At 39.0% G+C, this 109833-nt stretch carries 137 protein-coding genes and 1 pseudogene (1 of these 138 only partly in view); 80 read left to right on the forward strand and 58 right to left on the reverse strand.

All coding sequences use genetic code 11. The features are described 5' to 3' along the window. Positions 1-73: 73 nt before the first annotated feature. On the reverse strand, positions 74-715 hold the full coding sequence (locus ACOZIR_RS08235) for a response regulator (protein WP_045294257.1): 642 nt from the start codon (positions 713-715) through the stop codon (positions 74-76). Continuing rightward, the gene (locus tag ACOZIR_RS08240) at positions 716-1537 is read right to left on the reverse strand and encodes a sensor histidine kinase (RefSeq protein ID WP_045294255.1); all 822 of its coding nucleotides are present in this window, start codon (positions 1535-1537) and stop codon (positions 716-718) included. Between the two features lie 223 nt (positions 1538-1760). Between ACOZIR_RS08240 and ACOZIR_RS08245 the strand changes: the two genes are divergently transcribed. Together ACOZIR_RS08245 and ACOZIR_RS08250 are read left to right on the forward strand one after the other, a co-directional pair. Further along, positions 1761-2594: an AraC family transcriptional regulator gene (locus ACOZIR_RS08245; RefSeq protein WP_310877893.1), complete on the forward strand. Its 834-nt coding sequence runs from the start codon at positions 1761-1763 to the stop codon at positions 2592-2594. A 27-nt stretch (positions 2595-2621) separates the two neighbouring features. Next, complete coding sequence (locus ACOZIR_RS08250) at positions 2622-3251, forward strand: LysE family translocator (protein ID WP_310877892.1); 630 nt, start codon at positions 2622-2624, stop codon at positions 3249-3251. A gap of 46 nt (positions 3252-3297) precedes the next feature. On the opposite strand, the gene ACOZIR_RS08255 is transcribed toward ACOZIR_RS08250, so the two are convergent. Continuing rightward, the gene (locus tag ACOZIR_RS08255) at positions 3298-3651 is read right to left on the reverse strand and encodes a transporter (protein ID WP_310877985.1); all 354 of its coding nucleotides are present in this window, start codon (positions 3649-3651) and stop codon (positions 3298-3300) included. Between the two features lie 217 nt (positions 3652-3868). On the opposite strand from ACOZIR_RS08255, the gene ACOZIR_RS08260 reads away from it, so the two are divergent. From ACOZIR_RS08260 to cotJC, 3 genes are read left to right on the forward strand one after another with little or no spacing between them, the layout of a single operon-like run. Further along, entirely contained in the window at positions 3869-4117 is a 249-nt protein-coding gene (locus tag ACOZIR_RS08260; RefSeq protein ID WP_310877891.1) for a spore coat associated protein CotJA, read from the forward strand. Beyond that, entirely contained in the window at positions 4114-4374 is a 261-nt protein-coding gene (locus tag ACOZIR_RS08265; RefSeq protein ID WP_025751042.1) for a spore coat protein CotJB, read from the forward strand. The genes ACOZIR_RS08260 and ACOZIR_RS08265 overlap by 4 nt, the downstream gene beginning before the upstream one ends. Before the next feature lie 21 nt (positions 4375-4395). Beyond that, on the forward strand, positions 4396-4965 hold the full coding sequence (gene cotJC, locus ACOZIR_RS08270) for a spore coat protein CotJC (protein ID WP_045294248.1): 570 nt from the start codon (positions 4396-4398) through the stop codon (positions 4963-4965). A 70-nt stretch (positions 4966-5035) separates the two neighbouring features. On the opposite strand, the gene ACOZIR_RS08275 is transcribed toward cotJC, so the two are convergent. Further along, positions 5036-5404 (reverse strand): nuclear transport factor 2 family protein, encoded by a 369-nt coding sequence (locus tag ACOZIR_RS08275; protein WP_071272898.1) that lies wholly within the window; start codon positions 5402-5404, stop codon positions 5036-5038. A gap of 302 nt (positions 5405-5706) precedes the next feature. Here ACOZIR_RS08275 and ACOZIR_RS08280 point away from each other — a divergent pair, with 302 nt between their 5' ends. Both ACOZIR_RS08280 and ACOZIR_RS08285 read left to right on the forward strand, forming a co-directional pair. Further along, on the forward strand, positions 5707-6285 hold the full coding sequence (locus ACOZIR_RS08280; protein WP_045294244.1) for a TetR/AcrR family transcriptional regulator: 579 nt from the start codon (positions 5707-5709) through the stop codon (positions 6283-6285). A gap of 26 nt (positions 6286-6311) precedes the next feature. Continuing rightward, on the forward strand, positions 6312-9461 hold the full coding sequence (locus tag ACOZIR_RS08285) for a bifunctional cytochrome P450/NADPH--P450 reductase (protein ID WP_310877890.1): 3150 nt from the start codon (positions 6312-6314) through the stop codon (positions 9459-9461). A gap of 75 nt (positions 9462-9536) precedes the next feature. Here the strand turns inward: ACOZIR_RS08285 and ACOZIR_RS08290 are convergent, their stop codons facing one another. Continuing rightward, complete coding sequence (locus ACOZIR_RS08290) at positions 9537-9716, reverse strand: hypothetical protein (RefSeq protein WP_310877889.1); 180 nt, start codon at positions 9714-9716, stop codon at positions 9537-9539. Between the two features lie 119 nt (positions 9717-9835). Beyond that, on the reverse strand, positions 9836-10771 hold the full coding sequence (locus tag ACOZIR_RS08295) for a helix-turn-helix transcriptional regulator (protein ID WP_045294240.1): 936 nt from the start codon (positions 10769-10771) through the stop codon (positions 9836-9838). Positions 10772-10861: 90 nt separating this feature from the next. Here ACOZIR_RS08295 and ACOZIR_RS08300 point away from each other — a divergent pair, with 90 nt between their 5' ends. Continuing rightward, complete coding sequence (locus tag ACOZIR_RS08300; RefSeq protein WP_310877888.1) at positions 10862-11377, forward strand: dihydrofolate reductase family protein; 516 nt, start codon at positions 10862-10864, stop codon at positions 11375-11377. Between the two features lie 134 nt (positions 11378-11511). Next, positions 11512-11952, forward strand: a complete 441-nt coding sequence (locus ACOZIR_RS08305) for a cell wall hydrolase (protein WP_013083968.1) — start codon at positions 11512-11514, stop codon at positions 11950-11952. Positions 11953-12093: 141 nt separating this feature from the next. Here ACOZIR_RS08305 and ACOZIR_RS08310 read toward each other — a convergent pair whose 3' ends face one another. From ACOZIR_RS08310 to gvpA, 10 genes are all read right to left on the reverse strand, one after another. After that, positions 12094-12618 (reverse strand): hypothetical protein, encoded by a 525-nt coding sequence (locus ACOZIR_RS08310; protein ID WP_045294237.1) that lies wholly within the window; start codon positions 12616-12618, stop codon positions 12094-12096. Positions 12619-12763: 145 nt separating this feature from the next. Next, positions 12764-12892: a hypothetical protein gene (locus ACOZIR_RS08315; protein WP_256972393.1), complete on the reverse strand. Its 129-nt coding sequence runs from the start codon at positions 12890-12892 to the stop codon at positions 12764-12766. 32 nt (positions 12893-12924) lie between these two features. Further along, positions 12925-13242, reverse strand: coding sequence for a gas vesicle protein (locus ACOZIR_RS08320; protein WP_013057928.1), 318 nt, complete (start codon positions 13240-13242; stop codon positions 12925-12927). 14 nt (positions 13243-13256) lie between these two features. Next, entirely contained in the window at positions 13257-13541 is a 285-nt protein-coding gene (locus ACOZIR_RS08325) for a gas vesicle protein K (RefSeq protein ID WP_045294235.1), read from the reverse strand. Then, on the reverse strand, positions 13531-13782 hold the full coding sequence (locus tag ACOZIR_RS08330) for a gas vesicle protein (RefSeq protein ID WP_045294233.1): 252 nt from the start codon (positions 13780-13782) through the stop codon (positions 13531-13533). The genes ACOZIR_RS08325 and ACOZIR_RS08330 overlap by 11 nt, the downstream gene beginning before the upstream one ends. Then, positions 13779-14603 (reverse strand): GvpL/GvpF family gas vesicle protein, encoded by an 825-nt coding sequence (locus tag ACOZIR_RS08335; protein ID WP_045294314.1) that lies wholly within the window; start codon positions 14601-14603, stop codon positions 13779-13781. Before ACOZIR_RS08335 ends, ACOZIR_RS08330 begins: the two co-directional genes overlap by 4 nt. A 9-nt stretch (positions 14604-14612) precedes the next feature. Beyond that, entirely contained in the window at positions 14613-14870 is a 258-nt protein-coding gene (locus tag ACOZIR_RS08340; RefSeq protein WP_014459264.1) for a gas vesicle protein GvpG, read from the reverse strand. Then, positions 14867-15637, reverse strand: coding sequence for a GvpL/GvpF family gas vesicle protein (locus tag ACOZIR_RS08345; RefSeq protein ID WP_045294231.1), 771 nt, complete (start codon positions 15635-15637; stop codon positions 14867-14869). The genes ACOZIR_RS08340 and ACOZIR_RS08345 overlap by 4 nt, the downstream gene beginning before the upstream one ends. Before the next feature lie 23 nt (positions 15638-15660). After that, positions 15661-15924, reverse strand: a complete 264-nt coding sequence (locus ACOZIR_RS08350; protein WP_029714943.1) for a gas vesicle protein GvpO — start codon at positions 15922-15924, stop codon at positions 15661-15663. Positions 15925-15947: 23 nt separating this feature from the next. Then, positions 15948-16226 (reverse strand): gas vesicle structural protein GvpA, encoded by a 279-nt coding sequence (gene gvpA, locus ACOZIR_RS08355; protein ID WP_029714942.1) that lies wholly within the window; start codon positions 16224-16226, stop codon positions 15948-15950. Between the two features lie 436 nt (positions 16227-16662). On the opposite strand from gvpA, the gene ACOZIR_RS08360 reads away from it, so the two are divergent. Further along, complete coding sequence (locus tag ACOZIR_RS08360) at positions 16663-17487, forward strand: radical SAM protein (RefSeq protein ID WP_310877886.1); 825 nt, start codon at positions 16663-16665, stop codon at positions 17485-17487. 37 nt (positions 17488-17524) lie between these two features. On the opposite strand, the gene ACOZIR_RS08365 is transcribed toward ACOZIR_RS08360, so the two are convergent. Beyond that, a complete protein-coding gene (locus ACOZIR_RS08365) occupies positions 17525-17908 on the reverse strand; it encodes a nuclear transport factor 2 family protein (RefSeq protein ID WP_310877885.1) in 384 nt (127 codons plus the stop codon). An 18-nt stretch (positions 17909-17926) separates the two neighbouring features. Next, on the reverse strand, positions 17927-18406 hold the full coding sequence (locus ACOZIR_RS08370; protein WP_045294225.1) for an RrF2 family transcriptional regulator: 480 nt from the start codon (positions 18404-18406) through the stop codon (positions 17927-17929). 162 nt (positions 18407-18568) lie between these two features. Between ACOZIR_RS08370 and ACOZIR_RS08375 the strand changes: the two genes are divergently transcribed. Next, positions 18569-19552: a LacI family DNA-binding transcriptional regulator gene (locus tag ACOZIR_RS08375; protein ID WP_310877884.1), complete on the forward strand. Its 984-nt coding sequence runs from the start codon at positions 18569-18571 to the stop codon at positions 19550-19552. A 272-nt stretch (positions 19553-19824) separates the two neighbouring features. Continuing rightward, entirely contained in the window at positions 19825-20508 is a 684-nt protein-coding gene (locus ACOZIR_RS08380) for a TerC family protein (protein WP_016764850.1), read from the forward strand. Positions 20509-20547: 39 nt separating this feature from the next. Here the strand turns inward: ACOZIR_RS08380 and ACOZIR_RS08385 are convergent, their stop codons facing one another. Next, the gene (locus tag ACOZIR_RS08385; RefSeq protein WP_045294221.1) at positions 20548-21099 is read right to left on the reverse strand and encodes a helix-turn-helix domain-containing protein; all 552 of its coding nucleotides are present in this window, start codon (positions 21097-21099) and stop codon (positions 20548-20550) included. A gap of 95 nt (positions 21100-21194) precedes the next feature. On the opposite strand from ACOZIR_RS08385, the gene ACOZIR_RS08390 reads away from it, so the two are divergent. The 3 genes from ACOZIR_RS08390 to ACOZIR_RS08400 all read left to right on the forward strand — a co-directional run bounded on the left by ACOZIR_RS08390 (position 21195) and on the right by ACOZIR_RS08400 (position 24594). Continuing rightward, on the forward strand, positions 21195-21920 hold the full coding sequence (locus ACOZIR_RS08390; protein ID WP_045294219.1) for an AzlC family ABC transporter permease: 726 nt from the start codon (positions 21195-21197) through the stop codon (positions 21918-21920). Beyond that, entirely contained in the window at positions 21917-22246 is a 330-nt protein-coding gene (locus tag ACOZIR_RS08395) for an AzlD domain-containing protein (protein WP_045294217.1), read from the forward strand. Before ACOZIR_RS08390 ends, ACOZIR_RS08395 begins: the two co-directional genes overlap by 4 nt. A 449-nt stretch (positions 22247-22695) precedes the next feature. Continuing rightward, positions 22696-24594: an endonuclease MutS2 gene (locus ACOZIR_RS08400; protein WP_310877883.1), complete on the forward strand. Its 1899-nt coding sequence runs from the start codon at positions 22696-22698 to the stop codon at positions 24592-24594. A 185-nt stretch (positions 24595-24779) separates the two neighbouring features. On the opposite strand, the gene ACOZIR_RS08405 is transcribed toward ACOZIR_RS08400, so the two are convergent. Both ACOZIR_RS08405 and ACOZIR_RS08410 read right to left on the reverse strand, forming a co-directional pair. Then, positions 24780-25193, reverse strand: a complete 414-nt coding sequence (locus ACOZIR_RS08405) for a DUF1259 domain-containing protein (protein WP_263045241.1) — start codon at positions 25191-25193, stop codon at positions 24780-24782. Between the two features lie 114 nt (positions 25194-25307). Then, the gene (locus ACOZIR_RS08410) at positions 25308-25964 is read right to left on the reverse strand and encodes a DUF975 family protein (RefSeq protein WP_310877882.1); all 657 of its coding nucleotides are present in this window, start codon (positions 25962-25964) and stop codon (positions 25308-25310) included. A gap of 391 nt (positions 25965-26355) precedes the next feature. Here ACOZIR_RS08410 and ACOZIR_RS08415 point away from each other — a divergent pair, with 391 nt between their 5' ends. From ACOZIR_RS08415 to ACOZIR_RS08430, 4 genes are all read left to right on the forward strand, one after another. Next, positions 26356-26718 (forward strand): DUF4440 domain-containing protein, encoded by a 363-nt coding sequence (locus ACOZIR_RS08415; protein WP_310877881.1) that lies wholly within the window; start codon positions 26356-26358, stop codon positions 26716-26718. A gap of 83 nt (positions 26719-26801) precedes the next feature. Beyond that, positions 26802-27362 carry a signal peptidase I gene (gene lepB, locus ACOZIR_RS08420; RefSeq protein ID WP_310877880.1) on the forward strand — a complete coding sequence of 187 codons (561 nt, stop codon included), beginning with the start codon at positions 26802-26804 and terminating at the stop codon, positions 27360-27362. Positions 27363-27654: 292 nt separating this feature from the next. Next, complete coding sequence (locus ACOZIR_RS08425; protein ID WP_310877879.1) at positions 27655-28218, forward strand: NAD(P)H-dependent oxidoreductase; 564 nt, start codon at positions 27655-27657, stop codon at positions 28216-28218. 325 nt (positions 28219-28543) lie between these two features. Beyond that, positions 28544-28708 carry a hypothetical protein gene (locus ACOZIR_RS08430; protein WP_162871488.1) on the forward strand — a complete coding sequence of 55 codons (165 nt, stop codon included), beginning with the start codon at positions 28544-28546 and terminating at the stop codon, positions 28706-28708. 81 nt (positions 28709-28789) lie between these two features. Here ACOZIR_RS08430 and ACOZIR_RS08435 read toward each other — a convergent pair whose 3' ends face one another. Next, entirely contained in the window at positions 28790-29044 is a 255-nt protein-coding gene (locus tag ACOZIR_RS08435; RefSeq protein ID WP_013057893.1) for a hypothetical protein, read from the reverse strand. Positions 29045-29406: 362 nt separating this feature from the next. Between ACOZIR_RS08435 and ACOZIR_RS08440 the strand changes: the two genes are divergently transcribed. The 7 genes from ACOZIR_RS08440 to ACOZIR_RS08470 all read left to right on the forward strand — a co-directional run bounded on the left by ACOZIR_RS08440 (position 29407) and on the right by ACOZIR_RS08470 (position 35992). Further along, on the forward strand, positions 29407-30213 hold the full coding sequence (locus ACOZIR_RS08440) for a cell wall hydrolase (RefSeq protein ID WP_013057892.1): 807 nt from the start codon (positions 29407-29409) through the stop codon (positions 30211-30213). Positions 30214-30795: 582 nt separating this feature from the next. Next, positions 30796-31746, forward strand: a complete 951-nt coding sequence (locus tag ACOZIR_RS08445; RefSeq protein WP_045295421.1) for an ABC transporter permease — start codon at positions 30796-30798, stop codon at positions 31744-31746. Beyond that, entirely contained in the window at positions 31739-32686 is a 948-nt protein-coding gene (locus ACOZIR_RS08450) for an iron chelate uptake ABC transporter family permease subunit (RefSeq protein ID WP_045295420.1), read from the forward strand. Before ACOZIR_RS08445 ends, ACOZIR_RS08450 begins: the two co-directional genes overlap by 8 nt. Continuing rightward, positions 32680-33438: an ABC transporter ATP-binding protein gene (locus tag ACOZIR_RS08455; RefSeq protein WP_045295419.1), complete on the forward strand. Its 759-nt coding sequence runs from the start codon at positions 32680-32682 to the stop codon at positions 33436-33438. Before ACOZIR_RS08450 ends, ACOZIR_RS08455 begins: the two co-directional genes overlap by 7 nt. A 24-nt stretch (positions 33439-33462) precedes the next feature. Continuing rightward, on the forward strand, positions 33463-34416 hold the full coding sequence (locus ACOZIR_RS08460) for a siderophore ABC transporter substrate-binding protein (protein ID WP_045295418.1): 954 nt from the start codon (positions 33463-33465) through the stop codon (positions 34414-34416). A gap of 326 nt (positions 34417-34742) precedes the next feature. Beyond that, positions 34743-35597, forward strand: coding sequence for a manganese catalase family protein (locus ACOZIR_RS08465; RefSeq protein WP_045295417.1), 855 nt, complete (start codon positions 34743-34745; stop codon positions 35595-35597). 254 nt (positions 35598-35851) lie between these two features. Then, positions 35852-35992, forward strand: coding sequence for a hypothetical protein (locus ACOZIR_RS08470; protein WP_169746700.1), 141 nt, complete (start codon positions 35852-35854; stop codon positions 35990-35992). Between the two features lie 468 nt (positions 35993-36460). Here the strand turns inward: ACOZIR_RS08470 and ACOZIR_RS08475 are convergent, their stop codons facing one another. The 3 genes from ACOZIR_RS08475 to ACOZIR_RS08485 all read right to left on the reverse strand — a co-directional run bounded on the left by ACOZIR_RS08475 (position 36461) and on the right by ACOZIR_RS08485 (position 38678). Then, on the reverse strand, positions 36461-37540 hold the full coding sequence (locus ACOZIR_RS08475) for a PrsW family intramembrane metalloprotease (RefSeq protein ID WP_045295415.1): 1080 nt from the start codon (positions 37538-37540) through the stop codon (positions 36461-36463). 252 nt (positions 37541-37792) lie between these two features. Continuing rightward, positions 37793-38041, reverse strand: coding sequence for a hypothetical protein (locus ACOZIR_RS08480; protein WP_045295414.1), 249 nt, complete (start codon positions 38039-38041; stop codon positions 37793-37795). A 22-nt stretch (positions 38042-38063) separates the two neighbouring features. After that, positions 38064-38678 (reverse strand): NAD(P)-dependent oxidoreductase, encoded by a 615-nt coding sequence (locus ACOZIR_RS08485; protein ID WP_088567515.1) that lies wholly within the window; start codon positions 38676-38678, stop codon positions 38064-38066. 535 nt (positions 38679-39213) lie between these two features. Here ACOZIR_RS08485 and ACOZIR_RS08490 point away from each other — a divergent pair. Continuing rightward, entirely contained in the window at positions 39214-40701 is a 1488-nt protein-coding gene (locus ACOZIR_RS08490; protein WP_045295411.1) for a hypothetical protein, read from the forward strand. 109 nt (positions 40702-40810) lie between these two features. Further along, positions 40811-40981: a hypothetical protein gene (locus ACOZIR_RS08495; RefSeq protein WP_169746699.1), complete on the forward strand. Its 171-nt coding sequence runs from the start codon at positions 40811-40813 to the stop codon at positions 40979-40981. On the opposite strand, the gene ACOZIR_RS08500 is transcribed toward ACOZIR_RS08495, so the two are convergent. Then, entirely contained in the window at positions 40951-41673 is a 723-nt protein-coding gene (locus ACOZIR_RS08500; protein ID WP_237758600.1) for a DUF421 domain-containing protein, read from the reverse strand. The genes ACOZIR_RS08495 and ACOZIR_RS08500 overlap by 31 nt on opposite strands. Positions 41674-41999: 326 nt before the next feature. On the opposite strand from ACOZIR_RS08500, the gene cspD reads away from it, so the two are divergent. Continuing rightward, positions 42000-42197: a cold-shock protein CspD gene (gene cspD / locus ACOZIR_RS08505; protein ID WP_013057877.1), complete on the forward strand. Its 198-nt coding sequence runs from the start codon at positions 42000-42002 to the stop codon at positions 42195-42197. A 242-nt stretch (positions 42198-42439) separates the two neighbouring features. Continuing rightward, entirely contained in the window at positions 42440-44017 is a 1578-nt protein-coding gene (locus ACOZIR_RS08510; protein WP_013057876.1) for a peptide chain release factor 3, read from the forward strand. A 98-nt stretch (positions 44018-44115) separates the two neighbouring features. Here the strand turns inward: ACOZIR_RS08510 and ACOZIR_RS08515 are convergent, their stop codons facing one another. Together ACOZIR_RS08515 and ACOZIR_RS08520 are read right to left on the reverse strand one after the other, a co-directional pair. Next, positions 44116-44442, reverse strand: a complete 327-nt coding sequence (locus tag ACOZIR_RS08515; RefSeq protein ID WP_013057875.1) for a DMT family transporter — start codon at positions 44440-44442, stop codon at positions 44116-44118. Then, positions 44439-44972 carry a TetR/AcrR family transcriptional regulator gene (locus ACOZIR_RS08520; RefSeq protein ID WP_045295408.1) on the reverse strand — a complete coding sequence of 178 codons (534 nt, stop codon included), beginning with the start codon at positions 44970-44972 and terminating at the stop codon, positions 44439-44441. The genes ACOZIR_RS08515 and ACOZIR_RS08520 overlap by 4 nt, the downstream gene beginning before the upstream one ends. A 228-nt stretch (positions 44973-45200) precedes the next feature. On the opposite strand from ACOZIR_RS08520, the gene ACOZIR_RS08525 reads away from it, so the two are divergent. Continuing rightward, on the forward strand, positions 45201-45776 hold the full coding sequence (locus ACOZIR_RS08525) for a poly-gamma-glutamate hydrolase family protein (protein ID WP_421535550.1): 576 nt from the start codon (positions 45201-45203) through the stop codon (positions 45774-45776). On the opposite strand, the gene ACOZIR_RS08530 is transcribed toward ACOZIR_RS08525, so the two are convergent. Further along, positions 45727-46281 carry an HAD-IIIA family hydrolase gene (locus ACOZIR_RS08530; RefSeq protein ID WP_310877875.1) on the reverse strand — a complete coding sequence of 185 codons (555 nt, stop codon included), beginning with the start codon at positions 46279-46281 and terminating at the stop codon, positions 45727-45729. The genes ACOZIR_RS08525 and ACOZIR_RS08530 overlap by 50 nt on opposite strands. Before the next feature lie 148 nt (positions 46282-46429). On the opposite strand from ACOZIR_RS08530, the gene ACOZIR_RS08535 reads away from it, so the two are divergent. Both ACOZIR_RS08535 and ACOZIR_RS08540 read left to right on the forward strand, forming a co-directional pair. Beyond that, complete coding sequence (locus tag ACOZIR_RS08535; RefSeq protein ID WP_045295406.1) at positions 46430-47752, forward strand: helix-turn-helix domain-containing protein; 1323 nt, start codon at positions 46430-46432, stop codon at positions 47750-47752. A gap of 157 nt (positions 47753-47909) precedes the next feature. Then, positions 47910-48056: a hypothetical protein gene (locus ACOZIR_RS08540; RefSeq protein WP_169746698.1), complete on the forward strand. Its 147-nt coding sequence runs from the start codon at positions 47910-47912 to the stop codon at positions 48054-48056. A 37-nt stretch (positions 48057-48093) separates the two neighbouring features. Here ACOZIR_RS08540 and ACOZIR_RS08545 read toward each other — a convergent pair whose 3' ends face one another. Further along, positions 48094-48537, reverse strand: a complete 444-nt coding sequence (locus ACOZIR_RS08545; protein WP_045295404.1) for a hypothetical protein — start codon at positions 48535-48537, stop codon at positions 48094-48096. Between the two features lie 118 nt (positions 48538-48655). Here ACOZIR_RS08545 and ACOZIR_RS08550 point away from each other — a divergent pair, with 118 nt between their 5' ends. The 9 genes from ACOZIR_RS08550 to ACOZIR_RS08590 all read left to right on the forward strand — a co-directional run bounded on the left by ACOZIR_RS08550 (position 48656) and on the right by ACOZIR_RS08590 (position 53975). After that, positions 48656-48874 carry a DUF1659 domain-containing protein gene (locus ACOZIR_RS08550; protein WP_310877874.1) on the forward strand — a complete coding sequence of 73 codons (219 nt, stop codon included), beginning with the start codon at positions 48656-48658 and terminating at the stop codon, positions 48872-48874. Positions 48875-48889: 15 nt separating this feature from the next. Continuing rightward, a complete protein-coding gene (locus tag ACOZIR_RS08555) occupies positions 48890-49102 on the forward strand; it encodes a DUF2922 domain-containing protein (protein ID WP_013057867.1) in 213 nt (70 codons plus the stop codon). A 55-nt stretch (positions 49103-49157) separates the two neighbouring features. After that, positions 49158-49295, forward strand: a complete 138-nt coding sequence (locus ACOZIR_RS08560; protein WP_013057866.1) for a YvrJ family protein — start codon at positions 49158-49160, stop codon at positions 49293-49295. 84 nt (positions 49296-49379) lie between these two features. Continuing rightward, positions 49380-49793: a BlaI/MecI/CopY family transcriptional regulator gene (locus ACOZIR_RS08565; protein ID WP_013057865.1), complete on the forward strand. Its 414-nt coding sequence runs from the start codon at positions 49380-49382 to the stop codon at positions 49791-49793. A 3-nt stretch (positions 49794-49796) separates the two neighbouring features. Next, positions 49797-50648, forward strand: a complete 852-nt coding sequence (locus ACOZIR_RS08570) for a M56 family metallopeptidase (protein ID WP_045295402.1) — start codon at positions 49797-49799, stop codon at positions 50646-50648. Between the two features lie 36 nt (positions 50649-50684). Continuing rightward, positions 50685-51392, forward strand: coding sequence for a DsbA family protein (locus tag ACOZIR_RS08575; RefSeq protein WP_310877873.1), 708 nt, complete (start codon positions 50685-50687; stop codon positions 51390-51392). Next, positions 51392-51802: a disulfide oxidoreductase gene (locus ACOZIR_RS08580; protein WP_045295399.1), complete on the forward strand. Its 411-nt coding sequence runs from the start codon at positions 51392-51394 to the stop codon at positions 51800-51802. Before ACOZIR_RS08575 ends, ACOZIR_RS08580 begins: the two co-directional genes overlap by 1 nt. A gap of 939 nt (positions 51803-52741) precedes the next feature. After that, positions 52742-53224 (forward strand): DUF2243 domain-containing protein, encoded by a 483-nt coding sequence (locus tag ACOZIR_RS08585; protein ID WP_045295397.1) that lies wholly within the window; start codon positions 52742-52744, stop codon positions 53222-53224. Continuing rightward, positions 53217-53975, forward strand: coding sequence for a cytochrome c oxidase assembly protein (locus ACOZIR_RS08590; RefSeq protein ID WP_045295395.1), 759 nt, complete (start codon positions 53217-53219; stop codon positions 53973-53975). Before ACOZIR_RS08585 ends, ACOZIR_RS08590 begins: the two co-directional genes overlap by 8 nt. Positions 53976-54015: 40 nt before the next feature. On the opposite strand, the gene ACOZIR_RS08595 is transcribed toward ACOZIR_RS08590, so the two are convergent. After that, a complete protein-coding gene (locus ACOZIR_RS08595; RefSeq protein ID WP_071273007.1) occupies positions 54016-54900 on the reverse strand; it encodes a YitT family protein in 885 nt (294 codons plus the stop codon). A 300-nt stretch (positions 54901-55200) separates the two neighbouring features. Here ACOZIR_RS08595 and ACOZIR_RS08600 point away from each other — a divergent pair, with 300 nt between their 5' ends. Both ACOZIR_RS08600 and ACOZIR_RS08605 read left to right on the forward strand, forming a co-directional pair. Next, positions 55201-55326, forward strand: a complete 126-nt coding sequence (locus ACOZIR_RS08600) for a hypothetical protein (RefSeq protein ID WP_256972392.1) — start codon at positions 55201-55203, stop codon at positions 55324-55326. A 98-nt stretch (positions 55327-55424) separates the two neighbouring features. Further along, complete coding sequence (locus ACOZIR_RS08605; protein WP_045293414.1) at positions 55425-55898, forward strand: hypothetical protein; 474 nt, start codon at positions 55425-55427, stop codon at positions 55896-55898. Between the two features lie 28 nt (positions 55899-55926). Here ACOZIR_RS08605 and ACOZIR_RS08610 read toward each other — a convergent pair whose 3' ends face one another. After that, a complete protein-coding gene (locus ACOZIR_RS08610) occupies positions 55927-56385 on the reverse strand; it encodes a GyrI-like domain-containing protein (protein ID WP_045293412.1) in 459 nt (152 codons plus the stop codon). 242 nt (positions 56386-56627) lie between these two features. Beyond that, entirely contained in the window at positions 56628-56855 is a 228-nt protein-coding gene (locus tag ACOZIR_RS08615) for a hypothetical protein (protein WP_045293410.1), read from the reverse strand. A 128-nt stretch (positions 56856-56983) separates the two neighbouring features. Between ACOZIR_RS08615 and ACOZIR_RS08620 the strand changes: the two genes are divergently transcribed. Further along, complete coding sequence (locus tag ACOZIR_RS08620; RefSeq protein ID WP_014459317.1) at positions 56984-57982, forward strand: NADP-dependent oxidoreductase; 999 nt, start codon at positions 56984-56986, stop codon at positions 57980-57982. A 39-nt stretch (positions 57983-58021) separates the two neighbouring features. On the opposite strand, the gene ACOZIR_RS08625 is transcribed toward ACOZIR_RS08620, so the two are convergent. Beyond that, positions 58022-58654 carry a YitT family protein gene (locus ACOZIR_RS08625; protein WP_071273016.1) on the reverse strand — a complete coding sequence of 211 codons (633 nt, stop codon included), beginning with the start codon at positions 58652-58654 and terminating at the stop codon, positions 58022-58024. A 417-nt stretch (positions 58655-59071) separates the two neighbouring features. Here ACOZIR_RS08625 and ACOZIR_RS08630 point away from each other — a divergent pair, with 417 nt between their 5' ends. Both ACOZIR_RS08630 and ACOZIR_RS08635 read left to right on the forward strand, forming a co-directional pair. Next, on the forward strand, positions 59072-59896 hold the full coding sequence (locus ACOZIR_RS08630; protein WP_045293405.1) for a 5'-nucleotidase, lipoprotein e(P4) family: 825 nt from the start codon (positions 59072-59074) through the stop codon (positions 59894-59896). Between the two features lie 126 nt (positions 59897-60022). Then, complete coding sequence (locus tag ACOZIR_RS08635) at positions 60023-60160, forward strand: hypothetical protein (protein WP_193377160.1); 138 nt, start codon at positions 60023-60025, stop codon at positions 60158-60160. A gap of 127 nt (positions 60161-60287) precedes the next feature. Here ACOZIR_RS08635 and ACOZIR_RS08640 read toward each other — a convergent pair whose 3' ends face one another. Further along, positions 60288-60857: a GNAT family N-acetyltransferase gene (locus ACOZIR_RS08640; protein WP_310877872.1), complete on the reverse strand. Its 570-nt coding sequence runs from the start codon at positions 60855-60857 to the stop codon at positions 60288-60290. Between the two features lie 312 nt (positions 60858-61169). On the opposite strand from ACOZIR_RS08640, the gene ACOZIR_RS08645 reads away from it, so the two are divergent. After that, positions 61170-61961 (forward strand): sulfite exporter TauE/SafE family protein, encoded by a 792-nt coding sequence (locus ACOZIR_RS08645; protein WP_045293404.1) that lies wholly within the window; start codon positions 61170-61172, stop codon positions 61959-61961. A gap of 29 nt (positions 61962-61990) precedes the next feature. On the opposite strand, the gene ACOZIR_RS08650 is transcribed toward ACOZIR_RS08645, so the two are convergent. The 3 genes from ACOZIR_RS08650 to ACOZIR_RS08660 form a co-directional block, all read right to left on the reverse strand. After that, the gene (locus ACOZIR_RS08650) at positions 61991-62716 is read right to left on the reverse strand and encodes a class D sortase (protein ID WP_071273022.1); all 726 of its coding nucleotides are present in this window, start codon (positions 62714-62716) and stop codon (positions 61991-61993) included. A gap of 1 nt (position 62717) precedes the next feature. Continuing rightward, positions 62718-63851: a processed acidic surface protein gene (locus ACOZIR_RS08655; RefSeq protein ID WP_310877871.1), complete on the reverse strand. Its 1134-nt coding sequence runs from the start codon at positions 63849-63851 to the stop codon at positions 62718-62720. A 343-nt stretch (positions 63852-64194) separates the two neighbouring features. Continuing rightward, complete coding sequence (locus tag ACOZIR_RS08660) at positions 64195-64326, reverse strand: hypothetical protein (protein ID WP_013057845.1); 132 nt, start codon at positions 64324-64326, stop codon at positions 64195-64197. 351 nt (positions 64327-64677) lie between these two features. Here ACOZIR_RS08660 and ACOZIR_RS08665 point away from each other — a divergent pair, with 351 nt between their 5' ends. From ACOZIR_RS08665 to ACOZIR_RS08685, 5 genes are all read left to right on the forward strand, one after another. After that, the gene (locus tag ACOZIR_RS08665; protein WP_028414434.1) at positions 64678-65235 is read left to right on the forward strand and encodes a thioredoxin family protein; all 558 of its coding nucleotides are present in this window, start codon (positions 64678-64680) and stop codon (positions 65233-65235) included. Between the two features lie 383 nt (positions 65236-65618). After that, on the forward strand, positions 65619-67262 hold the full coding sequence (locus tag ACOZIR_RS08670) for an APC family permease (protein WP_057235153.1): 1644 nt from the start codon (positions 65619-65621) through the stop codon (positions 67260-67262). Between the two features lie 135 nt (positions 67263-67397). After that, positions 67398-67532 (forward strand): hypothetical protein, encoded by a 135-nt coding sequence (locus ACOZIR_RS08675; RefSeq protein ID WP_310877870.1) that lies wholly within the window; start codon positions 67398-67400, stop codon positions 67530-67532. Between the two features lie 159 nt (positions 67533-67691). Next, positions 67692-68315 carry a LysE family translocator gene (locus tag ACOZIR_RS08680; protein WP_310877869.1) on the forward strand — a complete coding sequence of 208 codons (624 nt, stop codon included), beginning with the start codon at positions 67692-67694 and terminating at the stop codon, positions 68313-68315. Between the two features lie 353 nt (positions 68316-68668). Next, positions 68669-69514 (forward strand): N-acetylmuramoyl-L-alanine amidase, encoded by an 846-nt coding sequence (locus tag ACOZIR_RS08685; RefSeq protein ID WP_310877868.1) that lies wholly within the window; start codon positions 68669-68671, stop codon positions 69512-69514. 46 nt (positions 69515-69560) lie between these two features. On the opposite strand, the gene ACOZIR_RS08690 is transcribed toward ACOZIR_RS08685, so the two are convergent. The 6 genes from ACOZIR_RS08690 to ACOZIR_RS08715 form a co-directional block, all read right to left on the reverse strand. Beyond that, a complete protein-coding gene (locus ACOZIR_RS08690; protein ID WP_013083905.1) occupies positions 69561-69878 on the reverse strand; it encodes a DUF3243 domain-containing protein in 318 nt (105 codons plus the stop codon). A 216-nt stretch (positions 69879-70094) separates the two neighbouring features. Further along, a complete protein-coding gene (locus ACOZIR_RS08695) occupies positions 70095-70601 on the reverse strand; it encodes a PCYCGC motif-containing (lipo)protein (RefSeq protein ID WP_340141922.1) in 507 nt (168 codons plus the stop codon). 84 nt (positions 70602-70685) lie between these two features. Next, a complete protein-coding gene (locus ACOZIR_RS08700) occupies positions 70686-71306 on the reverse strand; it encodes a class I SAM-dependent methyltransferase (protein ID WP_340141923.1) in 621 nt (206 codons plus the stop codon). A gap of 58 nt (positions 71307-71364) precedes the next feature. Continuing rightward, the gene (locus ACOZIR_RS08705; RefSeq protein ID WP_340141924.1) at positions 71365-73923 is read right to left on the reverse strand and encodes a heavy metal translocating P-type ATPase; all 2559 of its coding nucleotides are present in this window, start codon (positions 73921-73923) and stop codon (positions 71365-71367) included. A gap of 31 nt (positions 73924-73954) precedes the next feature. Then, entirely contained in the window at positions 73955-74314 is a 360-nt protein-coding gene (locus ACOZIR_RS08710) for an ArsR/SmtB family transcription factor (protein ID WP_028414427.1), read from the reverse strand. Positions 74315-74615: 301 nt separating this feature from the next. Continuing rightward, positions 74616-75047: a PAS domain-containing protein gene (locus ACOZIR_RS08715; RefSeq protein WP_045293392.1), complete on the reverse strand. Its 432-nt coding sequence runs from the start codon at positions 75045-75047 to the stop codon at positions 74616-74618. 505 nt (positions 75048-75552) lie between these two features. Between ACOZIR_RS08715 and ACOZIR_RS08720 the strand changes: the two genes are divergently transcribed. Continuing rightward, positions 75553-75705, forward strand: a complete 153-nt coding sequence (locus ACOZIR_RS08720) for a hypothetical protein (protein WP_169746675.1) — start codon at positions 75553-75555, stop codon at positions 75703-75705. A 57-nt stretch (positions 75706-75762) separates the two neighbouring features. Here ACOZIR_RS08720 and ACOZIR_RS08725 read toward each other — a convergent pair whose 3' ends face one another. Beyond that, positions 75763-76227, reverse strand: a complete 465-nt coding sequence (locus tag ACOZIR_RS08725; RefSeq protein ID WP_340141925.1) for a hypothetical protein — start codon at positions 76225-76227, stop codon at positions 75763-75765. Positions 76228-76598: 371 nt separating this feature from the next. On the opposite strand from ACOZIR_RS08725, the gene ACOZIR_RS08730 reads away from it, so the two are divergent. From ACOZIR_RS08730 to qoxD, 6 genes are all read left to right on the forward strand, one after another. Continuing rightward, positions 76599-76946 (forward strand): rhodanese sulfurtransferase, encoded by a 348-nt coding sequence (locus ACOZIR_RS08730; RefSeq protein ID WP_033580561.1) that lies wholly within the window; start codon positions 76599-76601, stop codon positions 76944-76946. 307 nt (positions 76947-77253) lie between these two features. Continuing rightward, positions 77254-77832 carry a hypothetical protein gene (locus ACOZIR_RS08735; RefSeq protein WP_013057828.1) on the forward strand — a complete coding sequence of 193 codons (579 nt, stop codon included), beginning with the start codon at positions 77254-77256 and terminating at the stop codon, positions 77830-77832. Between the two features lie 567 nt (positions 77833-78399). Then, positions 78400-79353: a cytochrome aa3 quinol oxidase subunit II gene (gene qoxA / locus ACOZIR_RS08740; protein ID WP_013057827.1), complete on the forward strand. Its 954-nt coding sequence runs from the start codon at positions 78400-78402 to the stop codon at positions 79351-79353. A gap of 46 nt (positions 79354-79399) precedes the next feature. Next, on the forward strand, positions 79400-81343 hold the full coding sequence (qoxB, locus tag ACOZIR_RS08745) for a cytochrome aa3 quinol oxidase subunit I (RefSeq protein WP_013083896.1): 1944 nt from the start codon (positions 79400-79402) through the stop codon (positions 81341-81343). Beyond that, on the forward strand, positions 81343-81951 hold the full coding sequence (gene qoxC / locus ACOZIR_RS08750) for a cytochrome aa3 quinol oxidase subunit III (protein WP_013057825.1): 609 nt from the start codon (positions 81343-81345) through the stop codon (positions 81949-81951). The genes qoxB and qoxC overlap by 1 nt, the downstream gene beginning before the upstream one ends. Before the next feature lie 3 nt (positions 81952-81954). Next, entirely contained in the window at positions 81955-82263 is a 309-nt protein-coding gene (gene qoxD / locus ACOZIR_RS08755) for a cytochrome aa3 quinol oxidase subunit IV (protein ID WP_013057824.1), read from the forward strand. A 29-nt stretch (positions 82264-82292) separates the two neighbouring features. On the opposite strand, the gene ACOZIR_RS08760 is transcribed toward qoxD, so the two are convergent. Beyond that, positions 82293-82631, reverse strand: a complete 339-nt coding sequence (locus ACOZIR_RS08760; protein ID WP_028414424.1) for a hypothetical protein — start codon at positions 82629-82631, stop codon at positions 82293-82295. A gap of 1 nt (position 82632) precedes the next feature. Beyond that, positions 82633-83412, reverse strand: coding sequence for an undecaprenyl-diphosphate phosphatase (locus tag ACOZIR_RS08765; protein ID WP_025751115.1), 780 nt, complete (start codon positions 83410-83412; stop codon positions 82633-82635). A 181-nt stretch (positions 83413-83593) separates the two neighbouring features. Between ACOZIR_RS08765 and ACOZIR_RS08770 the strand changes: the two genes are divergently transcribed. The 3 genes from ACOZIR_RS08770 (at position 83594) to ACOZIR_RS08780 (ending at position 85612) form a co-directional block, all read left to right on the forward strand. Beyond that, positions 83594-84007 (forward strand): hypothetical protein, encoded by a 414-nt coding sequence (locus tag ACOZIR_RS08770; RefSeq protein WP_340141926.1) that lies wholly within the window; start codon positions 83594-83596, stop codon positions 84005-84007. A gap of 101 nt (positions 84008-84108) precedes the next feature. Further along, on the forward strand, positions 84109-84651 hold the full coding sequence (locus tag ACOZIR_RS08775; RefSeq protein WP_340141927.1) for a GNAT family protein: 543 nt from the start codon (positions 84109-84111) through the stop codon (positions 84649-84651). 133 nt (positions 84652-84784) lie between these two features. Further along, the gene (locus tag ACOZIR_RS08780) at positions 84785-85612 is read left to right on the forward strand and encodes an LCP family protein (protein ID WP_340141928.1); all 828 of its coding nucleotides are present in this window, start codon (positions 84785-84787) and stop codon (positions 85610-85612) included. 34 nt (positions 85613-85646) lie between these two features. Here ACOZIR_RS08780 and ACOZIR_RS08785 read toward each other — a convergent pair whose 3' ends face one another. Then, positions 85647-85910, reverse strand: a complete 264-nt coding sequence (locus ACOZIR_RS08785) for a hypothetical protein (protein ID WP_013057818.1) — start codon at positions 85908-85910, stop codon at positions 85647-85649. A 413-nt stretch (positions 85911-86323) separates the two neighbouring features. On the opposite strand from ACOZIR_RS08785, the gene hutI reads away from it, so the two are divergent. Both hutI and ACOZIR_RS08795 read left to right on the forward strand, forming a co-directional pair. Continuing rightward, a complete protein-coding gene (gene hutI / locus ACOZIR_RS08790) occupies positions 86324-87601 on the forward strand; it encodes an imidazolonepropionase (protein WP_340141929.1) in 1278 nt (425 codons plus the stop codon). A 75-nt stretch (positions 87602-87676) separates the two neighbouring features. Beyond that, positions 87677-88051 (forward strand): DUF7674 family protein, encoded by a 375-nt coding sequence (locus tag ACOZIR_RS08795; protein ID WP_045293375.1) that lies wholly within the window; start codon positions 87677-87679, stop codon positions 88049-88051. Positions 88052-88098: 47 nt separating this feature from the next. On the opposite strand, the gene ACOZIR_RS08800 is transcribed toward ACOZIR_RS08795, so the two are convergent. After that, positions 88099-88392: a DUF3817 domain-containing protein gene (locus tag ACOZIR_RS08800; protein WP_013083888.1), complete on the reverse strand. Its 294-nt coding sequence runs from the start codon at positions 88390-88392 to the stop codon at positions 88099-88101. A 260-nt stretch (positions 88393-88652) separates the two neighbouring features. Between ACOZIR_RS08800 and ACOZIR_RS08805 the strand changes: the two genes are divergently transcribed. The 4 genes from ACOZIR_RS08805 to ACOZIR_RS08820 all read left to right on the forward strand — a co-directional run bounded on the left by ACOZIR_RS08805 (position 88653) and on the right by ACOZIR_RS08820 (position 93839). Continuing rightward, on the forward strand, positions 88653-89228 hold the full coding sequence (locus ACOZIR_RS08805) for a TetR/AcrR family transcriptional regulator (RefSeq protein WP_045293373.1): 576 nt from the start codon (positions 88653-88655) through the stop codon (positions 89226-89228). Between the two features lie 33 nt (positions 89229-89261). After that, the gene (locus ACOZIR_RS08810) at positions 89262-89711 is read left to right on the forward strand and encodes a DUF6188 family protein (RefSeq protein WP_028414417.1); all 450 of its coding nucleotides are present in this window, start codon (positions 89262-89264) and stop codon (positions 89709-89711) included. Between the two features lie 122 nt (positions 89712-89833). Beyond that, positions 89834-92872: an efflux RND transporter permease subunit gene (locus ACOZIR_RS08815; protein ID WP_045293369.1), complete on the forward strand. Its 3039-nt coding sequence runs from the start codon at positions 89834-89836 to the stop codon at positions 92870-92872. A gap of 244 nt (positions 92873-93116) precedes the next feature. Next, positions 93117-93839 carry a GDSL-type esterase/lipase family protein gene (locus tag ACOZIR_RS08820; RefSeq protein ID WP_310877863.1) on the forward strand — a complete coding sequence of 241 codons (723 nt, stop codon included), beginning with the start codon at positions 93117-93119 and terminating at the stop codon, positions 93837-93839. A gap of 232 nt (positions 93840-94071) precedes the next feature. On the opposite strand, the pseudogene ACOZIR_RS08825 reads toward ACOZIR_RS08820, so the two are convergent. Then, positions 94072-95112, reverse strand: a pseudogene (locus tag ACOZIR_RS08825) (alkene reductase); the annotation flags it as partial. 173 nt (positions 95113-95285) lie between these two features. Next, a complete protein-coding gene (locus tag ACOZIR_RS08830) occupies positions 95286-95405 on the reverse strand; it encodes a DUF4023 domain-containing protein (RefSeq protein WP_080890201.1) in 120 nt (39 codons plus the stop codon). Positions 95406-95613: 208 nt separating this feature from the next. Between ACOZIR_RS08830 and ACOZIR_RS08835 the strand changes: the two genes are divergently transcribed. Both ACOZIR_RS08835 and ACOZIR_RS08840 read left to right on the forward strand, forming a co-directional pair. After that, a complete protein-coding gene (locus ACOZIR_RS08835) occupies positions 95614-95931 on the forward strand; it encodes a hypothetical protein (RefSeq protein ID WP_028414413.1) in 318 nt (105 codons plus the stop codon). Positions 95932-96111: 180 nt separating this feature from the next. After that, a complete protein-coding gene (locus ACOZIR_RS08840) occupies positions 96112-96609 on the forward strand; it encodes a DUF6584 family protein (protein WP_045293365.1) in 498 nt (165 codons plus the stop codon). A 33-nt stretch (positions 96610-96642) separates the two neighbouring features. On the opposite strand, the gene ACOZIR_RS08845 is transcribed toward ACOZIR_RS08840, so the two are convergent. Continuing rightward, positions 96643-97830, reverse strand: coding sequence for a macrolide family glycosyltransferase (locus tag ACOZIR_RS08845; RefSeq protein WP_045293363.1), 1188 nt, complete (start codon positions 97828-97830; stop codon positions 96643-96645). Positions 97831-98049: 219 nt separating this feature from the next. Here ACOZIR_RS08845 and ACOZIR_RS08850 point away from each other — a divergent pair, with 219 nt between their 5' ends. After that, positions 98050-98766 carry a CPBP family intramembrane glutamic endopeptidase gene (locus ACOZIR_RS08850; RefSeq protein ID WP_045293361.1) on the forward strand — a complete coding sequence of 239 codons (717 nt, stop codon included), beginning with the start codon at positions 98050-98052 and terminating at the stop codon, positions 98764-98766. Between the two features lie 20 nt (positions 98767-98786). Here the strand turns inward: ACOZIR_RS08850 and ACOZIR_RS08855 are convergent, their stop codons facing one another. After that, entirely contained in the window at positions 98787-99896 is a 1110-nt protein-coding gene (locus tag ACOZIR_RS08855) for a GerAB/ArcD/ProY family transporter (protein ID WP_045293359.1), read from the reverse strand. A gap of 15 nt (positions 99897-99911) precedes the next feature. Continuing rightward, positions 99912-100145 carry a hypothetical protein gene (locus ACOZIR_RS08860; RefSeq protein ID WP_045293357.1) on the reverse strand — a complete coding sequence of 78 codons (234 nt, stop codon included), beginning with the start codon at positions 100143-100145 and terminating at the stop codon, positions 99912-99914. 222 nt (positions 100146-100367) lie between these two features. Here ACOZIR_RS08860 and ACOZIR_RS08865 point away from each other — a divergent pair, with 222 nt between their 5' ends. The 4 genes from ACOZIR_RS08865 to ACOZIR_RS08880 all read left to right on the forward strand — a co-directional run bounded on the left by ACOZIR_RS08865 (position 100368) and on the right by ACOZIR_RS08880 (position 101908). Then, a complete protein-coding gene (locus ACOZIR_RS08865; RefSeq protein ID WP_016764777.1) occupies positions 100368-100640 on the forward strand; it encodes a hypothetical protein in 273 nt (90 codons plus the stop codon). An 84-nt stretch (positions 100641-100724) separates the two neighbouring features. Further along, positions 100725-100916 (forward strand): hypothetical protein, encoded by a 192-nt coding sequence (locus ACOZIR_RS08870; protein ID WP_014459359.1) that lies wholly within the window; start codon positions 100725-100727, stop codon positions 100914-100916. 42 nt (positions 100917-100958) lie between these two features. Beyond that, positions 100959-101330, forward strand: coding sequence for a hypothetical protein (locus ACOZIR_RS08875; protein WP_045293355.1), 372 nt, complete (start codon positions 100959-100961; stop codon positions 101328-101330). A gap of 44 nt (positions 101331-101374) precedes the next feature. Beyond that, positions 101375-101908 carry a GNAT family N-acetyltransferase gene (locus ACOZIR_RS08880; RefSeq protein ID WP_045293353.1) on the forward strand — a complete coding sequence of 178 codons (534 nt, stop codon included), beginning with the start codon at positions 101375-101377 and terminating at the stop codon, positions 101906-101908. A 65-nt stretch (positions 101909-101973) separates the two neighbouring features. Here the strand turns inward: ACOZIR_RS08880 and ACOZIR_RS08885 are convergent, their stop codons facing one another. Continuing rightward, a complete protein-coding gene (locus ACOZIR_RS08885; RefSeq protein WP_328120674.1) occupies positions 101974-102723 on the reverse strand; it encodes a MerR family transcriptional regulator in 750 nt (249 codons plus the stop codon). Positions 102724-102881: 158 nt separating this feature from the next. On the opposite strand from ACOZIR_RS08885, the gene ACOZIR_RS08890 reads away from it, so the two are divergent. Continuing rightward, on the forward strand, positions 102882-103334 hold the full coding sequence (locus tag ACOZIR_RS08890) for a MarR family winged helix-turn-helix transcriptional regulator (RefSeq protein ID WP_045293349.1): 453 nt from the start codon (positions 102882-102884) through the stop codon (positions 103332-103334). 22 nt (positions 103335-103356) lie between these two features. Continuing rightward, the gene (locus ACOZIR_RS08895) at positions 103357-104964 is read left to right on the forward strand and encodes an MDR family MFS transporter (RefSeq protein WP_045293347.1); all 1608 of its coding nucleotides are present in this window, start codon (positions 103357-103359) and stop codon (positions 104962-104964) included. A gap of 37 nt (positions 104965-105001) precedes the next feature. Here ACOZIR_RS08895 and ACOZIR_RS08900 read toward each other — a convergent pair whose 3' ends face one another. Both ACOZIR_RS08900 and ACOZIR_RS08905 read right to left on the reverse strand, forming a co-directional pair. Then, the gene (locus ACOZIR_RS08900; RefSeq protein ID WP_013057796.1) at positions 105002-105154 is read right to left on the reverse strand and encodes a hypothetical protein; all 153 of its coding nucleotides are present in this window, start codon (positions 105152-105154) and stop codon (positions 105002-105004) included. A 25-nt stretch (positions 105155-105179) separates the two neighbouring features. Further along, entirely contained in the window at positions 105180-105362 is a 183-nt protein-coding gene (locus ACOZIR_RS08905) for a YolD-like family protein (protein ID WP_045293346.1), read from the reverse strand. A 617-nt stretch (positions 105363-105979) separates the two neighbouring features. Between ACOZIR_RS08905 and ACOZIR_RS08910 the strand changes: the two genes are divergently transcribed. Together ACOZIR_RS08910 and cysI are read left to right on the forward strand one after the other, a co-directional pair. Next, positions 105980-107788, forward strand: coding sequence for an assimilatory sulfite reductase (NADPH) flavoprotein subunit (locus tag ACOZIR_RS08910; protein WP_328120671.1), 1809 nt, complete (start codon positions 105980-105982; stop codon positions 107786-107788). A gap of 22 nt (positions 107789-107810) precedes the next feature. Beyond that, entirely contained in the window at positions 107811-109532 is a 1722-nt protein-coding gene (gene cysI, locus ACOZIR_RS08915) for an assimilatory sulfite reductase (NADPH) hemoprotein subunit (protein WP_045293342.1), read from the forward strand. Between the two features lie 50 nt (positions 109533-109582). On the opposite strand, the gene ACOZIR_RS08920 is transcribed toward cysI, so the two are convergent. After that, positions 109583-109833, reverse strand: partial view of a hypothetical protein gene (locus tag ACOZIR_RS08920; protein ID WP_045293340.1) — the 3' portion only. Its footprint extends 16 nt past the window's final position; only the last 251 of its 267 coding nucleotides appear in the window; the start codon falls outside the window, past its right edge; its stop codon occupies positions 109583-109585.

Genomic DNA, 109833 nt, shown 5'->3' on the forward strand with positions numbered 1-109833 from the left:
CCATCACCCCTGAGAGTGATTGTTGGGGCTTATAAGAGGAAGGGGCTAATAAAAAAACAGCTCGTGAAAGCTGTTAGTTCATTAAGCCATTTTGAAACGCATAGCTTGTCAGCTGCACGCGATTTTCTAAATGAAGCTTGCTTAAAATGTTTTTTAAATGGCTTTTTACCGTGTGTTCAGAAATAAATAACTGCGCGGAGATATCGCGGTTCGACAGTCCTTTAGCCACTAATTGAAGTACTTCAAGCTCTCGTGCAGAAAGGGGAGTATCGGGTTTTGTAATAGACGTTTCCTGAGGAAACTCTTTTAAAATTTGAAACGCAATTTCTTTTGACATAGGAACTTCGTCTAAAGCGAATGCACGCAAATAGTCGTACCACACTTCAGACTGCAGGTTTTTTAACAAATAGCCCTGTGCGCCTTTTTTCAGCGCATCAAATAAATCCGTAATATCGTCTGAAACCGTGATGACAACAATTTTAACGTATGGAAACTGAAGCTTAATTTGTTTTGTTGCCTCTAAACCGTCCATCACAGGCATTCCTATATCCATTAAAACGATATCGGGCATTAATTTTCCGGTCAGTTCAATGGCTTCTTGCCCGTTGGTTCCTTCGCCAACAATAATAAAATCTTCATATTCTTCTAAAATATCGCGAATGCCTTCTCTTGCGTGAGCGTGATCATCTACAATCAAAATACGAAACGGCTGCATTTACGTAACCTCCTTTTTAATACTAACAATGGTCTGGTTCTGTTTTCGCTGAATGGAAAAGTCCCAGTTCATATCTTTAGCACGATCTTTCATAATTTGCAGGCCAAGACCAGCCTTGAGAGATTCAGAGGTGAAACCTATACCGAAATCTGTAATTTCACAAATCCATCCGCCTGCTGTTTCACTGGCTCTAATCCAGATTTTATTTGTTTTTGCATGTTTAATGACGTTCATAGCAGCTTCTTTCACACAGGCAAACAGCTCATTTTTTTCTTTTCTCGACAGCGTTGTTTCTGACAGTCTCCAATCTAAATTTACATCTAGTAAATGAGTATGTGTTAAATCATCGACGTATTGATGGATGCTTTCAGTCCAGCTTTCTGAAGAGTCTGAAGGAGAATGCTTTAAATTTGTAATCGCTTGGCGCGTATCGTCGTGAACATGCTGCAGGGTTTGCTTCATTCGGATAAAATCGGGATCCTGCTCTAAGCTGTTTTTTCTTCCGAACTTGTTCATTTTAACAGACAGGAGAAACAGCGACTGCGCAATGCCGTCATGCAGTTCACGAGCTAATTTTTCACGTTCAATAAGCGCTGCTTTGTTTTCTTTTTCTTGCCTTAGTTCTTCTTGTATTTTTTCTAAAATAGAAAATAAATAGCGGACAAACACAAGCGTGACAAAAAAGACAAGCAGTGGAGAAAGAACATTTCCCATATCCATTGAGATGTAAGGGAGCAAAAAGGCATGGCGAACATACTCCCAAAGCGCGATGGTCAGAGTTGGAAGAAGCAAAATCAGCCATTTAATTTGTCTATATTTCACGGTACCCCTTCTTTCGTCCATAAAATGTGTCTATATTTTATCATTTGAGCGGAAAATTACTAGAGGAAAGAAGAGAAATCACTCTTAAGAGTGATTAGTACCACCCGTAGCTAAACGGATAAAAATAATGGAAAAAAGTCTCATCTGCAATATCATACAAGAAAAATGTTCGAGTGAATGGTATGGTTAAAAAGCTTAGTATGTGACAAGGAGGGGTCGATTGATGACAAAAGAAATTCGCACGGCGCACGTTGACGCCGATTTACATATTGAAGCTTATCGTTTTAAAGGAATTATGCAAAAGTTTCCTGCTCATTTTCACGAGTATTATGTGATTGGATTTATTGAAGAAGGCCAGCGTCATTTAATTTGCCAAGGCAAAGAATACATTATTAATCCAGGAGATTTGCTGCTGTTTAATCCGTATGATGTCCATAGCTGTGAACAAATAGACGGCAAAACGCTTGATTATCGCTGTATTAATGTGATGTCAGAAGTGATGAAAAAAGCTGTTTTTGACATTAACGGCAGTGAAAGTCTTCCGCATTTTAACAGCAGCGTGGTGCAAAGAAGTGATGCTGTCTCTAGTTTAAAAGAGCTTCATTTGCAAATTTTAAATGGTGAACGTGAGTTTAAGAAAGAAGAGTTATTTTTATATTTGCTAGAAGAACTCATGCAGGATCATTCAAATCTTTCTTTTCTTTCATCAGCCGTTGACACGTCTCATGAAATCACAACGATCTGCAGCTATTTGGAAGACAACTATACAAACAAGATCACGCTGGATGAGTTAAGTCAGCTAATTGGATGGAGCAAATACCGGCTGCTGCGCTCTTTTATAAAGCAAAAAGGAATCTCGCCATACAGCTACTTGGAAACAATACGAATCAATCAGGCTAAAAAGCTGCTAGAGCAAGGAAAAAAACCGATTGACGTATCTTTTTTAACGGGATTCAGTGATCAAAGCCATTTGACTCGGTTTTTTAAAAGTCAGGTTGGGTTAACGCCAAAACAATACATGAAAATATTTGAAAGTGAAAAGAAAACAGGATGCTAGTAATAGCTTAAAAGGGAGAGAAATACTGTGGATCATTTAGCAGCTTACATGCTGATGGCGCTGGTTATGTCGATGATACCTGGTGCTGATACAGTTCTTATCATGAAAAATACGCTTCATCACGGAGCAAAAGCGGGACGTTTTACCATACTTGGCATGGCTACAGGCCTCACGTTTTGGACGTTCATTGCTGTGCTTGGCTTGTCTGTTGCTATTGCGCAGTCGGTGTACCTGTTTAACATCATTAAATACATAGGGGCAGCGTACTTATTTTACTTAGGCATCAGAATATTTCTGACAAAAAACACCCTCTCATTGGAGGCCATTTCAGAAGAAACGAAAACTGTAAAGTCTTCATCTAATCGCTGCTATAAAGAATCATACATGCAAGGGGCTCTTAGTAATTTTCTTAATCCTAAAACGGTATTGGTTTATATTACGTTTATGCCACAGTTTATTAACTTGGATGCAGACACAAATCAACAGCTGCTTATACTTGGTTTTATTTTGACGCTCATAGCGGTAGGGTGGTTTTTAATTTTGGTGTATGTAATAGATTACGTGAAAAGGTGGCTTAAAAAACCGTTATTCCAAAAAGCTTTTCAACGATGCAGCGGAGTGCTGCTGATTGGTTTTGGAATAAAAACAATAGTGTAGTAATAGTTAGCAAGCAAAAAAGCCTTATTGAAAAATAAGGCTTTTTTTACGTTTGAAAACACGTAAACGAAACAATTTGTCGTGTATCGACACCAAAAATGGTCCAAAAACGTCCGTTCCATCTAAATCCTGTAACCGATCGCGGTCCTACAAAAATAGGAAAATACCAGAAGCTAGAGCCGTTTCTAAGCCATATGAACGTATTGCGGAAGAGACATAGAGAAATGGCTCCTGGGTCAACAGCAAATGGAGTTGCTGTTTGTTGAGCTGGAATAAATGCCGGCGGAGGAGAAGTTGGAGCTTGCTGCGGGTTAGGTGTAGGTAAACCGCCTGGTGGCCTAGGTGGACCGGGCGGGAGCTGAAGTCCAGGAAATCTTGCGGGGTAAGAATAAAAATCCATGTAATTAATGTCCAATTTTTAATCACCTCTATTTTTTTATCACTATTTTATAAAGTATGAGAAAGCTGCCTAAAGGGATTGGGCAACTATCACGTTTTTTACATAGGTCTTTTTTATGAAGAAAAGTTTGGTTCCTAAGTCGGAAATAAATTCCTTCATGAACTCGATAACAGCTGAATAGGATAAAACAGAGTGTGTTTTTAGAGGAGGACTTCTCATGGATAACAATCCAAAAAAGATGTTTACACCGGTTAAGACCTATCAACCTTTCCACGGTATCTATGATCCGTGCCGGCCGATAGGAGTTAAATATTATTCTACGCCGCCTCAATTATACATGGGATTTCAGCCCCCGAATCTGCAGCAGTTTACACCGAAAGAAGCGCTAAAAAAAGGAACGCTGTGGCCGGCTTTTTGGGACTACTATGAAAATCCATACAAAGATAAGAAGAGGGATGAAGAATGAAAAAACTACCTCCGGAGTACTATCAGGATTTAGAAGAAATACAGGCGATCGATTTTGCATTAGTAGAATTAACGCTGTATTTAGATACCCATCCGAATGACCAGCAGGCTATGCAGCAGTTTAACGAATACGCGCAGCAGGCTATGCAGTTAAAAAGAAACTTTGAAACAAAGTACGGGCCGCTCCAGCAATATGGAAACAGCTATACCGACGGAAAGTGGAGCTGGGGAACAAGCCCTTGGCCATGGCAAATATAAGCAGATAAAGGCGGGAACTATATGTGGGTGTATGAAAAGAAATTGCAGTATCCAGTGAAAGTAAGCACGTGTAATCCAACGCTTGCCAAATATTTAATGGAACAGTACGGGGGAGCGGACGGAGAGCTGGCAGCAGCACTTCGGTATTTGAATCAGCGCTATACAATTCCCGATAAAGTTGTTGGACTGTTAAACGATATTGGTACAGAAGAGTTTGCACATCTTGAAATGATTGCGACGATGATTTATAAGCTAACAAAAGATGCTACGCCGGAGCAGCTGAAGGCAGCGGGATTGACAGAACACTATGTGAACCATGATAGTGCACTTTATTATAATAATGCTGCTGGCGTTCCGTTTACAGCTACGTATATCCAGGCAAAAGGAGACCCGATTGCAGATCTTTATGAAGACATAGCGGCAGAAGAAAAAGCAAGAGCTACATATCAATGGTTAATTGATATATCAGATGATCCCGATTTAAACGACAGCTTACGATTTTTACGAGAAAGAGAGATTGTTCATTCACAGCGGTTCCGTGAGGCGGTGGAGATTTTAAAAGATGACAGAGACAGTAAAAAAATCTTTTAACTAGCCAAAAAACATCCCCCTTGGCAAATGAGAATAAAAGGAGGGATGTTTTTTGTTGTGGCAGCGTTGATTATACGCTAGAGCTGCAGTGACAAGAAACAACCTTTAATTTTCCTCCAACATCTTTCCAAATTCGCGTATAGCTGTATTCGCCTCCAAGGGCTTCACCGGTTGCCAGCGATCCATTTACCGCTACCTTTGTAACCGTAACGGCAAGTTCTTGAAACAGTTTAATTTCTTGTTCCAACACTTCGATGCCTGTTATATCAAGACTTTTAGAACGATACGTATCTATATCTTCCTCTTTTGAAAGCCGTTGCCCCAGATGATTCACAAAAATAAGCTCGTTTGAAAGCAATTCTTCTAACAGCTCTACGTTACTAGAAAGTATGGCTGAACGAAGCATTTCCTCGTATTCTATCACTTTGGCTTGATTCATTTTTTTTCCTCCTTTACGCCTTATGTAACACTTTTCTATTTCCACCTTACTTTTCCCTTAAACGTCTGTCTTTGAGGTTTGTGTTAATTTATGTTAATAGAGGGGATAAGTGGACTAATTTTCTGTAAGCACAAAAGATTCTGAAAGACTCTGTTAATTACCTTTAAATGGTATAAAATTAGAATAAAAGAACCTTTTATTTCCACTTTTCTAGTTATCTTTTTACTATTAAGATGCAGTTTTTTATACTTGTAATTGTAACGGAATGAACGTTCATTCCGTTTTTGGAAAGAGGTGATAAAGTGGAATCTACTCCAACAAAACAAAAAGCGATTTTTTCTGCTTCGCTTCTGCTGTTTGCAGAAAGAGGGTTTGATGCAACAACGATGCCAATGATTGCAGAAAATGCCAAAGTAGGAGCAGGAACAATTTATCGCTATTTTAAAAATAAAGAAAGCCTTGTAAACGAACTGTTTCAACAGCATGTAAACGAGTTTTTACAGTGCATTGAAAGCGGTCTGGCAAACGAGAGAGATGGATACCGAGATGGATTTCATCATATCTTTGAAGGTATGGTGACATTCACTAAAAATCATCCTCGTGCTCTTGGTTTTATTAAAACTCATAGCCAAGGAGCTTTTTTAACAGAAGAGAGCCGCTTAGCATATCAAAAGCTGGTGGAATTTGTTTGCACATTCTTTAGAGAAGGACAAAAGCAAGGCATTATTAGAAACCTTCCTGAAAATGCGCTAATTGCTATTTTATTTGGAAGCTTTATGGAAGTATATGAAATGATTGAAAATGACTATTTATCTTTAACTGATGAACTTCTTGCCGGCGTAGAAGAGAGTCTGTGGGCAGCACTTAGCAGACAATCATGAAACTTAACAAGTGAAAGAGGGATATGATGACAATTAAAGAAATGCCTCAGCCAAAAACGTTTGGAGAGCTTAAAAATTTACCGCTATTAAACACAGATAAACCAGTTCAAGCTTTGATGAAAATTGCGGATGAACTAGGAGAAATCTTTAAATTTGAAGCGCCTGGCCGTGTAACGCGCTACTTATCAAGTCAGCGTCTAATTAAAGAAGCATGCGATGAATCACGCTTTGATAAAAACTTAAGTCAAGCGCTTAAATTTGTACGTGATTTTGCAGGAGACGGATTATTTACAAGCTGGACGCATGAAAAAAATTGGAAAAAAGCGCATAATATCTTACTTCCAAGCTTCAGTCAGCAAGCAATGAAAGGCTACCACGCGATGATGGTCGATATCGCCGTGCAGCTTATTCAAAAATGGGAGCGTCTAAATGCAGATGAGCATATTGAAGTACCGGAAGATATGACGCGCTTAACGCTTGATACAATCGGTCTTTGCGGCTTTAATTACCGCTTTAACAGCTTTTACCGCGATCAGCCGCACCCGTTTATTACAAGCATGGTCCGTGCACTGGATGAAGCGATGAACAAGCTGCAGCGAGCAAATCCGGATGACCCGGCTTACGATGAAAATAAGCGTCAGTTTCAAGACGACATTAAGGTGATGAACGATCTTGTGGATAAAATTATTGCAGATCGCAAAGCAAGCGGTGAACAAAGCGATGATTTGTTAACGCATATGCTAAACGGGAAAGATCCAGAAACAGGTGAGCTGCTTGATGACGAGAACATTCGCTATCAAATTATTACCTTCTTAATTGCGGGACACGAAACAACAAGTGGTCTTTTATCATTTGCGCTGTATTTCTTAGTGAAAAATCCACATGTATTACAAAAAGCAGCAGCAGAAGCAGCGCGAGTTCTAGTAGATCCTGTTCCAAGCTACAAACAAGTCAAACAGCTTAAATATGTGGGCATGGTCTTAAATGAAGCGCTGCGCTTGTGGCCAACGGCTCCTGCGTTTTCTCTATATGCAAAAGAGGATACGGTGCTTGGAGGAGAATATCCGTTAGAAAAAGGGGATGAACTGATGGTACTGATTCCTCAGCTTCACCGTGATAAAACAATTTGGGGAGACGATGTAGAAGAGTTCCGCCCAGAGCGTTTTGAAAACCCAAGCGCGATTCCGCAGCATGCGTTTAAACCATTTGGAAACGGTCAGCGCGCGTGTATCGGTCAGCAGTTCGCTCTTCATGAAGCAACGCTTGTACTTGGTATGATGCTAAAACACTTTGATTTTGAAGATCACACAAACTACGAGCTAGATATTAAAGAAACGTTAACGTTAAAACCTGAGGGCTTTGTGGTAAAAGCAAAATCGAAACAAATTCCGCTTGGCGGCATTCCTTCACCAAGCCGAGAGCAGTCAGCTAAAAAAGAGCGCAAAACCGTAGAAAACGCTCATAATACGCCGCTGCTTGTGCTATACGGTTCAAATATGGGAACAGCCGAAGGAACGGCGCGGGATTTAGCGGATATTGCGATGAGCAAAGGATTCGCACCGCAAGTCGCAACGCTTGATTCCCACGCAGGAAATCTTCCGCGTGAAGGAGCTGTGTTAATTGTAACGGCTTCGTATAACGGACATCCGCCTGATAACGCAAAGCAGTTTGTCGAGTGGTTAGACCAAGCGTCTGCTGATGAAGTCAAAGGCGTTCGCTACTCCGTATTTGGATGCGGCGATAAAAACTGGGCTACTACGTATCAAAAAGTGCCTGCTTTTATTGATGAAACGCTTGCGGCTAAAGGGGCAGAAAACATCGCTGAACGCGGCGAAGCAGATGCAAGCGACGACTTTGAAGGCACATACGAAGAATGGCGTGAACACATGTGGAGTGACGTAGCAGCCTACTTTAACCTCGACATTGAAAATAGTGAAGATAATCAATCTACGCTTTCACTTCAATTTGTCGACAGCGCTGCGGACATGCCGCTTGCGAAAATGCACGGTGCGTTTTCAGCAAACGTCGTAGCAAGCAAAGAACTTCAACAGCCAGGTAGTGCACGAAGCACGCGACACCTTGAAATTGAACTTCCAAAAGAAGCTTCTTATCAAGAAGGAGATCATTTAGGTATTATTCCTCGCAACTATGAAGGAATAGTAAACCGTGTAACAGCAAGGTTCGGTCTAGATGCATCACAGCAAATCCGCCTGGAAGCTGAAGAAGAAAAATTAGCGCATTTGCCACTCGGCAAAACAGTATCAGTAGAAGAGCTTCTGCAATATGTAGAGCTTCAAGATCCTGTTACGCGCACGCAGCTTCGCGCAATGGCTGCTAAAACGGTCTGCCCGCCGCATAAAGTGGAGCTTGAAGCCTTGCTTGAAAAGCAAGCGTACAAAGAACAAGTACTGGCAAAACGCTTAACAATGCTTGAACTGCTTGAAAAATACCCGGCGTGTGAAATGGAATTCAGCGAATTTATCGCTCTTCTTCCAAGCATGCGTCCGCGCTATTACTCAATTTCTTCATCACCTCGTGTCGATGAAAAACAAGCAAGCATCACGGTCAGCGTTGTTTCAGGAGAAGCGTGGAGCGGATATGGAGAATATAAAGGAATTGCGTCGAACTATCTTGCCGAGCTGCAAGAAGGAGATACGATTACGTGCTTTGTTTCCACACCGCAATCAGGCTTTACGCTGCCAAAAGACTCTGAAACACCGATTATCATGGTCGGACCGGGAACAGGCGTCGCGCCGTTTAGAGGCTTTGTGCAGGCTCGCAAGCAGTTAAAAGAACAAGGACAGTCGCTTGGAGAAGCGCATTTATACTTTGGCTGCCGTTCACCTCATGAAGACTATCTGTATCAAGAAGAGCTTGAAAACGCACAAAATGAAGGTGTCGTTACGCTTCATACCGCTTTTTCACGCGTACCAAATCAGCCGAAAACATACGTTCAGCACCTGATGGAACAAGACGGTACGAAATTGATTGAACTTCTTGGTCAAGGAGCGCACTTCTATATTTGCGGAGACGGAAGCCAAATGGCGCCTGACGTTGAAGCAACGCTTATTAAAAGCTATGCTGATGTTCATAAAGTAAGTGAAGCAGACGCTCGCTTATGGCTGCAGCAGCTAGAAGAAAAGGGCCGATACGCAAAAGACGTGTGGGCTGGGTAAATAAAAAATAACCTCCGCTATTTAGCGGAGGTTATTTTTTATAGCGAGAGTGAGACATAACTAAAGCCATATCATCTAAAGACGAACAAAAACGAGAAATGAACTCGTATGGATCTCTTGTGACACCGCCGTTGATTTCCGTGCAAGACTTCGCTTTCCGCGGGCGGCCGGTGAGCCTCCTCGTCGCTTGCGCTCCTGTGGGGTCTCACCTGTTCCGCTTTTCCCGCAGGAGTCTTCGTCTTGCCCTCCAATCACCTGCTAGAAGTAGCCATATACATGAAACCTACATAATGAAAAAATCGGGACGAATTTCATTCTCTATCAAGAGTCTCAGTTCACCGTTCCTTCCCTAAAAAACTACTTTTGTCTCCACCTCATTTATATCGCCTCAGCGTTTCTTCTGCGTGAGAGCAAATCTTTTCAATTAGCTCCTGAGGTTCTTCAATAAGGGCATGAGCCCCTAAGGTATAGAAAAAAGAAGCCATGTAGTTTAATTCATTACCATCAGTTATCGTATCAATATAGCCACCGCCATCCCGCGCCGCCTTCACATGATTTTCAAGCCATGGAACACCCTTACACTGACGAACGCCTTCGTGCGTCAAGGTTACTTTTAACGAAATCGGCTGTGAGTTTACAGGTTCTGTTTCAAGCCATTCCTTTAACGTAAGAGACATCTTTTCGTCTTTTTCTAAAACCTTTAACGAGTGAATACGATCTGCTCGAAACAATAATACTTTTTGCTTATCGTAGGAATAGGCAGGGCAGTACCATAAACCGTTATGAGCATAAATTCCAAGGGGTTTGACTTCTTTTCTTGTTTGACCCGCCTTTGAATCATAAAGAAATTCAATATATTTTCCTGCAAGGCTTGCTTCTAACAGCTCTTTTAAATAAGGAGTGTCTAGTTTTCTTTTAGGATTCCAAAACGCAATATGAGCACTCATTTTATCTACTTTTTTCTTTGTTTCCTCAGACAGGTACACATAAAATTTTTGAAGAGCCGCATGAATTTCTGCATCAAACGGAAGGTCATGATAATACTGCAGAGCTTGATAAGCAAAAAAGATAGAAATAGCTTCTTCTTCCGTAAATAAAATAGGAGGAAGAATACGATTTTTTAATACTTTGTAGCCGCCGCCCCGTCCTTTTTCACTGTAAAGAGGCAGTCCTAATTCACTTAAGTCCAGTAAATAGCGCTGAACGGTCCGCACGGAAAGACCAAATTCCTCTGCTAGTTCTTTTGCCGTAAACGTTCTTTTTGTATTAATAAACATGAGCATATCAACAAGTCGTGTAGACTTAGCCACTTATTTTCACCTTTTTCTTTTAATATGACAAAAAGTGTCGTATTAAAATGATATCATACAGAAACAGTAAAGTTGAAAGGAGAAAAGGGAATGAAGAAAAAAATCGTCGTATATATTGCGGCAAGCTTAGATGGATATATTGCAAGAGAAAACGGAGAGATTGACTGGCTAGAAAGCGTAGAAGGAGAGGGAGACAATGGCTACGAAGCGTTTTATCAAACGTGTGATGCGGTCGTTATGGGAAAGGCTACGTACGACCACGTGCTGAAGCTCACACCAGATTTTCCTTATCACGATAAAAAGTGCTACGTGTTTAGCCGCTCAGCTCAAGGAAAAGGTCCGTATGCAGAGTTTATAAACGAAAGCGTGGCGTCATTTCTCAACAACCTCAGTCAAGATACGAAAAAAATATGGCTGGTGGGAGGCGCTGATATTCTCGCTGATTTCTTAACAGCAGAGAGGGTGGATGAATTTATTATATCTGTCATTCCCGTTTTGCTTGGGGCTGGTATTCCGCTGTTTAAGCAAGGGATTCCAGAAATGCACTTGAAGCTTACCGATATGAAGCAGTACGGGCAAATCGCTCAGCTGTATTATGAAAAATAATAAGCTCTTCGTAATTGAAACTCTTTCTGTAGTGTCGGTGTGCTTAGCGTGTATTTAACATCCAGCTACTGTTATTTTAGGGACAGTGACATCAAGACCAGCTTTTTCTCATAGTATATTTTTGGGGTGAAAAAATGCCAAGAGTAAATTATCGAGATTCAGACGTTGCTTTAATGGCAAGGATGATGAGAGCAGAGGCTGAAGGCGAAGGAAAACAAGGCATGCTGTATGTTGGAAATGTCATTGTAAATCGCCTTAAAGCAAACTGTTTAGATTTCAAGAATTTAAGATCCGTTCCGCAAGTTATTTATCAGGTGCAGGGAGGCAACTATTCGTTCGAGGCTGTTCAAAAAGGAAACGTATTTTATCAAAGAGCAAGAGGTGTTGAAAAAAGGTTAGCCAAAAAGAATTTGGATTATTGGAGAGAACATCCCGGGAAATATGCACTGTGGTACTTTAATCCATCCGCTCCATGCCCTCCAACCTGGTACGGTCAACCCGCTTCTGGTCAATACAAAAATCATTGCTACTATGAGCCAAAGCCTGGAACATGCGCTAGCGTTTATAACGGGTAGATAGCTTAGAAGATATGCTGCACTTTGAAAGTCTGGCCTCAAATCCAAACATTGAGCTGCAGGTGACAAGGTAATCGTTTTTCATATAATAAGAGAAAGCCCTCTTTTAATAAAGGGGGCTTTTGCTAATTGGGGCATTTCTCATTTTGCTTCAAATTTTATGTTTTTACCAGCAGGAAATTCCGATTGATCTTTCGCTTTTGTATCCTTTACCACCCAGGACGTCTTTACCTTAGCTGCTGCTAAAATATCTTTGATTTGCTTGTCGTTTAAGCCTTTCGTATACAGGACAAATTCCCTTGTATAGATGTTTTTGTTTTCTTGCTCTTCATCTGAACCGCTGCCAAACCAATATCTTGTTTGCTGATCGTCTTTCATGTTATTAAAAGCTTCTTTATAGTTAGGTAGCTTAACTTGAATATCCGACAGGTAGTCCGTACCGTGTAAAGTAAGAGTCATATGTACTTTGTGAAAATCTTTTTTAGAAGGGCTTGTTAACCCTGATGTTCCAACTTCACTAAATTCTTTTTTCGTCAGTGGTTTAACTGTAGTAAAAACAGAAACTTTTGGATTTGAATGATTTGTCACAACGTCTTCGGTACTGCAGGCACCTAAAATGAACACCGTTAAAAGAGCATAAACTGCTCCCATCACTTTTTTCTTCATGCTCGTTCTCCTTTGTCATTAATAGATAATGGTACTCATTCGCCATGTTCATTATATTTACCTTTATTTGTCTCAACGTCATGATTAATGAAGAAAAGTATAGAAACATTAAAAAGAGAAATACCGAGGCATTTCTCTTTTTGTTCTATGAGTCTGGATTAAGTGACGTATGCGTATACTCCGGCATACGCTCTTCTTTTTCCGTTAGCTGAGTATCGGGGATTTGCTGCTCTTGTGAAACAGGAGACAGCGTAGATTTTTGTTCAGGATTCATGTTTGTTATTCCTCCTTCTATTAAGTGAGCTGTTAATCAAGCGAAAGCAAATCATCTTGAATTCGTTGCGTTAAAGATGCCACTTGCTGTGTTAAACTGTCATTTTCCGCCTGGAGTTTTTGATAAGACTGATTTGCTTTTGAACATAGGTAAGGGTCTGTTTCCCACCAGTCCATGCCAATTTCTCTTGCTTTATCAATAGAAGCGACAAGCAGCCGGATTTTTATTGTTAAGAGTTCAACATCAGCAATTTGGACTTTAATATCTCCAGCAATGACAAGACCTTTATCTAATACTTTTTCCAATACTTCTACAATGGTGCCCAGCTGCCCGTTATGTTCCGCCGCCATTTTTCCACTCCTTGTTATAACACTTTTCCTAGGGGACCTAGATCAATATTTAAATCTTCATTTGTAAAGTTAAACACTGTTTTTAGCTCCTCCATTTTGTTCTCTAACTTCATCAACGCCACGCCCAGATCTTCGATTTGAGCGTCCGTCAGGTTTCCGCTGTCCACTCGGCGAATCGCATGTTTTTCAATGAGCTGCCGCAGTAATTCAATGACGGTTAATACAAGCTGCGCTAGGCCTTGTTCAGCATTTTCCGCACTCAGCTCAATGCGACCGTTTCGTTTGAGGTTATTTTCCATTTCGCAACGCCTCCGTTTCCTGTTCAAACTGCTGAGAAGAAATGATTTGACGATCATGCGAGCCTATCAGCGTTTCTACAGAAGAAATCAATACGCGCAGATCAAGATAGACTAAATCAATTCCGGCAATTGAAATCAATAAATCACCTTTAATGGCAATTCCTTTATCGAGGATCACATCTAATATATCAATGAGGGCAATGTCTTTTTGCTCGAGCATTTGTTTTCGCAGCGATGTCATCCCGCATCTTTCTCCGAGCGCAGGGTGTCGATATGATAAGCAGGCCATGGTCCTGTTACTTCAATGTTTAGTCCCATGTTTTTGTAAAGCGTTTGCTTGTTGCTAATGGCTTTTAGAAACGATTCCACATTGCTCTGGGACAAAAGGTAGATGCTGTTCCAGCACATGCTATAGCTGTCGCCGGTTATTTTTTGACTCCAGTTATTTTTGATTTTATGATAAGCGGCGTAGGGACTTATCTCACTGTGCAGGTGATCACAAAGTGAAAGCTGTTCTTTTTCTGTTTCTTCTTCAATCAGCCTTTCTATCTTTTTACGTTCAAAAAACTGTCTGCCTGGAGGCATCGTATTTATTTCTTCTTTTTTCTTTTGGATCGTTTCATTGTATGTTAAGAGGTAGCTCTTTAAATGATTCGTATGGGCATACACTTTTATATTCCATTCTTCAGATTTTTTTAAAAGCTGAAGAGAAGAGAGGGTTTTTTCTTTGTTATCGACAATACTTTTTTGGCAGCTGTCCTTGCTTTTATAGACAGTACAGAATTTCATTGGAAGAAGCGTGTAGTGCTTCTGTAAGAAAAGAAGGGTCTCATGGTGATGCACAGCTTTGGCCTGCAGCCATTTCATATCGTGCTCGATCTTTTCTTTCAGCATTTCTTCTGAATACTCATCGCTTGGCAAGTCGCATACAAATGCGGTAATATCATCAAAGCAAAGAGTATAGATAGGGTTGTTCTTGTCCATGCCTTCAAGGGCGGGGAAGGAAATTTGCTTAGCTTCTTCGGTTGGAACTAGACCATATAAATAAATGAGCTTTTCCATCATTTAACCTCACTTTTGTTTCTTCGTCATTGATTCCCATCTTTTTAATTCATATTCTTTTGCTGCTTCATACCTCAGCAGCAGTTCTTTTTCTTTTTCCATATATGCATCTTCTGGTATCTCTCCAAGCTCATACATCATTTGAAGATGAACGATTTTTTGCTGAATAAAAGAGACATCGTAAAGTTCTTTATCCGCTTCTTCCTTGATTTTCTGGCCGACTTTTACAATGAGTGTGACAGGAGACAGCAGCAGTTTATGAATCATACATTCTCTTCTACTTTTAATTGAATATTGATAAAGTTATAAGCAGCCCACGGTCCGGAATATTTAAAATCCGCTTTGTGCTTCCATTTTTCATACAGGTCATTTACACGTTCATCAAACGCTGCTTCTTTTTCTCGGTCAATTAAAAAAGAAGCATTCAAAAGCATCGTTTCGACAATAGGGGGATTGAGTCTCGACGCTTCAGCCATCGGTTCTAAATGTTGATACAGCTCTTTTTTACAGTCGTGCTGAAGCTTTAAAAAGAATTTCTGAGCTGTTTCTCCGTGCGCAATTTGTTTATAAAAATCAGCACTGGCAGAACGCGGGTTTCGTACTTGCTGCAAAGAAGAGTCTTGATTCACTTTTTGTTTCAGCCAGTCCGCTTTCCCAATTACTTTTAGTCCGACTTCTATTTTTCCTTTTAACTGTGGGAAAAGGGAAGCGAACTGTGGATATAAGTTTTCTAACAGCATTTCAACATCTTGTTGACTATGAAACACATTGCCAAAGCTGATTGGAATAACCGAATCATGCTCATTCATTACTTTGGAAATCACCTGCTGGTGCGCTGTGACATTCTCTTTTGTAGGGTGATAAATTTTAAGAGGAAAGGCAGCAGCCACTATAGCTGCATCTCGGTAATGAATGGTAAAAGTAGCTCTTTCTTGATGATCAATCGTGACGCTGCCAAACGTATGCGCCTCGGTGGCGGGAATGCTGCAAAAAATATAAATGCCCGTTGCTTCACTCATCGATTTCTGTTTCATTCCTTTCCATTAAAATAATAGGATTACTTCTCTGCTGGAGAGCTTCGATAGCGCAGGCTGGTGCGTGAAAAAGACGTGATGTTATGCTGCTTATTGACCAGCACTTCATAGATACCAAGCAGTTCATCTTTTGCATAGCGCCTCATATACTCCTGTTCTTCAAATGCTTCAAGTGTTATTTTCCATCCTCCATTTTGAATCGATTCATACGAAATAATTCGATGAGGAGGAGCGACGTGTTCTTTAAAAAAATCAGTCACGGCTTCCATGATTTCGGCTACTTTCACTTCTCTAATCCACCTTTATAAGTTTATAAATCTAAATCTTGCAAAAGGTTTAACTGTTCAAGTTTGTTTCCGCTGTTATTGGAAGAAAGGAAATCTTCTCTTTCGTTATGAAGCAATCGAATGGCCTCAGCGTACCTCAGCCATGTGTCCACGCTCGCAATCACGATTCTAGCTTCAATGGTGATTAATTCAATACCAATCACAGAAATACGAGCGAATACGTCAATTACTACACCTTTATCTAAAATTCGGTCAACTACTTCAGCTAGACTAGAACAATCGTTTGATTTGTTAATCGTCATGATGAAAATCCTCTCATGTTGCGTAGTGAAATATATACGTTTGCTAATCTTGCTATTAATGTGCGTGATGTTGTAAAAAATATACAAATAAAACGTACATAAATTAAAAAATAGTATAAAATACCATGATTATTTTTGTTTAGATACGGGTAGAGTTAAGTACATTACTTTTATCCATTGATGAATGAAAACACATACATAAAAAACAAAAGGAGTGGAGAAAGATGAGAAAAGAAGAGCAGCCGGTATTATCTGATTTTATTGAAAAGGACCAATTTGAGTTAAATTCATATTTAACCTCTTTACTTGAAACGACAAGCGAAAAGAAAGAAAACCAAAGTTGATGAGTTGAAAACATATAGGACTACTTTCCATCAGGAAAGTAGTTTTTTCATTTATAAGCTTGATATAATTTTTGAACAAAGAGGTGATAAAGATGAACGAAAAAGACGTCATTTCGAAAAGTATTTTAACAAAAGCGACCGGCTTTTTGGCATCGGGTTATACTCATAGTTTAAATCCGTATGCCGGATGTGCATTTTCCTGCAAATTTTGCTACGTGCGAGAGCTGCCAATTCAGCGTTTTAAAGAGATGGAGTGGGGGACATGGCTAGAGTTGAAAGCCAACGCAGCCGAAGTCTATCAAAAAGAAATACAAAAGCTGCGAAAAAAAGAGCAGCCGGTGCGCATTTTTATGTCTTCAGCGACAGATCCCTATCAGCCGGCTGAGCGTAAAGCAGGCATCACTCGGGCTCTTTTAGAAACGATGATCAATCATCCGCCTGATTTTTTACTGATTCAAACAAGATCGCCGCTTGTGACGAGAGATATTGATTTGCTTTTACAGCTTCAAAACGTATGTGATCTTCGCGTATCGATGACTGTTGAAACAGACCGAGAAGATGTAAAACAAATTTTTTCTCCTTATGCTCCGGGGATGAAACTTCGTATGAACGCTTTAAAAAAAGTAAAAGAAAGCGGAATTTCAACGCAAGTAACCATTGCTCCAATGCTTCCTTTCACGCCTGAATTTCCTCGGGAAATAGAAGGAATGATGGACCGAATTTGTATTGATACCTTGTACTTAGGAGACGGTTCCTTAGGGAAAACCTCAAAAAGGCTAGGGATGCCGGAACTATTTGAGCAGCACGGTTTCCTAGACTGGTATGACAAAGACATTCATATCAAAGCCATTCGTTATTTTGAAAAATTTTATCCTTCTTCGATGATTTACCTTTCTCAAGAGGGGTTTGCTCCGTAAAAAAAGAAGGGCCCATACAGCCCTTCTTTTCTCCATCTTAATTTTTATACGTATCAAACATGTTTGTGTCATCAGGTACGTTTTCTAAATAACTGATCTTCCCGTTTTTATCTAACTTAGCAATATCTTTTCCCGTTTGAGTAAATACGCCGCCAGATGCACGTTTTCCACACACTGCCCAAGGCGTTTCAAACATGTCCGTACCTTCAACTGCTTTCCAGCCTTCGAACATATGCTTAATATCAGCATTTTCTTTAAAAACCATTTTCACAAACAGCTTCCAGTTTTCAATGCCTTGCTTTTCGTGGCCGTTTAAGACAAATACGATATCGTCTGAAAAAAGGCTCACCAATTCTTCAAACGCTTGTTCGCTTGTACGTGATTGATCGAATAAATCAAAATATCTATTTAAGTTTTCCATCATAATCTCCTTTGGGTGCTACAGCACCATTTTTTCTTCTACTGTTGCTTTTAGCTTATCCAGGTTTTCTTTTGGACATTTTTTGTGAATTTCATTTGTGAGCGTGGCAATGGTTTGCCGTTTTAAAATGGACTGCCATGAAGATTCGGCTTCTTCCATTAAATCGGATAATAAGCAAATATCTTTGTCTTTTAAATTAAGCATATCGTGAAAAATACCGCTTGATGAATAAAGAGACTGCTTGCCTTCAATGGCTACGTATACGTCATAGATTCGAATTTCTTCCGGCGTTTTCTTTAAGCGAAATCCACCTTTGCTTCCAGGAACGGAGGCGAGTAAATCAGCGCTAACCAGCTTGCGAAGAAGCTTTTGAAAATACGTAGGCGAACCGCCAAGCTGAGTGCTGATAACATCTCCTGGCAGCACAGCTTTTTCAGGTAAAAACGTAAGCAGCAAAATGGCATATACCGATTGCTCAACGCCTGTTTTCATATGCAAAAACATCATCTCCTGCTATATGTGTACAACATGGATAAAGATTATCCACATTTAGGTTATCATACCGCTTATGAAGCAAAAAGTAAAGCAGTTACTTAATATACACGCGATATTCGTGTATACTGGGAAAGAAGAGCAGCAACAAAATACGGAGATGAGAGAATGACAACTATTGCAGATATCGCTCGACTTGCAGGAGTAGCAAAAAGCACTGTATCCCGCTACCTTAACGGAGGGTCTGTGAGCGATGCGACGAAACGAAAAATTGAAGGAATTATTAAAGAAACAAACTATAGCCCAAATGCTTTTGCTCAAAGCTTAAAAGCAAAAAAAACAAATATCATCGGTGTCATTGTTCCGCGCATGGGTTCTTTTGCGACTTCCCGCACATTAGATGGTATTGACCAAGAACTTAGAGACCACCACTATCAAATGATTGTTTCCAATTCTAATCAAGATTTAGAAAGAGAAATTGAAAATATTTATACGCTGGCTAAGCAGAAGGTAGCCGGTATTATTTTGCTTGCCGTTCAGATCACAAAAGCTCATTTGGAAGCGTTCCGTACGATTTCAATTCCCGTTTTGCTGATTGGACAGGAGCATAAAGAAGTCCACAGTTTAATTCATCAAGATTACGAGGCTGCATGCGACATTGGAAGGTACATAGGGGAAAAAGGGCATAAAAAAATCGCTTTTTTAGGCGTAACCGAAAAAGACATAGCTGTAGGTGTAAAAAGAAAAGAAGGTGTAAAGCAAGGTCTTAAAGACAGCGATTGCGAGATTCGCTATTATCAAACAAGCTTTAACATGAGCGATGCAATTGGAGCAGCTACGGCAGTGATGAACGAATTTAACCCGTCCATGATTGTATGTGCGACCGATAACATTGCGCTTGGTACATTAAAGGCAGCTTATTTAAACGGACTGCGCGTTCCTGAAGATGTATCCATTACCGGCTTTGGCGGCTATGAAATTACAGGTGTGATTCATCCGAGCTTAACGACCGTAAAATATTACTATAAAGAAGCGGGACAAATGGGGGCACAGCGAATTATTAAGCTGGTTAACGGTGAAGAAGTCGAAAAGCTTACACTTTCGAACTATGAATTGATTGAAAGAGAAAGCGTTGACAATCGTTTTACATAAAAAACGATTGACAGAATGTAGGAGATGCTATAGTATAAGTGGTGTAAATACAAACAAATAATTGAACGTATCTCCTAAAGGGGAGTAGCTTTAACAGCAAAGTCGTCATTACAGAGATTATCTCTCGGCTTTGTTGGCGACATTATGTTGTTAGCAAGACCTTTACCGCTTATTTGGTAAGGGTCTTTTTTGTATTCAATTATAAAAAAGGAGGAAAAGGTTCGGACATTTAGAGGAGAAACGTTACATAAAAAGAGAAGGTGGAGGTAACTATGGAGGAACTAATTGGTGTATCAGTGCAAGGTTTGCTGCAAATTATTTTTCTTGATTTAATTTTAAGCGGGGATAACGCGATTGTGATTGCAATGGCAGCTCGCAACGTACCAAAGGACTTACAAAAAAGAGCGATTTTAATTGGAACAGGCGGCGCGATTGGTCTTCGATTATTATTTGCGGCTATTATTGTCCCATTATTAAAAATCCCATTAATCGGAGCGGTCGGCGGCTTGATGCTAGTCTGGATTGCATATAAATTACTAGCGGATAATCACGATCACGGTGACAATCCTCAAGGTGGAGCAACGGTATGGAGTGCGGTTAAAACGATTATTATCGCAGATGCGGTCATGTCATTAGATAACGTATTAGCTCTAGCTGGTGTAGCTCATGAATTTGTTCCAATTATGATTGGTGTATTAATTTCAATTCCGATTATTATTTGGGGAAGCAGCTTTATTATGAAAGCAATGGAAAAATTTCCGATTATCATTTATGCCGGAGCGGCGATGCTCGCATGGTCTGCTGGAAAAATGATTGTTGAAGATAAAATCATCGGCGGATTTGTTCCAAGTACAGCTTTACATCTTGCTGTGCAAGTTATCTTAACCATTGCAGTTGTAGGCATTGGATACATGAAAAACAAAAAAATGAAAAAAGAACAAGCCCACGCAGCTTAATAAAAAAAGAGCGTACGGATCATCCGTACGCTCTTTTTTTTATGATTCGGGGTAGTGCATAAGCAAAAAAAAGCTTGCTTCTTTTTCAGAAGAATTGATATAGCTGTGAGAGGTATTGCCTGAAAAATGCAGAGCGTCTCCTGAGACTAATTCATGTTCTTCATTTTCAAAACGAACCGTTAATTCTCCTTCTTTAATAAGTAAGTATTCATCTCCTAAGTGAGTTTTCGCTTCATGCACGCATCCGGGCTTTAATGTAACAATGTAAATTTCAAACTTTTTTTCCGGATGATAAGGGAAAAAAGAATACACTAAGTAATCACCTTTGTTGTCCGTGATGGGCTCTAGCTGTTTTATGCTTACTTTCTGTACACCCGGAGTGTCTTCTTTCATAAATACGGAAAAAGAGACTTGAAGGCCGTTTGCGATTTTCCAAAGAGTGGTAACCGTCGGACTGGATTTGCCTTTTTCAATTTGTGCAAGCATTGCTTTGCTCACACCCGTTAATTCGGAAACTTGATCAAGCGTCAAATTTCGATTTTTTCGTAATTTAACAAGATTTTTAGCAATAATATCTTGAATTGCGTCCATTGTTGTACTCCTTTAATTATTATAAAGATAGTATAACATACCGTTGTTTAATATAACGTATAGATGTATAATATAGCAGAAAAGGAGGGAGTACGGTGATCGCAGAAAAAGCAGTACAGCAGAGAGAAAAAGTGGATTTAACGTTCAGACAAGGGGCTAAGGACTGTGTCCCCACGCTACTCGGTTACATAAGCATAGGGCTTGCCGCCGGGATTGTCGGAGTGTCCTCGCATCTTTCCGTTATGGAAGTTACTTTATTATCAGCACTCGTGTATGCCGGGGCTGCTCAGTTTATTATTTGTGCACTGATGGTTGCTAACAGTTCGATTTCAGCTATTATTCTCACAACATTCATCGTTAACTTACGACATTTTCTTTTGAGTGCTACGGTCGCGCCTAAATTTACAAAATATTCGTTATTAAAAAACGTTGGAATTGGAGCACTTCTGACGGATGAATCATTTGGAGTGTCTTCAAGTAAAATTGCAAAAGGGGAGCCAATTAATGACCGCTGGATGAATGGATTAAATATAACGGCTTACGTCAGCTGGATTATCGCCTGTACGATAGGAGCTATTTTTGGTCATTTGCTATCTGACCCGGAAGCCTTTGGGTTTGATTTTGCCTTAACGGCTATGTTTTTAGCTCTGCTTGTTTTACAAATCGAAAGCGTGTTACCTTCAAAGTTTAATCATTATTTACGTTTGATTCTTTATATGGCGATTATTATGATTGTGCTGTCTTTTTTGGTACCTTCACATGTGGCTGTATTAATTTCAACGATTATTGTAGCGACAATTGGGGTGGTGACGGATAAATGAGTATCCACTATTCAACACTTATCGTTATTTTAGGGTGTGCCCTTGTTACCTTAGTTCCTCGTATTGTTCCGTTTTTAGTTGTGCGTAACATCGCACTGCCACAACCCGTATTAAAATGGCTATCCTATATTCCTATTTGTATTTTAACAGCACTTGTTGTACAGAACTTTATCATTCAAGCAAATGACAGCGTAAAGATTAACTGGCCCGTCATTATCGTAGTTATTCCAACCTTACTGATTGCGCTGAAAACCAAAAGCTTATCCATCACCGTTATTAGCGGAGTTGGAATGATGGCGCTCCTTCGTTTTTTTCTTTTGTCATGAAAGCTCAAGTTATGTCTTGAGCTTTTTACTGTCTCCTTTACGCACGCTTTTTCATATAGTATGATAAGAGTGTAAATTAGAAGCCAATGAAAACTAAAATATAGATGAGGTGCTTTTATGAGCGGAGTAGTATCTAAATAGGAACAATTGAATGAAATAAATTAAATAAGCAAGACGGGTATTTTTTGGAGAGTGAAGGTACCCTTTATTTGCTTATGGATTTATTTCACTGCCTATGAAGATACCTACAATGCTTTATAAAGGGTTCGGCATTTGTCGCGAAAGAGGCGTCTGTTTTTACAGAGCTTTCTTTCGTGATATGTGTTTAGACACCTTATGAACGCAAAAGCTGTGGGATCACCACAGCTTTTTTTGTTTACCTTTTTCATTGCCTTCTAATAAATAGGTATCTTCATATGTGATGACAAATCATAGTGAGGAGAAAAACCATGAATACGATGACATTTGAAAAATTGCAGTATCAGGAATTAAAAGAAATCGTAAAATCTCACTGCGTAAGTGAGCTGGGAAAACAATTAATGGATAAACTTCAGCCGAGCACATCTCTTAAAACAGTAAAAAACCGACTTAAAGAAACAACGGAAGCACGAAGACTTCTAGATGCTGAGAAATCACTTCCGCTATCAGGTGTCTCAGGTATAGGAAGAGTCATCGGAAAGCTTGAAAAAGGCATGATTTTAGAGCCCGAAGAGCTAATGCGAGTATCCGATTTTTTAAAAGGCTGCAGAAAAGTAAAACAATATATGGTGGATAAAGAATTTTTTGCTTCGCTCTTAAGTTCCTATGCTCATTCGATGAAAGAACTGACAAGTATAGAAGAGGAAATTAATTTTGCGATCAAAGCCGGAAAAGTAGACGCTGCGGCAAGCAAAGAGCTCAAGCGTATCAGAAGACATATAGAAGGAACGGAAGCTAAAATTTCAGAGCAGCTTGCGAAATTTTTACGAAACGGTAAAAACAAAGAGTATATTCAAGACTTCTTCATCAGTAAAAAAGGAGACCGCTATACGATTCCGATCAAGGCATCCTATAAAAATCATGTTGGAGGAACGATTGTTGAAACATCTTCTAAAGGGTCAACAGTGTTTATAGAGCCGGCATCTATTACAAAGCTGAATGCGGAACTAGCGATTTTGAAAGCAGAAGAAGAGGTAGAAGAATATCAAATTTTAGCATCTTTAACAGGTTTAGTGTTAGAGAAGCTAGCTGATATTCATATTAATTTAGAGCTAATTAGCCAATACGACATGGTGTTTGCCAAAGCAAAATACAGTAAACAGGCAGATGGAATCGAACCTAAAATTAATGATTATGGATATATTCATTTAAAAGGCGCATATCACCCGCTGTTAACTGGTAAAATTGTTCCGCTTCACTTCGAAATTGGCGAGAATTATCGAAGCTTAATTATTACGGGACCTAACTCAGGAGGAAAAACCGTTGTCTTAAAAACGATTGGGCTACTGACACTGGCTACAATGTTAGGATTTCATATTACAGCTGATGAAGGAACAGAAATTTCATTGTTTGAACATATTTTTGTCGATATCGGCGACAACCAAAGTATTGAAAATGCGCTGAGTACCTTTTCCTCACACATGAAAAATATATCGGCTATTTTGCAAAAAGCAACGAACAATACGCTGCTCCTATTCGATGAAATTGGCAGCGGCACCGAACCGAATGAAGGAGCTGCACTTGCGATTGCGATCTTAGAAAAGTTTTATCATATGGGCTGCATAACGGTCGCGACTACGCATTACGGAGAAATTAAGCGTTTCTCAGAAATTCATCCTGACTTTATGAATGCCGCGATGCAGTTCAACAGTAAAACATTAGAACCGCTGTATCAGCTGTTAATTGGCACATCTGGAGAAAGCAATGCGCTTTGGATTTCAAAGAAGATGAAGGTAGAAGAAGAGATTTTACAAAAAGCAAAGTTCTATATGGAAAGCAAATCGTATGATACGGAAGTCGTCAGAGAAAATAAAATAAAAAAACCAACTATTTTGAAGGAAAAGAAAAAAGACCGTGTTGAATACCAAATAGGAGATCGAGTAAAACTGTTAGATTATGAGAATCATGCGATTGTGTATAAGTCTAAAGACAACACAAATAATATAGTCGTACTCTATCAGAATGAGTTAATTGAAATAAACGTTAAGCGAGTAGCTCTTGAAATCAAAGCTGCTGAATTATATCCCGAAGGCTATGACCTCGATTCGTTATTTATTAGCTATAAAGACCGAAAAGAGCAGCATGATCTGCAGCGAGGATCAAAAAAAGCATTGCGGAAAATTGAAAAAGATATACGTGAAAATAGATAAAGCAGAAACCCAGTACTTATAAGAAAGTGCTGGGTTTTGTTTTTATGTAGCTTCTCAAAAATACATAGCGCCCTTTTGTTAATGACTTAAAAGGTAAGGAGGTTTCCTTTAGCTATATTAGTAATCTATAGGTATAAAAAACATCTCTCACCTCTCTAATGTACCTGAGAGATACGTTTAATAAATTATTCGTTTGTCGGAACAGGAAGACTCTTGAGCATTGTAAAACAAAAAGCCATTTTTTTTGCAAAATGTAAAGGAGGCTCTACAGATTGAATATGAAGATACATAAGGACCGGTTCTGTGAAAAGCCAATGGTTATGCAAAGCGCTTACGATAAGACCTTGCCGCGCAGCAGCTTCTGTAAAACGAGGGATTTCTTCTTGTAAAATAGCAATCTCAGCCAAGTTTAACGCGTTTCCCTGTGCATCTATCGCCTCAAATGATACACCAACAGGAACGACAGAGCTGCTTTTTCGCCCTTGAACATGAGCTTGAAAGCTTCTTTTAAGCGACACTGAGCATCCTGTTGAACTAACTTTGCTTTTAGCGTTTAAAATCTGGCCAAACTGCTGACAAATTTCACTTGTAGTATACATATAAGCTCCTGCCTTTCTTCTATACTCTTAGTAAGCTTTATGACATAAGAGCTTCACTTATGCAAACCGTGTTCTTATAAAAAAATCCTCTTCACGATGAAGAGGATTTTTTTATTATTCAGCATGCGATGAGCGTTCGTTTAACAAATTTTCATAAAAACGAGCAAGTGAAGCAGAAAGGTATGGAATAGACCATAAAAAGCCGATTCCTAGTGTAATAATACTTAATAAAAACCAGCCAAGAAAGCTTAGCAGCAGCAGGAAGTACTGTCCTTTATAACCATTCATCAACCTGCGGCTTTCTGTAATCGCTTGATTCATCGAGTAAGCAGGATTGTCTTTACAAATATAGTACGTTTGTGAATATGCCAGTGCTTTAATAATTCCAGGAATCAGTAAAAGCAGTGACCACAGCATCACATAAAGAGTCATAAGTACATAAATTCCTAATGACTTTACATAAAGACCGAAGTCTTGGAATGTTTTAAACAAGTGCCTCAATTGAACAGATTCACCTCGTGCTAAACCTAAAAATGCCCAGTAGTTCGCCATAAGAAGAGGTGAAAAGACGATAGCAAAGGCAGTTGAAATCCATGAGGACGAGTCAGATTCATCTTTCATCCAATTTTCATAGCCGCCGCTTGCCACAATTTCAAATGGAATAGGCAGAAGCGTATATACTCCGTACGTCACCACCGTCAGTAGAATCGCAAGTCCCCAGCGATTCTTTAAAGAAGCTTTAGCTTCTCTTTTAATCGTACCGATGTTCATGTTGTTCCTCCTTTAATGTTGCAAAACAGTATCTTTTTGCTCGTATTAACATGTAAACCATGCACAATTGTTAATTTTGTATGAAATGAAAATAATAGTCAATAGGTTCTGAGATGAAAAGCAAAGCTCCTGCGAAAAAATTTTACTAGACAGATAGAAATCGCTAAATAGGTACAATCTGCTTTTGAGCTGCTTTTGAAGAAGGAGGAGGTGCAAAAGCACTGTGTGCGATACTTTATTTTAATATGAAGTGAAACTTTTATGGAAAAACTTTCTAAAATAGGAGGGGTTTCTATGTTTGAAATGATCAAAATGATGCAACAAGTCTTAAGTGAAAACGGCAGTATTCCTTTATAATGAATGTAAGAAAGAATGAGAGGAGGCTGTGAAAGTGGAAATAGCGAATATCACCCAAATATTTTATGAGTTAGAATCCATGCACTTAAAATCAGAAGTACGAACCTCTGCTAAAGAGCTTTCAAACATTCTTGCAGATGATTACGTGGAGTTTGGCAGTTCGGGCACGGTATGGAAACGAAAAGATTACAATAACAATCATGTGCTTTCGCCAGATGTATTTGAAATCTCTCATTTTCATGTAGACGTATTGTCTCCTGACTGCGTATTAACTACCTATCATCTTATGAACCATACGGCAGAAAAAAAGACGCTTCGCAGTTCTATTTGGCGAAAAAGAGAAGAAAAGTGGCGCTTGTTTTTCCATCAAGGCACAGTGACAAATGGTGATCAATAAATAAGATTATTCGGTTATTATTATACTTTCCCTTTATTTGATGCTATGATGAAAGTATATTTTGACGTAAGGGATGTTTTGAAATGAGCAAAAATAACGTAAAAAAAGAAGTGTTTTCATGGATTAAGTCCATTGTTATTGCATTGGTTATTGTAGTGGGAGTTCGTCATTTTTTATTTGCGCCAACTACGGTTCACGGTGAATCGATGTATCCAACGTTTGAAGATTCAAACCGCGTTATTTTAAATAAAATCAGTGATGTTGATCGCTTTGATATGATTGTATTTCATGCACCGGATGCAGATGAAAATTATATTAAACGTGTAATTGGACTGCCAGGAGATACGATAGAAATGAAAAACGACGTTCTGTATATTAACGGCAAAGCTTATAAAGAGCCGTATTTAAAAGAATCTAAAAAATCTCTTGCACCTAATGAAAAATTCACGGAAGATTTTACGCTTCAAACGCTGCCTGCAACTGATGGCAAAGTGAAGGTACCGAAAAATTCACTGTTTGTAATGGGGGACAACCGTCCTGTAAGTCATGATGGACGAGCATTTGGCTTCATTCCACAAAAATCAGTTATCGGAAAAGTGCAGTTTCGCTACTATCCGTTAAATGAAGTAGGCGAACCGAAATAAAAAAAGGGAAAAAGGCTGGCGGAATTTAATTCGCCAGTCTTTTTTATTGGGTTAAAAGAACTGATTTTAAAAAAACGATTTGCTTTATACAAGTTAAACATCTTCTAAGGAATTAGTAAATTAGACCTTGTGTTTTTCTTTGTTTAGGAAATCATAAGGGTGTTTAAAAAGGGACTTCTAGGTACCTATGTTACTTCAAAGTAAGAGTAGATACTGATAGATAAGCAGTTTTTATGGGTATACAGATATATGAAGATAAAGAAGTAAGGATTTTGGAAAGGAGCAGGTCAGCATGAAAAACGTATTAATCATTAATGGACACGAGTATTATAAAAAGTCAAAAGGAGAGTTAAATCAGACGATTTTTAACGAAATGCAGCATTTACTCACTGATCAATTTAACATTAAAACAACGGTGGTTGATAAAGGCTACGAAGTAGAAGAAGAAATTGAAAAGTGGCTATGGGCTGATGTTGTGATTATGCAGACGCCTATTTACTGGTTCAGCATTCCCGGAAAGTTTAAGCAATATATTGATCGCGTGTATATGGATGATATTTTCTTTAAAGGCTCAAATCAATACGGGCGAGGCGGCTTATTAAAGAGGAAAAAATACATGTTTTCTCTTACATGGAATGCGCCAGAAGCTATTTTTAACAATGACGAAGCTTTCTATGAAGGAAAAAGTTTAGACGAAGCCATTATGCATTTGCATAAAATGAATCAGTACGTCGGTATGAGTCCACTTCCAACTTACTCTATTCATGATGTAGTCAAACATCCAAACATTGATCACTACAAGCATAAATTAGAAAATCACGTAGCAGAAGTATTTGGAATAGGAGAGCGTCAATAAAAGTATAGCCATTCGTTTTCTGAGAGTATCCTTGGATTTTACAGCTAGTAAAAGAAAAAAATATAAAAAAGCTGCTTTCTATCCATGTAATGGATAGAAAGCAGCTTTTTTACGTGACAGTTTCAAACTTCAGGGTGTGAGGTGGGATAGTTTTTGTTTACCCCTCTATATCTAAATAAAACAATCTAAATGATAATGAAGTAGAACTTATTTATTCCATTTGTTTATAAATTGTTTAAATATAAGATGAAGCCGTTTAGCTTTGGAAAATAAGGGAAGAGACATACTAACTTGCCTGTGTATATTTAGAAAAGGAGGGATAAAGATGTCGTTAGCTCATTTTGATGATATTTCAGAAATTTGCTATGCATGTGAAAAACAGCCTCTTGGGAAAAGACAAAAACGCATTGGCGTATGGACGGAAAAAGAAATGAGAAAGCCTACCGAAGAAAGAGTCGAAAATCAGAAGGTGGTCGCACTTTCTCGTTAACGTAAAAAAGCCTTTAGCTCATCTAAAGGCTTTTTTACGTATTGGCGTTTGGACATGTGTGAAGGGGCATAGGGGCAATCGTTATAAATCTTCTAGTCTTTGAACTTTTTTGCCTTCTATTTTATGCTGTTCCATCGTTTCTTTTAACTCCTTGTTCGCCGTTGTCATCGTTGTTTCATTTGTTACGCCCATAAATGACCAGCCGTGAGATTCAAGCCAGTACTTGAATTCCCGCAAAAACTCCTCCTGCGTTCCTCCCGTATGATAAAAAGCTCCTTGAATCGTAATAGCCGGTTTTTCCGTATTATACGTTACATACATTTTATTTGCACACATCCAAATGGACCTCCTTTATTAATAAACAAACGTAAATTGACAAAGAAGCGCTGAATCATTCCTCAATAGTTACACTATTTCTCTATTTGACTGCTGTTTTCCTTTTTATCTCTGTGATTAATCATAATTAAATCAAGTTTTTTACAGAAAGAGAAATGTAAGTAAACAGATAAAAAGCTCGTTTCGCAATGAAATCGTCATATTTCTACATATTCTTTAAGGGTCATGTAAAAGTTGTAACATAATGAATGGCACTGTAAGAAACTTAATCCAATTAGAACAAATGTTACTGTTTTTTTTAATGAAAAGGCGAATCTATGTGCTAAGGTAATAACAGGTTCAAATTTTAGGAGGTAGTTTTTGTGAGTAAAAAACGTGTAAAAAAATGGGCAGTTGCTTCTGCAGCGTCTGTAGCATTTCTAGCAAGTCAAGGAACAGCATCAGCAGCAGCTTCGCACAAAGTCGTAAAAGGAGATACCTTGTGGGGGCTTGGCCAACAAAATGGGGTTACGGTAGATGAGCTGAAAGGTGCTAATAACCGCCAAAACGACATGATTTACGTTGGAGAAACATTAACGATTCCTGACCAGGGACAAGCACAACCTGCCGCTAGTCCGGCAACATCTGTACATACAGTAGCACAAGGCGAAACGTTATATCATATTGCAACACAAAACGGCATGACTGTGGATCAGTTAAAAGCTGTTAACGGTTTACAAAGTGATATCATTACCATCGGACAAACTTTAAAACTTCAAGGAGAAGCACCGGCGCCGGCACAAACTGCTCCGTCTACATCGGTTTCTGCACAAGATCAAGATTTACTAGCAAGATTAGTAGAAGCAGAAGCAAAAGGTGAGCCGTACCAAGGAAAAGTAGCGGTAGCAATTGTGGTATTAAACCGCGTAGCTTCACCGGAATTCCCAAATAACATTCACGACGTTATTTATCAGCAGCTAGGAAACGGCGTATATCAATTTTCACCAGTAGCAAACGGAGCAATTAATCAGCCTGCATCAGAAGAATCAAAACGAGCGGTAAGCGAAGCATTATCAAACCCGCATGAAAACGATGCGCTGTTTTTCTATAATCCGAAAATCGCTGAAAGCCAATGGGTTGCAACGCAGCAAGTAACGGCAGTTATCGGAAATCATGTATTTGCAAAATAAGTAGATTCCTTTCAAATATAAACATATATTTCATATATATGTAATTTTGATACAAAAAGGTTGCGACAAAAGTATTTTGCTTAAAGTTAAATCCGAACTATTAATAGTTCGGATTTTTTTGTTGTTATGGTGAACGTAGATTTCATGTCTGCAGTGGCTTCTAGCTGTTGATTAGAGGGCAAGGCCAAGACTCCTGCGAAAAAAAGAGGAAGAGGTGAGATCGCAGGAGCGTAAGCGGCGAGGAGGCTCATCGGCCGCCTGCTGAAATCAACAGCGGTGTACTAAGCGATTCATGCTAGCTCATGTATCCTACTTATTCGTCTTTAGATTAGAGTAATGAAGCTATGTCTCAATCCTTTTTTATATGAAGAGAGAAATAGCTATTTTTAAGTCTAATTGAATCTTAAAATGCCTCAACAGATCCATTTGTTAAGGCATTTTTTTGCTTAAATTTTGAGAAAACCATTGATTATTTAGAGAATAATGATATGATAAAGAAAGTCAATTGATAATGATAATCATTTACACGTGATAAAGGAGGAGATAATTAGACTTATAGCGGAAAGAAAGGAGTAAGGAAAGTTGAAGTTTTATCAGTTAATTCTTGTGTTTGCTGTACTAGCGGTTTCGTCTCTTTTTATAGGAGTACAAGATCTGTCAGCGATGGATCTGTTTCATTTAAGCAAAGAAGAAAGCCAAACGCTGTTTTTTAGTCGTTTTCCTAGGCTCTTGAGTATTATTATGGCGGGAATGAGCCTTAGTATTTGCGGATTAATTATGCAGCAAATTACGCGAAATAAGTTTGTATCTCCAACAACCGCAGGAACGATGGACTGGGCAAGACTTGGTGTGTTGATTTCTCTACTAGTATTTGCTTCAGCAAGTCCTCTATTAAAAATGAGCATTGCTTTCATTTTCTCACTCGCGGGCAATCTATTGTTTATGAGAATACTAGACAGAATTAAATTTAACGATACGATTTATATTCCACTAGTCGGTTTAATGCTCGGCAGTATCGTAAGTTCCTTGGCTACCTTCATCGCCTACAAATACGATTTGATTCAAAACCTTTCTTCATGGCTGCAAGGAGACTTTTCGCTAGTAGTCAAAGGGAGATATGAACTTTTATACCTGAGTATACCGCTCTTAATAATTGCTTATCTTTACGCAGATAAGTTTACGGTTGCTGGTATGGGAGAAAGCTTTTCAATCAACTTAGGCGTGAAATACAAACAAATCGTAAACATTGGATTAGTCATTGTTTCGCTTATTACGTCGATTACGATTTTGACCGTTGGCATGCTGCCTTTTTTAGGGTTGATTATCCCAAATATCGTATCGATTTACCGTGGAGATCATTTGCGAAAAAGCCTGCCTCATACAGCGCTGCTTGGAGCTGTGTTTGTACTTGCGTGCGATATTTTAGGCAGAGTCATTATTTTCCCTTATGAAATTTCCATTGGGTTAATGGTGGGTGTAATAGGAAGTGCGATCTTTCTTTTTATGCTGATAAGGAGAGGTCGTTATGCATAACAAACATAAAATCATCATTCTGGCCGCGCTGGCCGTTTTATCAGCGGCGCTGTTTATCAGCTACGATTTAGGCTACTGGCAGTACACGCTGCCGCGAAGAATTGAAAAAGTTGCGGCGATTATCTTAACCGGAGGAGCCATTGCGTTTTCATCCGTTATCTTTCAAACGATTACCAATAATCGAATCTTAACTCCTAGTATTCTAGGACTGGATTCACTGTATTTATTTCTGCAAACGTTTATTGTGTATATCTTTGGCTCGACGAATATTTTCATCATGAACAAAAATCTTAATTTTCTTCTTTGCGTTTCGCTGATGATTATCTTTTCGGTCTTGCTTTACATACTGATGTTCAAAAAAGCCGGTAAGAATATTTTCTTTATTTTACTGGTTGGAATTGTGTTCGGCACGTTATTTAAAAGCATGTCTTCATTTATGGAAATGCTGATTGACCCGAATGAATTTCAAGTTGTACAAGATAAATCATTTGCAAGCTTCAACAATGTTAATACCGATTTGCTATACATATCAGCGGTCATATTTATCCTGCTTGGCATTTACGTGTGGCGCTTTACATCCATTTTTGATGTCCTGTCGCTGGGAAGAGAACACGCGGTAAATTTAGGTATTGATTATGACAGGCTCGTCAAAAAAATGCTGATTGTGATTGCCATTTTTGTCTCAGTGGCTACGGCGTTAGTTGGGCCGATCACCTTTCTTGGACTGCTTGTTGTGAACCTTGCAAGAGAGCTGTTCAAAACGTACAAGCACACCTATTTAATGATGGGATCACTGCTGCTTAGTGTTATAGCCCTCGTCGGAGGAGAATTTATCGTTGAAAAAGTGTTCACCTTCAGCACCACGCTGAGCGTCATCATTGACTTTGCCGGCGGAATTTACTTTATTTATTTGCTGCTAAAGGAGAATAAATCATGGTAGAAGTAACAAATGTCAGTAAAACATACGGAGAAAAAACCGTTTTAGAAAAAACATCCGTCGTGATTCCAAAAGGGAAAATCACGTCATTTATCGGCCCAAACGGAGCGGGGAAAAGTACGCTGCTTTCCATTATGAGCCGTCTCATTAAAGCCGACTCAGGGTCAATATCAATAGAAGGAAAAAATATAGAGAATATTGACAGCTCAGATTTAGCCCAAAAAATGAGCATTTTAAAACAGTCCAATCAGCTGAATATCAGGCTTAGCGTACGTGAACTCGTCAATTTTGGCCGCTTTCCTTATTCAAAAGGCCGGTTAACAAAAAGCGATGAACAAGCGGTTGATCAGGCGTTGAGTTATATGAAGCTTGAAAGTATTCAAGACAAATACTTGGATGAACTGAGCGGTGGACAGTGTCAGCGAGCTTTTATCGCTATGGTCATCGCACAGGACACGGAATATATCTTCTTAGATGAACCGCTCAATAACTTAGATATGAAGCATTCTGTTGAAATTATGAAGCTGCTGAAACGTCTTGTAGAAGACTTAGGCAAAACCATTGTGATTGTCATTCACGATATTAATTTTGCGTCTGTCTATTCGGATTACATCGTGGCGCTTAAAAACGGTGAAGTGATCTGTGAAGGCCCAACAGAAACCATCATTCAAACATCTGTATTAAAGGATATATACGATATGGATATTCCAATCGAAACGGTTGGCGGACAGCGTATTTGCGTGTATTTTTCATAAAATTTATTTCATGAGGTGACGAAAGTGAAAAAAGTGTTAGTAATGTTTGTAGCAGTCTTAACTGCGATTGTTATAGCTGCTTGCGGTAATCAAGGAGCAAAAGAAACAAGTGGAGAAAGTAAACAAAAAGAAACGGTAACAGTAACCGATCAGTTCAATAAAGACGGAATTAAAATTGAGAAAAATCCTAAAAAAGTTGTAGTATTCAGCATGGGTGCACTTGATACGCTAGATAAACTAGGGGTTGAAGTAGCGGGCTTACCAAAACAAGCAATTCCTGAGTATTTATCAAAGTATCAAGATGATAAGTATGCTAATGTAGGAGGCTTAAAAGAGCCAGATTTTGAAAAAATCGCAGAACTAAAGCCAGACTTAATTATTATTCAAGGCCGCCAAGCAGATTCATTTGACGAATTCTCAAAAATTGCGCCGACGATCTATATCGATACAGACAACCAGCACTATATGAAGTCATTTAAAGAAAATACAAAAGTACTAGGACAAATTTTTGATAAAGAAGATCAAGCGAAAAAAGAGCTAGCAGCGATTGATAAGCAAATTGCTGATCTGAAAAAACAAACGGATAAACTAGATAAAAAAGCGCTTGTAATGATGGCGAATGATAGTAAAATGACAGCATTTGGTTCAGGTTCTAAATACGGATTAATCCACGACGTATTCGGTATCAAAGCAGCAGACGACAGCCTGGATCCATCGGCTAAGCATGGTCAAAGCATTGCATATGAATATTTAGTTAAGCAAAACCCGGACTACTTATTCGTCGTTGACCGCGGCGCAGCAATTGGTGAAAAATCATCTGCTAAACAAATTGTTGAAAATGAGTATGTAAAAGAAGTCAATGCAGTGAAAAACAATCACGTTGTGTATCTTGATCCAGGCCTTTGGTATTTATCTGGAGGAGGCCTTGAGTCAATGGCTGGCATGATTAAAGAAATCAAAGCAGGGATAGAGAAGTAATAAAGAAAAAAGAGCTGGTTTAAACCAGCTCTTTTTTGCATCCAAAGTATTCACAGTTACATGACTGTAAAAAGACTGCTACGAGCAGTTTTTTGCTTATAACAAAGGGTGTTATCCACGTGTTTCAATGAAGTTTTCTTTTAACTACCCAGAATAAAAAGGTCGCATATGGAAACAGTAGTCATGTGCACATGTTCGAAAGATGGCACGCTAAAATATGTTAAGAGGAAAAGCAACAGATGCTGTAAGTGAAAATCCTATAGCGGACAAAAATCTACATAAGTTAGTTCAAAAAACAAGCAATGTCAATAAAAGGAGTGTTTGATATGTACTATTACAAAGAAGGATTAATTAATGGCATTAAACCGGATAAGCCCGACCCAGCAGCCGCGAAGGTACTGCAAGAAGCGTTAGGCGGTCAGTTTGGTGAAATGCGAACGATGATGCAATATTTTTTCCAAAGCTCTAACTTCAGAGGAAAAGAAACGCAGTACCGAGATTTAATGAAAGGCGTTTTTTTAGAAGAAATAGCTCACGTAGAACTCGTCCAAAATACCATTAATGCACTGTTAGATGAATCTGGCGGAGCTGGGGTAGGAAGTCAAGGTTCAGATCAGGCTCCTCTTGATGAAGCTGTAAAACATGCTAATCCTCATCACTATATTATGGGCGCTCAAAGTTCACTTCCAGTGGATGCGGGCGGGAATCCATGGAACGGCTCATGGGTTTATAATCACGGAAATCTAGTAGCTGATTTGCTAAATAACGTTGTATTAGAATCAACCGGTGTTTTACAAAAAACAAGAATATATGAAATGAGTTCTAACCAGACGCTAAGAGAAACGCTAGGCTTCTTAATTGTTCGAGATAATGCTCATCAAAATGCGTTTGCAAAAGCTCTTGAAACATTGGGCGTGGACTGGGGCAAGCTTTTTCCTGTTCCAAATTACGATATTAACAAATACCCTGAATGCAGAAAATTTGTGGAAATGGGGTATCATAACACGCAATTTGATTTTAGGTTAGATCCGCATCGAATGGGAGAAATATTCCAAGGAGAGACGCCAAGCAGAAACGGCGGACACCTAAGCGTCACACCTCCGCCGGAAGCTTTTCCTGTTCCTCACTTATCTGAAATGCCAAATGAGCACGCTCCAGGTCTTGGAGACATGAACGCATAAAAGTATGCAATTTAACTTTAATGAATTAGAGCTAAAGCAAATAAAAAACATTGACTGAGGACTAGTAGTCAATGTTTTTTTTATGTTTCTTCAGCTATCATTCCTCTAAATGCAAGAACATCCCGCCGTTTACATAAACTTGGGATAAGAGGTTGTTTTACATTTATTTGTGAATTTATTTGTTTTTTATAAGAAGAAAAGGGAATACTTTCTTTAATCACTTGTGATAGAAAGCTAATAAGGGGCATGCTGCTATGAGTAGTCAACAAGATGAATTTTTATTTAAACGAGAGCTCTATCGCTTAGTACAAGAATACAAACGCTGTAAAGCTGAAGAAATTAGACAGGCAATTAAAAAGGATATTCTTCTTTTGAAGAAGGTTATAAATAACTAAAATAGGTAGACACCGGCAAAAAAGCTCATGTTAGTCAATAAATGAGCTTTTTTTCCTGCTTTAAACTTGTTCAAACGAATTAGTATGTCTGTAAATGGTCTTGGGAAGAGTATGGATCATGTTAAACAGAGCTAACGCGGTTGTTTCGGATTCTTCATAACGATAAATGATATCGTTTTCAATGTCGCAGATTTGAAAACTGTTTAATTGTTTTGAATAACTTAATGTAAACCTATTGGCAAGAGTATGAGTAATGTCGCTATCTCTATAATTTACTAAATTTGCTATCATGTGCTTAATTTCAGTTAGGTTCATCCACCAAGTCACCCTTTCATGTTATTGAGGTTATCATACCATGTACAGGTAGTTTGAATGCTGTTTTTTACAATTTGTAACAACAATTTTCAAAATGAAACATAAAGGTAATAAAAAGTTAAAACGAGCAGCTAAACACAAGCTGAACATTTCCTATGAGGATGTAGGGTTTTCTTTGTAATAGGTCAACTCCAGCTTTTTATCTGCGATTTCTTTTAGCCCAATACGAATCATACTAAATACCAAAATCCATAATATAATCGTTAAAATCGTATGGCCTGCTGGGAAAATACCTAGTATAGGTGAGTCCCAAAGAGCGTGCATAAAAACGACAAGCAAAAATACACCGAGAAATTTTGGTTTTATCAACATGCTCCACTGAAATTTCTTATCTCCTTGCACGATGCAGATGGCAGCTCCAGTTAAGGCAGCCCAAGCCACATGTCCTCCAGGAGCAAAAATACTGCGCCAGAGTATCGTAGAATAAAGCATGTGAAAGCTGCCGGAAAGAAGTGCTCGCAAAGCATAGCCAGCGGTTTCAAAAGCAGCAAAACCAGCTCCTATTGCAGCTCCTAAGAGAAGTCCGTTAAGGATATATCTATATTTAAGATTGCGTACAAAATAAATAACCGCGATAACTTTAGCCAGCTCCTCACATATTCCAATCACGATCACGTTTGTGTTATTTCCAAGAATATCATAAAACACAAGTGCTAAGAGAAGGGAGAGGATTCCGCCAATAAAAACGACATAAACAATTTTGTAAATAGCAATATTCTGCGGAGCATTCATTTCCCAAAAGAAAATGAGCGTAGTAAATGGAACTGCAAAAGCACCGACTACAATAAGACCGGGTATGAAGTTGATGTTTTCGAACAAGCTTACGCCTAGATATAGCCCTAAGTATGCGACAAGTGCAATAAGAAAGACCCTTGCAAAAAGCCAAGGCTTTGGCCATGTATTTACAACCTCTTCTATTTTAGGAGTCGTAAGCCCTGTTCCTACAATAAAAAGCCGTTCAGCTTCCATTTCACTGTGCTGTCGGAAGACTCGAGAGAATATATTTCGAAATTTAGGTTCAACCGAACGTTCATTTCTTGGAATTTTATCAACACGATGGGCAAACAAGTAGAATATACTGTAGTTTTCATCACGGTCGACGATTTCATGACCGCAATTTAAGCAGAATTTTACCCCTTTCGGATTAGAATAAGCGCAATGGGGGCATTTCATTTATCTTCCTCCTCTTTCTTTTGACGCTTGTCTTACGACATCTTCTACATCTATTATGTGAGTTGATGAAAAAAGCATAAGAGGGTTTGTAAGGTAATTTGCTTAAATAATGGAACGGTACAGAAGCTATTGCTGAAAGAGACCTCATTAAAGCTAAAAAAGGGCTGTGTCATAAGTCGAACATTCGACTTACAGCACAGCCCTTTATATGATTAAAAATGTGGATGTAAGCCTGTTTTCTTTACAATGCTATTACGCAATAAAAAAGCTTCCTGAAATAAAAACGATGACACCAATGACCATCATTAACGTTTCGCGGTCTTTTTTTTCTGTTTTTTTATTAACAGGCAGCAGCGATTTTGAAAGAGGCTTAGCAAAAACAATGACAAGCATGCAAACAGCAGCAAAGATGCCAAGCGCCACCTGAAAATTACCTTCAATAAAGACGCATGCCATTAAAAGTACAAGACTTATTTTTAGAAAAATTTTTGATAGGTTCACTATCAACACTCCTTTAGAACACTTAATACGAAAGACTTAGTGATTTTTTTATATGCCTGTTGTTTTCTACGGCTTGAAGGAGAAAATGAGCGACGTCAGAACGGCTGATGTTGCGTCCGTTTTCTGGTATGCTAGCTTCTCCTATACGATAATACGTGGTTAATGGACCGCTCGTTAGACCCATTGGCCGAGCAACGGTCCAGTCGAGTCCGCTTACCTTCAAGAGCTTCACGGCTTCGTGATGATCGCGAAGCACATTTTTTAAAATACGCTGAGCAAGCCAGCCCGTCATGCCTGGAATTTCTCCATCGATTCCGGCGGAAGCGGTGTAGGCGATACGCTGAATTCCGTTTTCGTTCATACATTGAATCAGCAGATTTGTCGTTTCTACTAAAAGGGTAGAATGCCCTAGATTTTCTGTTCCAAGACAAGAAATTACTGCATCGCACCCCCGCATGGCCTGACACACTTCATAATAATCAAGCACGTCGCCTTGTATGATGTGTACGTTCGCATGCGTTATCTTAAGCTTAGATGGATTTCGCACAAAAGCTTTTACATAATGTCCGTTTTTCACGGCTTGCTTGATCACTTCTTGTCCCGTCCTGCCGCTTGCGCCAATCAAAAAAATGTTCATACGATCAACCCTTTCGTTTCAATGTAGGTAGTAAAAACGAAATTTTCTTTTACCATAACACATTTTTCACGATTTAGCTTGTCAAAACATAAAAGCTGCTTACGAGATTCACCAAAGTAAGAGGTATCCTCTGTTCTTTTTTAAAACTTATGTCATAGACTGTCTAGAAAACAAAGAAATGTACGAACGGTTTATAAAGGTGTTTAATGCTATAGAAGCGAAAGGGTATTATAAGAATATGGGACGAACAGAAGGGGCGATGCACGATGAAAAAATCGGTAAGCCGAGCACGTGTTATCATAGTACTAATAGGTTTTCCGCTCATCTTTCTTATTATGGCGCTTGTGACCGGTGAGTGGCGATATATGACTTGGACCATTCCGCCTGCGCTGATGTCATGTTGGACGGTAATTTTTGTATTAAGGAAACAAGAAGAAAGATAACAGGAAATTTGAACTATTGCATCGAATTTATAGAAAAAGTATAAAATGATAGAAAGCTATAGTAAGAAAATTTAATGAAGGACGGTGTGAAGATGAACGGACAACAGTTATTGTATGGGTTGCTTACGTCTAAAGGCGAGATCCTAAGAGCTGCTTATGTGTTATGTGACCACCGCATTTATACGGAAATGTCAGCACAGTATCAGCAAACGGAGCATACGGATTTTCAAGCATCATTGGTAGAAGAAATGAAATTGCTTGAGAAACAGCCTGAAGTAGACATGCATCTGCATATTTTGCTTGAAATGGCGAAGTTTTTTGAACTTCCCGTTTCTCATGCTACAACAAATGGCGAGCTGTACGAGTTAAGCGATAACATTGGAAATTTGCTTGTATCTAAATACAATGAGCTGTTTTCAATTGCACGCTGTCATACGCTAGAAGACGTAATGCGCCATCAAATCCGACTGTTCTTTCATCTAATTGATTCGCAATACATGATTGCTACAAATCGTCAGCAAGCGGTGTTTCAGCAGCAGCTGATGAATTGGATTGAGCAGCTTCCTCCTATGTATCAGGAAAGAATGATTGATGTATTAGGAGAATATCAGCAGGAAGCGCTTGTGAAACTGCTGCAAAAAAAAGGGACAATCGAGCTATACAAACAGCTTCCTCCGCACGCATACCCTGCTATTTCAGGCCTTATGGCAACCGTAATGAGTATCTTTATTCCCGTTAATTACCCGCCAGCACTGCTATTTAGTATGAATGCCCCGCTGTTTTTAATGGCGAGCTTTGAAAGTCATGAAATTATTGCAAAACGCAAAGAAGCTGGAACTTTTTTACCGCTGTTATTAGTAGTTGTTCAGCTGATGTGGACGTACAAGCTTGAGCATCAGGATGAGCTATTGAATTATCAGTCTCTGCTGATCAAGTGGTCATCTGTACACACATCGTATCAAGATTATGTAAAAAAGAAAGAGCAGTCACTGTTTGACCGCGAACGGTTAGACAGCTTTATTTATAAAACAGAGCAGTATGTTAAGCAGCTCCGCGCTACGGAGAAAAAGACGATGAAACAAATTGAAACGCTCAAAACAGCCATTCGCCAGCAGCTTGATGAAATGGAGCTCACATCATTAAACGGAGGACTTGTGCTTCAAAAAATGATTGAAGAGCATGAATCATTAAAACAAGATGTAGAAGAACTGCAGCGCAAGCTTTCGATTAAAGGTGACTTCTTCTCTAAAGTAAGGCTGACGTTCCGTTCTGCAGAACGAGCTGTCAAAAGCAAAGTGAAAGAAGTAGAGCGTAAAAAAGTGCTTATGCAAATGACGGACTTTATTTTAGCAAATCGTTTGCCCGTATGCGTGGATATTCAAAATGAAATTTATGATTATCAAGACGAGCTGACGACGACTATTTTTCAAATTAATCAGCAGGTCGAGCTGCTTGAAGAAACAAAACAAAGCCGCCAGCTAGCCGATGCAAAAGTACGCCGCTATGATCAAGAAATAAAGCGATTTGAACGGAACTACTATGGCCTAAAAGAAGGAACCGTTGAAGAGATGGCACAGTGAGACTGAAACAAACGCATTTTATCCGAACGAGTTTGATTCTCTATCAAGAATCAAACTCGTTCGGATTTTTTCATGGTGATCGTGAACATAGGCTAGTTGTTTCTAGCTGTTGATTGGAGGCCAAGGGGAAGACTCCAGCAGGAAAAGCGAAGTAGGTGAGATCCCGCAGGAGCGGACGCAAAGAGGGGACTCACTGGCCGCCCCCGGAAAGCAAAGCCCTGCACCGAAATCAACAGCGATGTCTCAATCTTATTCTCTGTCTGTAGGAGCGGACAGCTGATCTTTATACTCATCTACATAGAGCATGCCGTTTGTTGACACAACTGCATACAGCACTTGGTTCAACTGAAGCTGACGGTTTGAAAGCTCAAGGTTGATCCATTGTTCGGTATATTGAGATGTTAAATTTTTTTGAATAATTTCCCCGTCCATGATGAGTTCTACCGGTAAATTCATTTCTTTAAACGGCTTAGACAAAACGTCCTGTTTGGCAATGTTTTGATAAGCCGTTTTCTTTAACACCGACAGTTTCCCGCTTACTTCTAAAACAGCAAATTCTACTTCAGCAATGTTGAACGTTCCTAGTTCTCGTAAATGCTGATTCAAGTCGTCAATAGAATATTTGACTTTTTTCATATTTGCTTCAAGAAGCTTTCCTTTTTCCATAATAACCGTCGGGCGTCCTGTAATCCATTTTCGCAAGCGCCTGCTTTTTAGAGCTGTTGATGCTAAAAGAAAATGAATGGCTACAAGAAAAGCAAAAGAAGCGAACATCGGCAGAAATTTTAATTTTAAATCAAATCCCATATTTGCGATGAACGACCCAATAATGATGGACATCGCAAATGTAAAATGATTATTATGCGTGTTAATTTGTTTTCCAATCAGGAAAGTTGTAATGCTTAAAATAATAAAAGAAACAAAGGTTCTAAGAAGGGAGATGAGAATGTCTTCCATAGGTTGTGATGTCACCTGCTTTCTCATAAATAGAAAGAGTATCTATCTCTATAGCGTTATCCATTTAAAGGATCGTTATACAAGAAAAAACATCAAGAAGAAGGCGGATAATGCGTTCACATTCGGCAGCTTAAAAAGGGGTAGAAAGGCTGTAGGTAAGGGATAGAAGCAAACAAAAAGAATGTGCAAATTTCTTTGAAATTTTTTGGAGGATTTGTTACAATAAAGGTGCTTATTTTTGTTCGGTAAGGATAGTTCGAAGTGTTCGTCTTGACTTATTGTAAGAGCAGGAATAGAGTAATACACAATGTGTGGATTGTCACACAAGGAGGAAAAGAGATATGTTACAAGGTAAAGTAAAATGGTTCAACGCTGAAAAAGGTTTCGGTTTCATCGAAGTAGAAGGACAAGACGATGTATTCGTTCATTTCTCTGCTATCCAAGGCGAAGGTTTCAAAACTTTAGAAGAAGGTCAAGAAGTTACATTTGAAATCGTTGAAGGCAACCGTGGACCACAAGCTGCTAACGTTCAAAAGTAATTTTTTTTATAAAGTTTAATCCGATCAGCAGAACGTTTCTCTGGTCGTTCGTTAAACTAAACTGGGAGAAGGCCCCTTTTATAAAAGGGGTCTTTTCTTGTTCGCTTTTTACACCTTGTTGACGATTTCTTTGATTTTGCAGAAGTATTCAAATATGAAAAAAACTAGTCACGCAGTATAAAAAAAGCGTATAATGAAATGATGAAAATAGGAATTGTAGAGCAGAAAGGATTTTAAAACGTATGAGCAACCAACTTCAAGAAACGATGGTCGATTCACGTCGTACATTCGCCATTATTTCTCACCCGGATGCCGGGAAAACAACGTTAACAGAAAAAATGCTGTTACTGGGCGGAATGATTCGTTCAGCCGGAACGGTTAAAGGAAAAAAATCAGGCAAGTTTGCTACATCTGACTGGATGGAAATCGAAAAACAACGTGGAATTTCGGTTACATCAAGTGTTATGCAGTTTGAGTATAAAGATCACTTTATTAACATCTTGGATACACCAGGACACGAAGACTTCAGTGAGGATACGTATCGTACCTTAACGGCTGTAGACAGTGCGGTCATGGTTATTGACGGAACAAAAGGGATTGAAGCACAAACGCTTAAGCTTTTTAAAGTTTGTCGTATGCGCGGTATTCCCATCCTAACGTTTATCAATAAATTAGACCGTGAAGGAAAAGAGCCGCTTGAGCTGCTTGAAGAAATTGAAGATGTACTTGGTATCGAATCATACCCTGTAACGTGGCCAATTGGCATGGGGAAACGATTCCAAGGAACGTATGACCGTTTTTCAAAGCAAATTGAAGTGTATCAAGGAAACAAAGAGTCTTATTTTGCAGACTTTGACGGTGAAAATATCGACGATGAAATTAAAAAACACGTCGATGAAATGTATTTACCAGGCTTAGTGGATGATTTATCCCTATTAGATGAAGCAGGTAATGATTTTTCAATCGAAAAAGTAAAGCAAGGCTTATTAACGCCTGTTTTCTTCGGAAGTGCGATTGCAAACTTCGGCGTACAGTCTTTCTTTAATTCATTTTTACAATTAACATCACCGCCGCAGCCTCGTGAATCAACGAATGGCACCGTTCAGCCTACGGATGAAAACTTCTCAGGTTTCATCTTTAAAATTCAAGCGAACATGAACCCAGCTCACCGCGACCGCATTGCGTTCGTACGCGTATGTTCAGGGAAATTCGAGCGTGGAATGAACGTAACATTAGCAAGAACGAACCGCAAAATGAAGCTAGCGCAGTCTCATCAGTTCTTGGCATCAAGCCGTGAAACAGTAGACACAGCGTATCCAGGGGATATCATTGGCTTGTATGACTCAGGTACGTATCAAATTGGCGATACAATTGTAGGAGAGGGAAAAGTATTTGAATTTGACGCTCTTCCAAAGTTCCCGCCTGAACTGTTTGTAAAAGTTCGTGCGAAAAATGCAATGAAATCAAAGCACTTTGAAAAAGGGATTAATCAGCTTGTACAAGAAGGAGCGGTACAGCTTTACCGTACGCCGTTCTTTGGAGATTATATTTTAGGAGCAGTCGGTGAACTTCAGTTCCAAGTGTTTGAACATCGTATGAAAGGTGAGTACAATGTCGATCTTGAATTCACGCGCATGTCTCATAACATTGCAAAATGGGTAGACAAATCAACAATTGAAGATCGCATGCTAGATTCTCGCGTGATGCTAGTAGAAGATCGTGATAAGCATTCCGTTCTTATGTTTGAAAACGATTTTGTATGGCGTTTGTTCCAGGACAAATATCCATCTGTTAAATTCCTAGATCCGTTTAATCTATAAAAGAGTATAAAAAAAAGGAAAACGATACATACTACTTTCATAAGTAGACAGTCGATTTTCCTCCTTTGCTTAAGAGTCAGTATTTACTGGCTCTTTTTTTAATGAGCCACTGATTTTAAATTTAAAAGAATGACTCCCGCAATGATTAATACGATGCCAAATACCATCGTAAGACTGCCGCTTTCTTTCCAAATGACTACACCAATCACAGCTGTCACCGCAGTTCCTACACCAGACCAAATGGCGTATGCAACGCTGAGCGGAATGTGCTGAAGCGATGTGGAAAGCGCATAGAAAGCAAGACCAAATCCTAATAAAACACCAAGACTAGGCCAAAATTTTGTAAATCCGTTTGATGCTTTTAACATAGATGTACCAAATAACTCTGAACTAATTGCAATTGCTAAAAATAAATAGGCTTTCATCGAAAACCCTCCTCTGTTAATTTCCGAAGCTGTTGTTGAATCTGTTTTTGCATGTCTGGATCCACGGGTGCGAGCCCAAACATTTGGCTGAACCATAATCCGTCAGCTGCTAAGCGCACGATGGTAGCAAGGACAGGGTTGATACCGTCTTGTTCAATATGCTGCTGCCACTTTTCGTAGTGTTTTTGAAGGTGCTGCAGAAGTTCAGGATTCGTTGCAATACCTGCAAGCAACCCTGCGCTCATCGCTTGTTCACGCTGCAGATCATGAAGCGTCTCAGCGAGATAAGCCCGGCTCCATTTGCCAGGAGCATCATCATGTTCAATTTGCACGTGTAGCCCGTCATCATATTGCTTTGTGACTGAGTACAGCATTTGCTGAATCAATTCATCTTTTGATGAGAAGTGGTACAACAAGCCGCCTTTACTAACACCGGCTTCTTTTGCTACTTTTTCAAGCGTTAAATTTCCCACGCCGTCACGCTGTACAACCTGAGTGGCCGCAAGCAATATATCATCATATGTAGACACATGAATTTCCTCCTTTTTGATTTTCCCTAGAATACTTTACCGTCTGGACGGTTTGTTTGGCAATACTTTTATTTCGAATTTCAAAATTTTTTTTTGCGCACACTAACAGATAAAGTATAAAAACAAAAATAAACGAGTAAACAAAGGGTGAATCCCTTTACTATATGAAGAAAAAGAAAAAATAAAGCCTGGGTATATGAAAGATAAAAGAAAGGTGTGAAGAAACAGATGAGGGACGTGTATCAAAGTTTTCAAGAACTGTCTCAGTGCGAACGAGCGGGAATCGATTACGAAATAAAATGTGTTATTCGCCGGAGAGAAATTGTCGTGCTTGCTATTCACGGAGGAACAATGGAAATTGGAACAGAAGAAGTAGCGGAAAAAATAGCAGAAAAGCTAAACGCAACGGTGTACGTATTTAAAACGCTGAAAACAGAAAATCCGTTTGAATTGCATGTTACGTCTGCAAACTACGATGAAGAAATGGCGCGTCACCTCGTTAAAAAATCAGCGGTCACGATTTCTCTTCACGGTGCCTACAGCGACGTCTGCACGACTTATATCGGAGGAAGAGACGAAAAGTTAGAAAAAGCGGTGCGTCATGCGCTCTCAGGTTTTCCAATCAGTGAAACGCCCGTGCATTTAAAAGGCGTTTCACCTCGAAATATCGCCAACAGCAATCAGCGGCATAAAGGACTGCAGCTTGAAATCACCACTCCTCAGTATGAACAATTATTACAGGATAATCAGCTGTTTAACGAGTATGTGAATGCGGTAGTATCGGCTGTGAACTCAGTGATGTAAAGATAAATTCAACAGCTTCCTGTATATTGGATGCAATAAAAGCTGCTTGTACATCAGCCCATTTTTCTTGTTCATGCAGCGTGTCGTGCCCGGCGCCTGTTAACACTAAAATACATTGAGCCCCTGCTGCACTGGCCGCTACGAGGTCTTTCCACCGGTCGCCAATCACAATGCAGTTAGCCAAATTTAAGCTGTGCTTCTCCGCTGCTTTTAAGAGCATGCCGGGGTTTGGTTTGCGGCACGGACAGGCGTCTGAATCTTCATGCGGACAAAGGTAAACATCATCAAATCCAAAAGCTAAAAGCTCAGAGATAAACTGTGATTTCTTTACCTTTCCTTTGGCAATATCGGGCTGATTCGTAAAGGAAAACAGCGGAATGCTTTGTTTCTTTATTTCTTTAATTGCTTGCTTCGCTTGGGGAAACAGCTGGAATTCACCTGGATATTGAATGTCATTACTGCCGCCAATCGTTCCGTCTCGATCTAAAAATATCGCTTCAATCATATTATTCACCTCTTTTTCTATCATAATATAAAGAAGGATGAATTTTGAAAAAACTTGTTTTTTCGAAAAAAATAAAAGAAGTATGACTGTCTTTTTACTTCTCATCATATGGATAAGTTAAATAGAAGTGGTGAGGAGGGGAAGACAAGTGAACGAAGAAACGTTTTATTCACCATTTATAAGCGAAGACGGAAAGAAAAAAACAATTGGAGAAATTGAGTTTTCAGATGTGCAGCGCATGATGGAAAAACATTTAGAAGAAGGCTATCAGCTTGAGTTCAAGCGCGAAGTAAGCTCAACGGTCAAACGGAAAATCCCAAATATCATCGCTTCGTTTGCCAATGAAAAAGGAGGGTGGCTTATTTTTGGCGTAGATGAAGACGACCATTCCATTAACCTGCTCGAGCGCAAGGAATATGAGCTGTTTATTAATAATATGCTGAAAGATGTCACCAATCCCATTCCTCGTATCGTTACACGTTTTTTATCACCTGAAGATCACCCCGGGCAAGGTGTTTTTGTTATTTGGATTCCCGAAGGTCCGAACCCTCCGTACATGTCTTACGGGAAAATTTACAGAAGAATTGGAAGCGGCACATCTCCCGTTACGGAAATCGATGATCGCTATCATTTAGATCGTCTTTATCAAAAATCGGAGGACCAAACGCAGCGAATAGAGGAATTTTGCACAAAAGAACTGTCTATCTATAACAGAAAGTGGCCGATGCACGGGAAAAGCTATATTCATTACGGGATGTGTAATATGTACGTGCTGCCACTATATGATTTGCATTTAATCGAACAAATGGAAGAAGAACGGCTAAAGCAATATATTTTAAGCAAGTCTAGCGAACCAAAACACTATCGTTTGGACGACGAAAGTACGGTGATGCTGCATACACCGTTTGTCAAAGCTTCTTATTCAGCGGAATCCATCATTTTTCGAAGCACAGATGTGATTGATGCATATGATAAAACAATTGCGTGGGAGCAGTTTTATAACGGATCAGCTAAGTTTCACATTCCTATTCCGTATATGGAAGAACCAAAACAAATTCATGACGTGCTGAAATCCAGCATTTCAAGCTACATTGATGAGACAATTTTTGAGCAGTTTCAATATATAAACGGACCCATTTTTCTCACATCTTTAATCAGCTGCATCGGCGGATACATCGATTGTATGATGGAATTAAAAGCTGAGCTCGAAGACATGATTATTGTAATTGACTTAGAGAACGTTCGAAACGATGTGCTTTACTTTCCGCATCAGCAGTTTCAAACATTTCTAGAAGAAGAGGGGCTCGTCTTTTCAGATAAAAAACAGTATCGGTTTAATCAATCATTTAAAACGACAAAATTAGGAGGAAACGTCGAGCTTCTTGCCTACGTTGATTATATCGTGACAGCTTTTGGCCTTTCAAAAAACCAGTCCATGGACTTTCTTAAACATTCGTTAAATCTTGGATAAAATATACAATTTTTTGACAATAGCTAAAAAAATGACAAAAGTGAAAAAAAGTATGATAATATCTTTCGTAAGTAATGAGCAAGTAAAAAAGAGAAAGGGGACTCTTTTTTACACATGCCGTTGCTAGGTAGGGTTAAACATAAGGGGAGAAAAGGCAATGAAAAAAGCGACATCCATACTTCTAATTGTCCTAGCACTGGCTGGATTAGGAGGAGTATGCGCTGCTTATTACCATTTGGAGCAGCAAAAGCAAACGAAAGAAATGACGTATGAACAGAACTACATAACCGTAAGAAATGCATGAAAAAACCAGCCGATCGGCTGGTTTTTTGGGTTTCAAGTCATAGTAAGTAAAATAATGATTTTGCTTGTTCAGTTTTTTTAAATAATTCCAATGATGTATAGACGCAAAATAGAAAGCCAACGCTTGAAAAAACAAAAAACAAGCGGAGAAAAGGGCGTTTTTTCTGAATGCGAAAGTACGTAAAAACAACGAGTGAACATACAAGCAGCACGCTCATAGCAGCAAATCGAATTGCGAGGTCTGCTAAATCATCAACCGTGCTTTGAAACAGTTTTAGCGTTTCATCGTTCAAATCAGTCTCAGGAATGTTTGTTTTGTCTTGCTGATTTAACACCCCTACATCCCATTTTTCTCGACTATAATCATGAGAAACCGTGTAGTAAAACGGACCAAACTTTTTTTCATCTGCACCGTCATCAGCAAGTGCTGAAGCTGGATGCATGAATGCTAGAACAAAAAATAAAAAGCTCCACTTTCTCATTACCAAAGCCTCTTTCTAACTCAGACTATCTCCCATTATAAACCAAAAATTTTTATGTTTCCATCATCCCTCTTTCCTATTTCAATTTCTATATATAAAGTGAAAGGGGGAATAAAAGATGGCAGAAAAAATTCAGTATTTAAGCCAGCTTCGCTTAGTATTAGAACAGGGAATAAAAGAGGATGGAAAACCCGATTTAAAGACAAAATCCTATATGAACATTCAGCCTGGAAGTTCTGCAGATGCACTCATTACAGCAAGCGAAACCATCGCTAGCCTGCAGTCGCTGCCGCTTGTTGAAATCAACGAAGTTGTCACGTTTTCACTTTTAAAATAAGAAAAGAGGTAGAGTATGAAAACTTTAACGATGCAGTTTTTGAATGAGTCACAAAAAGCAGTAAGCCTATCGATTGAATCACCAAAAGATACGTTAGACGCAGCAGCCATCACAGCAGCAATGAATGCGCTGATCGCAAGCGATGTCTTTACTTCAAGCGGCGGAGCGCTCGTTGCCAGAAAAGGCGCCCAAATTGTCGAGCGAAATGTAACTGAATTTACGATTTAAAAATGAAAGTCCTTCCACTTCGGTGCGGAGGGCTTTTTTAAAAGGAGAGAGGAAGATGACAGAGTGGTTTACGCTTGTTTCAGACGTTGGTTTTCCTGTTGTGGTGACGCTTTATTTACTTCACCGAATCGAAGCCAAGCTTGATACAGTTGTGCTGTCCATTCAGCATTTAACCGATGAAGTGAAAAAGTGATTATGACAATTGTAAGGCGGTTGTCATGGAAAAGTTGACGGATTTGACACCTCACACTACAATTAGTAGTGTGAGGTGTCGAATATGAAAATTGAAAAATTCAAATTTAACGAAACCGGCCTTAATCGCTTTTTTGGCCCGCTTGAAGCAAAAATTATGACGGCTTTATGGAACGGAAGTGAAATGTCCATTAAAGACGTGCAGCACGTGCTTGAGAAAGAAAAAGCAGTTAACTTCAACACCGTTATGACCGTTATGAATCGATTGGTGGAAAAAGGCGTGTTGCAAAAGCGCTTAAAAGGACGTACGTCGATGTATCAGCCGATTCTTTCTAAAGAGGAATTTATCGACGCTCAGTCGAAAGAGTTAACGCACGAATTGATCGATGAATTTGGCTCGCTTGCTGTTACTCATATGCTTGATGCATTAGAAGAAGTCGATGATTCACTGTTAAGTATGCTCGAATCAAAAGTCAAACAGTTAAAAAAGGATGAATAATCAATGAATCAAGGAATACTAAAGCGTTCTAAGCTTATTTTTAACCTGTGCTTTTTTATTGCCGTGACGTTGCTTATGCAAATGGGCATGTATGTGCTGCATTTGCTGTTTGGATGGAATTTATCGTTTAACTTAATTTTACTTTGTAACAAAGTAGCCCACTTTTTCGGCCTGTTTTTTATTGAATACATGCTGAATGCCGTTATTTTTCACACGATGTTTGTGCTGTTCATTAAAGCTGTAAAGCAAGTGATTCAAATGAGGAAAGTCCGCCAAATGATTACGAAGCTGCGAGATGAAACAACAACGGCTGACCTGCAAAAAGCGTATGGAAAGGGTTTAACGGTCTTAACAACAGATCAGCCTATTGCCTTAACGATGGGGCTGTTTACACCGCACATCGTCCTGTCTACAGGATTGCTGTCGGTGCTTGATGAAAATGAACTAGAAGCCGTTATTTACCATGAGCAGTCACACGTTGCAAACAAAGACCCGCTCAAAACGTTTTTACTAAGCACGCTTGCCTCTGCACTATGGTATATTCCGTTTATTAAATGGAGCCATAAACGCTTCAAAGTTATGCGTGAAGTGCTGGCTGATCAAGATGCTATTGTGAAAAACGGCACGCCTGCTCACATCGGCAGCGCGCTTTTAAAAATGGTGAAAACGGGACAGGCAAGTCTTTCATGTGCACACGTATCGTTTGCTGATACGTCAGTTAATTATCGCATTCAATATATTTTAAATCCGGAAACGAAAATGCCGATGCAGCCTCCTGTTGTTTTAACGCTGACGTCGCTATACGTGTTTTTTATTTTGTGTGCGCTCATTTTTACAGCTCTAACAGCTTTGTAAGTTTGGAAGAGAGAAAGAGAAGAAGGAGATGAGGTTGTGTCAAAAGCAAAGAAAAAGAAAAAAGTAACGCCCAATCAGCAAACGTCCTCAAGCAAGTGGATTTTTTGGGTGATTGGAATTATTGCGGTCTGTATTTTAGGGTTAATCGTCCTTTCGAATATGTCAAAGGGCGGAGGAGATGAAAAGGCCGCTCTTACATATGATAATCAGCCGTATCTTGGAAAAGAGTCAGCTCCGGTAGAAGTGGTAGAGTTTGGAGATTACAAATGCCCGGCTTGTAAAAACTTCACGGAATCCTTTTTCCCGCTGATTCAAAAAGATTATGTGGATACAGGTAAAGTGAAATTCTACTTTATGAACTATGCGTTTATCAACAACGATTCTTCTCGTGCAGCAGAGTTTGCCGAGACTGTATACAAAGAGCTTGGAAACGATACATTTTGGAAATTCCATGAGCTTCTTTATAAAAAGCAAAACGCAGCGGATGAAAAGAAAGATGTTTTAACGGAATCTTACTTAGAAAATACGCTGAAAGAAGTATCTGGCGATGCCGATGCGAAAAAAGTAGCAAGTGCATTCAAAGACGGAAAAGGAAAAGATGCGTTCAATCAAGATATGAAGACAGCCAACGACTTAGGCATTACGGGTACACCAACGATTTATGTAGGCGGCAAAAAATTTGAAGGAAAAACAATCGATGATTTTGATCAAATGGTCAAAGATGCGGCTAAGGAGAATAAATAATGAACAAGTCTTTGGTTTTCGGGTGGCTTACAGCGCTTGTCGCGATGCTTGGAAGCTTAACGTTTAGTGAAGTTCTTCACTTTATTCCGTGTGAACTTTGCTGGTATCAGCGAATTTTAATGTATCCGCTGGCGATTGTGCTAGGTGTAGCCGTGTATCGGAATGATACGTTCATCTACAAATACGTCCTGCCGTTTTCTGTGATTGGTATGGCGCTTTCAGGCTATCATTATTGTCTGCAGAAGATACCGGCTCTTAAGGCATTTGAAACGTGTACAAGCGGCGTTCCATGCTCAGGTCAATATATTAACTGGCTTGGGTTTATCACGATTCCTTTTTTAGCATTTATTGCCTTTACCATTATTACAATTATGATGCTTGTTCTTCGCAAGCAGGCGAAAAAAGCTTAACCTCCGGGTTAAGCTTTTTTATATGGAAATAAAAAAAGGCCCGCTCATAAGAAGCGGGTGCAAATAGGGTACATCTATGAAAAATGATGAAATTGTTTTGACAAGAACAGTATATAAAAGAAAAGTGAAAAAACGGTGAAAAGAGAAAAGCTTTTAGAAAAAATAAGTGAAAAAATATGCTTTTCTTATAAAAAAAGCCCCGCTTACAAAAAGCGGGGAATAAATAGGGGTCATTTATGAAAAATGATGAAATTGCTTTGACAAACTTAGTATACAAAAGAAAAGTGAAAAAACGGTGAAAAGATGGAAGCTTTTAGAAAAAAAAGACCTGTTTTGGGGAAACAGATCACTAGAAAGGGAGTAAAACTATGAAAAAATATGCTAATTGGCTTTACACTTACTATCTTACCGCCGAATAGTGAAAAAACAGTGAAAAGAAACATCAAACAAAAAAAGACCTGCTCTGGGGAAGCAGATCTTCAAAAGGAGTAAAACTATGAAAAAAATATGCTAATTGGCTTCGCAAGTACTATCCTATACCTTTATGGTGAAAAAACGATGAAAAAGAAGCGGGATATAAAAAAAGACCTGCTCTGGGGAAGCAGATCTTCAAAAGGAGTAAAACTATGAAAAAAATATGCTAATTGGCTTCGCAAGTACTATCCTATACCTTTATGGTGAAAAAACGGTGAAAAGAGAAGCGGGATATAAAAAAGACCTGTTTTGGGGAAACAGGTCTTTAGAAAGGGAGTAAAACTATGAAAAAATATGCTAATTGGCTTCGCAAATACTATCCTATACCTTTATGGTGAAAAGATAGTGAAAACGATATTAGGATATAGCTCCTATTTTTCCATATTATAGATTTATTTCTCTTTAATAGGGTATACGTTCATTAGAATCGATATAAACTTAAAGAATTGGCAGGGAGGTATAGATATGGAAAACAAACACGAAGCAACTGCAAATCAGCGCGTGGTTCACCGCGCTCGAAATAGCTGGTCAGGCTTTTTGTTTGGCGTAGGGTTAGCTGCTTTTATTGATGAAGCAGTGTTTCATCAGCTGCTTCATTGGCATCATTTTTATGATAAGTCCACAACGGCCGCTGGTTTAGTGTCGGACGGTTTGTTTCACGCATTCAGCTGGTTCGCTACAATTGCATCACTTTTTATGGTGGCAGATCTCAGGCGCCGGGGCGGCTGGTGGGTGAAAAGGTGGATAGGAGGAGTATTGCTTGGAGCCGGGGCGTTTCAGCTTTATGACGGGACCGTGCAGCATAAGCTTATGGGACTTCATCAAATCCGGTACGGAGTGAAGATTGCACCTTACGACATTACGTGGAATGTACTTGCATGTTTGATGCTGCTTATTGGCATCATTTTAACATGGTTTACACGTAAACAAGGTGCACATCATGATTAAATATGAAGTATTATCTCAGCTTGTATTAGCCCTGCCTTTTGCCGCTGCCTTTTTTTTATACATGTGGGCTGTAGCATCTTCAAATGCAACGTATAGAAAATGGTCATTATATAGGACGTTCAGCTGGACACTTGGTATTTTATGCGCCATATCTTCTGTAGCAGGACCGCTCGCAGCCCGTGCTCATATGGACTTTACCGCGCATATGACGGGGCATTTGCTTTTAGGTATGCTAGCTCCGCTTTTAATGGCGTTAGGAGCACCTCTTACGCTGCTGCTTCGCACGCTTCCGGTTCATGCAGCCAGAAAAGTGTCAAAACTTTTAAAAGGACGGTTTGTTCGGTTCATCAGCAGTCCGGTGACAGCTTCTGTTCTTAACGTAGGAGGACTTTGGATTCTTTATACAACAAGTCTGTATGGCATGATGCATCACTCTTTTTTCGTGCATGTCGCTGTACATATTCACGTGTTTTTAGCCGGCTATGTATTCACCGTATCGATGATTTCAATCGACCCTTCGCCGCATCAAAAAACTTTTACGCACCGAGCATCCGTATTAATAATTGCGCTTGCCGCTCACGGTATTTTATCAAAATATGTGTATGCTAACCCGCCTATGCACGTTTCGGCGGAAGGGGCGCAGCAAGGGGCTATGCTGATGTATTACGGAGGCGATTTAATTGACTTATGTTTAATTGTGCTTCTTTGTTATGAATGGTTTAAGAGAGTTCAAAAAGTATCTCTTACATAAAAAAACGCGCAGAAAGTATGAGACTTTCTGCGCGTTTTTTTTAGTGAATGTTTCGTTTTTTAAAGCGTCCGCCGCGGACTTCGGTAATATCTGCAACGGCTAAAAAGGCAGTAGGGTCAAAATCTTCAACAATAGTTTTTAGCTTTGATTCTTCAAGGCGCGTAATGATGCAGAAAATCACTTTTTTATCATCGCCCGTATAAGCACCTTCACCGTGCAAATAGGTAACGCCTCGACCTAGACGCGCATTAATCGCATCGCCGATGTCATCAGAACGATCACTAATAATCCAAGCTGATTTTGATTCTTCCAATCCTTCTACCACTGTATCAATGGCTTTTGCCGCAATGATGTACGCAAGGATGGAATACATGGCGCGGTCCCACGTGAACACAAATCCCGCTGCTCCTAAAATGAAGAAATTGAAAAACATCACAATTTCTCCTACAGAAAACGGAATTTTTTTACTGATTAAAATGGCAAGTATCTCCGTACCGTCAAGCGCTCCGCCGTAGCGAATTACGAGCCCTATTCCAATTCCGAGAATAATCCCTCCAAAAACGGTAGCAAGAAGAACGTCTGCGGTAAACGCGGGGACATGGTGAAACATAGAAGTTAAGATGGATACAACCAGTATGCCAAAAATAGTGGAAAGGGCAAATGTTTTCCCCATTTGCTTGTACCCGATAAATACAAACGGAAGATTGAGTACAAAAAGAAAGATTCCTAGATTTACGCCAGTAATATGCGAAAGCATGATGGAAATACCGGTAATTCCTCCGTCGACAACGTGGTTCGGAACGAGAAAAATTTCAAGTCCTGTGGCCATGAGCAGGGCACCAATCGCAATAGCGATGGCCCTTCCAAATACCTGTCCCTTGGACAGCTTTCGGTGCTGAATTTTCGCTTTTTCAATTTCTGTCATTTGCATGTCTCCTTTGATGTCTCATATGTATTTCTCACTTTAGAAAAGTGAAACTATCTTTAATTATACCTTACTATGCACAATTAGTGGGGATAGTAAGGCTTAATTACTTGTTTCACCATATAAAAAAAGCCTGCTTTAGAGTCATAAGCAGGCTTTTTAAGGAGTAAAACGATGAAAAAAGGTTGGCTTCACAATTTTCACTATATAGAGGTTTGATGAAAAAATGATGAAAATGCCGGCATGTGCGTTAAGAAAATCGGGGATACTAGTTAAAAAAGGCCAAAAGGAGATGACGAAATGAGCATGTGGATGATGTATAATCACTTGATGCATTCGCAAATCTTTTTAAGCAGCGTATTAATTAGCGGTATTCTTCTTGTTAGCGGAGGATTTGTGTACGGCAGAATAATGAGCAAAAAGTAAGCCTGATATTACCACGGATAGGTTGTTAATGGAAACTGCTCGGTAGCTGCTTGGTTAATGTTATACTTGCTCCATAAGCTTAGCGTGGAGGTGTCAGCATGAGCAAGCATCATGATCTAACAGCATCATACGGCGAATCGCTAGTAACGTGTGAACATCAGTTTGAAGCTAGCTATTACTATCATCAAGTGCGCGAACGGTGCATGAATCACATTCATGAAATAAGCAAAGCGGTAGATGAATTTGTTGTTGATTTTACAGACGAAAGTTTAAAAATATTAGAGCTGCTTTACTATGATTTAGAAGACGGCAATCGCTTTGACTATTTTTTAATGACAAAAGAAGAATTCGAAGAGTGTATGGGCGTATACTTTGGTGAAGTGGTTACGTCTACTATTGACGAAGCGCGCTGGGTTGTGAAAGAATATCCGCTTATGGAAAACAAGTATGTGACCGGAATTGAAAAAGGGAATCTTTCACTCATGTTTCCGCATGGCTTTTTTAACCATAAAGAGCGTCATCCAGAGTGCGTTTTTACTCTTTATCATTTATATAAACAGCTGCAAAAATAGGAAAAAGGTGAACGTAAGTTCACCTTTTTTATTGTCCAAGCTTTATGGGAATATAAATATCCATTTCATATGTATCACTATATAAATTGCTGTGTATAGCTGTATTTACAATTTCAAGAGCAGGACCTTCAATCATGCTGTAAGGAGAGTTCGGCAGCCATTCATTCCAGATGCTGTTATACGTCGACCCAAGCGATGTAATGGGACCTCTGTGTTTAAACTGCAGGTATGTAAACGAAGGAAACGTATGAACGCTCATACCGTTTGGAATACAAGCCGTATCAGCCACTTCTGTACCTGCAATATAAAAATAATTTTCTCTTTTCGGAGCCATGCAAATGCCTGTAATCATATGAGGTTCTTTTGAAGAAGTAATCATTTCTTTTTCTTTAAGTATTTGCTTCAAAAGATTTTCTTTTTGATACTCTCCGTTTTTTGCTATGCCTATCACTGAAAATCCTTCTTTATATACAACTTTACCTTGCATAATCCACCTCGAATTTTTCAAGCTCAAGCTTTTATTCTATCAATCATAAATTACTTTACCGTGATTGTAACATAATCTTAAGTAGATATCGATGCAGAAAATGGAACATGAGCAAAGCTTCAAACCCATGCTTGAGATACTTTAATTGTTACATAAAAACAGCGCGGGAATTCGTACGCTGTTTTTACTAATGCAACACTTTATTTATATAACGTTTATGAAGAGTAAATCCGGGAAACTCCTTAATATAAGTCAAAATGGTAGCTAAACCAGTAGTCGTCCTGCACATTCTTTGTGTTTGAAGCGACAATATGCTCATGACCTTGTTCGTCCGTGGCAATCCAGTTGTAGTTGATATCCATTTTAATCGGATACATATTGCCTTTTTTAAATAAAATAACGGGGGGATTTACTTCAACAAACTCGTTTAGTTTTTTAACAACATCTTCTTTACAGCGAATTAGCTCCATGTCTTTTTCTCCTTCGGTGTTATTGCACAATCATATTTTTTGCGTTGTGCACAATATATAATTTAAAATAACAAAGGTAAGTTTAGCACATTTTACAAAAAACAGAGAACTAAAAAGGAGCGATATCGATGAATGAACAAATTTTATTAGCAGAACGCCCAAAGGGAATGCCAACAAAAGATACGTTTAAATACGAAAAAATTGAAATGCCTACAGCAAAAGAAGGCGAGGTACTTGTTCAAACACTTTACCTTTCTGTTGATCCGTATATGAGAGGACGCATGAACGATACAAAATCATATGTTCCTCCATTTGAGCTAAACGCACCGCTTGCAGGCGGCATTGTAGCACGCGTAACGGAATCAAAATCAGATCGCTTCAAAGAAGGCGATATCGTGACGGGTATGCTTCCTTGGAAACGCTATTCAGCGGCAGAAGCAAAAAACTTACAGAAAGTTGATCCAGAGCTAGCGCCAATTACAACGGCTATCGGCGTTCTTGGTATGCCTGGTCTCACAGCTTACTTTGGACTGCTTGAAATCGGTCAGCCAAAAGAAGGCGAAACAGTCGTCGTTTCCGGTGCAGCAGGTGCTGTTGGATCTGTTGTTGGTCAAATCGCTAAAATTAAAGGCGCACGTGTTGTCGGCATCGCAGGTTCTGAAGATAAAATTGCTTATTTAAAAGATGAGCTCGGATTTGATGAAGTGATTAATTATAAAAAAGGAAATGTGAAAGAAGCGTTAGAAGAAGCGTGTCCTAATGGCGTTGATGTTTACTTTGAAAACGTCGGCGGAGAGATTTCAGATGCAGTTGTTAGCTTATTAAATAAATTTGCGCGCATTCCGCTTTGCGGCCAAATTTCACTGTATAACTTAGAAAAACAAGATGTGGGACCACGTGTTCAAACACCTTTATTAATTAACAGTGCGCTAATGAAAGGGTTTATTGTAGCTGACTATGCTGACAAATTCCCTGAAGGCATTAAGCAGTTAGGCGAATGGGTGCAGCAAGGAAAAATCAAGTACAGCGAAAACGTTGTAGAAGGTTTTGAAAATGTACCTGAAGCGTTCCTTGGTTTATTTGAAGGAGCAAACTTAGGAAAACAGCTTGTAAAAGTAGCAGAATAAGCGTAAAAAACCGTGCGGGATTATTTCCGCACGGTTTTTTTACATCGTTGAAGCCGTTTGTTGTTTAGCTTCTTCTTCGATATGTTCACCAGTTCGTTCGATTGGCGAGCGTTTGTGATAGCGTCCAAGCAGTCCTGTCATGATGAAGATGCCGATTAACGAATAAAGAACTTGAACTACGCCGAATACCACTGTTGCAGAGCCTACAATCAGCACATCTGTCAAAAGCATTGTTTTACCTGGATTAATGCCAAATCTCTTATCAAGAAACACGCATAGCATGTTGATGCCGCCAAGAGAAGAGCCGTGGCGAAACAAAAAGATTAGTCCAATGCCGACGATAATGCCGCCCAAAACCGCGGCTACAAGCGGATGCGGAAGCGCAAATGAAAAGTTGGCAGCTAATAAATCGGACATCACTGACATCAGGCTAACGCTGATGAAGCTTTTTACCGTAAACTGCAGTCCAATTTGTGTAAGAGCCATAAAATAAAATGGTAAATTGATAATAAAGAACAATACCCCAAATGAAATACCAGTTAAATGCTGCAGCACGATTCCAAGTCCTGCCGTTCCGCCAATAACGAGGTTAGAAGCGGTTAAAAATTGAATTCCGATGGCAACGCATAAGCAGCCAAAGGTAATCCATCCCCATTGTTTTACGTGATTCATATCTCCATCCCCTTTTGTATATTTATACAATACTTTCGATAGAAAACACCGTCTTTTAATTCACAAAATCTATTTTACTATATATCTTTTCAAAAAAAAGCACTTTTGTGAGAGAATCTAACACAAGATTAAAAGTTAGATAATTCAGATTTATTAAGTTCCTTTGAAGCAAATAAGTGATAAACCAATATGTTTCTAAAAAAAGATTACAAAGAAAGAATGAGAAAAACGGATTTTGGAAAATGTATAAACAAATATTTGGATAATGGTTAAAAAAAGGGAGAAAACATTAGTTGAAACGAACTATTTAACTTTATATTTAAAATATTATTCGTCTTTATATTGATTTTTTGTGTATTTAAGGTAATATATAACATTATTAGAGTGAAAATATGTAGAGATGGATGTGGATGCGAAATGAATAAGAAATTATCAGCGTTGACAGGGGTGGCTTTGCTTGCTTTTTCACTTACAGCATGTGCCCCTCAGCGGGAAAAAGAAGTGTCTGCTGAGAAAAAAGAACCCGTTCAAAACCTAGCTGATCAGCAGATCATGGCGGATGCTTGGTACCAAACATCCGGCGAAATGAAAGCTTTGTATTACCAAGGCTATAATACAGGAAAGCTTCGTTTAGATGAGGCGCTTGCAAAAAGCACCGATAAAAAGCCTGCCATTATTTTGGATTTAGATGAAACCGTGCTTGATAATAGCCCATTTCAAGCATCAGCCATCAAAACCGGCAAAGGATTTCCTTATAAGTGGGATGAGTGGGTGCAAGCAGCAAAAGCGAAAGCAGTGCCAGGTGCTGTTGATTTCTTGACGTATGCGGATCAAAAAGGCGTAGATATTTACTATATTTCAGGCCGTACAACTTCTCAGCTTGAGGCAACAATTAAAAACCTAAAGAATTTACATATTCCTCAAGCAACCAAAGACCACGTGCTGTTGACGGGTCCAAAAGATGAAGGAAAAGAAACGCGCCGTCAAAAAGTAGCAACGAATCATAATGTAGTCCTGCTGTTCGGTGATAACTTATCTGATTTTAGCGGCTTTGATAAAAAATCTATTACTGATCGAAATCAACTTGTAGAAGAGCAAAAAGAAGCGTTTGGCCAAAAGCTAATCGTATTTCCAAATCCAATGTATGGAGATTGGGAAGGAGCTATTTATAACTATGACTACTCGATTTCAGACAAACAAAAAGATAAGCTTCGCCGCGAACAGCTTCAGTATTTTAAATAAAAAAAGAAGCTGGAACAAAAGGATTTTAACCCAAGTGAAAAACGAACGATTGATCAGCATGTGATCAACCGTTCGTTTTTTTTGTTATCGTGAATATAGTTTCATCTGTCTTCTTCCTTCTAGCAGGTGATTGGAGGGCAAGGTGAAGACTCCTGCGGGAAAAGCGGAACAGGTGAGACCCCGCAGAAGCGCAAGCGACGAGGAGGCTCAGCGGCCGCCCGCGGAAAGCGAAGCCTTGCACGGAAATCAACTGCGGTGTCGTAAGCGGTTCAGTTCATGTATCTCATTTGTTCGCCTTTAGGCTGGATTCATTTCGTTATGTCTTCAACCTCTTTTTAATTTTTCCAATATAGCCTGTTCAAACGATAGCTTGTCCAAATGATCCTGCTTTTTAAGAAAGAAGCCACGGAGCGTAAGGAGCTTGCTTCCACTCGTGTTTTAACATGCCATAAATCACAAGGTCGTGGTAGTGGTCATATAGATATTCACCTTCTCGGCAAATGCCTTCTTCTGTAAAGCCTAGACGCGTAGGGATAGCTTTGCTTTTTTCATTATTAACGCCGCAGCGTATTTCAACTCGATGAAGGTTTAACGTGTTAAATGCATAATTCAGGCATCCGTGTACGGCTCTTGTCATAATACCTTTTCCTTGGAAATCATGTCCAATCCAATAGCCGAGACTTGTACTTTTGTTTCCCCAATTAATACTGTGAAAGCCAATCATTCCTGCGATTTCTCCGTAGTAGCGAATGATGGCCTGGAAGCCTTGATTATTATAGTATTGAGCTCTCCATTCAGGGATGAGTTCGTCGTAGTCAGCAATGCTTTGCATGCTATCTACCCATGGGAGCCATTCTTTTAGGTAAGGTCTTGACTCGTTAATAAGAGAAAGCAATGGGAAAGCGTCAGTTGATTCAATTAAATGCAAACTAACTTCGTCATCAATTTTGTATTCAAACATACGAAAGCCTCCTGTGATGATGGGCCTGCTGAGATAAGCGTAGCGTGTAGGCAGTTCTAACATCTAGTTTTTCTTTATTCTACCACAAGTAGCAGAGAGGAGAACGAGGAAGTTTGAGCTAAAAGCAAATAACGCATAAAGTCGATAGGATTTTAATGATTAAAAAAATTAATAATTGAAAGCACTTTTATCAATATTTTTACAGAAAAGAAGCGTATACAGTGATACAATGGAAGAAGAGAAAAGCCGTTGTATTTATACATACTTCATAACAAACATGATATTGGATTGATAAAAGCAGGTGGTAAAAACATGGATGTACAACTATTAATAACGGTATTTGCACTCGGGTTTTTCGGGTCATTTTTAGCAGGTATGCTTGGAATTGGAGGATCAGTTGTTTTGTACCCGCTATTGCTATTTGTTCCGCCTCTTGTAGGAGTGGGAATATTCAGCGCGCACGAAGTAGCTGGTATAGGAGCCGTACAGTCGCTGTTTGCCTCCGTTTCAGGAGCTCTTGCTTACAAAAAGGGCGGCTATTTGAATAAACCGTTAATTTTATATATGGGTATCAGCGTCTTAGTTGGCAGTCTCATTGGTTCAACGCTATCAAACTCGTTTTCAGAAGGAATGATCAATTTCATTTACGGCGTGATGGCAACAATTGCTGCAGGATTAATGTTTATGCCCAAAAAAAATAATCCAGCGGCCGATTCATTCGAAGTGACGTTTTCAAAACCTTTGGCAGCAGCTCTGGCGTTTTTAGTTGGAATTTGCGGTGGGATTGTCGGAGCAGGAGGCGCATTTTTACTTGTTCCTATTATGATTACCGTGTTAAAAATTCCTGTGCGCGTAACGATTGCAAGCTCATTAGCCGTGACCTTTGTTTCGTCTATGGGAACAACCTTCGGTAAAGTAATGACCCATCAAGTCCTTTTGCTTCCGGCGCTTATGATTATTGGAGCAAGCTTACTAGCAGCTCCAATCGGCGCTTTTGTCGGGCAAAAGACGAAGGTAGCGTCGCTGCAAGTTATCTTAGCGGTCGTTATTACGGCGACTTCGCTGAAAATATGGTTTGATTTACTAATGAAATCTATTCATTAAAAAAAGCTGCCTTTTTAAGGGCAGCTTTTTTATTTTGTTGTTGATGAAACAAGGTGAGCGACTAAAATATAGCGTTCAGGTGCTGAACCAACGTAGTTAAATGGATAACATGTGCTGACGGTTAAAGTGGCTCTAGGCTTCGGCACAATAACGGTCCGGTCATCCGCATCAACAATTCGTACTTTGTTTACTTTGTATGTGAAGGTGCCTGCTGCCGTACTTACCACAAGCGAATCACCTTCACCCACGTCGCCAAGCTTACGAAAAACCGTATCGCGATGTCCTGATAGAACAGAGTTGTCGTTTTGACCAGGCAGCACGCTTCCCGCAAAATGACCGACGCCTTTTTCTAATTCATCTTCGTTCGTACCGTGATAAATTGGCAGCTTAGCGTTTAATTTAGGAATATATAGTTCTCCCATTAAATCACCGATTTTTGGCTGTTTCGGATAAGACACATTTGACACTTTCGGCTTTTTTTCTGAGCTAGCAAGACGAGAGTGTACCGCTTTTTTTGGTTCAACAGAAGAAGCTTCAGCAGAAGAGTCTGCTGTTGATGAGTCCTTGCTTTTAGAAACTGAAGCTGCGGCTGGTTCTTCTGTATCCATTGTTTTAAATGCCAAATAGCCTCTTGCAAATTTATAGGCGTTTGTGGTCGTAAACCAAAGACCAAAGCAAATGACAGCGGCTAAAAGGGAAAGAACAATCAACCGCTTTTTACGATTGATTGTTCTTCTTGTTTTTCTTGGTTCCATTTTATGCGCGTCTCACTTTGCGGAAAAGAACAAAGCCAGCTGCTACAAGCACTAATCCAATTAATGTATTGGTTACATAATTAGAAGCCGTTTCCGGAAGTTTTCCGCCTTTAACGGTTTTTTGTACAGCGCCGTTCGTTTGTTGCTTCACCGGTTCTTGTTTCTTTTCTACTGCTGGTTTTTGCGCTTGAGCTGGTTTTGCTACAGCTTCAGCAGATTTTTCTACTTCTTTTCCTGTATCTGTGATGATATCAGAATTGAACATATCGCCTGTGATCACCATGTCTGCTAAAAATTTATTGTCTGTCGTATAAAGAGAAATTTTTAGACTTGCATTTTTTAATTCTTCTAAGTTGATTAAATCAGTAAGAGAAAGCGGTTTTTCATTTCCGCCTTGTACAAGTGAAAATTTAGCGTCTAAATGGAAGATTGATAGCATTTCTTTATAAATAGACATTAGTTCAGCGATTTGATCAGCAGATAATTCTGTTGCTGTATCAAAATCTTCGAATGCCGCTAAGCGCTCGCCTAATTGATCTAAGCGGTTAAGCGTTGCTTCATTTGAAAGCTCATCTTCTAACGATGTAAAATGTGCTTCAATTCGATTTAACTCTTCTGAAGTTAAGCCTAATTCAGACTGCATAAATGATAGTAAGCCGCTTAAATCTTCTTCGCTTAATTCATCATCGTAAGAAGTGTCTTCTTCGTCATACGACTCATCATCTTCATACCAGTCATCGCCTTCTAGATAGAAGCCGACATCATCGTATAAATCATCTAGGTACACATAATCGTCTAAGCTTTGGCCGTTCTCTTTTAATAACGCATTTAAGCTTGTTTTGTCTAAGTCAAAATCTGCATACAAATCTTGCACGTTATGTAAGTCAGCTGCAATCGGTTCACCTAAAAAATCTTCTAAATCTGCGATTGTATCGTAGTTTTCAAGACTATCGTCATACAGTGAAAGTGAATATTCAACGTCGTCTTTGGTTACTTCAAAGCCTCGCGTTTGGCTTACCGATTTTAAATACTTGTTGAAATCTGCGTCAAATGTTGACGCGGCTGCGAATGAAGACGTTGGAAATACGCCAACAAACAGCAGAAATGATAATAAAATTGTCCCCAGTTTTTTCATCAATTTTCTCCTTTTTTTTACGTTTTCTACAAGATTATATAGTAAGAGTTATAAATTTACAATATATACTTATATTATATATACCTTGAATATAGTGGTAATTTAAGGTATTTATAGAACTATATATATTGAGAATATCGTATGAAAGGGAGCGGAAAGCCCTGGATAGAAAGAAGGGGAAAATAAAGAAAAAGGTTTATACTTTTTTGACAGAGACAGAAATATAAAAAAACATCAAAAAAGAACAGCACTTAGAAGCTGTTCTTTTTGAAATGATATGTAAGCATTAGCATAGATAGTTGAAATTCGATACCGTTCCGCTTTAGAAAAAGGTGGCTACGAGTTATGATTTTAGTAAGGATAGTGAAGAAAAGTGAGAGCGCGGTTTTGTCAGCTCTATTTTAATTCCTTTTAGTCTTAAACGTTCTACAAACTGTTTGCGTTTTTTTCGCTTTTCATGCGGGGATTGATTCATATTTGCCTCATCCTCCATATATAGTCAAGTAGCTAACATATCATTATCATAATAAAAAGACGACGGTTACACAATAAACATTCTCAAATATTCACAAAGATTTAAAATTTGTTACATTGATAGTGTACATGTACCCCATTCTCTTTTTTTATAACATCTCAATGTGCTGTTTTTAAATTGAAGTTTTATGAATTCCGTCGAAGAATAAAAAAACATGATCAAAATGAGCACGCAGACTTTTATATTTTGATTCATGGTGCTTAAAAGCTATACTAGTAGTGCGTATAGAAAAGACGAAAACGAGATTGGATATCTCATCTATTCGTATACAAAAAAGAAAGAGGGATCTTGATGAAAACAGAACAGCAGTATTTTGAAGAAGGAAAATCAATTCAAACATATATGAACGACATGAGTACATTAAAAGAGGAAAGTTTAGCTGTTTATGAACAATTTCAGCTTCCTAAAGATGGACTGGCTGACAAATTAAAAGCTCACAAGCTTCACTTCTTAGCGATTACTGAAGATTGGTGCGGAGATGCGATGATGATTAACCCAATCATTCGTAAAGTAGCTGAAGCTGCCGGTATCGATGTTCGTGTTGCACTGCGCGATGCGGACACCGAATTAATTGATCGTCACTTAACAAACGGCGGCCGTGCTATTCCGATTATTTTAATTTTTAATAATGAAGGAAATTTACTAGGTAAATGGGGTCCTCGTGCTCCTGAAGTTCAGCAAATCGTGGATGAGCTTCGCGCCGAACTTCCTTCAAAAGAAGATCCTTCGTTTGAAGAAAAGCAAAAAGAAGTCTTTTCTGCGTTACGAACAAGATATAAAGAAGAACCGGCTCTTTGGTCGTATGTTTATAACAGCTTCAAAGAAACAGTGTTAGCTGTTGTAAAATAATTTAAAAAAGCAGGGTAAAATGAGCGCTTCATTTTACCCTGCTTTTTTTCTTGTTATTGCAGCAAAATCGTTTGTATATCACTTTAATGAAAAGGCTGTTTTTATAAATGTTAGTGTTCAAAACGCGCACTTTCAATTGGTAAAACGCACAAAATTCTAAAAATAAAAATATTTTTTATTCAAAACGCGTACTTTTTTAACTTGATGATGATATAATAGCAAATAATAAATGAAGAAGGGGGACGGGTGAATGAATGTAAAAGCTTTTGGTTAGTACTTTTAAGTAGCATTTTTAGAGATCAAAATGAATTTTATTTTTTAAATTTAATGAAAGCGCTTAATAACTCACTTCTCAGAATATATAGAAGAAAGGTGTTAGATACATGAATAACTTACATAGAAAAATGGGAACGTTTTCTCTCATGATGGTCGGCCTTGGATCTATTATTGGATCAGGATGGCTGTTTGGGGCATGGAGAGCTGCTCAAATTGCAGGCCCTGCAGCAATTGCTTCTTGGATTATTGGAATGGTTGTTATTTTATTTATAGCTCTTTCTTACAGTGAACTAGGATCGATGTTTCCAGAAGCAGGAGGTATGGTTAAGTATACGCAGTACTCGCACGGCTCATTTCTTGGCTTTATTGCGGCTTGGGCAAACTGGATTGCCATCGTATCGGTTATTCCTGTTGAAGCGGTTGCCTCTGTTCAGTACATGAGTTCATGGCCGTGGGAGTGGGCGAAATGGACAGGGAGTTTAGTAGAAAACGGGATTCTTACTGGAAAAGGCTTGGCTATTGCTACAGGGCTATTAATCATTTATTTTCTTTTAAATTATTGGACGGTAGGCTTATTTTCGAAAGCTAATTCACTTATTACCGTTTTTAAAATTGTGATTCCAGGGCTTACAATTGGTGCTCTTTTATTTGCAGGATTTCACGGCGGAAACTTTTCCTCTGCAGGAGGCGTTGCTCCAAATGGATGGGCAAGCGTGTTGACAGCTGTTGCTACGTCTGGGATTGTGTTTGCTTTTAACGGTTTTCAAAGCCCTATTAACATGGCGGGAGAAGCGAAAAATCCGGGACGCTCTATTCCAATTGCCGTGGTAGGATCCATTTTGATTGCAACCGTGATCTATGTATTGCTTCAAATTGCGTTTATTGGAGCAGTAAATCCTTCAGAAATAGTAAAAGGATGGAGTCATCTTAACTTTAATTCGCCGTTTGCCGATTTAGCGATTGCACTAAATATTAACTGGCTTGTTATTGTTTTATATGCCGATGCGTTTGTATCGCCATCAGGAACGGGTATTACGTATACAGCTACCACGTCACGCATGATTTATGGTATGGAAAAAAATAAATACTTGCCGAATATACTAGGACGAGTTCATCCGCTTTACGGCGTTCCTCGTCAAGCCATGTTTTTTAATCTATTTGTCTCATTCATCTTTTTATTTTTATTTAGAGGCTGGGGAATTTTAGCCGAAATTATTTCTGTAGCTACGTTAATTTCATATCTTACTGGTCCTATCACAGCTATGACGTTAAGAAAAACGGGGACCGATCTTTATAGACCTTTACGTATAAAAGGGTTAAATGTAATAGCGCCTCTTGGCTTTATTTTTGCTTCACTTACTCTTTACTGGGCGAGATGGCCGTTAACTGGACAGGTATTATTTATTATTTTAATTGGTTTGCCAATTTATTTTTATTATCAAGCAAAATCAAAATGGAAAGGCTTTGGTCAAAACTTCCGAGCTGGCGTTTGGATGATTGTCTACTTATTATGTATGATGACAATCTCCTGGATAGGAAGTGAAAAATTCGGGGGACTCAATATTATTAAATACGGCTGGGATATGGGTCTCATTGCAATTGTGGCACTTTTCTTTTATGCTTGGGCACTTAAAAGTGGGTACAAAACAGAGTATTTAAAAGAAGCAATTCATGTTAATAATGAAATGAAAGCAGCGGAAGCACAGACTGCCTCGGCTAAAGAGCAAGTTATAGAAAAACAAATTAAATAAGTAGTAAAAATGAGGCTGGGACAAAAGTATTTCAGTTGAAGTCAAATGCGAACTATTAATTATTTTTTAATTGGTAGTTCGTTTTTTTGTTGTTATGTTGAATATAGATTTTATGTGTATAGTTGGTTCTAGCAGTTGATTGGAGGACAAGGCGAAGACTCCTGCGGGAAAAGCGGAATAGGTGAGACCCCGCAGGAGCGTAAGCGACGAGGAGGCTCAGCTTCCGCCCGCGGAAAGCGAAGCCTTGCACGGAAATCAACAGCGGTGTAACAAGCAGCTCAGCTCATGTATACAATTTATTCGTCTTTAGATTAGATTGATTTAGTTATGTCCCACCCTTTTTTTTGTGGATAAATTTTCTTTTTTTGAATACTAGATAGTAAAAAATGCTATAATGGTTGGCAAAATCATGCAGGGGGAGAACGACTTATGGATATCGTATCAATCACTTCTTTTTTAGGTGTAGCCACTTTGCTTACGGTTATGCCTGGTCCTGATAACTTATTTGTTTTAGCACAAAGCATATCAAACGGTAAATATGCAGGAATTTCTACTTCATTAGGTCTTTGCACGGGCTTGCTTGGTCATATAGCAGCGGCAACGTTGGGTCTGTCGGCTATTATTTATCAATCAGCTTTAGCATTTGCTATTGTCAAATACGCTGGGGCAGCTTATTTATTATATCTGGCTTATAAGACGTTTACAGCCAAAGATTCCGCTCTCGCTGTTGAAAATAAAGAAGCCATTGAGTACAAGGTGCTATATAAAAAAGGAGTGATTATGAACCTGCTAAATCCAAAAGTTTCGCTTTTTTTTCTTGCTCTTTTACCTCAGTTTGTTAATCATTCAACCGGACACGCCACGCAGCAAATGCTTGTTTATGGAGCTGTGTTTTTAGTTCAAGCGCTGATTATCTTTACGTTAATTAGTCTATTTGCAGGGAAAGTAGGGGAGTTTTTGCGAAAATCTCCGGCGCTGTCTAAGCGGCTTAATCTCGTGCAAGGTTCTATTTTTACGCTTATTGGGCTAAAAATTGCTTTTAGCGAGAAATAGAAGGGGATACCATGGTGAACCAGCTTTTTATCTTTATTATTAAGAGGCGTGGACAAAAGTAGTTTAGTTGAAGGGAAATCCGAACGATGAATGTAGATTCTTGATGGAGAATCCAACTCGTTCGGATTTTTTTATTGTTATGGTGACCATAGCTTTCATCTTTCTTTTGTACTTTAAAAACAGCAAAGAGAAACAAGTAAAATCCAGTTTGTTGAGTGATTGTTCTCCAATCTTTAAAGGGACGAACCCTTCTTGTCCACTTACATATATATATAGAATGAGAGATAAAACATCGGACAAAGCCGGTGTTAACCCCAAGTTCTTTCATATTATGGCTGAAAGGAAAGGTTCACATGAAAAAAGTATGGCTAGATGCAGGGCACGGCGGTACAGATTCAGGCGCTTTAGGAAATAATTTGCGTGAAAAAGATATTACGCTGCAGCTTGTATTACACGCGCGGGCGTATTTAGAGCATAACTATTTAGTAGATGTTCAAGTAACTCGTTCAACCGATGTGTTCGTTTCATTATCAGATCGAGCGAACCGGGCTAATGCGTGGGGAGCGGATATATTTGTTTCCATGCACATTAATGCCGGTGGAGGTACTGGATTTGAAACGTATCGGTATCCATCACAAGAGGGAAGTCAATCTTCTCTTTTACAAAAAGAGCTGCATACGGAGATTTTACCAACCATGCGCAAATTTGGAACGATTGTAGATCGCGGTTTAAAAACGGCTAATTACGCTGTACTGCGTGAAACAAATATGCCAGCTGTTTTAACAGAAAACTTGTTTATCGATACGACAGCCGACGCTGAAAAATTAAAAAACGCAACGTTTCTTCGTGAAGTGGGAGAAGCACACGCGCGTGGAATTGCTGCATATTTAAAATTACCTTCTAATGAAGTTACATTCTATACCATTCAATCTGGAGATACGTTTTATAGCATTGCAAAGAAGTATAATATCACCGTTCAGCAGCTGCAGGATGCAAATCCCGGCGTAGATCCTACCAAACTGCAAATTGGGCAGCAAATTGTTCTTCCTGTCACTACGTATACTGTACAAGCAGGAGATACGTTCTATAGCATTGCAAAGAAGTATAATATGACTGTTCAGCAGCTGCAGGATGCAAATCCCAGTGTAGATCCTACAAACCTGCAAATTGGGCAGCAAATCATCATTCCCGCTGTTTAATATCTGTAAATAAAAAAGATGACACGGCAGCGTGTCATCTTTTTTATTATTGAACTAACCTTACAAGCATATGGGCAAGGTGATGCTGCTGTTCTTTGTCTCCAACTTTCCACAGTTCGTGAAGCAGGTTTTCCTCTCGATTGCGAGGCTCTTCATGCTTAGCGAGATAATCAGCTACTTTCTGAGCTGTTTTAGCAAGCTGTTCCTCATTCATCCCTAACTTTTCACCTTTTGAGACCTTGTCCCCTAGATAACTTTTAAATCCTTCGAAGCTAGAAAGAATATCCTCTTTTTTCTCCTCGCTCATAGAATTAATGGCTCCTTCAACTTTTGCTGAATGATTTGTTTCTACAGAATTACTCATAGTTTTTTTCTCCTCTCATGGTTATATTTGGGTGTTAGAAAGCATATTCCCCGAGCATTCAGTAAATAAACGTCCAAATGTGTTATTTTTACATGATGGCGTTTTATAAGGACTTAAAAGGGGAGGTCAAACGAGATTTTACCAACAAATAATAAAATGACAAAAAGACTTTGGATGAAGAGACCAAAGTCTTTTACTAATTTTTATGCTGAAGCATCATACCTCGGGCGTAGGAGTAGGCTTGGCATAGCCTTCCTTATATTTATGATCAATTTCTTGACGAATGTCTTCGATGCTTTTGCCTTTGCTGTAGTCTACTACAGCTTGAGCCGCTATTTCTAAGCAGACACCGCATTTTGTTCCGTGATCATCCCACGTTACTGCGCCGTTTTCTTTGTTTTCAAAGATAAAACAGTCGTAGTTGTTTTGATGATTAGCTTCTTCTCCACATCCGCAGTAGCAAGGAATGTTTTCTAGTAAGGTTTGATGCTTAGCAGCGGCTGCATAAATAAGCTGCATATCTTCGGGCTTGTCACTCAGAAAGGAAGGGAGAGTTTCACTATTTTTTGTTTCTTCTCGTTTATCCCCTAATGTATGTTGCTGATGTTCTTCATGTTGTGTTGTTTCTGTCTGTTTGTTAGCTGAACTTTCTTTACTTTCGTTTCCACAGCCGGACACCATGCCTGCTGCAAGGACAACTGGTATGACCTTTGATTTCATCATCAAAATGTTCATCCTTTCTTCAATTAAAGATAGAAAATAATATGTACATCCATCACGTTAAAAAGACATCATTCGTCTTTGAAGTCATTCATCAACTTTCTGCAAAATAATTTTCCGGTACATACCTTTCAACATGACGCTTGAATTTTCCTTCAAGATAAGCTGATCCCGGCTTGCTTCAAACATAGGTTCAAAAGAGAGGCCAATATCCGTTCCTAGTAATTTTACGAAGAGGCGGAATATTTTTTTAGGAAAAGCCGCTGATTTCTTTTTGGTTTCAAATTTATCAAAAATCAGGATCGTTCCCTTAGGCTTTACTACTCTGGTCATTTCTTTTAAAGCTTGCTTTGCATCAGGCACTACGCTAAGAATTAAGCTTGCTACAACAACATCAAACGAAAAAGAGTCGAATGTTAGCTGCTGAGCGTCCATTTGGTGGAAAGTTATAGACGGGTTTTTGTATTTATCTTTTGCTTTTTGAAGCATTTCACTGGAATAGTCGATGGCTGTTACATTTGCTTCATGAGGAATAAAAGCTAAATCGGCACCCGTTCCAACACCTACAAATAAAATGCGCTGCTCAGACGAAAAGGGGACATCTTGAAAGACTTTTTTTCTGGCTCGATAAAACATCCCGTTATTAAAAAAGACATCATAAAAAGGGGCCCAGCATTTATAAATAAATTGGTTCCAGCGGTTATTCACGTAAACCCTCCTAAAAAATAAGCTTTCCAACGCATGCTGGAAAGCTTATAGATTCCATTTATTTTTTCATTTTGAGTAAGCGAAGGCTGTTTAAAATAACAAGTAGCGCTGCTCCTGTATCGCTTAAGACGGCAATCCACAGAGTAAGCCACCCTGGGAAGATAAAGGCTAAGGCAATGACTTTAACAATAATAGAAAACCAAATGTTTTGTTTGATAACAGCTAACGCTTTGCGGCTTAGCTTCATTGTATGAGGAAGCTTTTCTAAATTGTCTGCCATCAGGACAATATCAGCTGTTTCCATGGCTGTATCAGTACCAGCACCGCCCATTGCAATGCCAAGATCAGCAGTAGCAAGGGCAGGGGCATCGTTAATTCCATCTCCAACCATAGCCGTTTGATACCCTTCATGTTGAAGCTGCTGTATGGCCTTTACTTTGTCTTCAGGCAGCAAATCAGCGAAATAGCGGTCTACCCGAGACTGAGAAGCAATCATTTTAGCTGTTCCTTCGTTATCACCGGTTAACATCACAATTTGCTGCATTCCGTTTTGCTTGAGGCTTTCTAAAGCAGATACGGTTGTATGTCGGATGGTATCAGCTACGCTAATAATGCCTAGAACACTTTTAGCTGTTCCGACCATAATAATCGTTTTACCTTCGTTTTGAAGCTTTTCAATATGAGACCAGCAGTGGGATAGAGGCGTTCCTAAATCTGAGAATAATTTTGCATTACCGGCGTAATAGACCGTGTCTTTAATTGTTGCTTGCACGCCTTTTCCTGTAAGAATTTTAAAATTTGATCCTTGTAAAGAAACGACTTTTTTCTCCGCTGCATAATCCACGATAGCCCGGGCGATGGGATGATTCGAATAGTCTTCTAGCGTTTTGGTTACCGCTAAAAGCTGATTTTCTTCAGCACCAACGGAAACAACTTCTGAAACGGCTGGTTTTCCTTCAGTCAGCGTTCCTGTTTTATCAAAAGCAATCGCATTGATTGCACCTGCTTTTTCTAAAAACGTCCCGCCTTTAATAAGTACGCCATTTTTCGCCGCGTTTCCAATCGCAGATACAATGGCGACGGGAGTAGAAATGACTAGGGCACATGGGCAAGCCACAACTAATAATTCAAGCCCCTTGTAAAACCACTCGCTCCATGCACCATCAAACAGGGGAGGGATGACCATAATGAATAAAGCTAAAATAAAGACAATAGGTGTGTAAATGGTTGCAAATTTATCAACAAATGCTTGAGTCGGCGCTTTTTTCTCCTGCGCTTCTTCCACTAAATGAATGATTTTAGAAATTGTCGTATCTTCGACTAGCTTTGTTACCTTAATTTCTAAAGATCCGCTTTCGTTAATCGTGCCGGCATAGACAGCATCGCCAATTACTTTATCAACGGGAATAGATTCACCTGTAATAGGAGCTTGGTTGATACTGGATTCGCCGTTTATAATTTCACCATCGAGCGGAACTCGGTCTCCTGGCTTTACAACAATCGTGCTGCCAATTGAAATATCTTCCGCTGCTTTTTTAATCAGCTGGCCGTTTTCCTTTACCCATGCTTCAGAAGGGGCTAGATCCATCAAACCTCGTATCGAGTTTCTTGTTTGTTCAATTGACCTTGTTTGCAGAGCTACACCTAAAGCAAATAGCCAAACGACCGTAGCGCCTTCAAGCCATTCACCAATAACAGCTGCTCCAAGTGCCGCAACGGTCATTAAAACATTCATGTCTAAAGAACGGCTTTTGATTCCGTAATAAGCACTTTTAGCCGGCTTATATCCGCTAACAATCATGGCAATAGCGTACAGTACAATTGTCATATAAGAAGCAATTCCTGTATGAGAACCGATAAAACCTAGTGCGATGAGAATACCTGAAAAAATAATCGGACCATTTTTGCCTTTATGATGCCGAGATTCAGCAGGCTGCCTGCTGCTGGTCACTAAAGTGGCGGTGTAGCCAGCTTTAGATACTTCTTTAATAATGTCATCAGCTTCATCATCATGCTCAATTTGTGCTTTTCCCGTTGAAAAGTTAACGCGTACGTCTTTGACAGCAGGAACCGTTTTTAAATGATTCACAATCGTGTTCGCACAAGCCGCGCAGTCCATTCCTTCAATCAAATACGTTTTCATTTTCTTATTTGATTGAATAGGCTCAATACTAAAGCCCAGTCTTTCTACTGAGTTTGGAATGAGTGACAGAGCTGATTCACTTGCCGCCGCCACTTGAAGCTTTCCTGTATTGTAATTGATTGCTACGTGTTGAATATCGTTTAATGTTTTTAAACTTTTTTCAATCGTAGCAGCGCAAGAAGGGCAATCCATTCCATACACGCGGTATTCAGCCGTTTCTTCTATATTACTGCCGGTTGCTATATCGTGATCGCCGCAGCAAGAATGCTGGCTTTTATCAGTCGTTAACGCAATCGTATCTGAACAGCAGCTGTGACTGTGTGCGTGACTCTTTGTACTACAGGAAGAAGGTTCTTCAGTAGATGCGGCTTCTGAAGAAGAGGAGCAGCAGGAGCTATTCTCAATTTCTGATGAAGAAGGGCCGCTGCAGCAGCTTCCGGTATGGTGATGATGTTTTTTGTCTTCGTGTTTCATTGTGTCCCACTCCCTATACGGTAAGAAAAACTTAAATGGTTACATCTTCTTTTTTAGCAAACATAATATCAATTACTTGTTTAATATGTGCATCCCTTAAAGAATAAAAAGCTAACTTTCCTTCTTTGCGATAATTGGCAATTCCTATATTTCGCAGCAGTCTTAAGTGATGAGAAGCAGTAGCAACCGTAGAGCCTACAATGTTGGCTACGTCACATACACATAATTCCTCACCTTTATAAAGGGCCAATACGATTTTCAGCCGCGTTTCATCTCCCAACGCTTTGAACATCGTAGAAATATCCTGAACAGCTTCAACATCGATAGAAGGCTTAATACGATTCACTTTTTCTTCGTTAAAACAATAAATATCACAGCGGTCTTTTGGCATAGTTTCCTCCTTCATTCAAACATTCAAATGATTGTTTGTTTATAATATATGCCAATTTTAAAAAATGTTCAAACATTTATTGATTATTCGGAATTTTATTTTTGAATTAAACATACTTATAGGAGAAATAAATATGGAAAGTATGCCTATTAGTGTATGTGTTCTGCACTAAATCGTGCGGGCGGAAGGAGAATGCTAGGAATGCGCTCCAAAAATAAAAAGCCACCTTTATAGGTAGCCTCTTTATGACTTTTAAAAATGAGAGAAATAACCGAATACAGTGCAAACCATGTTCATTTGGTTATCGTTTTAATCGATTAAATAATAAATCTGCTGAATTATTTAATACCTTGTCTGACTCTTTTAATCGTTTGTCCGAGTTTTCTAAATAGGATTGAGCAGATAATACAACATCTAATGGATCCTTGACATTTTTCTTTTCGGTGCATACTAAATGCCCTACATTATTTTTCCAATGAATCGTGCATTTAAAATTCATAAATGTATCATTGCTCGTTCTCAAACGCAAATGCCTGATGACGGGGTTAGATGAAGAGTGCTGTGACAGCATCCACATTGCTTGTTTCCGGTCGTCTTTATGAATAATGCTCCACAGACTGGAGACTGAAGAAAAATAAGAATGTGCTTGACTAGAAAAATGAAGAATTTCACCTTCTTGATTTAATTGAAAGTAAGGAACGGGGATCCATTTAAGTATGTTACTTTCCATCATGCACCTCTCCCAACTTAAGTAATCTCTTTTACCATATCACAATTACCTAATATTTGTATGATTTTTATCATTTTCCCTACTCTTTTCTCCGTTTTAAGCTGCAAAAGCTACAGAATTGTTCAGTTTAAAACACTTGAAAAAAAGAACATATGTTCGATAAACTGAAAATTAAAGGAGCGAATTCTATGCGACAGCTACTTCAAGAAAGCTACTCTTCAAAACGACCTGTTGAAATTATTTATATGGACGATAAAGGATGTTTGACACAGCGATTTATTATTGTGTATAAAATTTATCCTCAGAGCGTAAAAGCTTGGTGCTTACTAAGGAACGAGAAACGAACATTTAAAATAGAGAATATCCTTTCATGCGGATTCAGCAATAAAAGGAAAAGCAGTTTTAGGCAGAAAGCTCATTCAATTTAAGAGGGGCTTTTTCATATCATTTCCTCTTATGGCGTGTGGGTTATTTTCATACACTATATCCACCAGAGAGGGGAATGAACATGATATTAAACCAAGGAAAGAAAACTAAACATATCGCTAAAGGGAGCACCGAAAAAGAAGATATGACAATGCAGGAGGAGAAAAAACAGCATGAAGCACAAAGTACCTCTTTGTCTCATAATAATTGTCGCGCAAACCTTGATGGAGATTAATCTAAAAAAGGAAAGCTTTCGTCTCCGAAGCTTTCCTTTTTTGTGTATATCGCATTTTTAAGTTAACTCGTATTTTTCTGAGCCAATCACAATATAATCTCTCGGTTGGTATACGAATTTTACCGATTTCTCACAAACTTCGTACGAGTAATTTTCTAAAACATTGTTTTTTTGATTAATATATTGCATAAAAGCGCTTTGAAAATAACCGTTCTCCACAGAAAGTTCACCGGTTTTGCACAGCTTTTCATGTGCTTCTTCCAGCCATTTTGCAATTTGGCTGTCGTTGTTAGTAAATCTAAGGATGTGTGCATAGTGATCGGATACATCTGTCATGTCCTCTTTATCCTGGTCAAAATAAAAAATCTTTTCTTTTTTTGACTGCAGCCTTTGTTTATGCAAAGTGATATTTTTTAACAGTTCTTTTTCAACGTCTTCTTCGGGACTTATATAGATAGGGCAGGTGCCTGCTACCACACCTTGATCTGTAAACGATACAACATAGTACAAATCAAACATCATATCTCTCCCTTCACATGTTCATACTATCCTATCTCGCATCCTTCATTTTTAGAATCATTTTTCTGAGGTTCTTGCAACATTGGTTCTAATGTATTACTCATAAGCGAACCTCAGTTTTAACGGGAAAGGAGAATAAAAATTCTGCGTTTCTTCATTATAATAAGAAAAAACGATCTGTTTACTAGTATTTAAATCTTTCGAAAAGTCAAAATAAATAATGATTGATTTCGTCACTTTATTGTGGTTTCATAATAAAGTGTAAAAAGACCATTTTTCTTGCAGAGAGAAATGAGATAGAGTACTTCTGTGTTGATTCTTTCTTTTAAATATAGTATACATACAGGGGTATAGAAATTAGTTGGGAGGAAAACATGGCGATACTATATATGAGCATAGGTATTTTACTTTTATTAATTTGTTACAGTTTTTATAAACGCTATGTGCCGGTGCAAGGAATAAAGAAAGTGACGACCGTCGACTGTGCTTCTACAACGATTTCGTATGTAGATGTTCGTCATTTTCATGAAATGAAACAAAACCCCTGTCAAAAAGCAATCCATATTCCGCTTCCTTATTTAGAGAGACAGCATGAGGAAATTCCATATAAAGAAGTGGTCGTAATTGTTCCTGACAGCATTTCCCGAAATTTAAGCATTCGGCAGCTAAAAAAACATGGATATCAGGTCAAAGGATACATGTGTGCGGAAAGATGTGTATAATAAAAACACGACAAATAAGCGTTAAACGACTTTGATATAGAAGGCTATGATAGATAAGCTAAGCGATACTCATTTCAAAATGGGTATCTTTTTTTGCTTTAAGGATTAAGAAGGGAAGCAGGGATCGGTTTCTTTTGGTTCAACAGCTACTGAGTCTTTTAGCGTATTTTTATGACAAAAGGTTTGAAAAATCCCTTTTGTGGTAAAAAACAACGTAGTTCTCCTAGTGCATAGACAGAGGTTTAATAGGAAGTTATAATTTAGGCAATTACATAAAAGGGGAGTAAGCTAAGGAAGGTGAATAGATGTGCGAAAGATAAAGCGGTTGCTATTTCTGTTCATTTGTATAGCGGTTGTAATTGTTGCATATGAGATGATTCGATATCCGATTGAAAACAATGCTGCAAGTGTGCAGCAGCATTTGCGAAATTGGGAGCATAAAGAAAGTATTGATGGTTCTGCAAGGATTACGCTGCAAGATTTTAAACGGGTTGATCATTCTAATACATACATAGCCTTATTCTCCATACCTGGTGATAAAGAAGGAATGGCCGTATTGAAGCAAGGATGGAACAAACGCCTGCGTATTGAAGTCAGTACCAAAATGAGCAATTTAGTGGATTATGATGATATCCATACAAATAAAGGGACGTATGCGCTGTTTACAGGGACAAATAGAAGTAAACAAATTGAGCGAGTAAAGGCGGCTTTGGTGCACGATACATATACAATTGATGCCGCGGTTCCAAAAAGTGATTATTTTGTGCTGTATGAAAAAATACCGAGTCATATTAAACATCCGTTTCCAGCAACGACAACGCTGCTAGATAAAGCAGGGGATGATATCACGGTTAAAGAATTTATGGATCAAGAGCTGCGTGAATAATACGCAGCTTTTTTTCTATTGTAAAACGCTTTCTTGAAAAATTCACGTTTTGTTCATATTTTCGAAAGAAAGAATTTTAAGCAAAAAAATCAAATATTTGCTACAAAATAAAGGGGAATTAACGGGCAAAATAAGTTTCATACAGGACGTCACATTTTCTTTGAAAATTTGTCACAAAATATTCAATTATGTCGATGTGTATTGATATATCAATGTTGAAGCAAACATGCAAAGCTAATTTTGCAGTTATTCCTAAAGAAATAGTTAAGAAATGGGAGCTGAATCCTTTTATTTACATTTATTCATACCAAATTATGTGATAGAATATCGCAAGGTTGAAGCACTCTAACCCCATTGGTACAGTCACTATATTAGAATATTTTTAATATAAAAAAATAAAGCAAAAGGGACGAAAAAAATGTCATTTTGTATTACAATAGTAGTGGCCTACAAATAAGGGGGAAGAGAGTCTGTATAAAAATGTCGTTATCTAGCGAAAGATAGCGCATTTTGAATGTTCATCAATATAGGCTTCGCATCATGTGTTGTTAGAAAGGAGAGTTTTAAGTGAAACCAAAAAAAGGATTTTGGAAGCTAGTAGGTTTACTATCTGCGCTTTCACTAGTATTTTTGAGCGGTTGTTCAAAACTTGCTGTATTGAACCCGCAAGGTCCTGTTGCAAAAACGCAATCTGATTTAATCATTTGGTCTATGTGGATGATGTTGATCGTGGTTGTTGTCGTATTTGCTATTTTTATATTTGTTCTTGTCAAATATCGTGAAAAACCTGAAAACATGGACTATGAGCCACCTGAGCAAGAAGGTAACTTAAAGATGGAGGTTATTTGGACAGCATTCCCAATCATCATCTTAATTCTATTAGCAGTGCCAACTGTTAAAGCGATCTACTCTGCAGAAGAAGTACCGGCAGAATCAAAGGATAAAGATCCAATCGTGATTCACGTTACATCTGCAAACTGGAAATGGATTTTCAGCTATCCGGAACAAAATATCGAGACGGTTAACTACGTAAACATTCCAGCAGATACGCCAGTGAAATTTGAGTTAACGGCTCAAGGACCTATGAACTCATTCTGGGTACCAGAACTTGGCGGACAAAAATATTCGATGAACAACATGTCAATGCCATTATACTTAGAAGCTGATAAGCCTGGTTCTTATATGGGACGTAGTGCTAACTTCTCAGGTGAACATTTCACTCAAATGCAGTTCGAAGTTCAAGCTCAAACGGACAAAGACTTCAAAGAGTGGGTTAGTGATGTAAAAGGCACAGCTGGTAAATTGACTGAAAAGAAATATGATCAAATCCTAAGCCCAGGCGTTGTTGGTCGTCAAACTTACAACGGTACACATTTAAAATGGATTGACCATGCAAAAGATGTATACATTCCTGGCAAAGAGCTAGAACGTGGTACAGGACATGATCACAGCAAGATGAAAGAAGACGAAAAAACGAGTAATGAAGAAATGGAAAACATGGATCACTCAAATCATGAATAACATTCATTTATTACACTAAATAACGTAATGATTGGGGGAAGACATAATGAAGCTAGATGAATTTTTCGTCACTGGCGAACCTATGATTTACGCTGCTGACGCAGCAATCGCTATGACGGTCATCGGTATCGTTTTTGTCTTAACATATTTCAAGAAATGGAAATGGTTATGGACAGAATGGTTAACAACAGTTGACCATAAAAGACTCGGTGTCATGTACATCCTTTCAGCTGTATTAATGCTTTTCCGCGGCGGAATCGATGGAATCATGATGCGTATGCAGCTTGCATTCCCGGGTATGAACATTTTAGATGAACATCACTACAACGGAGTCTTCACGGCTCACGGTGTTATCATGATCTTATTCATGGCAATGCCATTTATTATCGGACTAATGAACGTAATCGTTCCATTACAAATTGGTGCGCGTGACGTAGCATATCCGTTCTTAAACGCAATTAGTTTCTGGACATTCTTTATGGGAGCAATGCTATTTAACCTTTCTTTCGTAATTGGAGGAGCTCCTGATGCAGGTTGGACAAGTTACTTCCCGCTTGCAGGTAAAGAATTCAGTGAGGGTATCGGAAATAACTTCTATGCCGTTTCACTACAGATTGCTGGTGCCGGTACATTAATGACTGGTATCAACTTCTTTGTAACAATTTTAAAAATGCGTGCCCCTGGCATGACAATGATGAAAATGCCAATGTTTACTTGGTCAATCTTCATCACATCAATTATTATCATTTTCGCGTTCCCTGTATTAACAGTAGCGCTTGCACTTATGACACTTGACCGTGTATTCGGAACAGCCTTCTTTACAATGGCTAACGGCGGTCTTCCAATGATGTGGGCTAACTTATTCTGGATTTGGGGTCACCCTGAAGTATATATCGTTATTTTACCGGTATTCGGTGTCTTCTCAGAAGTTATCAGTACACATTCTCGTAAGAACTTATTCGGTTATAAAGCAATGGTAGTATCAATGGTCGGTATCGCGTTCTTAAGTTACCTTGTATGGGTGCATCACTTCTTTACAATGGGTAACTCACCGTCAGTTAACTCGTTCTTCTCAATCACAACGATGTTAATTGCCGTACCAACCGGAGTTAAAATCTTTAACTGGCTCTTTACAATGTATAAAGGCCGTATCAAATTTACGACTGCGATGCTTTGGTCATTAGCGTTTATTCCAAACTTCGTAATCGGTGGGGTAACAGGGGTTATGCTTGCGATGGCATCAGCCGATTATCAATATCATAACAGTTACTTCCTAATCGCTCACTTCCACTATGTATTAATTTCTGGTACAGTGTTTGGCTGTTTCGCAGGTTTATACTTCTGGTATCCGAAAATTTTCGGTCATACGCTGAACGAAAAATTAGGAAAAATTTCATTCTGGATTTTTGTTGTTGGATTTAACGTATGTTTCTTCCCACAATTCTTCCTAGGTTTAGACGGTATGACTCGTCGTATGCAAACTTATGCAGACAACCTTGGCTGGAATGGACTAAACTTAGTTTCAACAATCGGTGCATTCTTAATGGGTCTTGGCTTCTTCGTATTAGTAGTTAACTTATTATACAGTGCATGGAAAAACAAACGCGACACTGCAAACGATCCTTGGGATGGTCGTACACTTGAGTGGTGGACTAAATCACCAGTTCAAGCTTACAACTTTGCAGTAATTCCTCATGTGAAAGAAATGGATGCATTCTGGCACATGAAAAAACGTAATGAAACAGAAATTAAAGCAGAAGACTTAAAACCAATTCACTTACCAAGCAACTCTGGTGTACCGTTTATCTCAGGTATTTTCTGGTTTATCGGTGGATTTGGCTTAGTATTTGAATGGATTCCAATGGCAATCGTTGGATTAGCAGGTATTTTTGCTTGTATGCTTGCTCGTTCATTTGATTATGATCCGGGCTTCTATGTAAAAGTAGATGAAATCAAGAAGGTTGAAGGAATTACAGGGGGTGACAAATAATGGCAGGACATTTAGATAAATCATTGCCGTTAGAATACCAAGAAGAACAAAGTCGCCTGAATATCCTTGGATTCTGGATTTTCTTAGGTGCCGAGATCGCGTTGTTCTCTACGCTGTTCGTAACGTACTTAACGTACCATACGCGTACAGCGGGTGGCCCTACTGCAGAAGAACTGTTCGTTGTTAAAGATTTTATGATCGAAACGCTGTTACTACTATTCAGTAGTTTCACGATGGGAATTGCCATCTTTAAAATGCGTAATAATGATTTAAAAGGACTTTTAGTTTGGTTTGTTATTACACTTGTTCTTGGTGGAGGATTCCTTTTCTACGAAATTCGTGAGTTTTACATGTACGCAGTTCACGAAGGTGCAACAATGCAAACAAGTGCCTTCTTATCAGGGTTCTTTACACTACTTGGAACGCACGGTCTTCACGTAACAGTCGGTGTATTCTGGGCAATCAGTATTATTATTCAATTAGTAAGACGAGGATTAACACCAGTTACTGCTCGTAAAGTATTTATTATCGGTTTATACTGGCATTTCCTTGATGTTGTATGGATCTTCATCTTCACGCTTGTATACTTGAACGGATTGGTGGGATAAGACATGGAAAATAAACAAGGCCAAAAAGCAGGTTTTCCGCTTAGTCATGTATTTGGGCTTATCCTTTCACTAGCCTTAACATTCGCAGCGCTTGGTTTAGTAGTGCTAGCTGATCTATCAAGAAGCATTACGATGACTCTTATCATGATCCTAGCGTTATTACAAGCAGCAATGCAGCTAGTAATGTTCATGCACATGACTGAAAGTGAAAATGGTAAAGTACAGGTTGCAAATATTCTTTACAGTTTCTTTATTGCACTTTGTATCGTTGTTGGTACACTGTGGATTCTTGCAGCTCACTTTAACCATTAAAAATAAAACCACTTACTTCGGTAAGTGGTTTATTTTTTTTCATTCAGTTTATATTTCAACGTTTGATATTCTCCCGTAGCCACTTTTTTTACTACTTTTCCTTTATCATCTCTATAAACATTTACTTGTTCGTATACTTCAATTCGGTATCCGCCTCTTTTTTCTGTTTTAACATGAACTTCTTTGACCGACATATTTAATTGTTCCGCAGCGTCTTCATCAGCAGAGGTTTCAACAGCTCCTCCATCAAGTGAAAGGTGAGATAAGCTGTCAAACGACTGCTGGGAATTGTTATCAACATAGCTTGTTACGACTAAAATGCCGGCAAAAAACAATACTAAAAAAAGCGTCCGGACTTTTATCTTCATCTTAAAACACCCCCGTAAACTGACAAACAAGCACGACTGCACCTAATATCCAAACGTAAATCGCAAACGTTTTTAACGAATGATGCTTTAAATAATTGATCATCCATTTTACCGCTACATAACCGAATAAAGCAGATGAAAGGGTAGCGACGAATAAAAAGAAAACGGAGAGCTGCTCGACTTCACCTGTGACTACATCTTTTAACTGAAGTAACACTGCTCCGCAAATGGCTGGAGTCGACAATAAAAAGGAAAAATAAGCGGCTGTTTCACGGTCTAATTTTCGCATTAACGCAGCTACCATCGTTAAGCCAGACCTGGATACAGCAGGAAATATCGCAGCTGCTTGAAACGAGCCGATAAAAAAAGCATCTCCGTATGAAATATGATCCATTTTTTTATAGCCATTTTTTACGGAATCACCAAACCATAACAGCAGTCCCGTCGCAAGAAATTCCCAGCCGATTGTTAAGCCAGATTTAGAAATGCTGTCAAAGTAGTCTTTGAACAAAAGACCAATCGCAACTGCAGGGATCGTTCCTATCACTAAAAGCCCTGTAAGCTTGCTAAAGGGATGCCGAATAATATGCCATAGCTCACGCTTATAAAAGACAAACACAGCAAGCAGAGTGCCCATATGCAGCATCGTATCTAAATACAATCCTGCATCGTCTAAGCCAAATAAGTGGCGCCCTAAATACAAATGCCCCGTGCTGCTTATCGGTAAAAACTCTGTAAGCCCCTGAATGATTCCCAAAATAAATGCTTCAAACCACGACATCTTATCACCTCATACAGCGTGTCCTTATTAGTAGTGTATAGAGGAAGTTCTGAGAACATGACAAAAACATGGCAGTGCAGGGATTCATTTGATGAAATAAATATATATAAATAGGTCATAGTATAAGAAGAGACGACCATTCTTATCTCCATCTCATCCACTACGGAAAGAGGTGCTTAAAATGATACGAAAATGGGTTGCTGTATGCGTCGTATTCGCTGCTTTTATTTTTCCGCAGGCAGTAAGCGCCGAACAGCCAAAAGTAGAAGTATTTCAAATTGAAACGGGCAAAGTTGTTCGGTCAACGCCCAAACCTCCAAATGTTCAAAAAGAAGCCGAAAAAAGTATTGCGTCCATTACTGGTTTATATAAAAAGGCAAGTCCGCTTCCTAAAAAAGGCTATCTTGTTAAAGTACCTCTTGATCCAGCCGTGAAAATTGAAAATAGTGCGGTCAACACGCTGGCAAGTGAAGTTATTTTTGTTCTTGAACCGAACCAAAAACCAATCATGATGGTATTTGACAATGAAAATAGAACCTATTTTTTTGAATTTACTCATGATTTAACTCTTCTCAGAAAAGCATTACAGCTATAAGTCATCGAAATGATGGCTTTTTTTTACATAGACAGTTGACAGTTTATTATGATGAATGTAATATATTTAGAAAAGTCAGAAATAATAAGGGGGAGAATTATGTGATAGCTCTACGACCGTTCTCCAAAAAAGACTTTAAACAGCTAATGGAGTGGATTCCCTCCGAGTCATTTATGGTGCAATGGAGCGGCTCTAGCTTCTCTTTTCCGCTTACTCCTAGACAGTTAAAACACTACATTCGATATGCAAATGAAGATGGTGCCTCTACCTATGCTTTTTCTGTCATAGATGACAATGAACAGCTTATTGGGCATATTTCCCTGGCTCATATTGATTATTATCATAAAACAGGAAGAATTGGCCGAGTGCTGCTTGGTGAAAAGTATAGAGGAAAAGGGTTTTGCTCGCACATGTTTGAAAAAGTGTTAGCTTTCGGTTTTGAAGAACTGGGCCTTCACCGAATTTCGCTCGGCGTCTTTGATTTTAACGAGCGGGCGATTCAGTCTTATGAACGAATTGGCTTTACACGCGAAGGCCTTCTTCGAGATGTCCGGCTTGTAGATGGACAGTACTGGAGCTTAATTGAAATGAGTATGCTAGAAAGTGAATGGGCACAGCGTGATGTGCATCAAAAATCAAGCTAACATCTACTAGTGAAAAGCCAGCTTCCCAACAAGCGGGCTTTTTTGACGTGTGCTTAAATTTCCTCAAGAAGGTATAAATTTTCATTCATTAAGGCATATAGAGAGTAAGTGATGTGTAAAGGAGGCCGTATGAATGAAAAAATACAAAGTAGGCGTCTTAGCGGCATGTATGTTGCTTTTAGGAACCGCTGGGTTTGGAATTGTCTATCAGCATCAAACATCTGCTAAAGAGCAGCCTCATTCGTTTAATGTACTCGTTATGGGCGTAGATGAAAGGCCAGGCGATACGGGCCGCTCAGATGTATTAACGGTGGTCAATTTAGATAAAAGCCATAATAAAGCAAAGGTTATGCCGATCCCTAGAGATACGCGCGTGCACATTGATGGAAAAGGGACGGATGAGAAAATTAACCATGCTTATCGATACGGAGGCATTCCTTTAACCGTGCGCACGGTTGAGAATTTTTTAAATATTGACGTTGACTACTATGTGAAAGTAAATATGGAGGGGTTCAAAGATGTAGTCGATGAACTTGGCGGCGTGAACGTGAATAACCCGTTTCCTTTTGTCTTTGATTCATTTATCTTTCCTGAAGGAGAAAATGCGTTGAACGGTGAAAAAGCTCTTGCCTATGTACGGATGAGACATGAAGACCCAAAAGGTGATTTAGGAAGAAACAATCGCCAGCGTCAAGTGGTGGAAGCTCTATTAGATAAAGGAATGAACATGTCAACGGTGAAAAATATCCCAAGTCTTCTCACGCTCGCAAAAAAGCATATCCAAACGAATATTGATGTCAGCGATGCATTTACGATGTATAACGTCATTAAGAATGGACGGCCTGATTTCGAAACGGTAACGGTAAAAGGAGAAGGACAAATGGTAGATGGTACATGGTATTATGTTGTAAAACCATCTGAAAAAAAGCAGCTGAGCGCTATGTTTCAACAAACCCATTAATAAAAAAGAGGGCTGAATTTTTTCAGCCCTCTTTTTATTCACCAATTTCTTCTTGACGCTGCAAGCAGGAAATTTGTTTTTTCTCTGGATGGACACCAAATGTATAGCCCCACGTTTGCAATTTATCTAGAATGATTTCGTCTTTTTTAAAGCCAAAGATCATCACTACATCTTGGTTTTCATCTAAAAGCAAATACTTTTCATCTTTGCGCCACATCGTTAAGTTTGACGCATAGAAAAGATTCCAGCCGTTATTCATGCGATGGCCGGTTGCTTGGTTTTTATAGTTGACAATCATATTTCTTCCTCCATTAGTGAATCTTTCTAAAAGTAAAACTTCAAAGAATATTATAAACGTTCTCTTCCTAGAAATCTATTATTTATCCTATTGAGGGGACCTCGCCGTGATGTTTATAAAATACATGTGATAAAAGATTTAGTATATAAGGATATATCTGTATAAAACAAAAGTCAATAAGTAAGAAAACGGAGAAAAAGGGGGTCTAAAAGCGTATATAATTGAAAAAAATATAAGTTATCTAGCTTTAAAGACTTAAAAACACGCTTTTCAGACCATGGACATGCTTTTTCGAATTTCTACCTACAAGAAAGAAGGCAGAGGTGCGAAATGTGTAGGTGAATCTAAATGAGTTTACGGTAAACATGGAGCCCCAAAACGTGGTACACGCTAGAAAAGGGGGAAATTCAACGATGTCCAAAAAAGCGCTATGGATTAAAAATGCTTCGCAAGTTGTAACGGCCAAAGAAAATAAAGGTCCTTTAGCTGGAAAAGAAATGAGAAACTTGACGGTGATTGAAAATGGCTCAGTCTGGATAGAAGGAGATCAAATTGTGACCGTAGGTACAACAAAAGAGCTAGAACAAAAATATGAAAGGAAAAGAAATGATGCAACGATTATTGATGCTTCTCACAAAATTGTAACTCCGGGTCTGATTGATCCTCATACACACGCTGTGTACGCTGGCTCTCGTGAAGAAGAATTTTATAGGCGGTTTGAAAGACCAACTTCTTACTTGGATTTATTAGAAGAAGGGGGAGGTATTCACTCCACTGTCGTTCAAACACAGGAAGAGTATGCGTATCGAATTTATCAGCAGAGCTATGAGCGTCTTACGTCTTTTCTAGCTCACGGAGTCACAACTATAGAAGTGAAAAGCGGATATGGCTTAGAACTAGAAACAGAACTGAAGCAGCTGCAAATCGCTAAAATGCTGAATGATACACACGTAGTTGATGTCATAAGCACCTTTTTAGGAGCACACGTCGTACCTTTAGCATATAAAAGAGATACGCAGAAATACGTCAATTTACTTATTCACGAAATGATTCCTCAAATTTCTTCTTATAAGCTCGCAGCATTTAATGATGCTGTATGTCTTCCAAATGCTTTTTCATTCCAACAATGTCAAGAAATACTCGAAGCCGGGAAAAGCCATGGCATGCTTCCTAAAATACATGCCGACCCCTTTGAATACTGCAGAGGAGCAGAGCTCGCAGCAGAGGTAGGAGCGATATCAGCAGATTATCTTTTGTATGCTTCTGATGAAGGATTAAAGAAACTGGCTGAAAAACGGATCGTAGCCACACTTTTACCGGGGAATTCCTTATTTGTTGGAATGAAGTGGCCAGATGCTAGAAAAATGATCGATTTAGGCGTTCCGGTTACTCTTTCTACAGACTGCAATCCAGGTTCATCTCCAACGACTTCACAGCAATTTGTGATGAACCTGGCATGTATGAATATGAACATGAGTCCTGAAGAAGTGCTTGTAGCCACAACTATTAACGCAGCTCATGCTATTAATCAAGGAGATAAGATTGGGAGTATTGAAGCCGGAAAACAGGCTGACTTAGCGATTTTTAATGTCTCTAGTTATCGAACGCTTCAGTATCAGTATGGCTTAAATCATATTGATAGCGTAGTGAAAAAAGGAGAAGTAGTTGTAGAAAACGGTAAAGTTTTGTAAAACAAGTTTATAGAAAAAGAGGAAAGGGTAAAGAATAGAGAATTTGTCACACATGCAAAGGCAGGGAATCTAGATATGATTACAAAACAAAATGTTATTCCATTACTAAAAGAAGCTTGCCCATCTTTTGAGCCAAGCGAAGAAATCGACTTCAACGATAAAGAAGAGCTGCAGCATGAATTAAGCCGAGTAGCGGGTCATTTGATCTCTCTTGAATATAACGGCCAGCTCGAACGTGAGCCGGACGTGTTTGAAGCGATTGAACAGCTGTATATAGAAGGTGAATCTGATGTGAAAGAAGCTGTTACAACGGGACTCTTTCAAGCAATGCATGAAATGATTATAGATCAGCAAATTAGTCCAGAAGAAATTGGAATGTTATTAAAACCCCACTCACTGAAGTGGTGGAAAACGATTGACCACTTTAGTGAAAACAGTGCGGAACAGTAAGGAAAAAGAACGTCATGGAAACATGATGTCCGTGACGTTCTTTTCTTTTACTGTTCTTTTTTTAGCTGGCGCTCTAAAATGAAAGGACCAAACGGAATAACCGACATAAGAAATGCAAATAAAGAGCGGCCGATTGACCATTTATGCGCGAATTTTACATGAACGACCGCAAGAGCATACAGCACAAAAAGTGCACCGTGTGCTGCGCCTACAACTGATACAGCTTCGGGTATGCCTGCTGCATATTTTAGCGGCATAGCAATGCCCAGCAGCAGTAAAAATGAAATTCCTTCTAAAATCCCTACTAAGCGCAGGCGACCGATTGGTGATGTAAGAACCATGTTTTCTCCTCCCGTAACGACGGAATAAATTTCTGTATCGATGACAAAAATGTACCATAGCAAGCTCTTCATATACAAGCATCATTTGTATCTGTCACAAAAAAGTCGAAAACGCTTTAATTTGCTCTATAGAAGTATTTTGTTTAAAAAACTGACATACTCTTGTGATGCAATGGATAAAAGAGCACACTACTTGTTGACAAGTTATTTTAATTATTTTATATGTATAGTATCGAAAACGTATGAGAGGATTTTTTACCATGACAAACCGAAAACAGCAGCGGGAGAAAATTTTAGATGCTGCTTTTGAAGTGTTCGGATCCAAAGGTTACTATGAAGCAAAAATGATTGATATTGCTAAACTAGCGGGTGTATCTAAAGGAACGCTTTACTTGTACTTTTCGTCTAAAGAGTCGCTTTATATCGCTGTGAACAATCGTTCGTTTGATGAGTTTTTGTATCATGCAAAGCGAAGAACGGATGAATGCCAAACGTTTCACGAAAAGCTGTATTCAGTTGCGAAGCATCACCTGCTCTTTTTTTACGAAACTAAAAAATATCCGGACTCTTTTTGGCAAGCCCCTCACCAAATGCCAGAAATGATGGGTCGTCTTCATCAATTTTTTGAGGATTATCACGGCCTTGTTGCTAAATTGATTGAAGAGCAAAAAATAAAAAACGCTTTTTTACACTCAAAAGCGTTTTGCAGCATGTTAAATGGGTATAGGATGGATATCGTTTCCGATGATGATATAACAGAAGAAGATATCATGAACTATGCGGAGTTCATTGTGAACTTATACATTGAAGGCTGCTGTTTTGAGACCCAAAAATGACTCGTCGGTACTGGTTGATAATGGAGGGATATGATGAATAACAGCAGCACAGTAATTAATTTTTCATATTTTCAAGAACAAACCGTTACTAAGGTGAACACAGACAATACCCTGCCGTTTTCTCTTGGATTTAGTAAGGGCGGACTTGTGGCAGAATGTCCATGGAGACTAAAAAACAAACGCAGCATCTTGCTTGGTCAAGCAGACTGGAAATCGCTGCATTCTGCCGAGCAGCGTCAGCAAGTCGAAGCGCTGCTGCTTGGCCAGCGCATTCTCTCTATACAGTGGTATGAAGATATCGGTATACTTCGAATTGCGTTTTCTAATGGGTATGCACTAGATATGTTTCATGACAGTTCGTTTTTTGAAGGTTGGGATTTATATGGTCAAGACGGCTTTTCCTTTATCTCGCTTCCAGGGGGAGCGTGCGATCATCAAATTTCAGTTTGTATAGACAGTTCATCAGCACATGAAAGGAGGTGAGTTTTTTTGTTAAAAACTGACCCGTGGGTACTCTAAAATTGTTAAATAAAAATAAAGCGGGTCTGCAGCTATTAAAGGATAAAGGCTTCTCAAATAACTTAGTTACGTAACGGAGGAAAAAGATGAATTTTTTGACGAGATTTAGTTTGAAAAATGCGGTAGCTGTGTTTATCGTTTCATTTTTACTTATTTTAGCGGGGCTATATTCATTTTCAAAACTAAAAATTGATTTACTGCCGAATATCGAATTTCCGCAGCTGTCCATTGAAGCAACGTATCCTGGGGCTTCTCCTGATGACGTAAATGAAAGCGTCACGTCAAAAATCGAAGATCAAGTGAAAGGAATTGAAGGCGTTAAAAGCGTACAAAGCGTATCGTATGAAAACGTCGGTATTATTAATTTAGAATTCCCGTTTAATACGGATTTAGATAAAGTTGAACAGCAAATTAACTCGTCGATAAAAGAATTAGATTTACCAGAGTCATCAAATGTAGACGTAAATCGTTTTTCATTTGGTTCCTTCCCGATTTTCAACATTTCACTGTTTGCAAAAGATGATGCAAATCTTGAAAAAGTATTAAACGATGAAGTGATTCCTGAATTGAATAAAATTCAAGGCATTAACTCCGTCTCAGTTGGGGGTGTGAAAAAGGACCTTTTACAAATTACGATCGATAAAGAAAAAGCAGCTCAAGCTGGCTTAACGCTCGATGGGATGAAAGAACAAATTAATCAAAAAGCTGTTTCATTCCCAGCAGGAACATTAAACGGAAAAGAGCTTCAAATTCCAGTGCGAGTAGAAGAAAAAGTTGCCACGATCGATGCATTAAAGAAAATCCAGCTGAAATCCAAGATGAATCCTGAAGCAAAGCCTGTGAAACTTGGTGATATTGCCAAAGTCGAAGCCGTAACAGAACAGGGAGAATATACGCGCTACGACGGCAAAGACGCGCTGTCGATGGCCATCACAAAAAAGCAAGATGCTAATACGGTTGAAGTGGCCAACGAAACGATGCAAATTTTGAAAAAATATGACGATCATTTAGACTACGCAATTGGCTTTGACTCAGCTGAAGGCATTGAAAAGTCTGTTGAAACATTAGTACGCGAAGGATTGCTCGGGGCATTATTTGCGTCACTCGCCGTGCTGATTTTCTTGCGTAACTTCCGTGCTACGATCATTGCGATTATATCGATTCCATTATCGCTGTTAGTATCAGCTATTTTCTTAAACCAGCTTGATATTTCCCTTAACATTATGACACTAGGTGGAATGGCTGTAGCCGTTGGGCGCGTAGTGGATGACAGTATTGTTGTTATTGAAAACATTTTCAGACGCGTTCGTCGTTCAGAAGAAGGCATGAGCAATGAACTTGTGGAATCGTCCACAAAAGAGATTTTAAAAGCGATTACTTCGTCTACGATTACAACGGTTGTCGTATTCTTGCCAATTGGCTTTGTAGGAGGAATTACAGGAGAGTTCTTCTTGCCGTTTGCCTTAACAGTTGTTTTTTCACTGTTAGCATCTCTTCTTGTAGCGATTACAATCGTGCCGATTCTCGCAAAGTTTGCATTTAAAAAAGTACCGCCTGAAGAAAAAGAAGGAAAGCTGCAGCGCGCGTATGCAAAAGCGATTGCATGGTCACTTAATCATAAAATCAAAATTTTAATTTTATCCTTTGTTTTACTGTTTGGCTCATTTGCGCTTGTTCCTTCACTTGGCTTTACCTTTATTCCAAATGAAGAACAAAAAATGCTTCAAGCCAACGTTCAATTACCGGCATCTACATCCCTTGAAAAAACAAACGGTGTATCCTTGAAAATTGAAAAGATGTTTGCAAACCAAAACGAAATTTCAGACGTGACCACGGAAGTTGGATCACGCGACTTTTCAACAGGTGTAAAACGCCCGAACCAAGTTGGCTATTTCTTGAATGTAAAAGAAGGCGTGAATGTCGATACGTTTATTGATAAAGTTCAAAAGAAAATGGAAAGCATCACGAAAGAGGAATCACCAAAAGCAACGGTGAATGTACAAGAAGCCTCAACAGGAGGGCCGCCTACAAATAATAACGTGACGGTTGATTTATATTCTTCTAATTTAGATGACTTGCAAAAGGCAGCTAAGCAAGTGGAAAACCACTTAAACAAAGACAAACGTCTTAAATATGTAACAAATAACTTCTCAGATAAGCAAAAGCAGCTTGTAGTAGAAGTAGATCCTGATAAAGCCGCAGAGTACGGGGTATCTGGATTTCAGCTGCTTGGTACGATCTCTGATCAAACCAAACCGGTATCCGTCGGAGACTTAAAATTAGATAATACAAAACGAGCGGTTCAGCTTTCGTACGATAAAGACCTTGCCTCAGTAAAAGAAATTAAAGACCTGCAAGTGTTTACAGAGAGAGGGCCTGTGTTAGTAAAAGATATCGCTGACGTTCGTACAATTGATACGTTCACTTCTATTCAGAAGCTCGACGGCAAAGTATTTGCGCGAGTAGAAGCAGACATCAAAGGCGATGATGTTCAAGCTGTGACCAAAGATGTTATAGACGGAGTGAAAAAGCTAGACTTGCCGAAAGATGTGAGCTTGGATGGAGGAGGCGGAAGCGACGAGACAGTAGAAGTCTTCCAATCTCTAGGTCTAGCCATTTTAACAGCAATCGGCCTTGTGTATTTAACAATGCTCGTTACGTTTGGAAAAGCGCGTATTCCATTTATCATTTTATCGTCACTCATTTTTGTGCCAATCGGTTCGTTAGTTGGCCTTGTCATTGCAAAAGAACCGCTGTCTGTCAGCGTCATGATTGGATTCTTAATGCTGATTGGAATTGTTACAACAAACGCGATTGTGCTTGTAGATCGAATTACCCAAAATCGTGAACAAAAAGGCATGACGATCCGTGAAGCCCTTATTGAAGCTGGGAAAACGCGCTTGCGTCCAATTTTAATGACAGCGTTTGCTACCATTGCTGCATTAATCCCGCTGGCGCTTACTACGTCAAGCGGAACGCTGATTTCAAAAGGCTTAGCGATCACGGTAATTGGAGGGCTTACGTCATCTACTCTTCTTACCTTAATTATTATTCCAGTTGTATACGAACTCTTCTTCGCAAGACAAGTAAAAAGAGAAAAACAGCTGGAAAAAGAAACGACATAAGAACTATTTTCTAATAGAGGAAAATATGACCATAGACTATATGTTATAATAAACGTACGTTTTAACCCCTTATATTATAGAAAAAGAAGCGGCGCTTTCGAGCGCCGCTTCTTTTTATGTAAAATCATTATTTACAAAAAATGATTAAATGTCTTGTATGGAGGGAAAGAGTGTTAACAGGAAGCTTTACTATATCATCGTAGAGTTATCTAAAAAACATACAAAGTACAGGAGTGTCGTTTTCGTGAGTTCAACAAAGAAAGTTGTATTTATCAGTTCCATTATTTTAAATGTCCTTTTCATAGGTGTTTTTGCCTTTTATGCAACAAGCAGCAGCGCGATGAAAAATCCGCTGTCATCTAAGAATTCATCTAAGCAAAGCTATAGAGATAATCCTTATTACATTGAACGGACAACCTTGTTCAAGCAATTAAGTATTCCTAAAAAGTCAATCGTATTTCTCGGTGATAGCATTACCCAGCGCTCTGAATGGAGCGAACTTTTTCATAATAAGCAAATTGTCAATCGAGGTGTAGCCGATGATACAACCGAAGGGGTATTGCATCGCCTAAAAAGTATTACAGATGCTAAGCCAAAAAAGATTTTCTTAATGATTGGCATTAACGATTTAAACGAGCAAAAATCTGTAAAAAAAACCAAAGCCAATTACGCTGAAATTCTTGAACGTATTCATAAAGAATCACCGAATACAAAAGTCTATATTCAAAGTGTACTGCCCGTGAACAATAAAAAATGCGGCGACGCAGTGGACAATAAAGATGTGATTGCATTAAATAACTATTTAGAGCGTCTAGCTAAGAAACACAATGATTCTTACATTGACCTGTATTCGAAAGTATCTACACATAATCAGTTAAAAAGTAATTTCACGGTGGATGGTCTTCATTTAAAAGGCCAAGGCTATGCTATTTGGAGACAAGAAGTTCAGTCATACGTTAATAAATAAAAAGAGGTTAATGAATCTAACCTAAAGACAAACAAATGAGATACAAGAGCTGAACCCCTTGTGACACTGCAGTTGATTTCCGTACAAGGCTTCGCTTTCCGAGGGTGGCCGCTAGAAGGAACAAAACAGATGAAACTATATTCACCACAACAAAAAAACGAACCACTGATTAAACATGCTGATCAGCGGTTCGTTTTTCATTTGGGCTAAAATATTTTTATTTCAGCTTTTTTTAGATAAGCTCTGGTAAATGTTTTTTAGCATCGTATTCTACAAGAGAATCTCCGCTTTTGATGCGCTGTAAATAATCAGGATTTGAAATTAGCGGGCGGCCAATAGCAGCTACGTCGATCCAGCCGGCTTGAAGCGCTTTTTCAGCTGATTCAGGCGTTAAATCACCCACGCCGATAATCGGTCCATCCCAGTACTTACGCGTAATTTCATAAAGGTTTTGGCCGTTTTGGACATCTTCGTAAAAATCAAGCATAGATGGGTGAATGATCTCAATTCCTGTTTCTTTAAATGCTTCTGTATACGTCTGAATGGCTTTTTCCGTATCATCCCAGCGATAGTCTGGTTTATCAAGCTTATGAGGAGAGAAGCGAATCACAACGCGCTCTTTTCCAATCGCCTCAATAACAGAAGAAATCACTTCTTTCATGAACGTTAATCGCTGTGCAAGGTCGCCTCCATATTCATCAGTGCGTTTATTAGACCAGTCCGAATTAAACTGATCGATTAAATATCCGTGAGCACCGTGAATTTCAACGCCGTCAAAGCCTGCTTCAATGGCATTTTTAGCTGCTTGAGCGTACTGTCCTACAACTTCTTTAATATCTTCTTTTGACATTTCTTCAGGCTCTTCGTATGGCTTGCGGAAACGAGGCACTTGACCTTGCGCTGCAATAGCGGAAGGGGCCTGAGGCTTATGCCCATTGATTAACCCGGAATGACTCAAGCGGCCAACGTGCCAAATTTGAGCGATAATCGTGCCGCCTTCTTCATGAACGGCTTCTGTTACAGGCTTCCATGAATCAATTTGTTCCTGTGTATAGATACCCGGAACGCCAGGATTTCCTTTTGCGCGTTCGCTGATAACAATTCCTTCACTAATAATTAAGCCAATACCATCCTTTGCGCGGCGACGGTAGTAGTCTACAACGTCTTGACCGACTACGCCCGTCTCTGGATCAGCAAAGCATCTTGTCATCGGTGCCATTGCTGTACGAGTGTGTAAATTAAATGCTTCAATGTTTGTTGGTTGGAATAATTTTTCAAATTTACTCATTTTATATTCAGCTCCTTAAGAGGAAAGTATAGCTGCGAACGTTTGTGCAGCAGGTTCAGTTTATTGTAACAGGGGATTTGTTTTATCTTCAAACATTTCGACTTCCGAAAAATGCCCACAAAAAAAGCCGGCTGTCTTTACAGCCAACTTTTACACCATTAATGCTGTTTAGTAGGAAGTTTTTTCTCAGGATGTCCAGTAGCTTGCCCCTGCTTATTTTTACGCTGCTTTTCTTGATTATCGTTCAGCTTTTGTACAAATTCATTTGTGTTTTCCATAGTATCTAAACCTCCTTTATGAGCTTTCCCTGTTACTATAACCCATTCCATGCAAAAACATGACGCCAATCTGCTAAAAGCAGCTCCATATATATATCGGTATATAGAAATCAACAGGAAAATCGTGTATACTGTTGTAAAAATAATGTTAATGTTTCGTGAGTTTATAATTTCTTATTCATTCATGAACAAGAAAAGGTGTTACGCAATGAGTGATTTTTTTAGCGGGAAAGAAATGTCGTTTATTTTAATTTTGACATTCAGCGTGTACATATTTGTATGGAATGTGCCCCTTCAGGCGACAAATGCCATGATGATCTACTTTATCCTGCTGTTTTTGTATACAGTCAGTAAGCTGCTTTTTTCTCCTCAGTTCCGACAATTTCCGCTTGTTAAGGTGCTATTGGCCATTTTATTCGTTCTCATGCTGGCTGAAATAATTGTTGCTTACAGCACTCATAGCATAAAGATTACAGATTTACATCATATTTTTGATTATTTTAGTCATATGGATTTGTATTCATAAGTGTTTTTGAATAGCTTGGTTAACATGCTTTCGCAAACTATAAATCTCTTGCTTTTGAACATACAAGACGATGAAAAAGCAGGGCATATCGTATGTAGAGCTTAAGAAACGCCTCTATTCTTCAGCTTTTTCTCTTTCCGCTTAGTAAGATAAGTATAAAAGATAAAAAAGGAGAGGCGCATGGGGGATGTAGTTTCCAAAAAAACAAGGCAAAATATTCAGCGAGACATTGAACAAGGAAACTTAGGAAAAGTGAGAGACCGCCTGCACGGTTTGCTCGTTACGTATCCAAATGAGATGACTTTGCGAAAAGAACTCGGAGATATTTATTATCGTCTTCAAGATCTTCAAATGGCAGGGCGCTACTGGTATTTAGAAAAAGAAAAAACAGTGGAAATGACTCGCGCTTGTCTGCTCTTTGAAAAGGAGTGCGGTGATAATCCAGCTATAATTGCAAGAGCATTAAAATTCAAAGGAGATAAAGAGCAAATTCACGATTTACGTATTCAAGAAATGCTCTCACAAACTCAGCGTACGGTCATAGAAAAATTGTTTGAACCGCCGGAGGAAGAAACGATAGGGGATAAGCTTATTGTAGCTGGATGTGCGTTGATTTTTCTTACAGTCGTCAGTTTTCTAATCATTGGCGTATATACCGTTTGTACATGGGTTTTTTAATGAGGAAAAGGTGCACATATGTGCACCTTTTCTTTAGGAATGTTGCTTCACTACGTAATTGACAATTTGTTCGGCTGCTGCAGCCGGGCCAGATGCCTCTTGAAAACTTGCGTTAATTTCTTTAATCCCTTTTTTATAAGAATCTTCACTGACAACTTCGTCAACGGCCCTTCTTAAAAGAGAGGCATTTACCGTTTCTTTTGCTAAGCGATAACCAGCGTTTAGTTCCACGAGTCTTTGAGCAACGACCGGCTGATCTTTGCCATGAGGTAAAACGACTAACGGTACGTTAAAATGAATAGCTTCGTTTACGCTGTTCATGCCCCCGTGCGTGATAAAAACGTCCGCTTCTTTTAACACGTCAAGCTGAGGAACATAGGGCAAAATAATAAAATGCTCTGGTGCTTTTTTAATTCTTTTAAAATCGGCCCGGTCTCCTGCTGCAATCACAACTTTTCCATCAAAATCGCTAAATGCGTCGATGCAAAGGTTGAAAAAGCCTTCTACGTCATGAAGTACCGTTCCCATTGAAATATAAAGAACTTTCTCGTCTTTCAATTTTTCCAACGGAAAATCATGAGAGCTGTGACGCTTTGGAAAGCTTGGCCCAATAAATAAACAGGAGTCATCAAAATGTTCATGAAGCGGCTGAAAAAAGCGGCTTGTATATACGACCGTTAATCCACCTTCATTGTTCATGAATTGAAGCAGGTTTTTAGGTTCTACGCCAAACTGATTTTTTAGCAAGCTGAGCCCGTACTGAGCTTTTTCGTCAGGTTTAAATGGAACGCCTGAATCCGGATGCAGAGGCATCATTGCTAAGCGTTCTTTCGGCATTAAAAAAGAAGCAGATGATACAATGCCAGGGATTCGTAAATAATCACGCACTAATTCGCCTGCTCCAAACTTGTCGTAAAACACAAAGTCAAAGTCAATTTTTTTTGATAATGTATGAACAAGCTTCAGCGTATCTAAAGAGGTTTGGATGTGGATGTTTAAAAAAGCGTTGATTCCTTGAGGAGTTTCAGGCTTGATGGATACACCGCTTAATAAGTCTGGTTGAGTGTGTACGATAGCCCCGGCGTTTTGAAGACGCTCTTGAAAACGCTCGGCCGTAATATAATGAACCGTATCACCTCGGTCTGAAAAAGCTTTTACCATTCCAAGCGTTGGGTTTACGTGACCTTCAGCGGGAAAGTTGGTCATTAAAATGTTTGCCATTTTTTCACTTCACTTTCAGTAAGATTTCTTCAAGCGTAATCAAATATAAGGAAGTTGACAACTAATTTGGTTAGCGCATTTATCTTTTGAAGTCCTGCCTTTGTGTATAAAATGTGAAAAAATATAACTTTTTTCCTAAAAAATAACATAATTACACGGAGTTTATGGTAGAATTTTGAGAGCACTAGAGAGAAAGAATCATTTTTGGAGGTTGCTATTTTGAGTACGTTATCAACAAATTCAGAACCAGTTTTAAAGTCTAAAAAGAAAAAAGAGTTTACTTACTTCACGCTGCTTCTATTTATCGTGTTGGGCTTTGGACTGCAAATCATAGCCGGAATTAGCGTAGCTATTTACGATGAAGTTACGGGTTCAAATATGACAGGGATTTTATTAGAAGGACCATATGCTCTGCTGGTAGACGCGGCGTTTTTTCTAGGGGTTGCGGTGCTGTACAGACCGGTGCGCAGATTTTTAAAACCTATGTGGAACGTCACGGTATTAAAAGAAAGAAAAACGTATGTATATATTTTGGTAGGCTTTTTAATTGTAGCTGCGGTGCAGTACGTGATGCTCTCATTTTTAAGTTTAGAAAGCGCAGATCAGCAGCAAAAAGATTTAAATCAAGGCAGTTTTGATCAAACGCTGCTTTCGAGCTGGATATTTTTTATAAGTGTAGCAGTCATTACGCCTATTAAAGAAGAGCTGCTTTACCGGGGTGTTTTATGTGGTTTTTTAACTAAACGTCATCACGTGCTTGTAGGCATTTTCGTTTCCGCTCTTGTATTCGGCCTTTTACATATCGGTTTCCCAATTACAGCTACTGTAATGGGACTTGTTTTTGCCATTATTTATTATCGAACAAAATCTATTTTCCCATCTATGATTTTACATATGCTGTGGAATGGATTAGTGAGTATAACTGTATTCTTTTAAAAGCCGCTTAAGCGGCTTTTTTATTTGGATAAAGACGCCGAATGCTTTACGCGAATTTTCCCAACAATTAATAATCCAAGAGGGTAAAATAGTCCAAATAACAGACTGTACGGAATCCACGTATCTCTGTCCCACGTTTGTTCATATGGAATGCTTGGATACACGATAAGTGAAAATGTAACGGCAATCACGCCCAGCGGAAGAGTTAAAATTCGGTAGTTTTTTAATTCAAGAATTTGAGCGAGTCCGGAAACGGTCGCATAATAGTAGAGAGACGTTTTGAAATAAAGAGATAAAAACCACATAATGGCCATGATTACTTCAATGTTTTTCAGAAAATCGGCCACTTCGATACGCCTTGCAAGCTCATAGCTTGGATATAAAGCGATACGTGTATACGTATTTCCAAGTACAAGAATGCCAAGTAATAAAATAATAATCATAATGCCTCCACCGATTAAGCTTCCTGTAAAAAAAGCGCGATTTCGCTGATCAGGTTCCGCTACGTGAGCAGGGAAAACGGTCAGCAATACAATAAAAGTGAGAGAAGTAATACTTGTAAAGACCAGAATGGATCTGATAATAGGTTTAACGCCTACCTCTAACAACGGCTGTAAATTCTCATAATGAATTTGAGGAAAGATCGAAAAAACTAAGATTAAAAACGGAATAACAAACCAAGGGAAAAGAATTTCAGCACAGCGGGCAATCGTTTCAATGCCAAGCCGAACGCCGACAATCACAATTCCCATAAACAAAATATGAACAGCAAGCATAGGCGTTTGAATAATAATGCGAGTTGTTAGAAACGAGCCCACGTAAAACAAAACTTGACTGCAAAAAAGAAGAGTAGAAGCGACAAATAAAAGAGAGACAAACTTTCCTAGCCACTTGCCTAAAATGGCTTCGTTGAGTTCTATAAGGGTTTTATTCGGGTAAAGGCTAGAGAGTTTGATATACATCCATACAAGAAAAACGCCTACACCTACACCTAAAATAGCTGGAATCCATGCCTCTTGTTTAGAATCAGCCGTTAAGCTTCCAGGTACGACTAAAATAGTGTCGCCTAAACTATAAAAAATCACGAGTATTCGAAACTGTGCTGCGGATAATTTCATCTGACTATGCACGTTGTTCACTTCCTTTTACTTCAACAGACTGAACAAAAAATCACTAAAAGGCTTTAATAAAAAAGCAATGCCGTCTCCAGGGTTGGGGATTTCCACACCGCCGTATTTTAAACTAACAATCAACATACTTACTGTGAACAAACTCCAAAAAATTCGCTTTTCTCTTTTACTTTTCACTTTTTTTAAATAAGGTATTTCTACTAAACAAACAGCTGCACAAAGTAAAAAAATCCCTAAAAATATAAGCATGTATCAACCTCAATTAGTAACCCTTCAAAAATAATGAAGGGATGTTAAAGACGCCTGTGTTTCAAAAATAGTATCACCCAAGATGGCTTCATTTATGAAAAGTAAGACTAAAGGCAGTGCAAAACCGTGTTATAATGACCAAGTTAAGCGTTATAATAGAGAAAAAACAGCATGATTACAAACAAGTAGATACATAACAAGGTAAGGATGGGAGAGAGATAGATGGCAGACGAATTCAAAAAAATGCTAGATGACAAAGAAAAGGTACAGCTTATGATCGCAGCTGTTGTCATGCTCGGAGGCCTGGTCGTTTTGTTAAAAAGCGTTGCAACGGGTCAGGCAATGGGCCAAAGATGGCTAGAAAGTAAAGGGAATGCAGACACAGATCTGTATCTTGAAACGGTAAAAAGCTACATCCACCTGTATCAAATTGTGGGTGGCGTCATGTTTGGAGGAGGCCTTCTCACGTTACTTCGTGCTAAGCTAAAGAAATAAATCGACAGCAAAATAAAAGATCATAGTCCAAAAGAAGTGTCATATCTTTTTAATAACTTAAAAAATAGTGAAAAGGAGTTATGTATGAATAATGAAGAAAATACACCGGCTTATCATCTGTTTATGATGATAGGAGCGCTTGCTATGCTGATTTTTGGTGTTGTCGGTTTCTTTATTCAGTATCCTGCTACGTTAAGTTTTGTGATGTGCATTGGCGGAAGCATCATATTTTTGCTGCATTTATTTGAATATATGAAACCTAAAAATGAACTATAGCATCTTCAAACGAGGAAATCTAGAAGCAAAGGAAGATGAGAAATGCAAAAACATCGTACGTACGAAACGCTAGTTGATCTTTATCAAAAAAGCGCTAAAATTCATTATGAAATCGATTATCGAGATAAAAAATCTGTAAGAAAAGGAAACCGAGCTGCAGAAGATATGAAAAAAATTGCGCAGCTCATTCATTTATACTATCCAGGCATGCTGTTTGAATTTTCAACACTGCTGACGGATCCTACTTATCGAATTGACCTATGGGCTGCACATCATATTTTAGAAATTATGAGCTATTCACCAATGCTTGAGGACAACGCGCTTTCCGTCATTGAACGCTACGCCGACGAAAATGATTTTACGGCTTTAGGAAATCGCATGTGGTTAGGTCAGTGGAGAGAAAAACAGCGCTAAAACCCATATAGGCAAACAAGAATAACTAAAAGGAAGATAGGTATATGAGTTTACGTACATTAAAGAATGGTATAGGCGTCACCATTCGAGAAGCAGAATCAAAAGATGCAGAGAAAATGATTGCTTTTTACAATCGAGTGGGAGGAGAAAGTGATTTTCTTTCATTCGGAGAAGGGGAGTTTCTTAGACCAGTTTCAGAGTATGAAGTGTTTTTAGCTTCTGTAAAACAAGAGCAAAATTCTCTTATAGTCGTGGCTGAAAAAGAAGAAGAAATCACTAGTATTGCATCCATCACCTCTTCCCAAAACCCGCGTAATAAGCATGTGGGTACCCTTGGTATCGTGGTAGAGAAATCTTATAGCGGGCTAGGGTTAGGAAGACAGCTAATGATTGAGCTGATTGAATGGGCACGTATGAATAAACAAACAAAAAAAATCGAACTTGTGACGCGAGAAGATAATCAAAGAGCTATTTCTTTATACAAGGAGCTAGGGTTTCAAACAGAAGGATTAAAAGAAAAAGACACCTATATAAATGGCGTGTACTATAATACAATGCTTATGGGTCTTCACTTATAAAAAGAGGCTGAGAAAAAAGTATGTTCAGTGAATGAAAATCCGAACGATGAATCGTTCGGATTTATTCATTGTTTTTTAGCATCAGCAAATGCACTCATTGCCTCGCTCATAAATTTCGCTAATCCTTTTCCGTAGCGATCGATGTTGATTGTAAATCGCTCATCTTGCACATACATCTCTCCAAGACCTTTAAAGCCTTCTAACGAATACGTTCCAAAGTTCTCATTTAAAAATTGATACCATATCGCAATAGCTTTTTGAACTTCTGTAGAGGATGGTGACAGATCACGAAGCGAAGCTAAGTGAGTGTAGATACTTTCCCATTCGTTTGACATATGCTGCTGTTCTTCTTGTGAGAAACTTTGTACTTTTTCATTCGCTTCATCTACCCGCTGATTTCCCCAGCGCTTCCGTGCTTCTTCTTCGTACGGGTTATGAGAAAAGTCCAGTCCGTTAAACCGCTCTTTTTCGTTCATTTCAATCGCTCCTTCTTCATGTTGAATCGTCTTATTAATCGTTGCAATCATTTGGTCGAGACGACTGCGTTTTTCAATCAGCATGTTTTTTTGCAGTATTAGTGCTTCTGTGCGATTAAATGTTGGATTTGTAATAATCTCGTGAATTTGTTTTAAAGGGAAGCCAAGTTCTTTAAAAAATAATATTTGCTGAAGCATATCGAGATTAGCCGGTGAATAAAGCCGGTAGCCGGATTCACTAATGCCATCAGGCTTTAATAGCCCGATTTCGTCATAGTGATGCAGAGTGCGGACGCTGATTCCTACTAAGTCAGCAACTTCTTTTACTTTTCTGTTCATTCTTTCATCTCCTTTCTGAAATCTACTATAAAATATAACGCAGCGTAAGGGTCAATACTAAAAAAGAAATAATTGACTTTTAGTTTATATGCATTTATATTTAATTAGCATTAACTATTTATAATATGAAATAAATAAGCAAGCCTGGAGGAATAGATGTGACAAAAAGCAATCAGTATCTTGGGGAGATTCGTTCATCGCTTCAAGTGCTATTTGAAAAAATGCAGCCCGAAATGATGGAGAGTCTAAATAAGCATGAGATGACTCCTACGCAATTATTCGTTCTTTCTTATTTAAAGAAAGTAGGGAGCAGTAAGGTTTCTCAAATTGCAGAGCTAATGGATGTAAAACCGAGCGCCGTGACTCTTTTAGTGGATCGTCTTGAACAGCACAATTTTGTCCTAAGAGAACATAATAAAGAGGACAGACGAGTCGTTGATATTACCTTGACGGAATTTGGGCATCGCAAGCTTGAAGATGTGCTGAATGGTCGAAAAGCCATTATGGACCGCTACCTTTTGCATCTAACAGAAGAAGAGCTTTCTATGATGGCTTCTATTACGAAAAAGCTTGCAACATCAGCTGCTTCTTATAAAGATAAGCAGCAGTAACAAAAAAGAGGAGAGACACACGATGGAAAATCAAAAAAACTCAAAGCGCACGCTTTTATTAATTGGGTTAATTATTGCGATGTTCTTTTCTGCACTTGATGGAACCATTGTCGGAACAGCTATGCCAAGAATCGTAGGAGATCTTGGTGGTTTAAGCATGATGACATGGCTGACAACTGCCTATTTGTTAACGTCGACAACGGTTGTTCCGATTGCAGGGAAGCTCGCTGATTTAGTAGGACGCAGAGTGATTTATGTGACAGGACTTATTATTTTTATGGTCGCTTCTGCTTTATGTGGAATGGCAAATAACATGACAGAGCTTATTTTATTCCGTGCATTACAAGGAATTGGCGGCGGCGTTATGATGCCGATGGCAATGATTGTAATCGGTGATTTATTTACAGGAAAAGCACGAGCAAAGTTTCAAGGAGTATTCGGAGGAATTTACGGTCTTGCTTCTGTCATCGGTCCGCAAATTGGCGGATGGATTGTTGATTCACTGAACTGGAAATGGGTGTTTTACATCAATTTGCCGGTAGGAATACTCGCTACCGTTTTTATTGCGCTTGGACTTCAAGGAAAGAAACACACGGGACCGGTGAAATTCGATGTAGCCGGTATGTTCACCATGGTTATTGGAGTAGTAAGTTTGCTTCTTGCCCTGAGCTTTGGAGGAAAAGACTACGACTGGAACTCTTGGCAAATTATTAGTCTATTTACCCTTGCCGTTGCTGGGATCATAAGCTTTATTATTGTGGAAACGAAAGCTAAAGAACCGATTCTTCCGATGTATTTATTTAAGAACCGAACGTTTACGCTTTTAAATATCATTGGCTTTTTTATGAGCATTGGTATGTTCGGAGCCATTACGTTTGTTCCGTTCTTTATGCAAGGAATCGTTGGAGTAAGTGCCTCAGAATCAGGTACCATTATGACACCAATGATGATTTCAATGATTGTAACGAGTATTATTGGCGGTCAGCTTGTTTATAAAGTTGGTATCAAGCCTCAAATCGTTACTGGTATGCTCATTATGGCAGGAGGGTTCTTTTTGTTAACAACATTAGACCTTCACACTAGCAAGCTTGTTGCTACTTCTTATATGGCCGTAATCGGTTTAGGAATGGGTCTTGTAATGCCAATTTTAACACTTGCTCTTCAAGAAAGCTTTTCAAAAGAAGAGCTCGGCGTGGTTACATCATCAAGTCAATTTTTCCGTTCAATTGGAGGAACGTTCGGTATTACCATTTTAGGAGCGGTGATGAATGCAAAATCAGGTACGCTTCTTACTGACAAACTCGTTCCATATTTAAACTCATTGCCTGCTCAAGCAAGTGCTTTTGCAGACGGGTTTAAAAAAGCGATTGATACGAACCCTGAAAGTGTGCTGCAGATGCTGTTTAGCCCTGAGGCGCTAAAGAATATCCCAGCTGTGCTTTCAGACAGCATTGTGCCAATTTTGAAGACCTCGCTAATGAGCGCATTGCACAGCGTCTTTTTCATGGGCTTAGCTTTTATTGTTTTAGGGGCGGTATGCACATTGTTCTTAAGGCAGATCAAGCTTTCAAATAAAAAAGCCGAAGAAAAACCAGAAGAAGGCATTGCTGAAGTAGAACCATCACATTAAAAAAAGCGCACAAATTTGTGCGCTTTTTTCTATATTATTAACTAGTTGTTTCATTAGGCTTGCGAAGAAAAGGGGATTGTTTGGACGTGTCATACGAAATTTGATCAAGCAAATACGTTAAATATAAGTTCAGTTCAAAACGATCTTCCGACACAAAATCTGTAAGCGCTTGCTTATTGTCTTTCCACATGGTAATTCCTCCTTAATTTTACATACTAATGAATGGATTTAATATCAGAAAGCTGAAGGGAAACAACGGCTTCATTTTCGTCTTTTACGGATAGAATTTGCTGATGGAGATTTAAGTTGTGCACGCGGCCTTTGCACGTTTGCAACGTTCCATCTTTATAGTAAGAAACAGTTACCGTCCCACTTTTCGTTAATTCTCGTAAAAACATTCAAGAAGCCTCCTTAAAAAAGATTACCTGATTTAAAAGCCAGTCCTTTCATTTGAGATGAGCAAAAGGGAATTGTATGTACTGCAAGCTTCCCTTTATATTCTTCAACATGTATGAATAGATGAATAAAAGGTTACTAGCCCACCTATAAACTGTCCTAAATTTCAGAATATACTGTCTTTTCCGTATAGTGTTTTTTAAAAGGATTAATGTTACATTTATTATGTAACATTCTGATGAGAAAGAAAACCGTTTCTACAAAACTTCTCTAAAAATTACAAAATATTCATATTCCTGTGAAGGATGTAGAATGAACAAATATGGAAGGAAACGCGTTTATAAAAAACGTAACTACAGGTTCAATTATTAATTATCTTAATACTAGTTATCAATTATATGTATTTTACTAATTTATTCTTCTCCGATAAAATGCAGGTAGACGAATTTGATAAGAATTTTCTAATGATTTATATAATTAAATTTGATATAATCTATAGGAATAATAATGTATGAAGGGAAACATCATTGATTAATTAGACACAGGTATTACATGTTGTTGAAGATGATTCGTAAAAGCATACATATTTAAATTATATATTTTTGTGAGGTGGACAGTGTTGCAACTTAAGGTAGTAAACAGCCCTTTTAATCAAGAACAAGCAGATTTGCTTAATCGCCTTCTGCCGACATTAACAGAAGCACAAAAAATGTGGTTGAGCGGTTATTTAACAGCAGCTCAATCTACGTCTGCCGAAGGAACGCCAGACGTTTCTACAGCAGCGCCTGCTCAAACGAAGCAGACAGTTTCAAAAGACGTAACGATTCTTTACGGATCACAGACAGGAAATGCTCAAGGACTTGCTGAAAATACAGGCAAAACGCTTGAAGCAAAAGGTTTTAATGTAACTGTATCTTCTATGAATGATTTCAAACCAAATACTTTAAAGAAACTTGAAAATTTATTAATTGTTGTAAGTACACATGGAGAAGGAGAGCCGCCTGATAACGCGCTATCTTTCCACGAATTTCTTCACGGCCGTCGAGCGCCAAAGCTTGAGAATTTCCGTTTTTCTGTCTTGTCGCTTGGAGACAGCTCATACGAATTTTTCTGTCAAACGGGAAAAGAATTTGATGTGCGCTTAGCAGAACTTGGCGGTGAAAGACTGTATCCGCGTGTTGACTGTGATTTAGATTTTGAAGAACCCGCAAATAAATGGCTTAAAGGTGTTATTGACGGATTAAGCGAAGCGAAAGGACACAGCGCTTCGGCAGCTGTTCCGGCGGAAGCTCCTGCAGGAACTTCACCATATTCAAGAACAAATCCTTTTAAAGCAGAAGTGCTTGAGAACCTAAACTTAAACGGCCGCGGATCAAATAAAGAAACGCGACACTTAGAACTATCCCTAGAAGGTTCAGGCTTGACGTATGAACCAGGAGACAGTTTAGGTATTTATCCTGAAAATGACCCGGGGCTTGTTGATCTTCTTCTTAACGAATTCAAGTGGGATGCAAGTGAAGGTGTAACGGTTAATAAAGAAGGAGAAACGCGTCCTCTTAGAGAAGCGTTAATCTCTAATTTTGAAATTACGGTTTTAACAAAACCGCTTTTAAAGCAAGCAGCTGAGCTTACTGGAAACGATAAGTTAAAAGCACTTGTAGAAAATCGCGAGGAATTAAAAGCATACACACAAGGTCGTGATGTGATTGACTTAGTCCGTGACTTCGGCCCATGGAACGTATCGGCACAAGAGTTTGTAGCCATTTTACGCAAAATGCCAGCGCGCCTTTACTCGATTGCAAGCAGCTTATCAGCAAACCCTGATGAAGTTCATCTAACAATTGGAGCTGTACGTTACGAAGCGCATGGGCGCGAGCGTAAAGGTGTTTGTTCAGTCCTATGTTCAGAACGTTTGCAGCCAGGCGATACGATTCCTGTATACCTTCAAAGCAATAAAAACTTTAAGCTCCCTCAAGATCAAGAAACGCCGATTATCATGGTAGGACCTGGTACAGGTGTGGCTCCGTTCCGCTCATTTATGCAAGAGCGTGAAGAAACAGGAGCAAAAGGCAAGTCATGGATGTTCTTTGGAGATCAGCACTTCGTAACAGACTTCCTTTACCAAACAGAATGGCAAAAGTGGTTAAAAGATGGCGTACTGACAAAAATGGACGTGGCGTTTTCACGTGATACAGAAGAAAAAGTATACGTACAAAACCGTATGCTCGAACATAGCAAAGAATTATTCCAGTGGTTAGAAGAAGGCGCATCTTTTTATGTGTGCGGAGATAAAACAAATATGGCACGCGACGTGCACAACACGCTAGTTGAAATTATCGAAACAGAAGGCAAGATGAGCCGTGAACAGGCGGAAGGTTACCTTGCTGAAATGAAGAAACAAAAACGTTATCAGCGTGATGTATACTGAGGATTGAAAGGAGATTTTCAACATGGTAAACAAAATTTTAAAAGCGCCCGAAGGTCCTCCAAGTGACGTTGAGCGCATAAAAGATGAAAGTAATTATTTGCGCGGTACATTAGGAGAAACAATGCTAGACCGCATTAGCTCAGGTATTTCTGAAGACGATAATCGTTTGATGAAGTTCCACGGAAGCTACTTGCAAGATGACCGAGATCTGCGTAATGAACGTCAAAAACAAAAGCTAGAGCCAGCTTACCAATTCATGCTTCGCGTCCGTACGCCAGGCGGTGTTTCAACACCAGAGCAGTGGCTAGTGATGGATGATTTAGCACAAAAATACGGAAATGGAACGTTAAAGCTGACGACTCGTCAGGCGTTCCAAATGCACGGAATTTTAAAGTGGAACATGAAGAAAACGATTCAAGAAATTCATGCTTCTTTATTAGACACAATTGCAGCTTGCGGAGATGTAAACCGTAACGTAATGTGCAATCCGAATCCGTATCAGTCAGAAGTACACGCTGAAGTATTCGAATGGTCAAAAAAATTAAGTGATTACTTATTGCCTCGTACAAGAGCGTACCACGAGCTTTGGCTAGATGAAGAAAAAGTGATTAGCACACCGGAAGTGGAAGAAGAAGTGGAACCAATGTATGGTCCGCTATATCTGCCAAGAAAATTCAAAATTGGCGTAGCTGTTCCGCCGTCTAACGATATTGACGTGTATTCACAAGACCTTGGCTTTATTGCCATTTTAGAAGACGAGAAACTTGTTGGATTTAACGTAGCAATCGGCGGCGGTATGGGTATGACGCACGGAGATAAAGCAACTTACCCTCAGCTTGCAAAAGTAATTGGATTCTGTCGACCTGACCAAATTCTAGAAGTAGCGGAAAAAGTCATTACGATTCAACGTGATTATGGAAACCGCTCTGTGCGTAAAAACGCGCGTTTTAAATACACGGTTGATCGCCTTGGATTAGAAACGGTAAAAGAAGAGCTTGAGAATCGTCTGGGCTGGAGCTTAGACGAAGCAAAAGCTTATCACTTTGATCATAACGGAGACCGCTACGGCTGGGAAAAAGGTGTGAAAGGAAAATGGCACTTTACTCTTTTTGTTCAAGGTGGACGTATTGCTGACTTTGAAGACTATAAGCTTATGACGGGTCTTCGTGAAATTGCAAAAGTTCATAGCGGTGATTTCCGTTTAACGGCCAATCAAAATTTAATTATCGCGAACGTATCAACTCAAAATAAAAAGCAAATTAGTGACCTTATCGAACAATATGGATTAACTGACGGCAAGCATTATTCGGCTCTTCGCCGCAGCTCATTAGCTTGCGTATCGCTTCCGACTTGTGGGCTTGCGATGGCAGAAGCTGAGCGTTATCTCCCAGTTCTTCTTGAGAAAATTGAAGCAATTGTAGATGAAAACGGCCTTCGCGATAAAGAAATCACTATTCGTATGACGGGCTGTCCTAACGGCTGTGCACGTCCTGCTTTAGGTGAAATTGCTTTTATCGGTAAAGCACCGGGCAAATACAATATGTATCTTGGAGCAGCATTTGATGGCAGCCGCTTAAGCAAAATGTACCGTGAAAATATCAGTGAAGAAGAAATTTTAAACGAACTGCGCGTCTTACTTCCTCGCTACGCAAAAGAGAGAGAAGAAGGCGAGCACTTTGGTGACTTTGTCATCCGCGCTGGTGTAATCGAAGCTGTAACAGACGGCACGAATTTCCACGCATAATACGTATGAAGGGACCTTTCTAAACTTACAGAAAGGTCCTTTTTTCTATTTTAATATTCTCTAACAAATACAGCTACTCCAAATACCCCCAATCTTTCAGCGGTAATTTGTTCAAAGCCGTGATCAAGTAAACAATGTGCTGCACTTCGGTAGCGCTGACCTTGAGCTAACAAACGTCCGCAAGGATTTGCGCTGCCGATTACTGTTGCTTCTACGACAGTACGAGGAGCTTGTCTATCCAAAGGATTCCGCTCCCACAGAATTGTCACCACATCCGGAGGACGCGGGATAGATACATTAC

Origin of the sequence: Priestia sp. D3YE.R1 (assembly GCF_049199565.1) — a bacterium.
Taxonomy (GTDB): domain Bacteria; phylum Bacillota; class Bacilli; order Bacillales; family Bacillaceae_H; genus Priestia; species Priestia aryabhattai.

Coding starts and splice junctions, on each gene's coding strand:
- ACOZIR_RS08345 (WP_045294231.1), bottom strand. CDS start 15,637: ATGAAACAGAAATCGATGAGTGAAGCAACGGGCATTTATATTTTTTGC.
- ACOZIR_RS08545 (WP_045295404.1), bottom strand. CDS start 48,537: ATGAGAAAGTGGAGCTTTTTATTTTTTGTTCTAGCATTCATGCATCCA.
- ACOZIR_RS08620 (WP_014459317.1), top strand. CDS start 56,984: ATGAATGAACAAATTTTATTAGCAGAACGCCCAAAGGGAATGCCAACA.
- ACOZIR_RS08905 (WP_045293346.1), bottom strand. CDS start 105,362: ATGTTTTTACGAGAATTAACGAAAAGTGGGACGGTAACTGTTTCTTAC.
- ACOZIR_RS08660 (WP_013057845.1), bottom strand. CDS start 64,326: ATGAATCAATCCCCGCATGAAAAGCGAAAAAAACGCAAACAGTTTGTA.
- ACOZIR_RS08650 (WP_071273022.1), bottom strand. CDS start 62,716: ATGGAACCAAGAAAAACAAGAAGAACAATCAATCGTAAAAAGCGGTTG.
- ACOZIR_RS08365 (WP_310877885.1), bottom strand. CDS start 17,908: ATGGAAAACTTAAATAGATATTTTGATTTATTCGATCAATCACGTACA.
- ACOZIR_RS08560 (WP_013057866.1), top strand. CDS start 49,158: ATGACAGAGTGGTTTACGCTTGTTTCAGACGTTGGTTTTCCTGTTGTG.
- ACOZIR_RS08275 (WP_071272898.1), bottom strand. CDS start 5,404: ATGAATCAAGCCAAAGTGATAGAATACGAGGAAATGCTTCGTTCAGCC.
- ACOZIR_RS08895 (WP_045293347.1), top strand. CDS start 103,357: ATGGAAAATCAAAAAAACTCAAAGCGCACGCTTTTATTAATTGGGTTA.
- ACOZIR_RS08305 (WP_013083968.1), top strand. CDS start 11,512: ATGCCAAGAGTAAATTATCGAGATTCAGACGTTGCTTTAATGGCAAGG.
- ACOZIR_RS08830 (WP_080890201.1), bottom strand. CDS start 95,405: ATGGAAAACACAAATGAATTTGTACAAAAGCTGAACGATAATCAAGAA.
- ACOZIR_RS08235 (WP_045294257.1), bottom strand. CDS start 715: ATGCAGCCGTTTCGTATTTTGATTGTAGATGATCACGCTCACGCAAGA.
- ACOZIR_RS08815 (WP_045293369.1), top strand. CDS start 89,834: ATGAATTTTTTGACGAGATTTAGTTTGAAAAATGCGGTAGCTGTGTTT.
- gvpA (WP_029714942.1), bottom strand. CDS start 16,226: ATGACGATTAACAAATCAAACGATTGTTCTAGTCTAGCTGAAGTAGTT.
- ACOZIR_RS08485 (WP_088567515.1), bottom strand. CDS start 38,678: ATGAACATTTTTTTGATTGGCGCAAGCGGCAGGACGGGACAAGAAGTG.
- lepB (WP_310877880.1), top strand. CDS start 26,802: ATGAGCAAAAATAACGTAAAAAAAGAAGTGTTTTCATGGATTAAGTCC.
- ACOZIR_RS08245 (WP_310877893.1), top strand. CDS start 1,761: ATGACAAAAGAAATTCGCACGGCGCACGTTGACGCCGATTTACATATT.
- ACOZIR_RS08845 (WP_045293363.1), bottom strand. CDS start 97,830: ATGGCAAACATTTTAATGACCAACTTTCCCGCTGAAGGTCACGTAAAC.
- ACOZIR_RS08510 (WP_013057876.1), top strand. CDS start 42,440: ATGAGCAACCAACTTCAAGAAACGATGGTCGATTCACGTCGTACATTC.
- ACOZIR_RS08835 (WP_028414413.1), top strand. CDS start 95,614: ATGAGTGATTTTTTTAGCGGGAAAGAAATGTCGTTTATTTTAATTTTG.
- ACOZIR_RS08400 (WP_310877883.1), top strand. CDS start 22,696: ATGAATACGATGACATTTGAAAAATTGCAGTATCAGGAATTAAAAGAA.
- ACOZIR_RS08340 (WP_014459264.1), bottom strand. CDS start 14,870: ATGATTCATAAACTGCTGCTGTCTCCTGTCACACTCATTGTAAAAGTC.
- ACOZIR_RS08655 (WP_310877871.1), bottom strand. CDS start 63,851: ATGAAAAAACTGGGGACAATTTTATTATCATTTCTGCTGTTTGTTGGC.
- ACOZIR_RS08625 (WP_071273016.1), bottom strand. CDS start 58,654: ATGAATCACGTAAAACAATGGGGATGGATTACCTTTGGCTGCTTATGC.
- ACOZIR_RS08360 (WP_310877886.1), top strand. CDS start 16,663: ATGAACGAAAAAGACGTCATTTCGAAAAGTATTTTAACAAAAGCGACC.
- ACOZIR_RS08530 (WP_310877875.1), bottom strand. CDS start 46,281: ATGATTGAAGCGATATTTTTAGATCGAGACGGAACGATTGGCGGCAGT.
- ACOZIR_RS08300 (WP_310877888.1), top strand. CDS start 10,862: ATGAAGAAAAAAATCGTCGTATATATTGCGGCAAGCTTAGATGGATAT.
- ACOZIR_RS08410 (WP_310877882.1), bottom strand. CDS start 25,964: ATGAACATCGGTACGATTAAAAGAGAAGCTAAAGCTTCTTTAAAGAAT.
- ACOZIR_RS08450 (WP_045295420.1), top strand. CDS start 31,739: ATGCATAACAAACATAAAATCATCATTCTGGCCGCGCTGGCCGTTTTA.
- ACOZIR_RS08805 (WP_045293373.1), top strand. CDS start 88,653: ATGACAAACCGAAAACAGCAGCGGGAGAAAATTTTAGATGCTGCTTTT.
- ACOZIR_RS08705 (WP_340141924.1), bottom strand. CDS start 73,923: ATGAAACACGAAGACAAAAAACATCATCACCATACCGGAAGCTGCTGC.
- ACOZIR_RS08310 (WP_045294237.1), bottom strand. CDS start 12,618: ATGAAGAAAAAAGTGATGGGAGCAGTTTATGCTCTTTTAACGGTGTTC.
- ACOZIR_RS08725 (WP_340141925.1), bottom strand. CDS start 76,227: ATGATGTTTGATTTGTACTATGTTGTATCGTTTACAGATCAAGGTGTG.
- ACOZIR_RS08540 (WP_169746698.1), top strand. CDS start 47,910: ATGAAAAAAGCGACATCCATACTTCTAATTGTCCTAGCACTGGCTGGA.
- ACOZIR_RS08405 (WP_263045241.1), bottom strand. CDS start 25,193: ATGTATACTACAAGTGAAATTTGTCAGCAGTTTGGCCAGATTTTAAAC.
- ACOZIR_RS08285 (WP_310877890.1), top strand. CDS start 6,312: ATGACAATTAAAGAAATGCCTCAGCCAAAAACGTTTGGAGAGCTTAAA.
- ACOZIR_RS08465 (WP_045295417.1), top strand. CDS start 34,743: ATGTACTATTACAAAGAAGGATTAATTAATGGCATTAAACCGGATAAG.
- qoxD (WP_013057824.1), top strand. CDS start 81,955: ATGGAAAATAAACAAGGCCAAAAAGCAGGTTTTCCGCTTAGTCATGTA.
- ACOZIR_RS08760 (WP_028414424.1), bottom strand. CDS start 82,631: ATGAAGATAAAAGTCCGGACGCTTTTTTTAGTATTGTTTTTTGCCGGC.
- ACOZIR_RS08595 (WP_071273007.1), bottom strand. CDS start 54,900: ATGACAGAAATTGAAAAAGCGAAAATTCAGCACCGAAAGCTGTCCAAG.
- ACOZIR_RS08320 (WP_013057928.1), bottom strand. CDS start 13,242: ATGGCGGCGGAACATAACGGGCAGCTGGGCACCATTGTAGAAGTATTG.
- ACOZIR_RS08330 (WP_045294233.1), bottom strand. CDS start 13,782: ATGACATCGCTGCGAAAACAAATGCTCGAGCAAAAAGACATTGCCCTC.
- qoxB (WP_013083896.1), top strand. CDS start 79,400: ATGAAGCTAGATGAATTTTTCGTCACTGGCGAACCTATGATTTACGCT.
- ACOZIR_RS08730 (WP_033580561.1), top strand. CDS start 76,599: ATGGCGATACTATATATGAGCATAGGTATTTTACTTTTATTAATTTGT.
- ACOZIR_RS08335 (WP_045294314.1), bottom strand. CDS start 14,603: ATGGAAAAGCTCATTTATTTATATGGTCTAGTTCCAACCGAAGAAGCT.
- ACOZIR_RS08550 (WP_310877874.1), top strand. CDS start 48,656: ATGGCAGAAAAAATTCAGTATTTAAGCCAGCTTCGCTTAGTATTAGAA.
- ACOZIR_RS08690 (WP_013083905.1), bottom strand. CDS start 69,878: ATGAGTAATTCTGTAGAAACAAATCATTCAGCAAAAGTTGAAGGAGCC.
- ACOZIR_RS08470 (WP_169746700.1), top strand. CDS start 35,852: ATGAGTAGTCAACAAGATGAATTTTTATTTAAACGAGAGCTCTATCGC.
- ACOZIR_RS08840 (WP_045293365.1), top strand. CDS start 96,112: ATGGGGGATGTAGTTTCCAAAAAAACAAGGCAAAATATTCAGCGAGAC.
- ACOZIR_RS08615 (WP_045293410.1), bottom strand. CDS start 56,855: ATGGAGCTAATTCGCTGTAAAGAAGATGTTGTTAAAAAACTAAACGAG.
- ACOZIR_RS08770 (WP_340141926.1), top strand. CDS start 83,594: ATGATACGAAAATGGGTTGCTGTATGCGTCGTATTCGCTGCTTTTATT.
- ACOZIR_RS08875 (WP_045293355.1), top strand. CDS start 100,959: ATGCAAAAACATCGTACGTACGAAACGCTAGTTGATCTTTATCAAAAA.
- ACOZIR_RS08720 (WP_169746675.1), top strand. CDS start 75,553: ATGATATTAAACCAAGGAAAGAAAACTAAACATATCGCTAAAGGGAGC.
- hutI (WP_340141929.1), top strand. CDS start 86,324: ATGTCCAAAAAAGCGCTATGGATTAAAAATGCTTCGCAAGTTGTAACG.
- ACOZIR_RS08860 (WP_045293357.1), bottom strand. CDS start 100,145: ATGCTTATATTTTTAGGGATTTTTTTACTTTGTGCAGCTGTTTGTTTA.
- ACOZIR_RS08610 (WP_045293412.1), bottom strand. CDS start 56,385: ATGCAAGGTAAAGTTGTATATAAAGAAGGATTTTCAGTGATAGGCATA.
- ACOZIR_RS08255 (WP_310877985.1), bottom strand. CDS start 3,651: ATGGATTTTTATTCTTACCCCGCAAGATTTCCTGGACTTCAGCTCCCG.
- ACOZIR_RS08570 (WP_045295402.1), top strand. CDS start 49,797: ATGAATCAAGGAATACTAAAGCGTTCTAAGCTTATTTTTAACCTGTGC.
- ACOZIR_RS08515 (WP_013057875.1), bottom strand. CDS start 44,442: ATGAAAGCCTATTTATTTTTAGCAATTGCAATTAGTTCAGAGTTATTT.
- ACOZIR_RS08665 (WP_028414434.1), top strand. CDS start 64,678: ATGAAAACAGAACAGCAGTATTTTGAAGAAGGAAAATCAATTCAAACA.
- ACOZIR_RS08900 (WP_013057796.1), bottom strand. CDS start 105,154: ATGTGGAAAGACAATAAGCAAGCGCTTACAGATTTTGTGTCGGAAGAT.
- ACOZIR_RS08670 (WP_057235153.1), top strand. CDS start 65,619: ATGAATAACTTACATAGAAAAATGGGAACGTTTTCTCTCATGATGGTC.
- ACOZIR_RS08685 (WP_310877868.1), top strand. CDS start 68,669: ATGAAAAAAGTATGGCTAGATGCAGGGCACGGCGGTACAGATTCAGGC.
- ACOZIR_RS08680 (WP_310877869.1), top strand. CDS start 67,692: ATGGATATCGTATCAATCACTTCTTTTTTAGGTGTAGCCACTTTGCTT.
- ACOZIR_RS08630 (WP_045293405.1), top strand. CDS start 59,072: ATGAATAAGAAATTATCAGCGTTGACAGGGGTGGCTTTGCTTGCTTTT.
- ACOZIR_RS08640 (WP_310877872.1), bottom strand. CDS start 60,857: ATGTTTGAATACAAAATTGATGACGAAGTTAGTTTGCATTTAATTGAA.
- ACOZIR_RS08580 (WP_045295399.1), top strand. CDS start 51,392: ATGAACAAGTCTTTGGTTTTCGGGTGGCTTACAGCGCTTGTCGCGATG.
- ACOZIR_RS08880 (WP_045293353.1), top strand. CDS start 101,375: ATGAGTTTACGTACATTAAAGAATGGTATAGGCGTCACCATTCGAGAA.
- ACOZIR_RS08590 (WP_045295395.1), top strand. CDS start 53,217: ATGATTAAATATGAAGTATTATCTCAGCTTGTATTAGCCCTGCCTTTT.
- ACOZIR_RS08785 (WP_013057818.1), bottom strand. CDS start 85,910: ATGATTGTCAACTATAAAAACCAAGCAACCGGCCATCGCATGAATAAC.
- ACOZIR_RS08325 (WP_045294235.1), bottom strand. CDS start 13,541: ATGGAAAATAACCTCAAACGAAACGGTCGCATTGAGCTGAGTGCGGAA.
- ACOZIR_RS08525 (WP_421535550.1), top strand. CDS start 45,201: ATGAGGGACGTGTATCAAAGTTTTCAAGAACTGTCTCAGTGCGAACGA.
- ACOZIR_RS08715 (WP_045293392.1), bottom strand. CDS start 75,047: ATGATGGAAAGTAACATACTTAAATGGATCCCCGTTCCTTACTTTCAA.
- cysI (WP_045293342.1), top strand. CDS start 107,811: ATGGTAAACAAAATTTTAAAAGCGCCCGAAGGTCCTCCAAGTGACGTT.
- ACOZIR_RS08710 (WP_028414427.1), bottom strand. CDS start 74,314: ATGCCAAAAGACCGCTGTGATATTTATTGTTTTAACGAAGAAAAAGTG.
- ACOZIR_RS08780 (WP_340141928.1), top strand. CDS start 84,785: ATGAAAAAATACAAAGTAGGCGTCTTAGCGGCATGTATGTTGCTTTTA.
- ACOZIR_RS08795 (WP_045293375.1), top strand. CDS start 87,677: ATGATTACAAAACAAAATGTTATTCCATTACTAAAAGAAGCTTGCCCA.
- ACOZIR_RS08375 (WP_310877884.1), top strand. CDS start 18,569: ATGACAACTATTGCAGATATCGCTCGACTTGCAGGAGTAGCAAAAAGC.
- ACOZIR_RS08430 (WP_162871488.1), top strand. CDS start 28,544: ATGTCGTTAGCTCATTTTGATGATATTTCAGAAATTTGCTATGCATGT.
- ACOZIR_RS08490 (WP_045295411.1), top strand. CDS start 39,214: ATGAACGGACAACAGTTATTGTATGGGTTGCTTACGTCTAAAGGCGAG.
- ACOZIR_RS08425 (WP_310877879.1), top strand. CDS start 27,655: ATGAAAAACGTATTAATCATTAATGGACACGAGTATTATAAAAAGTCA.
- ACOZIR_RS08565 (WP_013057865.1), top strand. CDS start 49,380: ATGAAAATTGAAAAATTCAAATTTAACGAAACCGGCCTTAATCGCTTT.
- ACOZIR_RS08885 (WP_328120674.1), bottom strand. CDS start 102,723: ATGAACAGAAAAGTAAAAGAAGTTGCTGACTTAGTAGGAATCAGCGTC.
- ACOZIR_RS08435 (WP_013057893.1), bottom strand. CDS start 29,044: ATGTGTGCAAATAAAATGTATGTAACGTATAATACGGAAAAACCGGCT.
- qoxC (WP_013057825.1), top strand. CDS start 81,343: ATGGCAGGACATTTAGATAAATCATTGCCGTTAGAATACCAAGAAGAA.
- ACOZIR_RS08265 (WP_025751042.1), top strand. CDS start 4,114: ATGAAAAAACTACCTCCGGAGTACTATCAGGATTTAGAAGAAATACAG.
- ACOZIR_RS08395 (WP_045294217.1), top strand. CDS start 21,917: ATGAGTATCCACTATTCAACACTTATCGTTATTTTAGGGTGTGCCCTT.
- cspD (WP_013057877.1), top strand. CDS start 42,000: ATGTTACAAGGTAAAGTAAAATGGTTCAACGCTGAAAAAGGTTTCGGT.
- ACOZIR_RS08765 (WP_025751115.1), bottom strand. CDS start 83,412: ATGTCGTGGTTTGAAGCATTTATTTTGGGAATCATTCAGGGGCTTACA.
- ACOZIR_RS08260 (WP_310877891.1), top strand. CDS start 3,869: ATGGATAACAATCCAAAAAAGATGTTTACACCGGTTAAGACCTATCAA.
- ACOZIR_RS08385 (WP_045294221.1), bottom strand. CDS start 21,099: ATGGACGCAATTCAAGATATTATTGCTAAAAATCTTGTTAAATTACGA.
- ACOZIR_RS08475 (WP_045295415.1), bottom strand. CDS start 37,540: ATGAAATGCCCCCATTGCGCTTATTCTAATCCGAAAGGGGTAAAATTC.
- ACOZIR_RS08645 (WP_045293404.1), top strand. CDS start 61,170: ATGGATGTACAACTATTAATAACGGTATTTGCACTCGGGTTTTTCGGG.
- ACOZIR_RS08315 (WP_256972393.1), bottom strand. CDS start 12,892: ATGAATCCTGAACAAAAATCTACGCTGTCTCCTGTTTCACAAGAGCAG.
- cotJC (WP_045294248.1), top strand. CDS start 4,396: ATGTGGGTGTATGAAAAGAAATTGCAGTATCCAGTGAAAGTAAGCACG.
- ACOZIR_RS08865 (WP_016764777.1), top strand. CDS start 100,368: ATGGCAGACGAATTCAAAAAAATGCTAGATGACAAAGAAAAGGTACAG.
- ACOZIR_RS08555 (WP_013057867.1), top strand. CDS start 48,890: ATGAAAACTTTAACGATGCAGTTTTTGAATGAGTCACAAAAAGCAGTA.
- ACOZIR_RS08600 (WP_256972392.1), top strand. CDS start 55,201: ATGAGCATGTGGATGATGTATAATCACTTGATGCATTCGCAAATCTTT.
- ACOZIR_RS08380 (WP_016764850.1), top strand. CDS start 19,825: ATGGAGGAACTAATTGGTGTATCAGTGCAAGGTTTGCTGCAAATTATT.
- ACOZIR_RS08605 (WP_045293414.1), top strand. CDS start 55,425: ATGAGCAAGCATCATGATCTAACAGCATCATACGGCGAATCGCTAGTA.
- ACOZIR_RS08800 (WP_013083888.1), bottom strand. CDS start 88,392: ATGGTTCTTACATCACCAATCGGTCGCCTGCGCTTAGTAGGGATTTTA.
- ACOZIR_RS08455 (WP_045295419.1), top strand. CDS start 32,680: ATGGTAGAAGTAACAAATGTCAGTAAAACATACGGAGAAAAAACCGTT.
- ACOZIR_RS08870 (WP_014459359.1), top strand. CDS start 100,725: ATGAATAATGAAGAAAATACACCGGCTTATCATCTGTTTATGATGATA.
- ACOZIR_RS08810 (WP_028414417.1), top strand. CDS start 89,262: ATGAATAACAGCAGCACAGTAATTAATTTTTCATATTTTCAAGAACAA.
- ACOZIR_RS08585 (WP_045295397.1), top strand. CDS start 52,742: ATGGAAAACAAACACGAAGCAACTGCAAATCAGCGCGTGGTTCACCGC.
- ACOZIR_RS08695 (WP_340141922.1), bottom strand. CDS start 70,601: ATGATGAAATCAAAGGTCATACCAGTTGTCCTTGCAGCAGGCATGGTG.